Source organism: Undibacterium sp. Ji83W (assembly GCF_049340385.1).
Taxonomy (GTDB): Bacteria; Pseudomonadota; Gammaproteobacteria; order Burkholderiales; family Burkholderiaceae_D; genus Undibacterium.
Genome location: NZ_JBMPOZ010000020.1, coordinates 1 through 115,343 on the forward strand (window position 1 = coordinate 1; position 115,343 = coordinate 115,343).

The 115,343-nt window shown below is 49.8% G+C and carries 110 protein-coding genes and 3 tRNA genes (1 of these 113 running past the window's edge); 35 read left to right on the forward strand and 78 right to left on the reverse strand.

Going from position 1 to position 115,343, the window contains the following annotated elements; genetic code table 11:
• Nucleotides 1–284: 284 nt before the first annotated feature.
• The 10 genes from ACO0LD_RS24585 to ACO0LD_RS24630 form a co-directional block, all read right to left on the reverse strand.
• Nucleotides 285–548 (reverse strand): hypothetical protein, encoded by a 264-nt coding sequence (locus ACO0LD_RS24585; RefSeq protein WP_423010873.1) that lies wholly within the window; start codon nt 546–548, stop codon nt 285–287.
• Nucleotides 549–636: 88 nt separating this feature from the next.
• Complete coding sequence (locus tag ACO0LD_RS24590) at nt 637–1,323, reverse strand: hypothetical protein (protein ID WP_423010875.1); 687 nt, start codon at nt 1,321–1,323, stop codon at nt 637–639.
• A gap of 381 nt (nt 1,324–1,704) precedes the next feature.
• A tRNA-Ser gene (locus tag ACO0LD_RS24595) sits at nt 1,705–1,794 on the reverse strand.
• 41 nt (nt 1,795–1,835) lie between these two features.
• Nucleotides 1,836–3,854, reverse strand: a complete 2,019-nt coding sequence (locus ACO0LD_RS24600) for a putative bifunctional diguanylate cyclase/phosphodiesterase (RefSeq protein WP_423010877.1) — start codon at nt 3,852–3,854, stop codon at nt 1,836–1,838.
• Nucleotides 3,855–5,045 (reverse strand): EAL and HDOD domain-containing protein, encoded by a 1,191-nt coding sequence (locus tag ACO0LD_RS24605; protein ID WP_423010879.1) that lies wholly within the window; start codon nt 5,043–5,045, stop codon nt 3,855–3,857. It abuts the gene before it with no gap.
• A gap of 280 nt (nt 5,046–5,325) precedes the next feature.
• A complete protein-coding gene (gene hemW / locus ACO0LD_RS24610; RefSeq protein ID WP_423010881.1) occupies nt 5,326–6,585 on the reverse strand; it encodes a radical SAM family heme chaperone HemW in 1,260 nt (419 codons plus the stop codon).
• A complete protein-coding gene (rdgB, locus tag ACO0LD_RS24615; protein WP_423011095.1) occupies nt 6,582–7,172 on the reverse strand; it encodes an RdgB/HAM1 family non-canonical purine NTP pyrophosphatase in 591 nt (196 codons plus the stop codon). The genes hemW and rdgB overlap by 4 nt, the downstream gene beginning before the upstream one ends.
• Before the next feature lie 26 nt (nt 7,173–7,198).
• Entirely contained in the window at nt 7,199–7,936 is a 738-nt protein-coding gene (gene rph / locus ACO0LD_RS24620) for a ribonuclease PH (RefSeq protein WP_423010883.1), read from the reverse strand.
• A gap of 3 nt (nt 7,937–7,939) precedes the next feature.
• Entirely contained in the window at nt 7,940–8,875 is a 936-nt protein-coding gene (locus tag ACO0LD_RS24625; RefSeq protein WP_423010885.1) for a PP2C family protein-serine/threonine phosphatase, read from the reverse strand.
• Nucleotides 8,876–8,981: 106 nt separating this feature from the next.
• Complete coding sequence (locus ACO0LD_RS24630; protein WP_423010887.1) at nt 8,982–9,995, reverse strand: serine/threonine protein kinase; 1,014 nt, start codon at nt 9,993–9,995, stop codon at nt 8,982–8,984.
• A gap of 142 nt (nt 9,996–10,137) precedes the next feature.
• On the opposite strand from ACO0LD_RS24630, the gene ACO0LD_RS24635 reads away from it, so the two are divergent.
• The 4 genes from ACO0LD_RS24635 to ACO0LD_RS24650 all read left to right on the forward strand — a co-directional run bounded on the left by ACO0LD_RS24635 (nt 10,138) and on the right by ACO0LD_RS24650 (nt 14,437).
• Nucleotides 10,138–11,040: a YicC/YloC family endoribonuclease gene (locus ACO0LD_RS24635; RefSeq protein WP_423011097.1), complete on the forward strand. Its 903-nt coding sequence runs from the start codon at nt 10,138–10,140 to the stop codon at nt 11,038–11,040.
• A gap of 137 nt (nt 11,041–11,177) precedes the next feature.
• A complete protein-coding gene (gene gmk / locus ACO0LD_RS24640; protein WP_423010889.1) occupies nt 11,178–11,822 on the forward strand; it encodes a guanylate kinase in 645 nt (214 codons plus the stop codon).
• Between the two features lie 44 nt (nt 11,823–11,866).
• Entirely contained in the window at nt 11,867–12,070 is a 204-nt protein-coding gene (gene rpoZ / locus ACO0LD_RS24645; RefSeq protein ID WP_186946559.1) for a DNA-directed RNA polymerase subunit omega, read from the forward strand.
• A 63-nt stretch (nt 12,071–12,133) separates the two neighbouring features.
• Nucleotides 12,134–14,437 carry a RelA/SpoT family protein gene (locus ACO0LD_RS24650; RefSeq protein WP_423010891.1) on the forward strand — a complete coding sequence of 768 codons (2,304 nt, stop codon included), beginning with the start codon at nt 12,134–12,136 and terminating at the stop codon, nt 14,435–14,437.
• Nucleotides 14,438–14,533: 96 nt separating this feature from the next.
• On the opposite strand, the gene ACO0LD_RS24655 is transcribed toward ACO0LD_RS24650, so the two are convergent.
• On the reverse strand, nt 14,534–15,886 hold the full coding sequence (locus ACO0LD_RS24655; RefSeq protein WP_423010893.1) for a DUF3422 family protein: 1,353 nt from the start codon (nt 15,884–15,886) through the stop codon (nt 14,534–14,536).
• A 26-nt stretch (nt 15,887–15,912) separates the two neighbouring features.
• Complete coding sequence (greB, locus tag ACO0LD_RS24660) at nt 15,913–16,461, reverse strand: transcription elongation factor GreB (protein ID WP_423010895.1); 549 nt, start codon at nt 16,459–16,461, stop codon at nt 15,913–15,915.
• A gap of 166 nt (nt 16,462–16,627) precedes the next feature.
• Here greB and ACO0LD_RS24665 point away from each other — a divergent pair, with 166 nt between their 5' ends.
• The gene (locus ACO0LD_RS24665) at nt 16,628–17,275 is read left to right on the forward strand and encodes a response regulator (protein ID WP_423010897.1); all 648 of its coding nucleotides are present in this window, start codon (nt 16,628–16,630) and stop codon (nt 17,273–17,275) included.
• 58 nt (nt 17,276–17,333) lie between these two features.
• Nucleotides 17,334–18,998, forward strand: a complete 1,665-nt coding sequence (locus ACO0LD_RS24670; RefSeq protein WP_423010900.1) for a GGDEF domain-containing protein — start codon at nt 17,334–17,336, stop codon at nt 18,996–18,998.
• A 73-nt stretch (nt 18,999–19,071) separates the two neighbouring features.
• Here ACO0LD_RS24670 and ACO0LD_RS24675 read toward each other — a convergent pair whose 3' ends face one another.
• From ACO0LD_RS24675 to ACO0LD_RS24710, 8 genes are read right to left on the reverse strand one after another with little or no spacing between them, the layout of a single operon-like run.
• Nucleotides 19,072–19,821 (reverse strand): cephalosporin hydroxylase family protein, encoded by a 750-nt coding sequence (locus ACO0LD_RS24675; protein WP_423010902.1) that lies wholly within the window; start codon nt 19,819–19,821, stop codon nt 19,072–19,074.
• A complete protein-coding gene (locus tag ACO0LD_RS24680; protein WP_423010904.1) occupies nt 19,818–20,633 on the reverse strand; it encodes an NAD-dependent epimerase/dehydratase family protein in 816 nt (271 codons plus the stop codon). Before ACO0LD_RS24680 ends, ACO0LD_RS24675 begins: the two co-directional genes overlap by 4 nt.
• Complete coding sequence (locus tag ACO0LD_RS24685) at nt 20,630–21,118, reverse strand: acyltransferase (RefSeq protein ID WP_423010906.1); 489 nt, start codon at nt 21,116–21,118, stop codon at nt 20,630–20,632. The genes ACO0LD_RS24680 and ACO0LD_RS24685 overlap by 4 nt, the downstream gene beginning before the upstream one ends.
• Before the next feature lie 9 nt (nt 21,119–21,127).
• Complete coding sequence (locus tag ACO0LD_RS24690) at nt 21,128–22,354, reverse strand: class I SAM-dependent methyltransferase (RefSeq protein WP_423010908.1); 1,227 nt, start codon at nt 22,352–22,354, stop codon at nt 21,128–21,130.
• Complete coding sequence (locus ACO0LD_RS24695) at nt 22,351–22,929, reverse strand: dTDP-4-dehydrorhamnose 3,5-epimerase family protein (RefSeq protein ID WP_423010910.1); 579 nt, start codon at nt 22,927–22,929, stop codon at nt 22,351–22,353. The genes ACO0LD_RS24690 and ACO0LD_RS24695 overlap by 4 nt, the downstream gene beginning before the upstream one ends.
• Nucleotides 22,926–24,023, reverse strand: a complete 1,098-nt coding sequence (gene rfbG / locus ACO0LD_RS24700; protein WP_423010912.1) for a CDP-glucose 4,6-dehydratase — start codon at nt 24,021–24,023, stop codon at nt 22,926–22,928. Before rfbG ends, ACO0LD_RS24695 begins: the two co-directional genes overlap by 4 nt.
• Nucleotides 24,008–24,778, reverse strand: a complete 771-nt coding sequence (gene rfbF / locus ACO0LD_RS24705; RefSeq protein ID WP_423010914.1) for a glucose-1-phosphate cytidylyltransferase — start codon at nt 24,776–24,778, stop codon at nt 24,008–24,010. The genes rfbG and rfbF overlap by 16 nt, the downstream gene beginning before the upstream one ends.
• On the reverse strand, nt 24,775–26,979 hold the full coding sequence (locus tag ACO0LD_RS24710; RefSeq protein ID WP_423010916.1) for a tetratricopeptide repeat protein: 2,205 nt from the start codon (nt 26,977–26,979) through the stop codon (nt 24,775–24,777). The genes rfbF and ACO0LD_RS24710 overlap by 4 nt, the downstream gene beginning before the upstream one ends.
• A 400-nt stretch (nt 26,980–27,379) precedes the next feature.
• Between ACO0LD_RS24710 and ACO0LD_RS24715 the strand changes: the two genes are divergently transcribed.
• The 8 genes from ACO0LD_RS24715 to ACO0LD_RS24750 all read left to right on the forward strand — a co-directional run bounded on the left by ACO0LD_RS24715 (nt 27,380) and on the right by ACO0LD_RS24750 (nt 34,770).
• Entirely contained in the window at nt 27,380–28,867 is a 1,488-nt protein-coding gene (locus tag ACO0LD_RS24715; RefSeq protein ID WP_423010918.1) for a flagellin, read from the forward strand.
• Nucleotides 28,868–28,952: 85 nt separating this feature from the next.
• The gene (locus ACO0LD_RS24720; protein ID WP_423010920.1) at nt 28,953–29,351 is read left to right on the forward strand and encodes a flagellar protein FlaG; all 399 of its coding nucleotides are present in this window, start codon (nt 28,953–28,955) and stop codon (nt 29,349–29,351) included.
• A gap of 115 nt (nt 29,352–29,466) precedes the next feature.
• Nucleotides 29,467–31,479 carry a flagellar filament capping protein FliD gene (gene fliD, locus ACO0LD_RS24725; protein WP_423010922.1) on the forward strand — a complete coding sequence of 671 codons (2,013 nt, stop codon included), beginning with the start codon at nt 29,467–29,469 and terminating at the stop codon, nt 31,477–31,479.
• Nucleotides 31,480–31,522: 43 nt separating this feature from the next.
• Complete coding sequence (fliS, locus tag ACO0LD_RS24730) at nt 31,523–31,993, forward strand: flagellar export chaperone FliS (protein ID WP_423010924.1); 471 nt, start codon at nt 31,523–31,525, stop codon at nt 31,991–31,993.
• 6 nt (nt 31,994–31,999) lie between these two features.
• Nucleotides 32,000–32,335 carry a flagellar protein FliT gene (locus ACO0LD_RS24735; RefSeq protein ID WP_423010926.1) on the forward strand — a complete coding sequence of 112 codons (336 nt, stop codon included), beginning with the start codon at nt 32,000–32,002 and terminating at the stop codon, nt 32,333–32,335.
• A gap of 5 nt (nt 32,336–32,340) precedes the next feature.
• The gene (locus tag ACO0LD_RS24740) at nt 32,341–33,672 is read left to right on the forward strand and encodes a flagellar hook-length control protein FliK (protein ID WP_423010928.1); all 1,332 of its coding nucleotides are present in this window, start codon (nt 32,341–32,343) and stop codon (nt 33,670–33,672) included.
• Nucleotides 33,659–33,970: an EscU/YscU/HrcU family type III secretion system export apparatus switch protein gene (locus ACO0LD_RS24745; RefSeq protein ID WP_423010930.1), complete on the forward strand. Its 312-nt coding sequence runs from the start codon at nt 33,659–33,661 to the stop codon at nt 33,968–33,970. Before ACO0LD_RS24740 ends, ACO0LD_RS24745 begins: the two co-directional genes overlap by 14 nt.
• Nucleotides 33,971–34,008: 38 nt before the next feature.
• On the forward strand, nt 34,009–34,770 hold the full coding sequence (locus tag ACO0LD_RS24750; RefSeq protein WP_423010932.1) for a flagellar brake protein: 762 nt from the start codon (nt 34,009–34,011) through the stop codon (nt 34,768–34,770).
• 97 nt (nt 34,771–34,867) lie between these two features.
• Here the strand turns inward: ACO0LD_RS24750 and fliE are convergent, their stop codons facing one another.
• The gene (fliE, locus tag ACO0LD_RS24755) at nt 34,868–35,221 is read right to left on the reverse strand and encodes a flagellar hook-basal body complex protein FliE (RefSeq protein ID WP_423010934.1); all 354 of its coding nucleotides are present in this window, start codon (nt 35,219–35,221) and stop codon (nt 34,868–34,870) included.
• A 202-nt stretch (nt 35,222–35,423) separates the two neighbouring features.
• Between fliE and fliF the strand changes: the two genes are divergently transcribed.
• The 14 genes from fliF to ACO0LD_RS24825 all read left to right on the forward strand — a co-directional run bounded on the left by fliF (nt 35,424) and on the right by ACO0LD_RS24825 (nt 48,430).
• Nucleotides 35,424–37,115, forward strand: a complete 1,692-nt coding sequence (gene fliF / locus ACO0LD_RS24760; protein ID WP_423010936.1) for a flagellar basal-body MS-ring/collar protein FliF — start codon at nt 35,424–35,426, stop codon at nt 37,113–37,115.
• Nucleotides 37,108–38,103: a flagellar motor switch protein FliG gene (gene fliG, locus ACO0LD_RS24765; protein WP_423010938.1), complete on the forward strand. Its 996-nt coding sequence runs from the start codon at nt 37,108–37,110 to the stop codon at nt 38,101–38,103. The genes fliF and fliG overlap by 8 nt, the downstream gene beginning before the upstream one ends.
• Complete coding sequence (locus ACO0LD_RS24770) at nt 38,096–38,776, forward strand: flagellar assembly protein FliH (protein ID WP_423010940.1); 681 nt, start codon at nt 38,096–38,098, stop codon at nt 38,774–38,776. The genes fliG and ACO0LD_RS24770 overlap by 8 nt, the downstream gene beginning before the upstream one ends.
• Nucleotides 38,776–40,170 (forward strand): flagellar protein export ATPase FliI, encoded by a 1,395-nt coding sequence (fliI, locus tag ACO0LD_RS24775; protein ID WP_423010942.1) that lies wholly within the window; start codon nt 38,776–38,778, stop codon nt 40,168–40,170. Before ACO0LD_RS24770 ends, fliI begins: the two co-directional genes overlap by 1 nt.
• A 32-nt stretch (nt 40,171–40,202) precedes the next feature.
• Nucleotides 40,203–40,643 carry a flagellar export protein FliJ gene (fliJ, locus tag ACO0LD_RS24780; RefSeq protein WP_423010944.1) on the forward strand — a complete coding sequence of 147 codons (441 nt, stop codon included), beginning with the start codon at nt 40,203–40,205 and terminating at the stop codon, nt 40,641–40,643.
• Between the two features lie 20 nt (nt 40,644–40,663).
• Nucleotides 40,664–42,238, forward strand: a complete 1,575-nt coding sequence (locus ACO0LD_RS24785) for a flagellar hook-length control protein FliK (RefSeq protein ID WP_423010946.1) — start codon at nt 40,664–40,666, stop codon at nt 42,236–42,238.
• 347 nt (nt 42,239–42,585) lie between these two features.
• Complete coding sequence (fliL, locus tag ACO0LD_RS24790) at nt 42,586–43,092, forward strand: flagellar basal body-associated protein FliL (RefSeq protein WP_423010948.1); 507 nt, start codon at nt 42,586–42,588, stop codon at nt 43,090–43,092.
• 4 nt (nt 43,093–43,096) lie between these two features.
• Nucleotides 43,097–44,098, forward strand: coding sequence for a flagellar motor switch protein FliM (gene fliM / locus ACO0LD_RS24795; RefSeq protein ID WP_110253184.1), 1,002 nt, complete (start codon nt 43,097–43,099; stop codon nt 44,096–44,098).
• Entirely contained in the window at nt 44,091–44,519 is a 429-nt protein-coding gene (fliN, locus tag ACO0LD_RS24800) for a flagellar motor switch protein FliN (protein ID WP_423010950.1), read from the forward strand. The genes fliM and fliN overlap by 8 nt, the downstream gene beginning before the upstream one ends.
• Nucleotides 44,516–44,992, forward strand: coding sequence for a flagellar biosynthetic protein FliO (gene fliO, locus ACO0LD_RS24805; protein ID WP_423010952.1), 477 nt, complete (start codon nt 44,516–44,518; stop codon nt 44,990–44,992). Before fliN ends, fliO begins: the two co-directional genes overlap by 4 nt.
• An 8-nt stretch (nt 44,993–45,000) precedes the next feature.
• A complete protein-coding gene (fliP, locus tag ACO0LD_RS24810; protein WP_423010954.1) occupies nt 45,001–45,768 on the forward strand; it encodes a flagellar type III secretion system pore protein FliP in 768 nt (255 codons plus the stop codon).
• Nucleotides 45,769–45,776: 8 nt separating this feature from the next.
• Nucleotides 45,777–46,046 carry a flagellar biosynthesis protein FliQ gene (gene fliQ, locus ACO0LD_RS24815; protein ID WP_162058734.1) on the forward strand — a complete coding sequence of 90 codons (270 nt, stop codon included), beginning with the start codon at nt 45,777–45,779 and terminating at the stop codon, nt 46,044–46,046.
• Between the two features lie 21 nt (nt 46,047–46,067).
• Nucleotides 46,068–46,871 carry a flagellar biosynthetic protein FliR gene (gene fliR, locus ACO0LD_RS24820; RefSeq protein ID WP_423010956.1) on the forward strand — a complete coding sequence of 268 codons (804 nt, stop codon included), beginning with the start codon at nt 46,068–46,070 and terminating at the stop codon, nt 46,869–46,871.
• 5 nt (nt 46,872–46,876) lie between these two features.
• On the forward strand, nt 46,877–48,430 hold the full coding sequence (locus tag ACO0LD_RS24825) for an NAD(P)H-hydrate dehydratase (RefSeq protein WP_423010958.1): 1,554 nt from the start codon (nt 46,877–46,879) through the stop codon (nt 48,428–48,430).
• A 20-nt stretch (nt 48,431–48,450) separates the two neighbouring features.
• On the opposite strand, the gene cysE is transcribed toward ACO0LD_RS24825, so the two are convergent.
• The 3 genes from cysE to rnr all read right to left on the reverse strand — a co-directional run bounded on the left by cysE (nt 48,451) and on the right by rnr (nt 52,575).
• Complete coding sequence (gene cysE, locus ACO0LD_RS24830) at nt 48,451–49,197, reverse strand: serine O-acetyltransferase (protein ID WP_423010960.1); 747 nt, start codon at nt 49,195–49,197, stop codon at nt 48,451–48,453.
• Between the two features lie 115 nt (nt 49,198–49,312).
• On the reverse strand, nt 49,313–50,044 hold the full coding sequence (gene rlmB, locus ACO0LD_RS24835) for a 23S rRNA (guanosine(2251)-2'-O)-methyltransferase RlmB (protein ID WP_423003757.1): 732 nt from the start codon (nt 50,042–50,044) through the stop codon (nt 49,313–49,315).
• Nucleotides 50,045–50,079: 35 nt separating this feature from the next.
• Nucleotides 50,080–52,575 carry a ribonuclease R gene (rnr, locus tag ACO0LD_RS24840; RefSeq protein WP_423010962.1) on the reverse strand — a complete coding sequence of 832 codons (2,496 nt, stop codon included), beginning with the start codon at nt 52,573–52,575 and terminating at the stop codon, nt 50,080–50,082.
• Nucleotides 52,576–52,734: 159 nt separating this feature from the next.
• On the opposite strand from rnr, the gene ACO0LD_RS24845 reads away from it, so the two are divergent.
• Together ACO0LD_RS24845 and ACO0LD_RS24850 are read left to right on the forward strand one after the other, a co-directional pair.
• Nucleotides 52,735–52,819 (forward strand) — tRNA-Leu (locus tag ACO0LD_RS24845).
• Between the two features lie 203 nt (nt 52,820–53,022).
• Nucleotides 53,023–53,107, forward strand: a tRNA-Leu gene (locus ACO0LD_RS24850).
• 238 nt (nt 53,108–53,345) lie between these two features.
• Here the strand turns inward: ACO0LD_RS24850 and ACO0LD_RS24855 are convergent.
• The 21 genes from ACO0LD_RS24855 to surE all read right to left on the reverse strand — a co-directional run bounded on the left by ACO0LD_RS24855 (nt 53,346) and on the right by surE (nt 75,228).
• On the reverse strand, nt 53,346–53,879 hold the full coding sequence (locus tag ACO0LD_RS24855) for a phosphoribosyltransferase (RefSeq protein WP_423011099.1): 534 nt from the start codon (nt 53,877–53,879) through the stop codon (nt 53,346–53,348).
• 23 nt (nt 53,880–53,902) lie between these two features.
• Nucleotides 53,903–55,216 (reverse strand): adenylosuccinate synthase, encoded by a 1,314-nt coding sequence (locus ACO0LD_RS24860; protein ID WP_423010964.1) that lies wholly within the window; start codon nt 55,214–55,216, stop codon nt 53,903–53,905.
• Between the two features lie 3 nt (nt 55,217–55,219).
• A complete protein-coding gene (locus tag ACO0LD_RS24865; protein WP_423010966.1) occupies nt 55,220–56,371 on the reverse strand; it encodes an ATP phosphoribosyltransferase regulatory subunit in 1,152 nt (383 codons plus the stop codon).
• Nucleotides 56,372–56,484: 113 nt separating this feature from the next.
• Nucleotides 56,485–57,387, reverse strand: a complete 903-nt coding sequence (gene hflC, locus ACO0LD_RS24870) for a protease modulator HflC (RefSeq protein WP_423010968.1) — start codon at nt 57,385–57,387, stop codon at nt 56,485–56,487.
• Entirely contained in the window at nt 57,387–58,661 is a 1,275-nt protein-coding gene (gene hflK / locus ACO0LD_RS24875; RefSeq protein ID WP_423010970.1) for an FtsH protease activity modulator HflK, read from the reverse strand. The genes hflC and hflK overlap by 1 nt, the downstream gene beginning before the upstream one ends.
• Before the next feature lie 31 nt (nt 58,662–58,692).
• Nucleotides 58,693–59,820, reverse strand: a complete 1,128-nt coding sequence (gene hflX, locus ACO0LD_RS24880) for a GTPase HflX (RefSeq protein ID WP_423010972.1) — start codon at nt 59,818–59,820, stop codon at nt 58,693–58,695.
• A gap of 30 nt (nt 59,821–59,850) precedes the next feature.
• Nucleotides 59,851–60,087, reverse strand: a complete 237-nt coding sequence (hfq, locus tag ACO0LD_RS24885) for an RNA chaperone Hfq (RefSeq protein ID WP_162041076.1) — start codon at nt 60,085–60,087, stop codon at nt 59,851–59,853.
• Nucleotides 60,088–60,285: 198 nt separating this feature from the next.
• A complete protein-coding gene (der, locus tag ACO0LD_RS24890; protein ID WP_423010974.1) occupies nt 60,286–61,629 on the reverse strand; it encodes a ribosome biogenesis GTPase Der in 1,344 nt (447 codons plus the stop codon).
• A gap of 5 nt (nt 61,630–61,634) precedes the next feature.
• Nucleotides 61,635–62,795: an outer membrane protein assembly factor BamB gene (gene bamB, locus ACO0LD_RS24895; RefSeq protein ID WP_423010976.1), complete on the reverse strand. Its 1,161-nt coding sequence runs from the start codon at nt 62,793–62,795 to the stop codon at nt 61,635–61,637.
• Between the two features lie 12 nt (nt 62,796–62,807).
• Entirely contained in the window at nt 62,808–63,464 is a 657-nt protein-coding gene (locus ACO0LD_RS24900) for a YfgM family protein (protein ID WP_423010978.1), read from the reverse strand.
• Nucleotides 63,465–63,506: 42 nt separating this feature from the next.
• Complete coding sequence (gene hisS / locus ACO0LD_RS24905; RefSeq protein ID WP_423010980.1) at nt 63,507–64,865, reverse strand: histidine--tRNA ligase; 1,359 nt, start codon at nt 64,863–64,865, stop codon at nt 63,507–63,509.
• 14 nt (nt 64,866–64,879) lie between these two features.
• Nucleotides 64,880–66,157, reverse strand: coding sequence for a flavodoxin-dependent (E)-4-hydroxy-3-methylbut-2-enyl-diphosphate synthase (ispG, locus tag ACO0LD_RS24910; protein WP_423010982.1), 1,278 nt, complete (start codon nt 66,155–66,157; stop codon nt 64,880–64,882).
• 2 nt (nt 66,158–66,159) lie between these two features.
• Entirely contained in the window at nt 66,160–67,227 is a 1,068-nt protein-coding gene (locus ACO0LD_RS24915) for a helix-turn-helix domain-containing protein (RefSeq protein WP_423010984.1), read from the reverse strand.
• Nucleotides 67,220–68,026: a type IV pilus biogenesis/stability protein PilW gene (gene pilW / locus ACO0LD_RS24920; protein ID WP_423010986.1), complete on the reverse strand. Its 807-nt coding sequence runs from the start codon at nt 68,024–68,026 to the stop codon at nt 67,220–67,222. Before pilW ends, ACO0LD_RS24915 begins: the two co-directional genes overlap by 8 nt.
• Nucleotides 68,023–69,183, reverse strand: coding sequence for a 23S rRNA (adenine(2503)-C(2))-methyltransferase RlmN (rlmN, locus tag ACO0LD_RS24925; RefSeq protein ID WP_423011101.1), 1,161 nt, complete (start codon nt 69,181–69,183; stop codon nt 68,023–68,025). The genes pilW and rlmN overlap by 4 nt, the downstream gene beginning before the upstream one ends.
• An 86-nt stretch (nt 69,184–69,269) precedes the next feature.
• Nucleotides 69,270–69,695, reverse strand: a complete 426-nt coding sequence (ndk, locus tag ACO0LD_RS24930; RefSeq protein ID WP_110253161.1) for a nucleoside-diphosphate kinase — start codon at nt 69,693–69,695, stop codon at nt 69,270–69,272.
• A gap of 222 nt (nt 69,696–69,917) precedes the next feature.
• Nucleotides 69,918–71,252 (reverse strand): 23S rRNA (uracil(1939)-C(5))-methyltransferase RlmD, encoded by a 1,335-nt coding sequence (gene rlmD, locus ACO0LD_RS24935; protein WP_423010988.1) that lies wholly within the window; start codon nt 71,250–71,252, stop codon nt 69,918–69,920.
• Between the two features lie 118 nt (nt 71,253–71,370).
• Entirely contained in the window at nt 71,371–72,432 is a 1,062-nt protein-coding gene (gene rpoS, locus ACO0LD_RS24940; protein ID WP_423010990.1) for an RNA polymerase sigma factor RpoS, read from the reverse strand.
• Between the two features lie 199 nt (nt 72,433–72,631).
• Nucleotides 72,632–73,582: a peptidoglycan DD-metalloendopeptidase family protein gene (locus tag ACO0LD_RS24945; RefSeq protein ID WP_423010992.1), complete on the reverse strand. Its 951-nt coding sequence runs from the start codon at nt 73,580–73,582 to the stop codon at nt 72,632–72,634.
• Between the two features lie 42 nt (nt 73,583–73,624).
• Nucleotides 73,625–74,494 carry a protein-L-isoaspartate(D-aspartate) O-methyltransferase gene (locus ACO0LD_RS24950; protein WP_423010994.1) on the reverse strand — a complete coding sequence of 290 codons (870 nt, stop codon included), beginning with the start codon at nt 74,492–74,494 and terminating at the stop codon, nt 73,625–73,627.
• Nucleotides 74,491–75,228, reverse strand: coding sequence for a 5'/3'-nucleotidase SurE (surE, locus tag ACO0LD_RS24955; protein ID WP_423010996.1), 738 nt, complete (start codon nt 75,226–75,228; stop codon nt 74,491–74,493). The genes ACO0LD_RS24950 and surE overlap by 4 nt, the downstream gene beginning before the upstream one ends.
• A 105-nt stretch (nt 75,229–75,333) precedes the next feature.
• On the opposite strand from surE, the gene ACO0LD_RS24960 reads away from it, so the two are divergent.
• Entirely contained in the window at nt 75,334–76,314 is a 981-nt protein-coding gene (locus tag ACO0LD_RS24960) for an NADPH:quinone oxidoreductase family protein (RefSeq protein ID WP_423010998.1), read from the forward strand.
• 68 nt (nt 76,315–76,382) lie between these two features.
• On the opposite strand, the gene ACO0LD_RS24965 is transcribed toward ACO0LD_RS24960, so the two are convergent.
• The 16 genes from ACO0LD_RS24965 to ACO0LD_RS25040 form a co-directional block, all read right to left on the reverse strand.
• A complete protein-coding gene (locus ACO0LD_RS24965; RefSeq protein WP_423011000.1) occupies nt 76,383–77,654 on the reverse strand; it encodes an HD-GYP domain-containing protein in 1,272 nt (423 codons plus the stop codon).
• A 102-nt stretch (nt 77,655–77,756) separates the two neighbouring features.
• Nucleotides 77,757–78,581: a uracil-DNA glycosylase gene (locus ACO0LD_RS24970; protein WP_423011002.1), complete on the reverse strand. Its 825-nt coding sequence runs from the start codon at nt 78,579–78,581 to the stop codon at nt 77,757–77,759.
• Nucleotides 78,578–79,177, reverse strand: coding sequence for a type II secretion system protein N (locus ACO0LD_RS24975; RefSeq protein WP_423011004.1), 600 nt, complete (start codon nt 79,175–79,177; stop codon nt 78,578–78,580). Before ACO0LD_RS24975 ends, ACO0LD_RS24970 begins: the two co-directional genes overlap by 4 nt.
• Nucleotides 79,178–79,187: 10 nt before the next feature.
• Nucleotides 79,188–80,408 carry a type II secretion system inner membrane protein GspF gene (gene gspF / locus ACO0LD_RS24980; RefSeq protein ID WP_423011006.1) on the reverse strand — a complete coding sequence of 407 codons (1,221 nt, stop codon included), beginning with the start codon at nt 80,406–80,408 and terminating at the stop codon, nt 79,188–79,190.
• Nucleotides 80,409–80,412: 4 nt separating this feature from the next.
• On the reverse strand, nt 80,413–81,843 hold the full coding sequence (gene gspE / locus ACO0LD_RS24985; protein WP_423011008.1) for a type II secretion system ATPase GspE: 1,431 nt from the start codon (nt 81,841–81,843) through the stop codon (nt 80,413–80,415).
• Nucleotides 81,844–81,846: 3 nt separating this feature from the next.
• The gene (gene gspD / locus ACO0LD_RS24990) at nt 81,847–84,015 is read right to left on the reverse strand and encodes a type II secretion system secretin GspD (RefSeq protein WP_423011010.1); all 2,169 of its coding nucleotides are present in this window, start codon (nt 84,013–84,015) and stop codon (nt 81,847–81,849) included.
• Nucleotides 84,012–84,791 (reverse strand): type II secretion system protein N, encoded by a 780-nt coding sequence (gspN, locus tag ACO0LD_RS24995; RefSeq protein WP_423011012.1) that lies wholly within the window; start codon nt 84,789–84,791, stop codon nt 84,012–84,014. Before gspN ends, gspD begins: the two co-directional genes overlap by 4 nt.
• A gap of 15 nt (nt 84,792–84,806) precedes the next feature.
• A complete protein-coding gene (gene gspM, locus ACO0LD_RS25000; RefSeq protein WP_423011014.1) occupies nt 84,807–85,307 on the reverse strand; it encodes a type II secretion system protein GspM in 501 nt (166 codons plus the stop codon).
• Nucleotides 85,307–86,557 (reverse strand): type II secretion system protein GspL, encoded by a 1,251-nt coding sequence (gene gspL, locus ACO0LD_RS25005; protein ID WP_423011016.1) that lies wholly within the window; start codon nt 86,555–86,557, stop codon nt 85,307–85,309. The genes gspM and gspL overlap by 1 nt, the downstream gene beginning before the upstream one ends.
• 6 nt (nt 86,558–86,563) lie before the next feature.
• Nucleotides 86,564–87,568, reverse strand: coding sequence for a type II secretion system minor pseudopilin GspK (gene gspK / locus ACO0LD_RS25010; protein ID WP_423011018.1), 1,005 nt, complete (start codon nt 87,566–87,568; stop codon nt 86,564–86,566).
• Complete coding sequence (locus ACO0LD_RS25015; RefSeq protein ID WP_423011020.1) at nt 87,565–88,248, reverse strand: PulJ/GspJ family protein; 684 nt, start codon at nt 88,246–88,248, stop codon at nt 87,565–87,567. Before ACO0LD_RS25015 ends, gspK begins: the two co-directional genes overlap by 4 nt.
• Nucleotides 88,238–88,624 carry a type II secretion system minor pseudopilin GspI gene (gene gspI, locus ACO0LD_RS25020; protein ID WP_423011022.1) on the reverse strand — a complete coding sequence of 129 codons (387 nt, stop codon included), beginning with the start codon at nt 88,622–88,624 and terminating at the stop codon, nt 88,238–88,240. Before gspI ends, ACO0LD_RS25015 begins: the two co-directional genes overlap by 11 nt.
• A 1-nt stretch (nt 88,625) precedes the next feature.
• Nucleotides 88,626–89,090 carry a type II secretion system minor pseudopilin GspH gene (gspH, locus tag ACO0LD_RS25025; RefSeq protein WP_423011024.1) on the reverse strand — a complete coding sequence of 155 codons (465 nt, stop codon included), beginning with the start codon at nt 89,088–89,090 and terminating at the stop codon, nt 88,626–88,628.
• Between the two features lie 9 nt (nt 89,091–89,099).
• Nucleotides 89,100–89,570 carry a type II secretion system major pseudopilin GspG gene (gene gspG / locus ACO0LD_RS25030; protein ID WP_423011026.1) on the reverse strand — a complete coding sequence of 157 codons (471 nt, stop codon included), beginning with the start codon at nt 89,568–89,570 and terminating at the stop codon, nt 89,100–89,102.
• 218 nt (nt 89,571–89,788) lie between these two features.
• On the reverse strand, nt 89,789–92,047 hold the full coding sequence (locus ACO0LD_RS25035; protein WP_423011028.1) for a molybdopterin cofactor-binding domain-containing protein: 2,259 nt from the start codon (nt 92,045–92,047) through the stop codon (nt 89,789–89,791).
• Nucleotides 92,048–92,131: 84 nt separating this feature from the next.
• Nucleotides 92,132–92,332, reverse strand: a complete 201-nt coding sequence (locus ACO0LD_RS25040; RefSeq protein WP_423011030.1) for a DUF1289 domain-containing protein — start codon at nt 92,330–92,332, stop codon at nt 92,132–92,134.
• Nucleotides 92,333–92,569: 237 nt separating this feature from the next.
• Between ACO0LD_RS25040 and elbB the strand changes: the two genes are divergently transcribed.
• Both elbB and ACO0LD_RS25050 read left to right on the forward strand, forming a co-directional pair.
• Nucleotides 92,570–93,220 (forward strand): isoprenoid biosynthesis glyoxalase ElbB, encoded by a 651-nt coding sequence (gene elbB / locus ACO0LD_RS25045; protein WP_423011032.1) that lies wholly within the window; start codon nt 92,570–92,572, stop codon nt 93,218–93,220.
• A gap of 40 nt (nt 93,221–93,260) precedes the next feature.
• Nucleotides 93,261–93,863 carry a MarC family protein gene (locus ACO0LD_RS25050; protein ID WP_423011034.1) on the forward strand — a complete coding sequence of 201 codons (603 nt, stop codon included), beginning with the start codon at nt 93,261–93,263 and terminating at the stop codon, nt 93,861–93,863.
• Between the two features lie 177 nt (nt 93,864–94,040).
• On the opposite strand, the gene ACO0LD_RS25055 is transcribed toward ACO0LD_RS25050, so the two are convergent.
• The 6 genes from ACO0LD_RS25055 to ACO0LD_RS25080 all read right to left on the reverse strand — a co-directional run bounded on the left by ACO0LD_RS25055 (nt 94,041) and on the right by ACO0LD_RS25080 (nt 99,983).
• Complete coding sequence (locus ACO0LD_RS25055; RefSeq protein WP_423011036.1) at nt 94,041–95,288, reverse strand: CaiB/BaiF CoA transferase family protein; 1,248 nt, start codon at nt 95,286–95,288, stop codon at nt 94,041–94,043.
• 39 nt (nt 95,289–95,327) lie between these two features.
• A complete protein-coding gene (locus ACO0LD_RS25060; protein ID WP_423011038.1) occupies nt 95,328–95,993 on the reverse strand; it encodes a hypothetical protein in 666 nt (221 codons plus the stop codon).
• 30 nt (nt 95,994–96,023) lie between these two features.
• Nucleotides 96,024–96,620: a recombination mediator RecR gene (gene recR, locus ACO0LD_RS25065; RefSeq protein WP_423011040.1), complete on the reverse strand. Its 597-nt coding sequence runs from the start codon at nt 96,618–96,620 to the stop codon at nt 96,024–96,026.
• Nucleotides 96,621–96,622: 2 nt separating this feature from the next.
• Nucleotides 96,623–96,949 carry a YbaB/EbfC family nucleoid-associated protein gene (locus ACO0LD_RS25070; protein ID WP_423011043.1) on the reverse strand — a complete coding sequence of 109 codons (327 nt, stop codon included), beginning with the start codon at nt 96,947–96,949 and terminating at the stop codon, nt 96,623–96,625.
• An 82-nt stretch (nt 96,950–97,031) separates the two neighbouring features.
• Nucleotides 97,032–99,335, reverse strand: coding sequence for a DNA polymerase III subunit gamma/tau (locus ACO0LD_RS25075; protein WP_423011045.1), 2,304 nt, complete (start codon nt 99,333–99,335; stop codon nt 97,032–97,034).
• Nucleotides 99,336–99,344: 9 nt separating this feature from the next.
• Nucleotides 99,345–99,983, reverse strand: coding sequence for a TetR/AcrR family transcriptional regulator (locus ACO0LD_RS25080; RefSeq protein WP_423011047.1), 639 nt, complete (start codon nt 99,981–99,983; stop codon nt 99,345–99,347).
• Between the two features lie 128 nt (nt 99,984–100,111).
• On the opposite strand from ACO0LD_RS25080, the gene ACO0LD_RS25085 reads away from it, so the two are divergent.
• Nucleotides 100,112–101,764: an isovaleryl-CoA dehydrogenase gene (locus ACO0LD_RS25085; RefSeq protein ID WP_423011049.1), complete on the forward strand. Its 1,653-nt coding sequence runs from the start codon at nt 100,112–100,114 to the stop codon at nt 101,762–101,764.
• Between the two features lie 226 nt (nt 101,765–101,990).
• On the opposite strand, the gene ACO0LD_RS25090 is transcribed toward ACO0LD_RS25085, so the two are convergent.
• The 11 genes from ACO0LD_RS25090 to ACO0LD_RS25140 all read right to left on the reverse strand — a co-directional run bounded on the left by ACO0LD_RS25090 (nt 101,991) and on the right by ACO0LD_RS25140 (nt 114,356).
• Nucleotides 101,991–103,166: an acyl-CoA dehydrogenase gene (locus ACO0LD_RS25090; RefSeq protein WP_186946636.1), complete on the reverse strand. Its 1,176-nt coding sequence runs from the start codon at nt 103,164–103,166 to the stop codon at nt 101,991–101,993.
• A gap of 94 nt (nt 103,167–103,260) precedes the next feature.
• Nucleotides 103,261–104,784 (reverse strand): 3-hydroxyacyl-CoA dehydrogenase, encoded by a 1,524-nt coding sequence (locus ACO0LD_RS25095; protein ID WP_423011051.1) that lies wholly within the window; start codon nt 104,782–104,784, stop codon nt 103,261–103,263.
• A gap of 2 nt (nt 104,785–104,786) precedes the next feature.
• Nucleotides 104,787–105,179, reverse strand: coding sequence for a RidA family protein (locus ACO0LD_RS25100; protein ID WP_422951291.1), 393 nt, complete (start codon nt 105,177–105,179; stop codon nt 104,787–104,789).
• Between the two features lie 62 nt (nt 105,180–105,241).
• Complete coding sequence (locus ACO0LD_RS25105; RefSeq protein WP_423011053.1) at nt 105,242–105,655, reverse strand: acyl-CoA thioesterase; 414 nt, start codon at nt 105,653–105,655, stop codon at nt 105,242–105,244.
• The gene (locus ACO0LD_RS25110; protein ID WP_423011103.1) at nt 105,652–106,833 is read right to left on the reverse strand and encodes an acyl-CoA dehydrogenase family protein; all 1,182 of its coding nucleotides are present in this window, start codon (nt 106,831–106,833) and stop codon (nt 105,652–105,654) included. The genes ACO0LD_RS25105 and ACO0LD_RS25110 overlap by 4 nt, the downstream gene beginning before the upstream one ends.
• A 14-nt stretch (nt 106,834–106,847) precedes the next feature.
• Nucleotides 106,848–107,702, reverse strand: a complete 855-nt coding sequence (locus ACO0LD_RS25115; RefSeq protein ID WP_423011055.1) for an enoyl-CoA hydratase family protein — start codon at nt 107,700–107,702, stop codon at nt 106,848–106,850.
• Complete coding sequence (locus tag ACO0LD_RS25120) at nt 107,699–108,262, reverse strand: MarR family winged helix-turn-helix transcriptional regulator (protein WP_423011105.1); 564 nt, start codon at nt 108,260–108,262, stop codon at nt 107,699–107,701. Before ACO0LD_RS25120 ends, ACO0LD_RS25115 begins: the two co-directional genes overlap by 4 nt.
• A complete protein-coding gene (locus ACO0LD_RS25125) occupies nt 108,262–109,044 on the reverse strand; it encodes an SDR family NAD(P)-dependent oxidoreductase (protein ID WP_423011057.1) in 783 nt (260 codons plus the stop codon). Before ACO0LD_RS25125 ends, ACO0LD_RS25120 begins: the two co-directional genes overlap by 1 nt.
• A 2-nt stretch (nt 109,045–109,046) precedes the next feature.
• Nucleotides 109,047–111,449 carry a bifunctional salicylyl-CoA 5-hydroxylase/oxidoreductase gene (locus ACO0LD_RS25130; RefSeq protein WP_423011059.1) on the reverse strand — a complete coding sequence of 801 codons (2,403 nt, stop codon included), beginning with the start codon at nt 111,447–111,449 and terminating at the stop codon, nt 109,047–109,049.
• Between the two features lie 45 nt (nt 111,450–111,494).
• Nucleotides 111,495–112,697, reverse strand: coding sequence for an ABC transporter substrate-binding protein (locus ACO0LD_RS25135; protein WP_423011061.1), 1,203 nt, complete (start codon nt 112,695–112,697; stop codon nt 111,495–111,497).
• 24 nt (nt 112,698–112,721) lie between these two features.
• The gene (locus tag ACO0LD_RS25140; RefSeq protein ID WP_423011063.1) at nt 112,722–114,356 is read right to left on the reverse strand and encodes an AMP-binding protein; all 1,635 of its coding nucleotides are present in this window, start codon (nt 114,354–114,356) and stop codon (nt 112,722–112,724) included.
• 231 nt (nt 114,357–114,587) lie between these two features.
• Here ACO0LD_RS25140 and ACO0LD_RS25145 point away from each other — a divergent pair, with 231 nt between their 5' ends.
• Nucleotides 114,588–115,343 carry the 5' portion of a branched-chain amino acid ABC transporter permease gene (locus ACO0LD_RS25145; protein WP_423011065.1) on the forward strand. Its footprint extends 165 nt past the window's final position, so only the first 756 of its 921 coding nucleotides appear in the window; the start codon lies at nt 114,588–114,590; its stop codon lies off the right edge, out of view.

A 115,343-nucleotide genomic window follows, 5' to 3' on the forward strand; every position in this document is an offset into this window, starting at 1 on the left:
AACCACACGTTGAAGCAAAAGGCACGACGGCATTTTGAAACAAGCGTGTGGTGGCGGGGTAAATTTTATCGCGGTGTGTTGCGAGTATGTGGTTCGACTACTTGACTATCGGGGGCTAATGGGTGACCCCGCGCCTTGCGCGCCTTGTGTCCCTCGCCTCCCTCAATCAAGGCTATTGAATATCCTTTCGACCTCAGCCCGATTGCCATCAAGCAGTGGAGTGTGGTCATAGAAAAATCGGAAGTTAAATTCTCCATTTTCATGCATGACCAATAAAAACCAGTTCATTCGTTGCTGCCTTTAATTGCATTTTCATGCAATGCCAAAATCGCATCGTAGGTTTCAGGTGAAGCACCTATACTTCTGTTAGCAGTTTGCACCATTTCGTTACCGATCCAGCACCTGGCTGTTGCTTTATTTCTCGACGAAGTACCTGGTTGAACAAGCAGTTCCTGATAATAGGCAAGCTTTCGCCAGTCTTTCGGGGCTGTATATGCCAGCTCTTGTACAACTAAATCGGACAATTCCGCACTTTGCAATGAATTCATATTTCCGGTATTGAATTTAAAAATGTTTTAATGTTAGACCTGATCCCTCGCCGCTGAGACCCGCTCCCTTGCCCCGCGCCCGCAACGTTTAGCGTGTCTTTAATGAATTTTTCAACGGAATTTCCCAATAAGATGGAGCATCACCAGGCGCGTCCATACATTGCCGTATGACGCCGTCGGCCATACGTACAGTACTGCCTATAGAGTGAACCTTGCCGTCAAAGTGACAGCTTTCATCTGGAGGTCTTTCATTACTTAATCTCTCTTGGCTTGCTTTTGCAGGTGACGCAGACATTAAGAACACTGCTTCTGTGATTATCATCAACACCATCAAGCCAAAAAGCACATGCAATTTGAAATTAGTCTTTTTGAGTAGTTCGCTGTTTGCCTGGCAATTTTTGCAGGGGATTTCTTTGATCTGAACTGGTGCTTCTATTTGTGCTGTATCTGCCTGCAAATCATCATCAATACATTCTGCATACTTCTTGTCGATGTACTCGCAAGCTTCATTAAATTTGCTGCGTGGAGAATTATCCATTTTGTCAGTATCAAATTTATTTAGCAATTCGCGGTAAATATCGAGCGCAGTCAAATCTGACACGGCCGACAATTCATTTACTTTTTTTGTGATGTCGTCGCGCTGCACTTTGGTCAGAAGTTTTTCTCCATCATTGTTCAGGTTCAAATTTATGACAATGCTGAGCGATGGCCCAACATTTGAATCACCCATCACAATCTGGCCTACATCACCGCTTATTTCATTTGTTTGCGCCATTACCAACCTGCGTTTCCTGCCTTCATCAAACTACATGCTTGATATTGAAAATCATTTTTTCAGACCGACAGCAAACTGCTGATAGAAATCGATTCTGAATACGTATTGAAGCCATTCCTTATTTTTACCCAAGATAAAGGGCTGCGATGGGATTGTTAGTCCGCGTAGATGCGCATAGCCCATCGCATTCCCACCCAAAATATGAAAATGCAAATTTGCGTGCAAACTGGTGCAAAATTTTGTGCCGCTTTTCAAGTTGCAGAAGCAGCCTCGGTAACCATGCCCGCTTTTTGCTATTTTTATTTATTTCTTATAATAAAGTCAATGTAAATGCACAAAAAAAGGCCCTTGATTATTAATCAAGGGCCTTTTCGTATTCATTGGCGGAAGCTGTGAGATTCGAACTCACGAAGGCTATAACACCTCGCCAGTTTTCAAGACTGGTGCATTCAACCGCTCTGCCAAGCTTCCGAGCCGCATAGTATAACCTGAGTGGCGGGCTTGGGCAAGGATCAAATTTCGAAATGGAAATTTTTATCCAGCAAAGTGAGCAATTGCTGGGGGCTGACGGGTCTGGAGTAGAGGTAGCCCTGCACTTCGTCGCAACCGGCGTTGATGAGGAAGGCCAGTTGCTCGCGGGTTTCTACGCCTTCGGCGATGACTTTGTGCTTGAGTTGCTTGGCCATCATGATGATGGCGCTGGCGATGGCGCAGTCGTTCTGGTCTGTGGGGATGTTGAGGATGAAGGAGCGGTCTATCTTAAGCGTGTCTATCGGGAAACGTTTGAGGTATGAGAGGCTGGAATAGCCGGTTCCAAAATCGTCAAGGGCCAGCACGACGTCCTGGGCGGTGATTTGCTCCATGATGGCGATTACGCTTTCTGTGCTGTGCATGAGCATGCTTTCGGTGATTTCCAGCTCCAGCCATAGTGGGGAAATCTGATAGCGATGCAAGGCCCCTTTAACGCGCAGTGGCAGGCTGTTGGTGAATTCTCTCGCTGTGACATTGACTGCGATGCGAAACGGCGCTATGCCGCTGTCTTGCCATTCTTTGGCCTGAGCGCAGGCGGTTTCCAGCACCCAGGCGTCGATTTGCAATATCAGGCCGGTTTCTTCGGCGATAGGGATGAATTCTGTCGGTGAGATCAGGCCTTTTTCTGGGTGCTGCCAGCGCAGCAAGGCTTCTGCACCGATGATTTTGCCGCTTTGTATATCGACCTTGGGTTGGTACTGTAAATAGAATTCCTGGTTTTCCAGGGCCTTGCGCATGCTGGATTCGAGGTACAGCCTGCCAGCAATGCTCTGGTTCATGCTGTCGCTGTAAAAAACAAAGCTGCCGGACACATTACCTGCGCTGCGTTTGGCCTTGTACATGGCAATATCGGCTTTTTGCAGCAAGGCATTGGCGTCATTGCCATCTTGCGGGAAAACGCTGATACCTATGCTGGCACCGACGCGCAATTCGTGGCCAGAGACGACGAAGGCATCATTTAGCGCCTGCAATAGTTTTTGCACCACCAGGCTGGCATGAAAATGCTGGTTGATGTCGAGTACAGCGATAGCGAATTCATCACTACCCAGGCGGGCAACGATGTCGTTTTCGCGCAGGGTCAGCAAGAAGCGGGCTGCCACCTGGCGCAGTAGTTCATTGCCTACGTCGTGCCCCAAGGTGTCATTGATGAGCTTGAAGCGGTTCAGGTCAAGAAAGATGATGGCGGCGCTGGTGTTATTTCTTTGCGAGTGCAAGAGTGCATTATCGACGAGTTGACGGAACAGGCTGCGGTTAGGCAGATTGGTCAGGCCATCGTAATAAGCAAGGTGATTGATTTTTTGTTCTGCTTCCTTACGGTCAGTAATGTCACTGAGGTAGCCGATGATGCCTATGGGCAGGCCATGGGCATCGCACAAGGGTGACAGACTGAGGCTGGCCCAGAATACGTCGCCGGATTTTTTTTTGCGGCGCACTTCCATCTCGCGGCCACCATGCTCCAGAAAACTGTCATACAGATGAACGCCGGACTCATCTTCATCGTCATACAGGAACAGGATATTGGTCCCGATGACTTCTTGTGCGGCATAGCCAAAGAGTTTTTCTGCACCACGGTTCCAGCTAAGGATAAAACCTGCCAGGTCCATGGTGACAACGGATTCATGTATCTGGTCAATGATCTGGGTCTGTTGCCATTGCGCCTGGGCAGATACCTGTAACTCCTGATCAAGTTTTGCACGCTTGGAAAACAGTTTGGCGGTGAGGCTGGCGAGGGTATTTAATTTAGCCAGATCGGCTTCATTGATCTGGCCTTTTTTGCCGGACAAGATGTAATAAGTTTCTGGTGAAGCCATGCACAGCACATCAGTTTGCGTCTTTTGTTCATCCAGCTTGCCGCGTTTGAATGCCGCATTGGCATCATGAAAAACCTCTTTGACGATGCGATTTAAAGCAGCATCCAGCTCATCACCTTGCAGGCATAGCACTGCTTCACCAAGACTGGCGCCGACTTCAAGTTCATCTATCGCAGGCAAAGAAGTCATCTACATGTCCTGGCAAACCTGATTCACCCATGCATAGGCAGTGATCATGCAGTCGTAATAGTCATCAGCAGTCAGGCCAAGCTCTTCTATCAAACCTGGATCGAAGTCCTTGAGAGGCCGGTCTGCCCTTTCCACCAAATCCAGGCTTTTACCCAATGCGCCGGACTTGTGCAGCAAGGCATCCAGCACTTCTGTATGCAGGTTGAGGGGTTGCATAACTTCAGCCAGAGGATTGCCGAACAGTTTGTCGAGTAATGAAAACATGCCGACCATGAAGGCGCAGTCAAGCTCATCCTTGTTACCACCACGCTTGAGGTAAATTGCCTCCATCAGACTGGCACGAAAAGCAGCGCGTGGCATCAGTGGATTCAAGCCACCATGATGATCTTGCTGGCGCGCATACAGCAATAATTGCAACCATCTCTGCAACTGCCTGCGGCCCAGCAAATTGATGGCCTGGCCAAAACTGGACACACGCACGGTTTGCGCAAAGGCGGCAGAACTGACGAGCTTGAACAGCATGAAGGACAGGGTCGCATCTTGTTTGAATAACTCTTCCAGCTCACGCGATTCGGCATCACGTGCGACCAGGCCCAGCAGCTTTAATAGCCGCGTTCTGGCCGTCGCATCTGCGGCTTTGTTGCTGATGGGTGGATGAAATGCATAATCGCCTGAGAACCATTTAAAACCGGCTTCATTGGCCTGCTCTTGCAAGGCTGCATGTGGCAGGTGTTGCGCCAGATGGTTGCCACCATGCAGGCGCATCAGCAAGGGTTTGACATGTGCGGGGATGTCCTTGCTGCAGTCAACGCTGATTTTTTTCGCACCTTCCCATATTGCATGGTCGTGCGTTTGCAAGTCATCAACAACAATGCGGGCACCATGCGAACTGAAATATTTGAGCCTGGTTTGTACTTCTTTATCTTCTGCAGCTTTTACTGGCACACATAAAAGTATGCGTGCCAATGGCAGGCGTGTATCGATGTCTGCCGGGACCAGGAGAGGGTCTGTGATTTTAACCAGAACAGAAATACCAGAAAGCCTGGAAAAGATTTCTTTTTCATGCAGAAACTGTAGCAAAGCAATGGCATCACTGACCGGCAAAGCGCCAAAGTCAGCTTGCAAGGCAAGCAATTGCTGCTTGCTATTCATCACGGGCAAAAAAGTGCCGATTCCACGAGCAAGAGTCATAAAGAAAGACTTCAAATGTTACAAAAATTGGTAGAGATATTAGTTTGGGACTTAACCAATTGCAACACAATTTAAAGCGACAGGTGAGGTATTTTGATACTTGGTGAGCCTAATCTGACACAATTGCCAGAAAACAAGCGCAAAATCGCCGAATTGTTGATTTTGCAGCAGCTGTTGTAAATACTGCTACGCAGCTATCAGGATAGGAGATATTTTAGATTTCACCAATAAAGCATGTGGTAAAAATGCCATGCTTTATTGCGTGAACTATGCGGTTGAATTAGTCGCTGCCCAGAAAAATCTGTTGCAGGTCATTCAAAAATTGTTTGCCCAGCGGCGTGGGGCAAATGATTTCGTGGTCGCGGTAGAGCAAGCCCTTATTCTCAGCGATCAATAATTCTTTTTCTATGGAGTTGAGCAACATGCCTGTGCGCTCCTGGAACAGGTTGACCTTGAAGCCCTGCTGCAAGCGCAGTGCATTCAGCATGAATTCAAAACCCATTTCATCTGTGGGAATTTCCAGCGATTCCTGCACGCAATTGCCATTCGCCATGGCATCCATATAGGCCTTGGGTTGCTTGTAACGCGCCTGACGTATTACACGGTGCGGGAAGGATATTTTTGAATGTGCACCGGCACCTATGCCGAGGTAATCACCAAAGTTCCAGTAATTGAGATTGTGCTTTGATGCCCTGCCAGCTTGCGCATAAGCAGAAACTTCATAATTGCCATAGCCTGCTGCAGCCATGCGCCCGTGAATGAGGTCTTGCATTTCTGCGCTGAGATCGTCATCGGGTATGGCTGGCGGGAACTTGGCGAAATAGGTATTGGGTTCAAGCGTCAGGTGGTATAGCGACAGATGTGGTGGCGCAAAAGAAATGGCAGTTTCCACATCCTCCCTGACTTCATCCATGGTTTGGCCTGGCAGCGCAAACATCAGGTCCAGATTGAAGTTGTCAAAATTCACCTGAGCGATTTCTATGGCGCGGCGTGCCTCATCACCATCATGGATACGACCCAAAGCTGCCAGGTGCTTGGAGTTGAAACTTTGTATACCTATCGATAAGCGGTTGATACCGCTTTGGCGGTAAGAGCGAAATTTTTCTGCTTCAAAGGTGCCGGGATTGGCTTCCATGGTGATTTCTGCATTGCCGTCCAGTGGCAACAGCGTGCGCACGTCAGAAAGCAATCTGTCCAGGCCTGCTGCCGACATCAGGCTGGGTGTACCGCCACCGATAAAGATGGTGTAGATCTTGCGGCCCCAGATCAGTGGCAAAGCAGCCTCAAGATCAGCGCGCATGGCATCCAGGTAGGCTGCTTCATCAAAGCTGCCTTTGACCTCATGCGAATTGAAATCGCAGTAAGGGCATTTGCGCACACACCAGGGGAAATGGATGTATAGCGATAGCGGTGGCAATTGCGTCAGGTTAAGGTTGCCTGGTGCAAGATACTGGCTGGCCACATCACCGGGTATATTCGATAAGTCCGGTGATTTTTTTTGTACAGGCTGGCTTGCCGCTATGGGCTTGATGGGTATCATTTCAGTTTTTCAACAAGGGCGCGCAAGGCTTGCCCACGGTGCGACAATTGATTCTTTTCTGCTGCTGCGAGTTCGGCCACGGTCTTGTTCAAACTGGGGATGAAGAAATGTGCATCATAGCCAAAGCCATTTTCACCACGTGCGTCTGCAATAATTTCACCTGCCCAGACACCATCGGCAATCACAGGCTGCGGATCAAATTCTGAACGCACAAAAACCAGTACACAGTAATAATAGGCCGACTTGTCTGCTATGCCAGCCAAATCTGCAATGAGTTTTTGATTGTTACGCAAATCAGACTTGGGCTCACCAGCAAAACGGGCAGACAACACACCTGGCGCACCTTGCAAGGCATTGACGCAGATGCCGGAATCATCAGCCAGTGCCGGCAAGCCAGTCAGGCGCGATGCATGCCTGGCCTTGGTCAGGGCATTTTCGACGAAGCTGGGGTAAGGTTCCTCAGCCTCAGGCACCTCAAATTCAGATTGCGCCCTGAGGTCTATGCCCAGCGGCCACAGTATCTGGTAAAACTCTTTGAGTTTGCCCTGATTATTCGAGGCCAGGACTATTTTCTGGTTTTTGCTCATGCTTGTACTTATGTTCATGCTTACAATCAGCCTACCTGCAAACCCAGTACTTCTTTTTGCAAGGCGATCAAATCGGCGATGCCGTCATGTGCCAGGTTCAGCAAGGTGTTCATGGTCATGCGGTCAAAGGCTTCACCCTCTGCTGTGCCCTGCACTTCAACGAAGTGTCCATGTTCTGTCATGACGACATTCATGTCTGTGTCGCATTGAGAATCCTCAGGATAATCAAGATCGAGCACAGGATGCGATTGGTAGACGCCCACCGAAATCGCCGCAACAAAGTGCCTTAGTGGTACGCGTGGAATAAGCTCGCGTTCTACCAGTTTGGAAAACGCATCATAGGCAGCAACCATGGCACCAGTGATGGATGCTGTACGGGTACCACCGTCAGCCTGGATCACGTCGCAATCGATATGCAGGGTACGTTCACCAAAGGCTTCCAGATCAAAGGCAGAACGTAGCGAACGGCCTATCAGGCGCTGGATTTCCTGGGTGCGGCCAGATTGCTTGCCCTTGGCCGCTTCCCTGTCCATACGGGTATGGGTGGAGCGTGGCAACATGCCGTATTCTGCGGTCATCCAGCCCTGCCCTTTGCCTTTTAAAAAGCCTGGGACTTTGTCTTCTATGCTGGCAGTACAAATAACACGGGTGTCACCAAACTCGATGAGGACAGAACCTTCTGCATGCTTGGTGAAATGGCGGCTGATAACCACCGGACGCAATGCGTCCGGTGAACGCCCGCTAGGGCGAAATGAGTTTGACATGATTTAGTTCTTAGAGGTGATGCGTGATGATTTATGGATCGCGTTGCGAATTTCTGCTATGGCTTTTTCGATTTCTGCATCATTGAATACGTCACCATCGGTGGTTTCAATTTCTGCATCGACTGGTGCCTGTATCGTTGTGGTGACCGAGCCTATCGGCAAAGTGTTGGTAGAGATGATGGTGGAATTATCCATACGATCATCGCCTTCCCACATCATCGCCAGAGCTGTGACATTGTCACTTTGCTTGCCGGCGATATCAACGGCTGAGCGTATCAACTCTGGTATTGCACGCACGATGGTGTGATCATGCAGGCGCTGCGCCAGCATATGATCTGGCAAGACTGACCATAATCCATCAGAACACAGCAACAGCAAATCGCCAGGTTGTAAAACAGCACGGCGTGATAATTCAACGATAGGTGCATTGGGTGCACCCAGGCAGTTGAACAATTTGTTGCGGTCAGGATGGGTATGTCTTTCTGCCGGGTCAACCTTGCCCTGAGCGATCAGGGTTTCCAGACGGGAGTGATCCTTGGTGCGCAACAAAATCTGGCCCTGGCGCATCCAGTACAGACGTGAATCACCACAGTGTGCCCAATATGCATAGCCGTTTTGTATCAGGCAGGCAACGATGGTAGTACGTGGTGTTTCTGGCAAATTATTGATCGCACGGTAACGATGTATCTCTTGATGGGCAGCCAGGAAGCTGTCTTCCATGAAGCGCTCTGGCCGGCCTATCATGGGGTGAGCTTGTTGCTGGAACAAGTTACCTATGGTTTGCATGGCGATGGCAGCTGCCATTTCTCCCATGATGTGACCACCCATGCCGTCCGCCAGCAAAAGCAAAATCGAATCGCGGGTAAAGCTGTAACCCATTCGATCCTGGTTGACCTTGCGGCCACCAATATGACTTTCTTGATAAACGGAAAAACGCATGAGATTTTTAAAACTTTATATTAATTATTTATAAAAACAGGCCTAAGAATAAACTACTAATAAACTACTTTAGTCCAAGGCCCGCCCAGCAGCTAACTCAACATACTCAATTCAGGGTACTTTCCTGTATGGTTGTATGATCGCTTTCGACTTTTTTTCTTTTTGCACTGCCTATCAGGGTCTTGAACTTCAGTGTCACTTTTTCCATGAAAGTCAGCTCACGCTGAGGCTGTGCCTGGATAGCCAGGGCTTTTTGCAAGGCAAACACGCTTTGCGGGCGCTCCAGCGGGTCCAGTTGCAGGCACCAGCGCACTACTTCTATCAATTCTGTAGAGTATAAACCCTCCAGCTTACGGTAGTGCCCTTCCATCTTGTCACTGGTCTTGCGCTGGTCTGAGGGTTGTGGTGGTGCACCTACCATACAAGCAAAAATCGAGGCACCAATACTGTAAATATCAGTCCACGGACCCAGATTGCCATTCTTTAAATACAACTCTGGCGCAGCAAAACCCGGAGTATACATTGGGTAGAGCTTGGGGATGTCAGTTTTCAAGGTTTGACGGGCAGCACCAAAGTCCAGCAAGATGGGGGTACCGTCCAAACGCAGGTAGATATTCGCTGGTTTCAAGTCCAGGTGCAGCAGCTTATTGGTATGCACCTCTCGCAAGCCATTCATGACCTGGTTGAACATGCGACGGATGAAGCGTTCTGACACCAGTGGCTTTTCACCTTTGTCGCGACGACGAAGGATGTGTTCTTGCAATGAGCGGCCAGATTCGTAGGCCATGACCATGTACACAGTCTCATTGGCGCGGAAGAAATTGATAACGCTGACTACATTGGGGTGCGAGATGCGTGCCAGTGCACGGCCCTCTTCAAAAAAACACTTCAATCCTATGCGGTAAATCGGCAAGTTCTCATTCGAGATTGCCGGCACCAGTTCGCCTTGCTGGCGTAAAGCCAGGGAACTGGGTAAATACTCTTTAATTGCAACTGCGTTGCCATCTTCGTCAGAAGCCAGATATACAATACTAAAGCCACCGGACGCAATTTTCTTTACAATGCGGTATCCGGCAATTTCCAGTCCATCTGGCAGAGGTGCGTTATTTTGTGCGGCCATCAATCGTCCAATTCACTATACAAAACGGATTGTGTTGATTATTGCGGTATTTGTAAAGAATATCCTAGTGTCTAATGCGCAATTTTGCCACTCCAGTACACAGTTCACGCTTTTTTAAGGAATTACCTTGAGCATTTTCAGCATGACAGGTTATGCCACCAGCACCAATGAAACAGATGCTGGCACCATTACCATAGAGATCAAAAGCGTCAATTCTCGCTTTTTGGATCTGCAATTTCGTATTAATGACGAGTTTCGCTCGGTTGAATCGCAGTTTCGCGAAGCACTGACGCGCAAACTGGCGCGCGGCAAAGTGGAATGCCGCTTCAGTTTTGGCAAAAAACTGACAGAAACACATAATAAAAGCCTCAATGCCAGCTTGCTAGAGCAGCTTGCCAGTTTCCAGGTCAATCTGAAGCAGCAGTTCCCTGATGCTATCCCCCTGAGCACCAATGAAATCCTGCGTTGGCCCGGCGTCATAGAAGAAAGCGAAATCAATGCTGAATTCTTGCAGTCCGCTATCAATGACACGATCAACAAGACGCTGGAAGCATTCGTCGTCAGCCGTGAGCGCGAAGGTGCAGCGCTGGAGCAAGTACTGCTGAGCCGCATCGCGGCAATGGAAGAGATTGTCATCCGTATCACGCCTTTGATGCCGCAAATCGTCCAGCAATTCCAGCAAAAAGCCACTACCAGGCTGGAAGAGGCCTTGGGACTGGCTCTGCAATCCAGCGGCAATAACGCTGGCCAGACCATCTCCCGCGAAGAAGCGCTGGACCGCATCCGTCAGGAAGTGACCATGTACGGCATACGGGTGGATGTGGCAGAAGAGTTGGCGCGTTTGTCAGCCCATCTGACAGAAACCAGGCATATCCTGAAAAAAGGCGGCCAGGTTGGCAAGCGACTGGATTTCATGATGCAGGAATTGAACCGCGAAGCGAATACTTTGGGCTCTAAGGCAGCGTCCAAGGAATTGTCAGATGCATCCATGGAATTGAAGTTATTCATAGAGCAGATGCGCGAACAAGTGCAAAACCTTGAATAAACAGGCGCATTTGCTTATACTCCCGCACTCTTTTTCTTGGGAAATGTTTCGGGATAAGGGCTGACTGGAGTATGCAGCCCGATTTTATCTTGCTAATGACCTGAGATGACCTGAATTAACCCTACCGGAGGAACATCATGCAAACCAATAATACGACTGCTGGCAGTCTTTTTGTGGTCGCCGCCCCCTCTGGTGCGGGCAAGTCTTCGCTGGTGAATGCCTTGCTGGCGCAGGAGCCGGCCATCAACCTGTCGATTTCTTACACTACCCGTGCGCCACGTCCAGGCGAACAAGATGGCCGGGAATATCATTTCACGACGCCGGAAGATTTTCTGGAGCGTAAAGCACAAGGTGAATTCCTGGAGTCCGCAGAAGTATTTGGTAATTATTATGGCACTTCACGCATTATCATAGAAGACCAGATGCGCTCTGGCACCGATGTTTTGCTGGAAATAGACTGGCAAGGTGCGCAGCAAGTCAGAAAGCAGTTCTCTGGTGCTGTTGGCATTTTCATCTTGCCACCATCAATACCAGCACTGGAAGAGCGCCTGAGGAAGCGCGGCCAGGACGAGCCACATGTCATTACCAAGCGCATTTTGGCTGCTGGCGGTGAAATGGCGCACTCTCCAGAGTTCGAATATGTTATTATTAATCAAGACTTTGCAACAGCCTTGTCAGAATTGAATGCAATCGTGAAAGCCACGCGCTGCCGATTTGCACAACAGGCAACACGCCACTACGAGCTGTTCACCCAACTTGGCATTCACGCCAACGCGAATTAATTCGCAAACCCAATTTAGTGAATTTTTAGTATTGAGGAAAAAATATGGCACGTATTACCATTGAAGATGCATTGAAACAAATCCCTAATCGCTTCCAGTTGACACTGTGCGCTACTTACCGTGCGCGCCAATTGCTGCAAGGTCACACACCTAAGGTTGACTCCAAGGACAAACCTACGGTCATCGCCCTGCGTGAAATCGCTGAAGGTAAAATCGGTATAGAAATGTTGAAAAAAGTGCCGGTATAAACCGCTGCACCTGCATTCTTAGCCGCTCCTTCTTTAAGCCTTTATCCGGCCGGGAATCACAGAATGAACCTCAATGACAGTCATTCATCTCTGGAAAGCAAACCGGCCGATTCAGCTTCAGTCGCGCTGGCTGCCATGCGCAGCCCAGCCAGCAATATAAATAAACACAGCTCCCCTCTAGATGATATAGACAGTATTCGTGCATCTTCAACGAATACCGGTGTCGCTTCCATTACTGCATTAACCAATCGCATCAGCGAATACATGTCGACCAGTGAATTGAAACTGGTCAAGGAAGCCTATCGCTTTTCTGATGAAATGCATCTGGGTCAGGTACGCAAATCTGGCGAACCCTATATCTCTCACCCCATTGCCGTGGCAGAAATTTGCGCAGAATGGAAGCTGGATGTGCAAGCCATTATGGCTGCACTCTTGCATGATGTGATGGAAGATCAGGACGTTAAAAAGGATGAGCTGATCGAGCGCTTTGGCGCACCAGTCGCCACCCTGGTTGATGGCCTTTCCAAGCTGGAAAAAATAGAATTCCAGAGCCAGATAGAGGCCCAGGCAGAAAACTTCCGCAAGATGTTGCTCGCCATGGCCAGGGACGTGCGCGTGATCCTGGTAAAACTGGCAGACCGCCTGCACAATATGCGCACCCTGGACTTCATGTCTGCGGAAAAAAAACGCCGTATCTCGCGCGAGACCATGGACGTGTATGTGCCTATCGCGCATAGACTGGGCCTGAATAATATTTATCGTGAGTTGCAGGATCTGGCGTTTTCGCATCTCTACCCCATGCGTTACCGCACGCTGTCGAAAGCCGTCAAGGCAGCACGCGGCAACCGTCGTGAAGTCGTCAACAAGATCATGGACGCGGTAAAGACCGCACTGGCAGAAGCGGGCCTCAAGGCTGAAGTATATGGCCGCGAAAAAACCCTGTACGGCATTTACCGCAAGATGCATGACAAGCACCTGAGTTTTTCCCAGGTATTGGACGTGTATGGTTTCCGTATTGTGGTCAGCGATTTCCGCGATAGCTATTATGCGTTGGGTAGTTTGCATGCCCTGTACAAGCCCATGCCTGGCAAGTTCAAGGACTATATTGCCATACCCAAGACCAATGGCTATCAATCATTGCACACCACCTTGATTGGCCCTTACGGTACGCCGGTCGAATTTCAGATACGCACACGCGACATGCATCATGTCGCAGAATCTGGCGTCGCTGCGCACTGGCTATATAAAAATGAAGAAGGCAGCCTGACTGATTTGCAGCAACGCACGCATGCCTGGCTGCAATCTTTGCTGGACATACAAAAACAGACAGGTGATTCTGCTGAATTTCTGGAACACGTTAAAATCGACTTGTTCCCTGACTCTGTCTATGTCTTCACCCCAAAATCCAAAATTATTGCCCTGCCACGCGGAGCAACAGCTTTGGACTTTGCTTACACAATTCATACTGATATTGGTGACCAGGCGATCGCCACACGTATCAATCATGAGCCGGTGCCGCTGCGTTCTGAATTGAAGAATGGCGATATCGTCGAGATCATCACCTCACCCAATTCACGCCCTACACCAAACTGGCTAACTTATGTGCGCACTGGCAAGGCCAGGTCGGCCATACGCCACTATCTGCGCACGATCAACCTGAATGAATCGACAGAGCTCGGCAAGCAATTGCTGGCACAGGCCCTGGTGTCGGTGAATTTGAATCCAGACTTGCCAACGTCATTGGTAGACAAACTGCTCAATGAATCGAGTGCAAAATCCCTGGATGAAATCCATACCGACATCGGCATAGGCAAGCGCATGGCAGCGCTGGTGGCGAGGCATATACTGGATTTGGTGGAAGATGATTCACCATCCATCCCCTTCCAGCAATTCGGCGACAAAATCAATAACAAGCGCGACCCTGTCATTATTTATGGCAGTGAAGGCTTGTCGGTACAGTTGGCAGCCTGCTGCCTGCCCATACCTGGTGATGGCATCGTAGGGCAGCTCAAGCGCGACCAGGGCCTGGTGGTGCATACTGATGATTGCGAGCACGCCAAGCGTCTGCATATCAAGGAACCAGACCGCTGGATAGACGTGAACTGGGGTGAAGACCTTAACCGTCGCTTTGATTGCCGCATTGCTGTAACAGTGACGAATGAACGCGGCGCCCTCGCCCGTATCGCGGCAGAGATAGGTGAGTCAGACGCAAATATCAGCCATGTCAATATGGAAGATGGCGATGCCAATGACATGACCAATATTCACTTCACCATACAGATAGAAGATCGCACCCACCTCGCAAAAATCATGCGCAACATCAAGCATTTGACTGGTGTTACGCGCATAGTTAGAGAGCACGGCTAAAGAGGCGTTGTGGTCTAGTCTTACCACCTTGCACTAAAGTACTGCCTGCAACAACGCCACCTGGCCATCTTACCTGGAACAGCCTCTGATAACTAGCTAGTGTATGGTCTTGTGCATTTTGCGCAAACCCCACCAAACCACGCCCGCAATTACCGGTAGCGACAAGCCAGCCAGAATATCTGGATTGATGGGCAAACCCATTGCCTTGAGACCCTTGCCCGCATAATAGACCAAACCCGTCATGTAATAGCTGATCGCCACGACAGACAAGCCCTCTACCGCCTGCTGCAAACGCAATTGCTGGCCAGCACGGGCATTCATGCTTTGCAGTATCTTGCGGTTTTGCTGCTCCTGAACTATACCTACCCTGGTGCGCAACAAATCATTGGTATTGGCGATACGCTCTGCCAGCGTTTCCTGGCGACGCACGATTGCCTCACAGGTATTCATGGCGGGTGCCAGACGCCTGTCCATGAATTCACCTATGGTAGGTACGCCCTCTATCCTGAACTCGCGCAGCTCCGCTATTCGTGACTGCACCAGCTTGAAATACGCCTTGGATGCGGCAAAGCGGTAACTGTTTTCCAGCGCCAGTTTTTCTGTGCGGGCGGCCAGGTCTATGATTTGACGGAGCAAGCTTTGCTCTGCATCGGTGGAATTTGCTTCACCGTGACCGTTGCTTGCCATGGTCATCGCTGCTGTCAGGGTTACCAGCTCACTTTCTATGTCATTCAACACAAAAGAAGCATTTTGCGCATGTGGCAAACCCAGCAAAGCCATCATTCTGTAGGTTTCTATCTCTAACAGTCGCTGCACAGTACGTCCTGCTTGCTGATCGAGAAAGCCATTATCCTTGACGACGAAGCGGCTGAAGCCGTCAGCCTGTATCAGGAAATCTGTCCACACTTCACCACGGCTCAGGACTTCACTACCAACGACCACTCCGCCCTCAAATATCTGTTTTACCGGCAAGGGAGGATGAAATTCCTGTGTGGCAGGAACAAGTGCCACATGGGTCGCCACCATGACCTTCTCTTGCAACTCAAACAACCATTGTTGTGGCAGATGGCGAATCGGTGCATTTGCAAATACCTGCGCCAACTCCGTCTCAGGCGGGGTCTCGTCTTGCTGCTCAGCCTGGTTTTCTACAAAGGTATAAGTAGCAAATTCTGTATGGCACTCCCATTTAAGGCGGAAACGGCCAAAATCATGGAAGAAATACTTGGCATCACCTGATGGGCTGGCGACTGCAAAGTGTCGGCAAAAATCACCCAGTATGACTTGCTGGGTCAGTAAATTATCGCCGCCGAGATGGGCGTCGTTCCTGGCAAAAATGGCCAGGTGTGTCAGCGTCTCAGGTGCATGCAGACGCAATGAGGGGCGAGAATGGACTTCGGCCGCCAGTGGTACGCGCAGGGGATGATTGAGTTTGGAATAAGCAATAGACATGTGGATTAATCAGGAAATTGGAAATCTTATGCCGGGTAATTGACTTCAAGTATGGTCAATTCCTCTACTCCTCCTGGTGTACGCAGTGTCACTGTATCGTCAACCCTGGCCTTGATAAGTGCTCTGGCCACTGGGGAAATCCAGCTGATCTTGCCTTGCAGAGGGTCAAATTCATCAACACCGACAATGGTGACAGTATGCGCTTCACCATGCTGGTTTTCATAGGTGACCGTGGCCCCAAAATAGATTTGATCAGAACCATGATGAATTCGGGGATCAAATACTTCCGCAATATCGAGGCGCTTGGTCAAAAAGCGTATGCGCCTGTCGATTTCGCGCAAACGCTTCTTACCGTAGATATAATCGCCATTTTCTGAACGGTCGCCATTCGAGGCGGCCCAATGCACGATATTGACTACTTCAGGCCGATCTACATCCATGAGCTGCAAAAACTCATCCTTCATGCGTTGATGCCCTTGTGGCGTCATGTAGTTTTTTACACCCGCAGGAATGGCGGGCGCGCCGAATTCTTCTTCGTCGTCCGGATCTGATTCTTTGATAAATGCTTTGCTCATTTCTACATTGTAGCGGACTTGATCAAATTAATTTTCTTTGTGACACCGAAAGCCCACACTTAGCTTATAAAATAGACGAATACTTCGCTTGCCATTAGCATTCAATATCACTACCGATAGCTTGCTAGCTAATGTCAGCTTGCCTGAACAAGAAAATGGATTTTGCATGACAGAAAAAGCAGCAATTAATGTACTCATCGTCGATGATCATGCCGTGGTCAGGGAAGGGATAAAAAGCATTATCTCGACTACAACGGATATCGCGGTTATTGCAGAGGCAGAAGCCGGACTGGAGGCGATACGCCTGAGCCGCCAACTGGATTTTGAAGTCATGCTGCTGGACATTGCCCTGCCGGACAAGAACGGTATTGAGGTCTTGAAGCAAATCAAGTCAGAAAAGCCCGCTATTGCCGTCCTGATGTTCTCCATACACAGGGAAGACCAGTATGCCGTGCGCGCGCTGAAGGCTGGCGCTTCAGGCTTCCTGAACAAGCAATGCAGCAGCACCCAAATTCTGGAAGCCATACGCCAGGTGGCCCGTGGTTTGAAATACATCAGCACGCAACTGGCACAAGAGTTAGCCAATAATCTGAACCAGGAGCATGAAGATGCACTGCACAAAACCTTGTCTGACCGTGAGTTTCAAACCATGACCTTGATCGCATCGGGGAAGTCGGTCAGTGATATCGCAAAAGAATTGTCACTTTCTGTAAAAACCATTAGCGAATACCGGTCCAGAATTCTATTGAAGATGAAATTGCGGCACAATGCTGAATTAACGCACTATGCCATTAAAAATCAGCTTGTAGATTAAACGGCAATATTGATGTCGTCAGCACTACTCTTGTTAGCAAGGTCATTGGCAAAGCAAAATGTCAAAAACTCCAAATACTTCGCAATTCAAAAGCCCAACGGATATTGCGCGCGAGACATTCAGGCAATTGGCGATACAGCGAATTGCGCCAACGCCAGAAGCCTATCGTAAACTTTATAATGACATCGCTGGCGTCCCCGATGTTCCGGATGTCCCTGTTGAGGCCACGCCTCCACCAGAAACAGCAGCCAAAATTTCAGAAGCGGAAATTTTACTGGCCAATTTTGCCAACAACCTGCAACTTTCGACTGGCGACATGTCCAGCTATGGCCAACGCTTCAGCCGCGCGATCAAGACCGGCAACTGGCAAGACTATGGCCGCGGCTTGACGCAACTGGCAGAGCGCATTACTGCGCCACCAGCAGCACCAGGTAACAATATCAGCCTGGTTGATGATCCAGTTCCCGCGCCTGCCGCCAGTAAAAATATTTCTCTGGTCGATGATGGTCCGGTTGAAGACCCACGACTGCGCATCCTCAAGGATTTGCTGTACCGTACCTTGACACTCGCCCTCACCTCATTGCTGAAACCGACGCCGCAACTGGCTGGCGAATCGGAAAGCCTGGGCATGTCGGTCAAAACAGCCGTCAATGAAGGGGAACTGAATCAAATTGCTGGCCGCTTGAAGCAGTTGTGCTTTCAAATTGAATTGCAAAGTGGTGATAGCGCAGAACAACAGGAATTGTTACTGCGCCTGTTTGATTTATTGCTGACCAATATCCATGATCTGCTGGATAACGACAACTGGTTGCGTGGTCAAATCGAAGTTGTACAAAATCTCATTGCCGGTCCTATAGATCACCGTGCCTTGCAAGAAGCCACGCGCAGCCTGAAGGATGTCATCTACAAGCAAGGTGTGCTGAAAAACAGTATCGCCGAGTCGAAAACCTCAGTCAAAAACATGATGACAGCGTTTATCGACAGATTGAATGCCATGGCTGACAGCACTGGTGTTTATCAGCACAAGATGGGAACCTATTCGCAGCAACTGAGTTCAGCCAAGAATGTTGCAGAAGTCAACGATTTGATACGCAATATCCTCAATGAAACCAAGGAAGTACAGTCTGAAACCTTGCGCTCACGTGACATGATCGTTGCTGCACAAAAAGAAGTCAGCGAAGCTGAAGCCCGTATCAAGGAACTGGAAAACAAGCTTGCCCACATGAGCGAACTGGTCAGGGAAGATCAGCTTACAGGCAGCCTGAACCGCCGCGGCATGGACGATGTATTTGAACGCGAAGCCGATCGAGCCGACCGCCGCAATACGCCTCTTTGTGTAGCTTTGCTGGATCTCGACAATTTCAAGAAACTCAATGACACCCATGGTCATGCTGCAGGTGATGAAGCACTGGTTCACCTGGTACGCATTGTCAAGCAAACCCTGAGGTCAATTGACGTCGTGGCACGCTACGGTGGCGAGGAATTCGTCATCATCATGCCAGAGACGCAGTTGGAAGAAGCTGCGCAGGCGATGATGCGCGTGCAGAGAGAACTAACGAAACACTTCTTCACGGCCAACGATCAGCGATTATTCATCACCTTTAGCGCTGGCGTTGCCTTGCGCAATTCACGCGAACCACAGGAAGAAACAATCAAGCGTGCAGACAAGGCTATGTATGAAGCGAAACAATCCGGGAAAAACCGGGTAATCAAGGCTGCCTGATAAAGATACGATCAAAGTTCCTATCCAACCAACATGCCTGGCAGACCAGGCATGTTTTACCAGCCCTCTCCTTCTAGCTCACCCGCTTCAGGAAACCATCGGGTGCTACGGTAATCTGCAATTTATAATCCATGCTCTTGTCGATCACGAATTCTGGATGGGTTTTCAAGTATTCAAAAACTGCAGTCTTGGGGCTATTTCCTGGCTGCCATGGGCGATTGTCAAAAACGTCCGCAGGCACATCTTCTACAAAAGTATCAAAAACCACGCAATAGCTGTCTTTGGTTACCAGAGGCGCGTAAGCCTGCAGTTCTGCCAGCACGTGTTCATAGGTGTGGTTAGAGTCAAGAAAAACCAGGATTTTCTGCTTGCCTTGCGCAATCGCCTTCACCTGATCTACGATTTCTGTAGCAACACTGGAACCCTGCAACATCTGGATACGGCGGGACATGGGATGCTGCAAAATCGCTTCCTTGTTATGCTCACGAATATCAATATCAATACCAATGACTTTAGCATCAGGGTTACCACCGCAGGCAGCATTTAACTCCAGCAGTGAAGCGGAGTAAATAATAGAGCCACCGTGGGCAATACCTGTTTCTATGATCAGGTCTGGCTGTACCGTCCAGATCAGCTCTTGCATCGCCATCATGTCGATAGGATTTTGTATGATGGGTCGCCCTAACCATGAGAAGTTATAAACATACTGACGACGCATGCTTTGCTCCAGCCAATTGCGAGATTGCGCCTGGAATTCAAGATCTTTGCCCAATTCTTCTATGCGGGCATCGCGTTCTGCTTCAAATTGTTTAATCGGATTCATGGTTTTTTAGTGTAATAATTAAAAAGTGCAGGTAATTCATTCGCTATATCCAAACCCGGTTGCCCGAACGAAGACTCCAGCTTTATTGTACAAATAGACGGAAAACTGATGCATGGTGCATGATTTTCGAATTCACAACTGACACCGGATTGTTCCAGCAATGCGGCCAGACTGGCATGGGTAGTATTCCGGCCCCTGGCTAAATTGTATATGCCAATTTCACCTTGTGTGGCAATAATGGGTAAAAAACGAACTACATCTGCTATGGAAATATAATCTTTTTCTGAGTCAGGGCTACTGCGAAATATTACTTTTTTTGTTTTTGCTGCAGTATTCAGGATATCTGCCAGAAAATTCTGTTCTGGCATACCTTGCCCATACACATTCGACAGACGGACGACACGCACATTGCGACCGCCATGCAAACACAGGCTTTCACCCATGAGTTTGGAAATATTATATAAATCGCCAGACAAATGGGCACGGACGGTTAAAGCAGCATTTTCGCTCGTATTCAATGCGTCTGCATACACACGGGTGCTGGACAGATAAGTCAGACTGGCAAATTGGCTGCGTTGCAAAATTGTCGATAACAAGTGTACATGTGCATCTACCGTGGCGTATGGGCGTTGACGAAAATCAGCAGTCAGGCCTGCACAATAAAAAACATGGCCCAGATCATCTGTCATCAGACGCGAATCATCTCTTTCTGCAACATAGCTATTCCACCCGCCTAGCTGCAAAGCCTGATGCAGGTGTTGCCCGACAAAACCTTTGCCACCGATCAGCGTTGCACGCAAAACCTGACTCATTTACGCATCCCGATTTGTTGCAAAGGATTCCCGACATTGATGGAATACGCAGCTACTTCACAACGCACGATAGAACCAGCACCTATGACGCAACCCTGCCTTAAGACTGCTCCATCAAGTATCACGCAATTTGCCCCTATCCAGACATCATCTTCAATGACTATGCCACCCTTGCCTGGCAAAAAACCTTGCTGATTGATGCGCCGGTTTTTGTCATGGTAGGCATGATTGACTGGAGCAAACGTACAATTGGCAGCAATCGCAACATCATTTCCTATCACGATGCCATTTCCTGTATAGAGAACGCAGCCAGAATTGATAACGCTACGCTCACCAATCACAACATCGGCCACGCCGCCAGCAGGCTTGAATTTGACAAAGCTGTCTATGCTGGAAAAGGCACCTATGATAATGCGCGTCCCTTTGACTGAATCTTCAATATCAGCTAGTTTGGAAATTCGCGCATCTGGATGTATCTCTATCATGCTGATCTCTTACAACACCGTTAATTGAGGGATCGCAACGACGAATTGCGCCCCCCAGTTTTTTGCCTGCGCCAGATCCTGCATGATTTCAGTCTGCAAATTCCAGGGCAAAATAAGGATGAAATCTGGTTTATCTGCCAGCAAATGATGAATATCAACAACAGGTATATGGCTGCCCGGCATGAATTTACCTTGCTTATGGGTGTTGATGTCCACCACATACGGCAAGAGATCAGGCCGCACACCAGAAAAGTTCAGCAAGGTATTGCCTTTGGCAGCTGCGCCATAAGCTGCTACGCGCTTGCCATTGCGTTTTGCATTGAGCAAAAACTCCAATAATGCAAACTTGGCAGATTCTGCCTTAGCCTGTGCCGCCTCATAAAAGTCGGCACTGAGAATACCTGCTGCCTGTTCTGCTTGCAGTATTTGCACTACACTAGCGTTTTCTTCGCGATATCTTATATCCATTCTCTGTGCAAGCACACGCAAGCTCCCCCCGTGCGTTGGCCACTCCTGCACATCAAATACATGCAAACCATTTTTTGCAAAAACAGTCTTTACGGCATGTAGCGACAGATAAGAATAATGTTCATGGTAGGCAGTATCAAACTGGTTTTGCTCCACCATATTCAGCAAATGGGGAAACTCAAAACTGGCAACACCTTGTTCACTCAAGACCAGGCTAAAACCTGCAACAAAATCATTGATGTCAGGGACATGCGCCAACACATTATTTGCCACTGATAAGTCGACACGCTGACCGCGAGCCAGAATCTCCTGCGCCAGCTCAACACCGAAGAAGCGCTCTATGACGTGGATGCCTTTTGCTCTGGCAGCCGCAGCCGTACTGGCAGTTGGCTCCACGCCGAAACAAGGGATGCCTGCTTCCTGAATGTACTGCAATAAATATCCATCATTCGCTGCCACTTCCATCACCAGGCTTTGCGAACCCAAGGCAAAATTCTGGCGCATCGCATCAACAAATTTCTTCGCATGAGCCAACCAGCTTGAAGAACATGAACTGAAATAGGCATAGTCAGCGTCAAATAGATTTTCACGTCCTGTGAAATCCAGTGTTTGTGCCAGCCAGCAAGCGTCACAAACCATCAATTTCAAGGGCAGCCAGGTTTCAGCCTGGCTCAGCGCTTCGGGTTTCAAATACGCATTTGATGGCGGGGCTGAGCCCAGATCGAGAAAGGTTTGCGTCAATTCATGAGCGCAATGCCGGCATTTCATACAATAACTCCTTGAAATTCTTTGCTTAACATGGGCCAGTTGCGATCTTTATCCGATATCCCGGTCAAATCCAAAGGCCAGTCTATTGCCAATCTAGCATCAAAGGGATTTAATCCCATTTCACTCGCAGGCGCATAGGGCTTACTATGACAATATAGCATCTCAACTTCATCCGACATGGTTTGAAACCCATGGGCAAAACCGGCAGGTATTAAAAACGAGCGTTGATTCGCTTGCGAGAGCAATACGGCGTGCCACTGTAAAAAAGTGGCCGATTCAGCGCGCAAATCAACTGCAACATCCCACACCTCGCCCTTCATGCAGGTGATCAACTTCATTTCTGCACTGGGAGGTAGTTGCAGGTGCATGCCGCGAATTGATCCTTTTGATGATGTGTACGTATGATTAATTTGCGCTATTGGCTCATGCCAACCCAATTCAGCCAAATCCTCTGCACAAAACATGCGCTGAAAATAACCTCGCTGATCACCCAAAACTTTTCTTTGCAATAAATGCAAGCTATCGACAGGCGTAGGTAAAAAATCAAATCGACCAGAAGCGGAGCTTTGCATCATGCATTACCTGTCGTGAAAGATGCAATATCACGATCACACAATATCTCAGCTTGCTGCCCCAGCGCAAAATCACGGTACCAGTGCATGCTGCGACTGACCGCCTGCCCCAGATTCCAGCGTGGTGTTATTCCCAGGGTCTGCTTCAATTTGCTGACATCCAAAGCCAATAGCCCTGCTTCATGCGGACCTGTAATAGCGGTGGCAAACTCAGTCAGCCCACGACCATAGGCTGCCTGTGCGAGTTCAACAACGGTTCTGACACTGGCGGCATCATCGGGGCCGATATTCCACGCTTGACTGGCTTGGCTGGCCTGAGGATTTGCATAAGCATATTGTGCAAGGCAAAGATATGCTGAAAGCGGTTCAAGTACATGTTGCCATGGTCTGACAGAATCAGGACGGCGAATCTGCAAAGTTTGCCCACTATGCCATGCCCTTACTGCGTCGGGCAATAAACGATCTTCGGACCAGTCACCGCCGCCAATCACATTACCGGCTCTGGCAGCCAGCACTGCAGTGCCCTGCCCGGTTAAAAATGAAGCACGATAGCTTGCCAATACCAATTCTGCTGCAGCTTTGCTGGCACTGTAGGGATCATGTCCACCCAATTCAGCTGTTTCTGGATAGGGTGCCATCTGTTCGAGATTACGATAGACTTTATCTGTCGTCACAATCAGTGCAATCTTTACGTCACTACGGCCCCGGATTGCCTCCAGTATATTTGCCGTACCCATGATATTGCTGGCAAACGTCGTCAAAGGCTCACGATAACTTGCACGTACCAATGCCTGTGCTGCCAGATGGAATACAAACTCTGGCTGACATGCATCCACCGCTGCCGCAACGGCATGAAAGTCACGTATATCCCCAATGTGGCTGTGAATCTTGTCTTTAATCTTCAGCAAATCAAACAGGTTGGGTTGAGTCGTCGGTGCCAATGCCAGACCATGCACGACCGCGCCCATACCAGCCAGCCAATGTGCCAGCCAGGCTCCCTTGAAACCGGTATGCCCGGTTAGCAAGACTCGCCTCCCACTCCAGAATGCGGTGTCGACCATATCTGTTTTTGGAATGTGATTCACCATACTCGCCATGGTGCATTCCCGGATTGCCACAAATCTTCCAGCAGATTTTTCTCGCGCAAAGTATCCATGGGCTGCCAGAATCCTCCATGCTCAAAGGCCATTAACTCCTGACGTAGTGCCAACTCGGCAAGAGGGGCAGCTTCCCAACTAATGCCATCATTCTCGATGAAATCCAGCACTTTGGGAGATAGCACAAAATATCCGCCATTGATCCAACCACCATCACCACGAGGTTTTTCGATAAAGCCCGCCACCTGGTTACCATCACGCTCAAGTGCACCATAACGTCCAGGTGGGAGTACCGCTGTAACAGTAGCCAGTTTCCCATGCTGTTTATGGAAAGCGATAGAGGCAGCGATATCCAGATCTGCAACCCCGTCACCATAGGTGAAACAAAATGCTTCCTCACCTTGCAAGTAACGGGCAACGCGTTTCAGGCGCCCCCCTGTCATGGTGTCTTCTCCGGTGTCTACCAAGGTTACTTTCCAGGGTTCGGCATGGTGCTCGTGCACTTCCATACTATTATTTTGCATATCGAATGTTACGTCCGACATATGCAAGAAATAATTAGCAAAATATTCTTTGATCAAGTAGCCCTTATAACCACAACAAATAACGAATTCATTCACGCCATGCGCCGAGTACGACTTCATGATGTGCCAGAGTATGGGATGCCCCCCAATCTCTATCATGGGTTTAGGCTTGAGGTGGGTCTCCTCAGAAATACGGGTACCCAGGCCACCAGCTAAAATAACTGCCTTCACTCTTGAGGTCCTTCACAATAAATTTGCCACATCTGGCGGTAAGCTTTTTCTACCGAACGAGCAAAAGCTGGTTCGTTCATGAGTAATGACTGTTCCATTTCCTGACGCAGACCCGCCCTTAAACTACGCAAGCCATCCAGATCATGTGCAAGAATAATCGCTTTTTGCGCATATTCATCTTCGGTATAAGCCTGCCACTCTTCATGCCCTATTGCAGTCAGAATACTCGCACCTATACGGCCGACTGAGGGCCTGTCCGCCAGCGAAATGAAGGGAATACCCATATATAAAGACTCCAGCAGGGTTGTTCCCGAATTATGAGGGAAGCAATCCAGACTGATATCCACATGTTTCAGCACCTCCCAGGATGGCGTGCTGAATCCTATATGCAAACGCGATCTGTCTATACCATAGCGCATGAAACGTGATGCCATTTCTTCTTGTACTTGTGGATCTTTAAAGTCACCGCTATTAATAATTAGTTGTGAATTTGGCATTGCATCCAGTATCGTCGCCCAGACGCGCACAACACGATGATTTATCCTGGTAGAACGCGACAAACTACCAAAGGTAATCAAACCGGTTGCCTCGAAAGGTGACGGCGTCAGTTCTGCCCTTCTTGTATCAGGTCTGTAAACATAGGCAGGTCCATCCAGGCACCAGACTTTCTCAGAAAATAAATGTGCGCAATTGTCCGTAATTGTAGGTTTGTCAGTCAAGTAATAATCAATGGCACTTAAACCAGTTGTGTAACCGTATTCCAGCCAGTGTAAAGAAACGGGGGCAGGTTTGCGTGCAAAAACCGGCAGGCGATTGCCATTGGTATGCCCTGCCACATCTACCAAAATATCGATACCGTCGGCACGAATGCGCTCTGCAAGCATGTCATCTGTCATATCCCGGGTCGGAACCCAATGGTCTACCTGTTTTTTATAATAGGTAGTAACCTCGTCCTCGAAAGGTGGATTTGCATAGGCATATATTTCAACCTGCGCTTTGTCATGCGCCTCTATCAATGGCAAGAGGAAATACTTGCAAACATGATTATAAAAAGCTTGAGTCACGTACCCCACTTTGAGGCGCTTGCCTGGCACACGGGCATTTTCAAATTCCCTCCATGTCGTTTTAAGCGGAGCGGCAAAGCGCAAGTTAAACTCGTGGTAGGCGTTATAAATCACTTCTGGCGTCAAATCAGGATGGTAATTCAGGCAAAATAACAGGTTAGTGTAAATTTTCCGGTTGAACGATGATTGCGCATCCTGCTTGAAGGAAAGGGCCTTGATATAAGCTTCAATCGCAGCATCCAGATGATTGGCTTCACGCAAAGTATCCCCATAGGCACCCCAGATTTCAGGTATATCCTGTGTGATCGCCAATGCATGCTGACCGCATTCTATGGATTCCTGCACTTGCCCATTCTGCCTTAGCGCATCAATCAGATTAGGATAAACCTGTACCAGGTCAGGTTGTAACTGCAAGGCATGATGGTATTGCTCAATCGCTACGCTGTACATGCTGTGCTCGCGATAAGCCAACCCAAGATTATTAAACAGATAGGCTAAATTGGGATTTAATTTAACAGCTTTCGATATGTTTGCAATTGCTTCTTCCGTTTTACCAATAAAACGCAGTGCATTCCCAAGGTTATTAAGACCGACCACCATATCAGGCTGTATCGCCAGTGCTTTTTCCAGGTAAACAATAGCGTCGGCACAACGCTCCAGAGAAATCAGCACATTGCCCATATTCACAAGAACATGGGGATTATTGGGTAGCAAGCTAACTGCTTTGCTCAATGCGTCCAAAGCCTGTGGAAATTTGCCCTGCTCTATTCTGGCAAGGCCAAGATAATCCCAGACAATGCCATCACGTGGCAAATAAGAGGACAGCCACAAACTACCCTCCTCCAATTGTGCATACTGCCTGGCCAACAAGTATTTGTTAAATATGCCGAAAGCGATCTTCCTGTTGTCAGGAAAATGCGGCATGACGTCAAAGGCCAGTTTGATATAAGCCATGGCTTCATCGGGCTCATTGGTGTCACCGCTGATTCTGGCAAGGGCATATAAAGCCTCGGCATGACGCGGAAAATGCCTGATGATACTGAGGCTGACCTGTTTTGCCTCAGGCAGTGCACCAGCATCGAAAAACTTATGAACTTCACGCATTGCTTTTCGGGCATCAAAACCTGTTTTTGCCATGACCAGTTCCTAAGTAAGATTTTTTATCATTAATTATTTTTACAAATGCCTCAGTCTGCCTACAAATTATTTAAGCAAAATGAGTAAAACTGCATGCATAGACTGGAAAATACCAGAAACAACCCAGCTCAGGCTTATTTTATAACCAATGAATTTGTTTCCATGTGTTAAATAAAGCCTCAAAACTAAATCAAATTAGACCCTAAAGTATTTAAAAAAAACGCCGACAAGCGGAATGACTAAAAAAACTTGAGCGAAAAAAATAAGATTTATTTTCAGAAACACGCTAAAACTTTTTTAGTCTGTACCGATACCCTTTACAACGGCGGTCCAATAGTCAGCACGAAAGACCAAAGTTTCAGGCTACTACGCCAATTTGTATAACTTAGGGAGAATTACCATGGCTGTTATTAATACCAATATTGCATCGCTGAATGCACAACGTAACCTGAGCACATCCCAATCTGCTCTGAACACTTCCCTGCAACGTCTGTCTTCCGGTCTGCGTATTAATAGCGCTAAAGATGATGCTGCTGGTCTGGCTATTTCCGAACGTCTGTCTTCTCAAATCGGCGGCTTGAATCAAGCTGCACGTAATGCGAACGACGGTATCTCTCTGGCGCAAACCGCTGAGGGCGCGTTACAACAAATCGGTTCCAACTTGCAACGTATTCGTGATCTGGCCGTCCAATCTGCCAACGGCTCTAACAGCGTTTCTGATCGCGCCGCTCTGAACAACGAAGCAAGTCAGCTGATTTCTGAGATCAACCGCGTTGCCAGCAGTACTAACTTCAACGGCGTGAACCTGCTTGACGGTAGCTTCTCTGCACAAACTTTCCAAGTTGGTGCTAACGGCACATCCAACGATCAAATCAGTATCGCTTCCATCTCCAGCGCAAAATCGAGCGCCCTGGGTGTTGGTGCATCTTCCAGCTACGCTACTACAGTAGCCGGTGCCGGTGCCGTTACCACAACAGCTCTGGCTGCTGGTGACTTGTCCATCAACGGTTTCCAAGTAGGCGCATCCGCTGCTGACGGCGTATCTTTCTCCAACTCTACAGGCAGTGGTATCTCTAAAGCAGCAGCAATCAATGCAATTAGCGGCAGCACAGGCGTTACAGCAACTGTAGGCTCCACCGCTATTGCAGGTACAGCCAGCACATCTGCTACAGCGATTGCCTCAGGCGACATCACCATTAACGGCGTAAATCTGGGTGCCTTGAACGCTTCCACCTCTGGCGCACAACGTGGTGCTCAAGTTGCAGCAGCTGTTAATGCGATCAGTACACAAACAGGCGTTACAGCTACATTCAATACAACAACTGGTGCTGTTGCACTGGCTGCTGCTGATGGCCGCAACATCACTGTAACAGCAAGCACCAATGCTGCCGCAGCTGCTGCCAACACAGGTATTACTGTATCGGCAACTGGCGCAACTGACGTCAGCACATCGACACTGTCCCTGACCTCTACCAGTTCTGCAGGTATCACCCTGGCTAACGGTACAGGTACTGGTTTGACAGCTGCCAACCTGACAGGTGGCTTCACCTCTGCGTCGGTCACAGTAGGTGCAGGTGTATCTTCACTGAATCTGGGTACCGCTGCCGGGGCCACCGCCGCGTTGACGACCATTGATGCGGCGCTGCAGTCAATCAATAGTTCCCGCGCTTCTCTGGGTGCGTATCAAAATCGCTTCTCTTCCGCGATTGAAAGTTTGCAGACTAACTCTGAAAACTTGACAGCATCCCGCAGCCGTATCCGTGATGCAGACTTCGCCCAAGAAACTGCGACTCTGACACGCGGTCAGGTTCTGCAACAAGCCGGTACTGCGATTTTGGCTCAAGCAAATGCCTTGCCTAACGGTGTTCTGGCCCTGTTGCGTGGTTAATAACAGTAGGCTTATGTAAATTAGGTTTATACTTAAAGCATAAAGCATGTCCCCCTGACCAAATTTTTGGTCAGGGGTATTTTTCTTGAAGGAACAGATCATGGACATCCGATCGATAGGGAGTGCTTCTCAATCAGGACAACTGATCAATGACCGCATACCTGCCTCAGATACTGGCGCTTCCGTACACAAGTCATCTGCTGCTGCCACCCAGACTATTGATGCCGTCAAGGCGACTTCGTCTGCTACTTCTCCACCTGAAGTAGAAAAAGTGACAAAAGCCGTCAACGATATCAATAAAACAATTCAAGCACTATCCCAAAATCTGGAATTTAGTGTTGAAGAGCACAGCAATCGGGTGGTGGTCAAAGTTATTGACCAGCAAACCAAAGAGGTATTGCGTCAGATTCCATCAGAAGAAGCCATTGAAATTTCTCGTTCGCTCGATAAATTGCAGGGGCTATTAATTAAACAGCAAGCGTAATTCACAAATACGGCCTTTTTGGGCTAAATTTTAAATTGGCATGTAAATTCCCCTCTAAAGTCTGGTTTGTCTTTGCCGATAATTTAGTACAGTACGGTCTGACAAGGGGAACAATGTGGGCATACAATCGACAGGCTTAGGCGCCAATCTGGACGTCAACGGTCTCATTACTAAATTAATGCAGGTGGAAAGTCAGCCCCTGACGACATTGGCTAAGAAAGAAGCCAGTTTTCAGGCAAAGCTATCTGCTTATGGCACGCTTAACAGTGCTCTCAGCGTTTTTCAGTCCAATGTTACCGGTCTCAGCAATCTGGGCACTTTTCAGTCGCTAACTGCCTCTGCAGGCGACAGCTCTATCCTGTCTGCTACCACCACCAGTGTTTCAACCCAGGGCAGCTATAACATCAATGTGACCAAGCTGGCACAGGCACAGACCATTTCCAGCGCAGGTCAGCTCAGCTCTACAGCCAGCATAGGCAGCGGCACCAGCACCACCATCAACTTTGAGTTTGGCACCATTACAGGCGGTGCATTGGCCAACGGTACCTATACAGGCTCCACTTTTACCCAGGATGCGACGCAGGCAATCGGCACTGTCACTATTGATGGCGCCAACAATTCCCTGCAAGGCATACGTGACGCAATTAATGCGGCAAAAGTCGGTGCAACTGCCGCCATCGTTGGTGATGGTAGCGCCACGCCTTACCATCTGGTACTTACTTCCGCAAAAACTGGTGCTACTTCCAGCCTGAAAATTACTGCAACGGGTGATGCCGCGATCCAAAGCCTGGTCAATTATGACCCGGCCGGCACGCAAAATTTGACAGAAACAACAACAGCACAAAACGCCGCATTGACAGTCAATGGCATAGCAATTTCAAGCACATCCAATGCAGTAGCGGGTGCCATACAGGGCACAACCCTGAATTTGAGCAAGGTCGGTACAACCAGTCTGTCACTGAGCGCCAATACCAGTGGCATCCAATCGGCCATTAATGGTTTTGTAAAAGGTTTCAATGATTTTCAAGCCACATTAAAATCTTTGACCGGCTATGATGCCAGTACCCAAAAAGGCGGCATCCTGATAGGTGACTCTACGGCCAGGAATGTACAAAGTCAGATCAGGTCAACACTGAGCACCGCGGTAAATGGCTTGGGTGGGAATATCACTACCCTGGCGAGCATAGGCATCAGCTTTCAAAAAGACGGCACACTCTCTGTAGATTCGTCGAAACTAAGTACTGCGTTATCCACTAACTACAGCGACATCAGCGGTCTGTTTGCCTCAGTCGGCAAAGCAACGGACAGCCTGGTCAGTTACACTAGTTCTACCAGTGCGACCAAACAAGGTGCTTACGGTTTAGACATCTCTGCCATTGCCACCCAGGGTGGATTGCTGGGCAATCTGGATCTCACTACTGGCAATACAACGATTGCGGCAAGTACTACGCTCAACGTTACACTGGACGGGAAAACTTCCCTGGTTTCGCTGGCTGCTGGAACCTATACAGCATCTTCACTGGCAACCTTGTTGCAGACTTCGATTAACGGCAATTCCACATTCAAAGACAATGGCTCAGCAGTTACGGCCACCATCAACGGCAGTGGTCAGCTGCAATTGCAATCTACCCGTTATGGCAGTGCATCCAATGTGAATCTGGCTGATGGCACTGGTACGGGCGCCGCCAGCTTTACGGGTACCGTGCTCAATGGTACTGCCGGGATAGATGTGGCAGGCAAGCTGAATGGCATTACCGCTACCGGCACAGGGCAGTATCTGACAGGTGCTACTGGCTCAGATGCCGAGGGCTTGAAAATATTGATCAGCGGTGGCTCACTAGGAGCCCGCGGCACTGTGAATTTCTCCAGAGGTTATGCGTCTCAGGTGTCATCCCTTTTGTCTACTGTGGTAGGTACTTCGGGTTCGATATCCGGTGCCACAGATGGTATCAATCGCAGCATCAAGGAAATAGGTAAGCAGAGGGATATTTTAAATAGCCGCCTGTTCGATACCGAAGCGCGCTACAGAGCACAATTTACAGCCCTGGACTCAATTGTGAGCAGCTTGAATAATACAAGTTCGTTTCTTACCCAGCAATTAGCTGCATTAACTGCCAGTACGAAATAAATTCAGTAAGCAGATCAGAAAATACCAAAGAGGATAAATCGCTATGTTTGGCTCATCTCAAGTGCGCGGCGCAAATGCCTATGCAAAAGTTGGCATTGAGACTGGCGTTGTCGCTGCCAGTCCCCACAAATTAATTGTCATGCTGTTTGATGGAGCCATAGTCGCCATTTCAAATGCCCTGCAGCATTTGGGAACTGGAGATGTCGCATCAAAAGGCCAGGCTGTTTCAAAAGCAATAGCAATTATTGAAAACGGATTGCGTGCCAGTCTGGATAAAAAAGCTGGTGGCGAAATTGCCGTCAGTCTTGACTCATTGTATGAGTACATGACGGCCAGGCTATTACAAGCCAATCTGGAAAATAACGATCTTATGCTTACTGAAGTCCAGAATTTATTGCGCGATCTGAAAACTTCCTGGGAAGCCATCGCCCCCACCAAAGAGGTCATCACTGAAGCCCCAAAAATGAATATTGACCCATTGTCACCTCGCCCTGCCAACTTTGTTGAGGCTTGAATCAAGATGAATAATCTGGAACTGATCTCATTGTATGAAAATGTTGCTGCGATTACAGGCAACATGCTGGAAGCTGCACGTTCAGGAAATTGGGAATTGCTGGAACAACTGGAAAATGATTGTTCCAGTCGCGTACAAACCATACGCGAGAGCGAAATCCCTTTTGATCTGCCTGCAGAAATGCGCGACAAAAAAGTCCGCATCATCAAGAAAATTCTTGCTGACGACAAGGAAATTCGTGACATTACCGAGCCATGGATGGCGCAGCTGTCTGATTTAATGAAAAATTCCAGCACCAACAGAAAATTATCCAATACTTATGGTGCAGGTAATACGGCCTGATTCTTATGGCTACCCGACTCGATATCCTGTCCAAACCAGTTGCCAATATCGAGGCACCAGCAGCTACATTATCGATTAGCGAAACCAGGCAGGACATCACCCCGAAACTGGCGCAGCTTGTTACCGGGCAATTACTCAAGGGCGAGATCCTGTCAAAATTGATGGATGGCAGCTTTACCGTCAGAGTGGCAGGCATTACTGCCAAAATGATGTTACCCGAAGGCAGCAAGACGGGCGATCAAATTCCATTGCGCCTTATAGCAACCGAGCCTCGTCCCACATTCCTGCTGGAACATGATGGCGACGCTCACTTCCCTACCCCATTACCACAAAATTACGCGACAGGCACAGAAAAGCGCCCGCAACTACCTGCCAGTAATTATCTGGGTGCTGTTGCTGACGAAGTTGAGGCACCAGGCCCTCAAACCACCGCCAGAGCAAGCATTCCAGAGTCTGGAGTCAAAGCCGATACTTCCAGCATAGTCAATTTATCGGTCAATGAAGCCGGTAAGAAAATCAGCAATGATGCTGGCATCAATTCACCTAAAATCAACGCACAGGAAGTTGCGGCGACCAAATCGACTGAAGTCAACAGCAAGAACATCCTCAACAATACCAATATCGTTGATACGACGCCAGATCGCCTGAGTAGCGCGCCAACATCCCTGAGCAGTACAGGTAAATTCATCACCCAAATTTTGCAGACTGCCCCAAATCAGGGCGAAAAACTCAGCATTGCCAGTCAGACGCCGATAGTGGCGACAGCTGTAGAATTAAAGGACACGAGTGCGACAGCGAGCAAACTCCAACATCAAATCAGTACCAGCGGCTTGTTTTATGAATCGCATGTTGCAGAATGGGCACAAGGAAAACGTCCTATCAATGACATCAAGGCAGAGCCTCAATCGCAAATTGGCTTGTCTGATATGGCTTCCAGCAACTCTGCTACAGCTTTAAGCACGGTCAATAAAGAAATGGGACAAATAATTCACCAGCAATTAAATGTTCTGGAGCAAAATATTGTACGATGGCAAGGAGAGCTTTTCCCCGGACAAAAAATCGAATGGGAGATTAAAAAAGAAAGCCCGGGTGATCGCAATCAACAAGAAATTGAAAGTGCAAACTGGCAATCGGTGGTTCGTTTTGATTTGCCTAATCTAGGGCCAGTCACGGCTATCATCAATCTGCAATCGAGTAATCTGGGCTTGTCCTTGCGGGCTGAGCAAAGCACTACTGTCTCTGCCCTTAAGGATCATGCGAGTGAACTGGCTGCTGCAATGCAGGTGGCTGGTTCACCACTGATGTCTTTTGTGGTGAATAAAAATGAGCGCAACTAACCCTCCTGTCAAACCAGTACAAAATGCTGTTGCGCTGGCTTACCAGAATGGCGATGCAGCGCCTAAGGTAGTTGCCAAGGGCAAAGGTTTGATCGCCGAAGAAATTATTGCCAGAGCCAAAGAGCACGGGGTACATGTACATCAGTCCAAAGAGCTGGTTTCCCTGCTGATGAAAGTCGATCTTGACCGGGATATTCCTCCGGCCTTGTATCGCGCAGTTGCAGAACTGCTCGCTTGGCTTTACCATATTGATACGGAAAAGTCTGAGACAATTTCGGAGACTTCAGGGCGACAATAAATTAAACAGCCCTTATCTTTAAATGTTATTATAAGAATATGCCATTGACACCTCCGAGTCTGGGTACAGAAAATCAAAGCCCATTTCAAGTTGATTCCCGCCGGGAAATCATCAGTCTCTTGCGCGGCCTGAAAGAAAGCAAGCAATTGATCAGCATGCTGATCAATAATGGCTCAGAAGTATTCATTACTTCAATACTGGATGTTGATGACGACACCAATCTGATTATTATCGATAGCGCACCTGGTCAATTGGCAAATCAGCGCATTATTGAGGCGCCCAGAGTATCGTTTGAAGGTTTATTGGACAGAATCAGCATACAATTTTCTGCATCCAATCTGGAGCGCATAGATTTCGAAGACCGTCCTGCACTGCAGTTCGAGATACCGACCAATATGATACGTCTGCAAAGGCGCGAATATTATCGTATCAATACCCCACTCTCGAATCCTATCCGTGCGCTGATACCTGTGCAACTGGAAGACAGACAGGAAACACTGAAGCTCGCTTTGGTAGATATCAGTTGCGGTGGCATTGCCATACTGGATGAAAGAAAAGTTCTCGATAGCACCATCGCTGTCATCTACGAGCATTGCAAACTGGATTTACCAACCATAGGCCTGGTGGACGTGATACTGCAAATACGCAACTCGCAGGATCTGGTTTTGCTCAATGGCAAATCAAACCGGCGACTAGGCTGCCAATTCATCAATATGTCCAACGGCGTACTCGCCAGTATCCAGCGTTACATCATGAAACTGGAACGAGAACGCAATGCCAAACTGACTGGCATACGCTAAAAAAACAAATGCCCGGTTTTCAATAACCGGGCATTTGTTTTTGGCTATCGCAAAATGCAGATTCCAGGCATTTGCCAGCACTTCATGAATGAGCAAGCTATATCTGCATATTCATGATGTCATGGTAAGCGGATACCAGCTTGTTCCTGACCTGCACCGTGGTCTGAAATGAGATATTGGCTTTTTGCATCGAGATCATTACATCAGACAAGCTGACTTTATCATCACCCATGGCAAATTTTTGTCCCAATTGTTGCGAACTCACTTGCGACTGATTCACACTTTCCAGAGAAGCCTTCAAAGCCTCTGCAAAGTCCAGCCTGCCAGGGGGGGCAGTATTGTCTGTCGGACTCACACCCAAACCAGAGCTGGCCTCCATTCTGGCGGCTGTCGCTTTTAATTGCGCAACCATGGCCTCAATGCGGCTTGCGTCTATGCCTCCCACTTTCATTTTGATCACCTCTAATGTCGACTTTCACATTTGCTACATTAACAGTCAGAAAGCAAATGGGAGCGTGGAAAAGAACAGTAAAGGCATCGTTTTTCCCTCGTTTGATTTTAGTATTTAAGTGGACAATCGCTATCAAGGAAAAAACCATATCTGGAATAGCAAGCATGCAATCCACTGACACATTAATCGTACAAGGTGAACTATGGCAACCGCAGACAATATAGCAATTGCCCCGCCTGGACCTGCCCTGCCGGGCATATTTGGCTTGCCGCAAACCCCTGTCACGCGCAATATCTTGCTGGCGGTCGGTGCTGCCATTACCTTGGCCATCATGGTTGGTGTCTGGCTTTGGAGTCAGACGCCTGATTACAAAGTCTTGTTTTCCAATTTTAATGACAGGGATGGTGGCGCTATTGTTGCCTCATTGCAACAATTAAACATTCCTTACAAATACTCTGAAGGTGGTAACGCCATCCTTGTCCCAGCCAATCAAGTGCATGATGCGCGTCTGAAACTGGCTTCCCAAGGCTTGCCCAAAGGCGGCAATGTAGGGTTTGAGCTGATGGAAAATCAAAAACTGGGTATCTCTCAGTTTTTAGAGCAAGTGAATTTTCAACGTGCGCTGGAAGGTGAACTGGCACGCTCTATTCAGGCAGTGTCGGCAGTCCAGACCGCTCGCGTGCATTTAGCCATACCTAAATCACAAGTCTTTATCCGCGACCAGCAAAAACCTACAGCCTCAGTCTTATTGAATCTTTATCCCAGCCGCGTGCTGGACCAGCAACAAGTCAGCGCCATTGTGCATCTGGTGGCCAGCAGCGTACCTGAGTTGTCCGCCAAGAACGTCACTATCGTCGATCAAAATGGTAATTTGCTGTCTGACACATCCAAGCAGATGGCGAACAATAGTCTTGACCCTTCACAACTTAAATACGTGCAGGAATATCAGCAAAACATTATCAAACGCATAGAATCGATTATCTCCCCTATCGTTGGGGCGAATAATGTGCGTGCAGAAGCCACGGCAGATATCGATTTCTCCCGCACCGAACAAGCAGCAGAAACCTACAAGCCAAATTCTCCGCCAGAAGCATCTGCCATCCGCAGCCAGCAAACCAGCGAGTCTTACAATAAAGGCGTCAATCCATCTGGCATACCGGGTGCCCTGAGCAATCAGCCACCTGTCCCGGCGACTGCGCCTATCGTCGCCAGCGGCGCAGCCAATACACAAACTGCAGCCTCAAATGCGGGCTTGATGCAAAAAGATTCGACCATGAATTTTGAAGTGGACAAAACCATACGCTATACCCAGCAGCCTATGGGTGGTGTAAAACGTCTCTCTGTTGCCGTTGTCATCAATTACAAAACAGAAACAGACAAAAATGGCAAAACCACGACACGTCCTTTGACTGACATAGAAAAAACCCAGATTACTGATCTGACCAGAGAAGCCATGGGCTTCAACAAGGACAGAGGTGACACACTGAACGTCGTCAACAGCCCCTTTGCCAGCCCTGAAAAAGAGCCTATAGTGGACTTACCACTGTGGAAACAGCCAGATGTATTGCAAATGGCTAAGGAAATCGCCAAATACATAGGTGTTGCCCTTGTCCTTGCCTACTTGTTTTTTGGCTTCCTGAAACCCATGTTACTTAAGATGATGGGTAAAGACAAAGAAACCCTGGAAGCAATCGAAGCTGAAAAACTAGCGCAAGAAGAGGCAGAAAAAGAGGAAGAAGAAGCCGCCATTGTGAACCTGTCGAAAGAAGCTGAGCTGCAAAATACCAGACATGGTTCCACCTACGAAATGAATCTGGAAATGGCAAAACAATTGGCAAAAGACGATCCACGTATTGTCGCTAACGTAGTAAAGGCATGGGTCAGCAATGAGTGAAGACGGAGTACAAAAAGCCGCCACCCTGATGTTGGCACTGGGTGAAGACGGGGCCGCTGAGGTCATGAAATATCTTGGACCACGCGAAGTGCAAAAGATAGGCGCAGCCATGGCTGCGATTGGCGCTATCCCGCATGAAGCCATCGCAAAGGTGCTGGAAGACTTCAAGACAGCGGCCGACCTGAGCTCCTCTGTTGGTCTGGACTCTGATGAGTATATACGTAATGTGCTGACCAAGGCCCTCGGTGATGACAAGGCTGCCTCGCTGCTGAACCGTATTTTGGGTGGCAAGGATGCAAGCGGTATCGAAAGCCTGAAATGGATGGATTCTCCCTCAGTTGCAGAACTGATCAAAAATGAGCATCCACAAATTATTGCCACCATCCTGGTCCATCTGGAAAGTGACCAGGCCTGCGAAATTCTGAATCAGTTTACCGAGCGCCTGCGCAACGATATCGTCTTGCGTATCGCCACTCTTGACGGCATCCAGCCTACTGCGCTGCGCGAACTGAATGATGTATTGACCAAGCTCCTTACCGGCAATGAAAGCCTAAAGAAAAAATCCATAGGCGGCGTGCGTGCTGCGGCAGAAATCCTGAACTTCATGAGTGGCGAGAACGAAGCCTCGGTCATGGATAATCTGCGCAAATATGATGGCGACATGGCCGAAAAAATCATGGATGAGATGTTCGTCTTTGACAACATCCTTGAAATTGATGACAAGGGCATACAGTTGCTGCTGAGGGAAGTACAATCAGACTCCCTGATCGTCGCCCTGAAAGGTGCCAACCAGGACATGCGCGAAAAAATCTTCAAGAATATGTCGCAGCGTGCAGCAGAAATGATGCGCGAAGATCTGGAATCCAAAGGTCCGGTACGCCTGTCCGAAGTCGAAGCACAGCAAAAACAAATACTGCTCATCGTCAGACGTCTGGCCGATGAAGGTCAGATCATGCTAGGTGCAAAAGGTGAGGACGCGTATGTCTAATGCCACGCGCAGTGGTGACATGACTGCTTTCCAGCGTTGGGAAATGGCTTCGTTTGGCGATAACCGGCCCGCCCAGGTGGAAGAAGTCAGAGCAGCGAATGCTCAGGTCGCTGCCCAGCAACGCGTGGAAACAGAAACTGCCCGTGAAGCTGCCAAGCAAGAAGGATTTGCCGCAGGTTATAAAGAGGCCTATGAACGTGGCCTGAAAGACGGACAGGAAACTGCCTATGCAGAAACCATGGAACAGGTGCAGGTAGAAATCCACGCTCTGCAACAAATGGCGCAGGCATTTTCAGGGCAATTGCATTCTGCATCTGAGCAAATGGGTAATGAATTGATGCACCTGGCATTGGATATGGCCCAAGCCATACTAAAGGCCAAGCTTGATGCTGACCCTACCGTGATCTTGCCCATCGTTGAAGACGCGATTGCGCAGTTGGCCAGCGTACAACAGCCAGCGCAAATCCTTCTAAATCCTGAAGATGTGGCGATGGTGAAAAATCAATTGGGTGAGACCCTGGCTGCAGATGGTTGGCGGATTGTGCCCGATAGCCATATGGAGCGCGGTGGCTGCAAGCTGGTAACCCAGCACAATCTGGTTGATGCCAGTTATTCTACGCGCTGGAAAAAGCTGCTGGACAGCATGCAAATCAGTGACTTTAAAGCAGGTTGATGTTCATGCAGGATACCTTTATCAATGACTGGAAATCCAAGCTCAACTTAAGCCGTGAGCAGATTTCACATGTGCAAACCACCACCGTGTCTGGCAGAGTCACCCGGGTCACCGGCCTGGTCATGGAAGCCGTCGGTTTAAGATTGCCAGTAGGTAGCGCCTGCAGCATACATTTGCAAAGTGGCGCAAAAATAGATGCCGAAGTCGTTGGTTTCGATGGCGACAGATTGTTTCTGATGCCGCACAGCGATCTTGACGGCGTCACGCCAGGCGCACCGGTATTCCCCGCAGAGCCAGAAGCACATGAAGTCGTTAATCACCCACGCAGACGTCCCAGCGACAGAAGCCGTCACCTGCCCGTAGGCTATGAATTATTGGGACGCGTCCTGGATGGCAATGGCCGCCCTCTTGATACTCTGGGCCCTCTCGGCACCCACGAATCCGCCCCTTTGGGTGCCCGCATTTATAACCCACTGGAACGCGCCCCTATCGTTGAAACGCTGGATGTGGGTGTCCGTGCCATCAACAGCATGTTGAGCGTAGGTAAGGGCCAGCGTCTCGGGCTGTTTGCCGGTTCAGGCGTAGGTAAGAGCGTCTTGCTGGGCATGATGGCGCGCTATACCGCTGCTGACATTATTGTGGTTGGCCTGATTGGTGAGCGGGGGCGAGAAGTTAAAGAATTTATTGAGCAAATTCTCGGCACTGAAGGCCTGGCCCGTTCTGTCGTGGTAGCTGCGCCGGCCGACGCCCCACCATTGATGCGCTTGCAAGGCGCTGCCTATGCGACCACCATTGCGGAATATTTCAGGGATCAGGGACGCAGTGTATTGCTGATCATGGATTCATTGACGCGTTATGCCATGGCGCAAAGGGAAATTGCCCTGGCCATAGGTGAACCACCGGCAACCAAGGGTTATCCACCATCCGTATTTGCCAAGCTGCCAGTGCTGGTGGAAAGAGCTGGTAACGGCAAGTCAGGCGGCGGTTCAATTACTGCGTTTTATACTGTCCTGACTGAGGGTGATGATCAACAAGACCCGATTGCAGATGCCGCCAGGGCTATTCTGGATGGTCATATCGTCCTGGACAGAACTTTGGCGGAAAGCGGACATTACCCCGCCATCGATATAGAACAATCGATCAGCCGGGCCATGCATAGCATTACATCACCAGAACATCAGGCCTTATCCAGAAAACTGAAACAATTGTATTCCCGCTATGAACGCAGCCGTGATTTGATCAGCGTTGGTGCCTATTCGCCAGGATCTGACCCACTGCTGGATGAGGCAATCCGGCTACATGGAAGAATCGTTTCATTTTTACAACAAGATATTAATGAAAAATGCAGCATTCCTGAAAGCTTGGGGCAACTTCAGGCTCTATTCAACGGATAGAAAATTCTGCCAGAGACTATACTTAAATCACCATGGCATTGAAATCACCCATTAGCACGCTGATAGAAATTACGGAGAAAGAAGTTGACGATGCCGCCAAACTTCTGGGTAAAGCCATACGTGCACATGAAGATACTGAGAAAAAACTGAATTTATTGCAACAATACCGCGATGATTACGCGCAAAGATTGCAAGATGGTGCGGCAAAAGGTTTGACCGTATCGCAATATACGAATTTTTTGTCATTTCTGGCCAAGCTGGACTCGGCTATCGATGGGCAAAAACAAGTCGTCATGGATGCAGCGCATCGTATAGTGATGGCGAAGACTGAATGGCAAGCCACTGAAAAAAAACGACTTTCTTATGACACTTTGCAAAATCGCGCACAAACGGTACTGCAAAAAAAGGAAGCGAAACGAGATCAGAAGCAAACCGATGAAATGGCTGCTCGCGCCCTCTTCTACAAGCGCTAATTTATTTACAGGTACCGCAAATGCAAGCTAATCCCATACTGACAGCGTTAGACAAATCAGGCACAACCACCAAGTCAGGTAAAAACAGCACATCTGGCAACCCTGAAATCAGCTTCAACCAAATGTTGAACAAAGAAATCTCCAGTACTAAAAAACCGGAGATGGATGTTGCGCGCCCTGTCAATAAGCCTGCCCCGCCTGCAAAAAATAATAACAACGTCAACGCAAACAATAATAATGCGGCCAACTCCGGCAACAAGCTGGCAAATAATGAAAATACTGCGCCTGCACCATCAAATGCAACAAAAGCAGATGAGTCGAATACTGACGGCACTGTAGTCAAAGAAGATGAGCTTGATGTCAAAAAAGACGATGATATCAGCGAACAAATTCTGGCTCTGGTAGGCAACCTCAATGCGGCAGCAGTTACCACAGAGGCAGTAAAAAAACCTGTCGCGAACGACATTGATACAAGCAAAAGCGATAGTCTTGCCGCTATCTCCAGCACTGATACTGCTGCCACTACCGACCTGATCGATAGCAATACAGTCGCATCGCTCGCGAAATCTGCAATTGAAAATCAGGGCAAGGTAGCAGGACAATCAGATAGTAATGCTACTGGCAAGGAACAAATCAAGCCAGAAACCCCAGCTACTCAGGCGGATATAGCAGCAATTGCCGCGCAAATGATCGCGAGTAAGGCAGATAGTAAAGCCACCGCCAAACTGACTGAAAACGGCTCAAATGCAGCCACATCGCCTATTGACAAAGATGTTGGCAAACTGACTGAGGCCATCATCCGCCCCGCTGAACTCGCCACTCCTGCACCAAAGGATGCTCTGGCAGCTAAGAGTACGACTACTACTGGCGCAGAGAAACCTGCAGAAACAACTGTTAGCGAAACTAAAGTTGATGATCTGAGTTTGAGCAAAACAATAAGTGACAAGACTGGTGACACGCGGCCGGCAGTGGCAACAGAGACGCCTAAATCGTTCGCCAGCGATATTTCTCAGGCAAAAGACGCCATGGCAGAACGGATATCCGACATCAAAACCGGCTCAGCCGCGAAAGATAGTCAGCAAGTCATGGCTCCACCCGCAGTTGCAGCAAATGCTGTCGGCAGCACGCAATTCAATGCGGCAGTTCTGGCAGCAGAACAAATCGCACCGCGCGTTGGCAGCAATGGCTGGGACAAGGCAGTAGGTCAAAAAGTCGTCTGGATGGTGGGTGAAGGCTTGCAATCAGCAGAACTGACATTGAATCCACCAGATCTGGGCCCTTTGCAGGTCGTGCTGAAGGTCAGCAACGAGCAGGCTAGCGCCAGTTTTTCTTCTGCCCAGCCTGAAGTCAGGGAAGCGCTGGAAGCCGCCTTACCACGCTTAAAACAAATGCTCAGTGATGCCGGGGTTCAATTGACAGGCTTCTCTGTGAATTCACAGGCTGCAGGTCAGGGGCAAAATTTCACACAACAACAGCCGCGCAACATTAATTCATCAAGAATTGGCACAGATGTGCCAGACAATACCATCAGTACGGCAAACACTACGCCCACCAGGATACAGACAAATAATGGCCTGGTAGATACCTTTGCCTGAGGTAAATCTCGCCCAGCCCTGCTAGCCCAAATTACCGCACTGTCTAATGACCTGCAATGGCAGTTGGATTGACATCCAGCTGCCATTGCAGCAAGCGCTTATTTCACTTTCTGACACACAAGAATTGCTCAGGCGCATCGCGATCAGCCCTACTCTCTGGAAAAAAGCCTGCACATGCATGTAGAATGGTCGTGAAAGGCTGATCCAGGCGACAAAGCAGGCTCACATCGCTTTGCAAACATTAGAGATAAGCTGAAATACGCCCTCTTTTTCTTGGATATTAAATGCCTGCTATCAAGCATAATACTTAAAAATTATGGCATTTAATGCCTACAGAGAGGAAAACCATGGCGAAAGCACCGGCCAAAGCAGCGGAAGTAAGTGATGCTCCAGCAGCAGGAAAATCAAAGAAAAAGCTCTTGATCATCATCGCCGCCGTCGTATTTTTATTGGTCGCCGTTGGCGGTGGTGCCGCTATTTTCCTGTCTAAAAAGGCTTCCTCCTCAAAAGAAAAAGAACATAAAGCTGAACCTGCAAAAGCACCTGTATTTCTGGCGCTGGAAGCATTTACAGTCAATCTGCAATCAGAAAACGGTGATAAATACCTGCAAATCAGCATGACCCTGCAAGTGCAGGATGAAGAACAGGTCACTCTCATCAAGGCCAATATGCCGCAAGTGCGCAGCCGTTTGTTGCTGCTGCTGTCCAGTAAGGATTCGACTGAAATTCTGTCGTCTGAAGGCAAGGAAAAACTGGTCAATGAAATCATAGAAAAAGTTGCCCAGCCTTTCACTCCCAAAGGCGAGCCGCAAAAAATCAGTGGCGTTTTCTTTACCTCTTTTGTAGTTCAATAAAACCATGTCAGATAATTTCCTCTCCCAGGAAGAAGTCGATGCTCTTTTAAAGGGCGTCACGGGAGATCAGGACGATTCTCAGTCACTGGAGGATACCTCCGGTGTCAGGCCATACAATCTTGCCACGCAAGAGCGTATTGTCCGTGGTCGCATGCCTACGCTGGAAATTATCAATGAGCGTTTTGCCCGTTTATTGCGCATAGGTTTGTTCAATTTCCTGCGCCGCAGTGCCGAGGTCTCGGTAGGTACGGTCAGAGTATCGAAATACAGCGAATTCATTCGCAACCTGGTGGTGCCTACGAATTTGAACCTGGTCCACATGAAGCCTTTGCGCGGCACCTCCCTGATTGTGCTTGATCCGGGACTGGTGTTCTTGCTGGTGGATAATCTGTTTGGTGGTGATGGACGTTTCCACACCCGGGTCGAGGGTCGCGATTTTACCCAGACTGAACAACGTATCATTCATCGTATTTTGGAAATCATTTTTGAGACTTATTCAAAATCCTGGGAGCCGGTGTACCCCATAGAATTTGAATATATACGTTCAGAAATGAACACCCAGTTCGCCAATATTGCAACACCAAATGAAGTTGTAGTTTCAACCACCTTCACGATAGAGCTGGGCCCAGTCAGTGGCGAAATGCATTTATGCATGCCCTACTCCACCATAGAACCTATACGCGACATACTCACCAGTAGCCTGCAAGGTGAAACACTGGAAGTGGATAAACGCTGGGTGCGTCTGATGACGCAACAGATACAGATAGCAGAAGTCGAAATAGTTGCTGATTTGGGGACCACACGTGTCACCCTGGGCGATATACTGAATATGAAGGAAGGCGATATCATCCCTCTTTCAATACCAGAAATTATTTCAGCAAAAGTTGATGGCACTCCTGTGATGGAGTGCAAATATGGTGTATTTAACGGACAGTATGCCTTGCGTGTGGAGAAGCTGATCAGCTCCAGCGTACAGGAAGTAGCACAAGGAGAAAATCATGGATGACAACGGCGAATCCCCTATCAGCGAAGATGATTGGGGTGCTGCGATTGCAGAACAGGAACGTGCAGAAGCTGCGGCGGCTGAAAAGCCTGAAGCACCACCGGCGACGGCTGCGATTTTCAAAGAATTTAGTGGCAAAAGCAGTACTGCGCCTGAAACCCATAATGACATTGACTTCATCCTGGATATCCCGGTACAACTTACTGTAGAACTGGGGCGTACCAAGATTGCCATCAAAAACTTGCTGCAACTGGCTCAAGGTTCTGTTGTAGAGCTCGATGGTCTGGCTGGCGAACCTATGGATGTATTGGTCAATGGCTGCCTGATTGCTCAAGGTGAAGTAGTTGTGGTCAATGATAAGTTTGGTATACGCCTGACCGATATCGTGACGCCTGCAGAACGCATACGCAAACTCAACAAATGAGGACGAAATTGCCTTATTTTGTACTGGCAGTGATGGCAGTCTTGAGTACCTCTGTATTTGCCGCAGAGAATGCACCGATTTCGCCCAGCGGTGGCTTAATGCAAATTGCCACAGCACTGCTTCTGGTGCTGGGACTGGTTGTCATGGCGGCCTGGCTCATGCGTCGCCTTGGCCCTATGAATGCGGGGAATAAAATCCCGGTCAAAATCATTGGTGGCATCAGTGTAGGTAATCGCGAGCGGGTGATGGTGGTGGAAGTCGGCGACCAATGGCTGATTCTTGGTGTAACAGCCAGCAATATCAACAACCTGGGCAGCATGCCCAAACAGGATGAATTGCTGAATCAGTCAGCACACGCAGCAGCAAATGATCCCTTTTCTGCCTGGCTCAAACGCACGCTGGATAAACGAACTAATGTGCGAACTTCTGAGCAAGCCACTGACCGGTCTACCGAGCGATCTGACAACAGCTAATACATTGCATGAAAATTTTGCGCTCTCATCTGCCATTCACCTGCCTGGCAATTTTACTGTGTGGACTGGCCCTGCCTGAAGCAGCCATGGCCCAGGCCAACGGTGGCTTGCAAGCCATTACCAGTACACCAGCACCCGGTGGCGGTCAAAACTACTCACTCAGCATACAGACGCTGCTGTTCCTGACAGCATTAAGTTTTTTGCCTGCAGCCCTGCTGATGATGACCAGCTTTACCCGCATCATTATCGTCTTGTCTTTACTCAGGCAAGCTCTGGGTACCCAGTCTGCCCCGCCAAATCAGGTGATGATAGGCCTGTCACTGTTTTTGACCCTATTTGTCATGGGGCCGGTGTTTGACAAAATTTACGCTGAAGCCTATCAACCCTTCACTGAAAACAAGATCACCATGCAGGTTGCCATGGATAAAGGGGCGACACCCCTGAAACAATTCATGATGAAACAAACCCGGCAAACAGATCTGGCCCTGTATGTCAAATTATCCAATACCCCTGAGCTGCAAGGGCCAGAGGATGTGCCTTTGCGGATTTTGATACCGGCCTTTATTACCAGTGAATTGAAAACCGCTTTTCAAATCAGTTTTGCCATCTTTATTCCCTTCCTCATCATCGATATGGTGGTTGCCAGCGTGCTGATGTCCATGGGTATGATGATGGTGTCACCTGCGATTGTGTCGCTGCCATTCAAGCTCATGCTATTCGTATTGGTGGATGGCTGGCAATTATTGATAGGTTCACTTGCACAAAGTTTTTACTGAGGTTCACCATGACACCAGATAGCGTAATGACATTAGGCCGCCAGGCCATGGAAGTCACCTTAATGGTGTCTGCCCCCTTATTGCTGGTGGCGCTGGGAATCGGCTTGATAGTCAGTATCTTTCAGGCAGCAACACAGATTAATGAAACCACCCTGTCCTTTATTCCAAAGTTGATAGGCATCTTTGTCACCCTCATCATTGCAGGGCCGTGGATGCTTTCCATCTTGATGGACTATATGCGTCAAATGTTTTCCAGCATCGCCACCATGGCAGCCTGATTTGCGTTACATCGCAATTCTATGATTTCCTTTTCCAGCAATGAGCTGATTGCGCTGATCAATTCCTTTATCTGGCCCCTGACCAGGATACTGGGCCTGATCGCGGTGGCACCACCGTTTGGAAATAATACTGTTCCGGTGCAAATCAAAATCGCCCTGGGCGTGGTTTTATCATTGATTGTCGCCCCTACCCTGCCTGCCATCTCTGATCTTGATCCCGTTTCTCTGAATGGCGTTTTGGTGCTGGCGCAACAGCTCATCATAGGATTGGGGATGGGCTTTGTGATGCGCGTGGTTTTTTCAGCCATAGAAATGGCCGGCGAGGTTTCTGGCCTGACCATGGGTCTGGGTTTTGCCACTTTCTTTGATCCACAAACTCAAGGTCGCTCTTCGGCTGTAGCACAATTCCTGGTACTGACTTCTACCTTGCTGATGCTGACGTTGAATGTGCATCTTTCCATGCTGGCGGCTTTAGTTGAAAGTTTTCATACGATCCCGATCACCACCACTTATCAGTCTGGTCTCAATTATCAAAAATTGGCGATTTGGGGTGAACAAATATTCAGTGTAGGCATGCATCTTTCATTACCCATCGTCGCCGCCCTGCTGGTAACCAACGTCGCCCTGGGTATATTGACGCGGGCTGCACCGCAATTGAATTTGTTTGGTATCGGCTTCCCTATTACGATAGGCGTAGGTTTTTTGATGCTGGCCCTGATCATGCCTTATCTGCTATTACCGCTACAAAATCTGTTTCAGAGTGGCATAGAAATGATGCAGTCACTAGGCCAGCCTGCCTCATTACCCATCCCGGTCAAGAGATAAAATCCATGTTGCATCAGGCATTTACTCATGAAGCCAGACTGTATAGCGTAGAACAGATACGTGAAATAGAGGCTCTCGGACTTGCCCATCAGAGTGAGGCCACGCTCATGCAAATAGCTGGCCTGGCCGCTGCAGAGTTGGCGATCAAAATTGGCGCGAGCAAACAAGTCCCAATACTGATTTTGGCTGGTCCTGGCAATAATGGCGGAGATGCTTATGAAGCGGGATATCAGTTAGCCAGGCAAGGGTATAAAGTTGCTTGCATCATGTGCGGGAAAATTGAGAAATACTCTCAAGATGCGCAAGCGGCACTGCAAAGAGCGAAAGATACAGGGCTGGAGTTTATAGAACCGGGCGCGTTGATCAATGATACGTCAGCTACGTCACGAGACTGGAGTCTGGTCATCGACGGTTTGTTCGGCATAGGTTTGAAGCGGACACCTGAGTCCGAAATCGCCAGACTGATAGAACTAATCAACAATCTCGCAGTTGAACAGGCAATCCCGGTCCTGGCAATTGATGTACCCAGTGGCTTGAATGCCGATACTGGGCAGCCTGTTAGCCCCAACAGCGCGGTTATTAAAGCCACTCACACCATCACTTTCATAGCCAATAAAACTGGTCTGCATACAGGATCAGGTAAAGACTATACGGGCAAGGTCACTGTCAATCAACTGGATATTCCTGAAGATTTTTTCCCAAAATGCCGCAGCCATTTGAATGAATGCACGTCCCTGTTACGCGCACTGACACCACGCAAGCAAAACAGCCACAAAGGCAGTTTTGGCGATGTCGTGATACTTGGAGGTGCCATGGGAATGGCCGGTGCCGCCATACTCGCTGCCAGGGCTGCGCAATACTCAGGTGCGGGACGGACTTATTGCAGCATGTTGGCAGAAGCACCCGCTTACGACAGTCTGCATCCGGAAATAATGTTTCGCAAGCTTGGCGAAGAAAGTTTGACAGGTGCAACTGTCGTCATTGGTCCTGGCTTGGGAACATCGGCCAGTGCCTATGCTTTACTCGTCAGTGCGATTCAAACTGCGCAGGCGCTCGTCATCGATGCCGATGCCTTGAACCTGATCGCCGCAGACACTAAATTGCAGGCCTTATTATTCAGCAGAAATACCCCATGCATACTCACGCCACATCCACTGGAAGCGGCCAGATTGCTAAACAAGAACGTGGCTGATATACAAAACAATCGCCCGCAGGCAGCACATGCACTGGCGCAGCAATTCAATGCGGTGATCATACTCAAGGGTTCTGGCAGTATTATTTGTAATCCAGATGGGAGTCTGCTCGTCAATACGACGGGCAACCCAGCCCTGGCCAGCGGTGGCACGGGTGATGTACTGGCAGGTGTGGCAGGTGCTTTGCTAGCGCAGGCTTGCAACAGCATGGATGCTGCCAGGATTGCTGCATGGGTACACGGTCATGCAGCTGACGAACTGGTTGCACGCGGAACAGGTCCGATAGGTTTGACCGCCAGCGAGTTATTACCAGAGATCAGATCCAGTATTAATCAATTGGCCTATCAAGCGATCACCAGCAACTGATCCAGTCTCCCATTCGAGACTTAATCAACCAGGCTATTAATCTGCTCAGGAATCAGTTTTTCCACTTCCGATGACGCATCACAGACGATGCCGGATTGCGCCAAAGCTGCGGACAGTTTTTCTATCTGCTCTTGCTGTGCAGCAGCATGATCAATCAGCTTATGCAAGACTTTGGAAATCGGGTCGTCACTGTTTTGAGTCACGCCATAAGCAGTGAATAAATGCGCGGTTTCTGAATCTGCCGAGGCGACTTCTTTTTTGATGACGTGAGCAGGATTACCAACTGCCGTACCACCAGCAGGCACAGGTTTGAGCACGACAGAATTTGAACCTATCTTGGCACCAGCGCCTATCGTAAAACCACCCAGCACCTTGGCACCAGCACCGACAATAACACCTGCTTCCAGTGTAGGGTGACGTTTTGCGCCTCGCGACAAGGAAGTACCACCCAGAGTCACGCCCTGGTAGATGGTACAGTCATCACCGATTTCTGCCGTTTCACCAATCACCACACCAAAGCCATGGTCAATGAACACCCTGCGGCCTATGGTCGCACCAGGATGAATTTCTATGCCGGTCAGTACGCGGGCAATATGGGAGATGAAGCGGCCTAGCCATTTCAAGCCACGTTTCCAGCACCATTGCGCCCAGCCATGCATGAGGATAGCCTGAAAGCCAGGATAACAAGTGATCACCTCCCAGGCATTACGGGCGGCAGGATCTTTCTTGATAATACTGGCTATATCTTCTCTCAGGCGGTCAAACATGGAATTTATATGGTTATGACGGAGGGGAATAAGATAGTAGCGCATTTCTGAAAAAGCTGCGTCCGCTACCCAAATCACCGGGCACCGGACGCTACAGGCTTACAGAAACTATGGCTTACAGACGTTGACGGCGGGCTTCGTATAGACAAACACCCGAAGCCACGGAGACATTCAGGCTTTCTACAGAACCGAACATGGGGACACTGACCAGCATATCGCAGGTTTCGCGGGTCAGGCGGCGCATGCCCTCACCTTCAGAGCCCATGACGATGGCGCAACCAACTTTGAAATCGACATCGTAGATATTTTTTTCCACTTCATCTGTAGTACCGACCAGCCAGATATCCCGATCCTTCAATTCACGCAGAGTACGCGCCAGATTGGTGACGGTGATATATGGCACTGTTTCAGCAGCACCACTTGCGACCTTGGCGGCTGTTGCATTCAAGCCCACTGCCCTGTCCTTAGGCGCGATAACTGCATGCGCACCCGCGCCGTCAGCCACCCGCAGGCAGGCTCCGAGATTATGCGGATCAGTAATACCATCCAGCACCAGCAACAAAGGCGGGCCATCAATCGCATCCAGCAATTCATCAAGATTGCGTGCCAGTGACAATTCACTGGCCTTCGCTACTACGCCCTGATGGCGACGCGTGCCGACGATGTTGCTGAGGCGCTGATCATCCGCCGGGATGATGCGCACACCAGCAGCTTTTGCTGCCTGCAACAGGTCTTTCATACGACCATCAACGCGGGAAGAATCTACATAGATTTCTTCGACGGAAGAGGCTTCATGACGGATCCGGGAGGTCACCGCATGGAAACCAAAAATCATTTTACTTTTCATTTCATTCTTTTCTTTACATGCTTTTCTTTAAGGTACTAACGTCTTTTCTTCGCTGACTTACCGGCAGCAGCTGGTGCTTTTTTCTTTGCACTGACAGCAGCAGGCGAAGATTTCTGGCGACGTCCACCAGAAAAACTTTCTTCTTTCACTTTCTTGGCCGGGGCGGCTTTACCGCCTCTGTCATAATTTGCCACGGCTTTTTCTTCAGGAACCAGCAGCGCTTTCTTGGCACTGGCAGCACCCTTGCGATTTTTCTCATTCGTAGCTGCACCACGAGCATCCACCAAACCTGCAGAGCGTGGCGACACGGCCTGGACTATGGCCAAATCTATCTTGCGGGCGTCCAGGTCAACACGGCTGACTTGCACTGTAACTTTGTCTGTCAACTGATAGCGTTTGCCGGTACGTTCGCCGCGCAACTCATGGCGTGCCTCGTCATACTGGAAGTAATCCGCGCCCAATTCAGTCACATGCACCAGCCCTTCGATGAAAATTTCATCCAGCTGAACAAAGATACCAAACTGTGTCACACCGGTGATCATGCCTGTGAATTCTTCGCCGACCTTGTTGCGTATGAAATAGCACTTGAGCCAGGCTTCCACATCACGTGATGCTTCGTCAGCACGACGCTCATTGGCAGAACAGTGGACACCGAGCGCATCCCAGATTGTCTGTTCTTTTTCTTCTTTTTTCTTGCCAGCTGCCTTGTCAGCAATCTGCTGTTTTCTGGTGGCATTCGATACTGAAGTATTCAAGAGCGTCAGATCTATACCCTTGGGCTCGTATTTGCGACCCTGCAAAATAGCCTTGATGGCTCTATGCGTCAGCAAATCGGGATAACGGCGTATCGGGCTGGTAAAGTGGGCATAGGCGTCGTAAGACAAACCAAAATGGCCGATATTGTCCGGGCTGTAAACCGCTTGCTGCATGGAGCGCAATAACATGGTTTGCAAGAGCGTTGCGTCTGGCCTGCCTTTGACCTTCTTCATCAACTCGGCATAGTCAGATGCTGCTGGCTTATCACCACCACCAAGGAACAGACCAACTTGCTTCAGGAAATTTCTGACCTGGGTCAGCTTCTCTTTGGTCGGGCCGGCATGGATGCGGTAAGTGCCTGGATGTTTATAAGTTTCCAGCAAATTTGCTGCACAGACATTGGCTGCCAGCATGCATTCTTCAATCAGCTTATGCGCATCATTGCGTGTACGCGGCAATATCTTTTCTATCTTGCCAGCAGGGTTGCAAACGATATAAGTTTCTGTCGTTTCAAAGTCGATGGCACCACGCACCTGGCGGGCCTTCAATAAAGACTGGAATACCTCATACAAATGCAAGAGATGCGGCACCAGAGTCAGGCGCTTGGCAGCTTCCGGCCCTTTGGTATTGCCGAGTATGGCTGCCACTTCGGTGTAGGTGAAACGCGCGGCAGAATGGATAACTGCTGGATAAAACTGGTAAGCCGTGACTTCGCCATCCTGCGTAATCACCATATCGCAAACCAGCGTCAGGCGATCGACATCAGGATTAAGCGAGCACAGGCCATTCGACAGACGTTCTGGCAGCATAGGTATGACCCGGCGTGGGAAATACACCGAAGTACTGCGCAACAATGCCTCTTCATCGAGCGCATCATTGGGGCTGACATAATGACTGACGTCGGCAATCGCAACGATCAGCCTGTGGCCTTTGCTGCGGCCTATCTTGACCGGCTCACAGTAAACGGCATCATCAAAATCGCGGGCGTCTTCGCCATCTATCGTCACCAGCGGGATATCGCGCAGATCTACGCGATCTGTCAGATCACTATCCCTGACTTCTGAAGGTAATTTGGCCGCAGCTTTTTTTACTGCTTCAGAAAATTCATGTGGCACGCCAAATTTTCTGACGGCGATTTCGATTTCCATACCAGGGTCATCAACATCACCCAGTATTTCAACGATCTTGCCGACTGGCTGAGCATAACGGGTTGGCTGCTCAGTCAATTCGACGCTGACAACCTGGCCAGCCTTGGCTTTGCCTGGTGCACCAGTGAGTAAGATATCCTGGCTGAAGCGCTTGTCTTCAGGCGCGACTATCCAGACGCCGTTTTCATTGAGAAGGCGGCCAATAACATGGGTATTGGCTCTGTCCAGTATCTCAAGAATGCCACCTTCCAACCGGCCACGTCTGTCAGTACCGACTACACGGGCCATGACGCGGTCACCATGCAAGACCTTTTGCATTTCGCGCTCAGGCAGAAACAGGTCTTCACTGCCATCATCAGGAATCAGGAAACCATAGCCTTCGCGATGACTGCTGACTTTGCCGCTGATGAAATTATCTTGATTGGCGATGGAATAATTTCCACCTTTATCTACTTTGACTTGCCCATCTCTTTCCATCGCGTTTAATCGTCGTGTCATGCCATCTAACTCCTCAGGTTTCACTGACAGCACCTCTGCAATCGCAGTCGCTGTCATTTTTGCCGTGTTAGTACGTAGAACACCCAGTATCTCTTCGCGACTGGGGATGGGGTATGAATGCTTGTTCAAATTTTGTATTTTTTCTTAAAAAAGTTAATTTGGCTTACGCCAAAATCTTATCAGGCCATAGTTTACTGTAGCAAACCTCTTTCGCCTAACAATTCTTGTATTGGCTAGGTAGCTCATCTTGACAAATGCCTGGATTAATTTATAATCTTGTTCTTCGTTGCCCACGTGGCGGAATTGGTAGACGCGCATGGTTCAGGTCCATGTGCCTTCGGGTGTGGGGGTTCGAGTCCCTCCGTGGGCACCACAAATTTGAGAGCCCGCTGATGAAAATCAGCGGGCTTTTTCAATTCCGGATTCACTTTTGCAAGTATATGCAAGAAACCACTCCTTTCCATATCATCACTTGTTTGTTGTAATGATACTGCTGCACACCCCTGCCCCACTCCAATCGCATTCAAAAATATTTCCCCAAAACCAGTCAGATACTCTATAATTACGCCTTCCGTTGCCCACGTGGCGGAATTGGTAGACGCGCATGGTTCAGGTCCATGTGCCTTCGGGTGTGGGGGTTCGAGTCCCTCCGTGGGCACCACAAATTTGAGAGCCCGCTGATGAAAATCAGCGGGCTTTTTCAATTCCACTTCAGATTTTCTCATTCGCACGCTCTGCATCACGCTCCGTATCATAGTACTGCATTCTCATTCGAGGGTCGCTTGCAAGGCCAGAGTAAGCACGATACACGGACCGATAAAAAGCTGCCAGTGGTGCCATGCTGGCACACCACCGCCAAAAAAAACGGAAGCAAATAGCTTCCGTTTTTTGACTAGCAATTATGCTGCGCCCTTTTTCAACCAGGCATTCAACTGATGCGGTCTGATACTGTCGTATTCTTCGAAAGGCTGATGTATCCAGGGATTGTTTGCCAGATAGTCCAGATAATAGTCTGGAGCTACTGATGAACATGCCTTGTACCAGATCACTGCTGACTTTACTTCAGTCACCGCAGGGAAGTTTTCACGCAAATGCACGAGCACTTTTTCCAGTGTGACACCAGAGTCAACCAGGTCATCAACCACCAGGACTTTACCTTGCAGTGCGCCCTTGGTCATGGAAATATACTTTCCTATGTCCAGAGAACCCTGCACTGTGCCTGATTCTTCGCGATATGAGCTGGTCGACAAAATCGCCAGAGGCACATCAAAAATTCTGGAGAAAATATCGCCAGGACGTAAGCCGCCACGGGCGAGGCAAAGCACTTGGTCAAACTTCCAGCCAGACTCATGCACTTTCAATGCAAGCTGCTCGATGGAACGATGATAGGCTTCCCAGGAAACCCATAAGTCCTTGTCTGTAGATGCAGGCATATTCATATTTTTATTTTTCCTTCTTAGATAAACGGGTGCCTTAACACGATGGTTTCTTCGCGATCTGGTCCGGTTGAGACCATATCGACAGGAACACCAACCAGCTCCTGAATACGCATGATGTAATTGCGGGCATTGACTGGCAAGGCATCCATGCTTTGCGCGCCGACTGTACTATCAGACCAGCCTGGCATTTCTTCATAGATGGCTTCACAGCGAGCCGCTTCTTCAGCGCCGACCGGGAAGATATCAACAACTTTGCCATCAACTTTATAACCGGTACACAGCTTCAATGTTTCCAGACCATCCAGCACGTCCAGTTTGGTCAGGCACATGCCAGACACGCCATTGATTTGCACAGAGCGCTTCAACAAGGCGGCATCAAACCAGCCGCAACGACGGGCACGGCCGGTGACTGTACCAAACTCATGACCAACACTGGCCAGATGCTTGCCTACTCCTGCATCAGTTGGCAATTCAGACGGGAATGGACCAGAACCCACACGCGTTGTGTAAGCCTTGGTGATACCCAGAATGTAATGCAACATATTCGGACCAACACCAGAGCCTGCAGCTGCATTGCCAGCTACGCAATTACTGGAAGTAACGAATGGGTAAGTACCATGATCGACGTCCAGCAAACTGCCTTGTGCACCTTCAAACAAAAGGCTGGCACCTGCCTTATGCGCAGCATACAAGGCGCTGGAAACGTCTGCCACCATAGGACGGATACGCGGCACATTGGCTAGCGTGTCATCCAGGGTTTTTTGGAATTCAACTGCTGGCGCTTTCAGATAATTGGTGAGCACAAAATTGTGGTAATCCAGATTATCACGCAGCTTTTCAGCAAAACGCTCTTCATTGAGCAAATCAGCTACACGGATCGCGCGACGGGCAACTTTGTCTTCATAGGCCGGGCCTATACCTTTACCGGTAGTGCCGATCTTGGCAGCGCCACGGGCTATTTCGCGCGCCGCATCAAGGGCAGTGTGATACGGCAAAATGACCGGGCAGGCTTCTGAAATCTTGAGACGGGAAGCAACTTCAACGCCATTTGCTTGCAGCTTGTCAATTTCACGCAAGAGATCAGGCACAGACAAGACCACGCCATTACCGATATAGCATGCCGTACCAGCACGCATGATGCCTGATGGTATCAGTTGCAAGGCTGTCTTCTGCCCACCAATAACCAGCGTATGACCAGCATTGTGTCCACCCTGAAAGCGCACGACGCCTTGAGCGTGATCCGTCAACCAGTCAACGATTTTCCCCTTGCCTTCATCGCCCCACTGGGTACCGATTACGACCACGTTTTTTGCAATTTTAGTTTGTGTCATCACTCAACCTACATTTTGAAGAATCCATTTACCCGCATCGAAAATGAGTGCGCGATTGCAGTCAAATTCGTCTTGTTCGTTCTCGTGTCCTGGCAGACTTTGAATCACAATTTCGCCTTCGCCACGCAATGCGGCGATTTTTTCCCGTAAGGCGGGATCACTGCCCCAGGGAGCGCGGATTGCGTCTTTTCTCTCGGCAGAAGGTAGCAGACGCGCCAGTTCACGCAAATCCAGAGAAAATCCGGTCGCCGGGCGTGAGCGGCCAAAAGCCTCACCCACATGATCATAACGACCACCCCGTGCAACCGCATTTGGCAAACCAGGTACAAATACATTGAACATCACACCGCTATGATAGTGGTAGCCACGCAAATCAGCGAGGTCTATCGTGACATGGGCCGTGCCTGTCAAACGCACCAGATGCTCAAGCTCATCCAGCGCTGTTTGTATGCCTTCGAATGCCGGCAATACAGTACGCGCTTTTTGAATAATAGAAATATCACCATATAAACCTGGCAAAGCCATCAATGCCGCTCGCACTTCAGGAGAAAAATCCTGGCTGAGCTTGTCGATGCTAGGCAAGTCTTTCGCTTCAAGCAAGGCATACAGGGTATTTTCTTCCGCCTTGGCCAATGGGTCAGCCGCCAATAAGGCACGTAAAACACCAACGTGGCACATATCGAGCCTGACATCTTTGACATGCGCCAGGGCCAGGCAAGCCAATACCAGCTCTTGAATTTCAGCATCTGCTTCCAGGCCAGCATGGCCATAGATTTCCGCGCCGATTTGCAAGGGCTCACGCGTCGCATGCAAGCCAGATGGCTTGGTATGCAAGACGCTACCTGCGTAGCAAAGACGGGTCACTGTACGGCGGTTTAACAGATGGGCATCAATACGGGCCACTTGCGTGGTCATATCAGCACGCAGACCCATGGTGCGCCCAGAGAGTTGATCCACCAGTTTGAAGGTACGCAAATCCATGTCCTGACCAGCTCCAGTCAGCAGGGATTCTATGTATTCCAGCATGGGAGGCATAACCAGCTCGTAGCCATACAATCTAAAATTATCCAGCAATACACGGCGCAACTCTTCTATCTTGCGTGCTTCCGATGGCAAGATGTCAGCAATATTTTCAGGTAAAAGCCAATTCGGCATGAAGAACAATCAAAAAAAACAAGAAATTAATTTAGTCTATCCGACAAACAGCGATCTGCACAAAATTTGTGCAGATCGCTGTCGTCGCTACAATCACAACATATAGTGGGGTACTACTTACCCTTTACTGCCGGGCTATTACCACTTACTGAGGACGGCCCCTTAAAATATTTAAAGAACTCAGAATTTGGGTCTACTACCAAAACATCATTCTTACTCTTGAATGATGCCGTATACGCGTCCAGACTGCGATAGAATTTATAAAATTCTGGGTTTTGACTATACGCTTGTGCATAGATTTGCGATGCCTCTGCATCACCCGCACCGCGTATTTTTTGCGCATCACGGTTAGCTTCTGCCTTGATCACCAGTCTTTGCTTGTCAGCATCTGCACGAATTTCTTCGGATTCTGCCGCGCCAGTAGAACGCAAGCCATTTGCTTCGCGGGTACGTTCTGCCTTCATACGATCATAAACCGAGTTATTTATCTGCTCGACATAATCTACACGCTTGAGACGAACGTCAATAATCTCAACGCCAATATGCTTGGTTTCATCAGACACTTTTTTCTTGATGGCATCCATGACCTTACCGCGCTGAGTGGAGATTACTTCACCCACTTTACGCTTGGTTATTTCATCATTCAAGGCAGCTTTGATGATTTGCGACATTCTATCCTGCGCCCTGCGTTCTTCGCCATTGAAACTAACGTAATACAGACGTGGGTCTTTAATACTCCATTTGACATAAGAATCAACCAGAATATTTTTCTTTTCAGAAGTCACGAAGCGATCTGCTGAATTGGTGTCAATAGTCAAAATGCGCTTATCCAAAAACAACACATTCTGGAATGGTGGCGGCAACTTGAAATGCAAACCAGGTTCGCTGATCACAGACTTGACTTCACCCAAAGCAAATACGATGGCATGTGAACGTTGATCAACGACAAAAATAGTCGAGTATGCAACTAAAATTGCTGCACACAGTGCAATGATGAAGGTAGCTAACTTATTCATTATCTGCCCTCCCTGTCACGTGTGTCGCGATTATCTTTTGATCTTCCATCCTTACCATAACGCATTTCCACAGTAGGAATCTGTTCCGCAGCAGGTGCTGCCAATTGGGCTGGCGCAGCGGGCTTGACTACAGATTGATCAGCTTGATTAATCATCTTATCCAAAGGCAAATAAATCATGTTATTGCCAGTCTTGGTGTCCACCATCACTTTGCTGGTGCTGGAGAATATTTGCTGCATAGCCTCCATATACAACCTGTCTCTGGTAATTGCCGGCGCTTTTTGATATTCGGTCAGCACTTGCTGGAAACGCGATGCACTACCCTGAGCGTTGGCAACTACACTGGCTTTATAGCCTTCTGCCTCTTGTATCATGCGAGACGCTTCACCTCGCGCCTTGGGAATCACATCATTGGCGTAAGCTATACCTTCGTTTTTCAGGCGCTCTTTATCTTGCTTGGCTTTTTGCGCATCTTCAAAAACAGCCTGAACTTGCTCAGGCGCTTGCACATTTTGCATAGTTACCTGAGCGACTTGCACGCCCGAACGATAAGCATCCAGAATTTTCTGCATTCCTGCATTCACATCCAAGGCGATTTTTTCACGGCCTTCATACAACACAAAATCCATAGAGCTTTTGCCGACAATCTCACGGACAACGGCTTCAGCCACCTGGCGTATCATCTCTTCCTGATCGCGGTTGTTATACAACCAGTCAGCAGCATTATTTAATTTATATTGAACGGCAAATTGAATATCGACGATATTTTCATCATCAGTCAACATCAAAGATTCGCGTTCCTTGGAACCCTTTTTGTAGCCGATTTCTACTGTCCTGACCTGTGACAGATTGACTATCTCATGCCCCTGAATAGGGTAAGGCCAACGCCAGTTAAAACCAGCAGCCGTCTGATGGCTGAATTTACCAAACGTGGTAATGACAGCTGTCTGACCTTCTTGCACGATGAAGAAGCCGCTGGATAACCACATCAGGGCAATCACGGCAACTATCAGGGAAGCACCGATTTTAGCGCCTGCTGAGTCTGGTGAAAAATTACCACCATTGCCGCCGTTATCGCCACCATTTTGTCCCAGCAAACGCCCCAGTTTTTGGGTGAAGTCTTTCCACAACTGATCAAGATCAGGCGGGCCTTCAGGCGGTTTTTTATTGTCTGGTTTATTATTGTTTTGGTTATTGTTCTGCGAACCACGCCCCCATTGCGGATCATTTATGGACATGGTCAAACCAATTCTTTTGAGAAGTGAAACAAGCATTCTGTCGCTATCCAATGAATAGTGGGTTGGACTACTGAAAATCAAAGCGGGCATCAACTGCCTCTGGGGTTGCTGATTGCACAATGCCAGACATTTTTGCCAATGCGAACTCGGCTATGGATTCGCGTAATAAACCTATACCTGCCCCAGTGCGAGCGCTCAAAAAAACCCTTTGGATTTTATCACACTCATCCACCTCGACCGATGGTTCCAGGCCAGCAAGATCTATCTTATTCCATACAAGTATCTGTGGAATATGATCAGCACCAATTTCCTGCAGCACTTGATTGACTTGTTGAATCTGGTCGAAGCGCACAGGACTACTTGCGTCCACTACATGCAATAACAAGTCCGCGTGTATTGTTTCTTCCAATGTAGCCCGAAATGCAGCAACCAGTTGATGCGGCAATTCCCTAATGAAACCTACCGTATCAGAAATTACAACACTCCCTGCATCACCAAGATAAAGTCGGCGTGAAGTGGTATCCAGCGTTGCAAACAATTGGTCGGCGGCATAAGCTCCCGCTTTTGTCATTGCATTGAACAAACTTGACTTACCAGCATTGGTGTAACCAACCAGAGAAACCGATAAGGTATTGCTACGCCCACGGGACCGTCTTTGGGTTTCTCTTTGTTTATGCAGCTTGTCGAGCTTTTGCTTGAGCATTTTGACCCGATCGCCCAATAAACGACGGTCAGTTTCCAGCTGGGTTTCACCTGGACCACGCAAGCCTATACCACCCTTTTGCCTTTCCAGATGCGTCCAGCCGCGTATCAAACGCGTGGCCAGATGTTGCAACTGGGCCAATTCTACTTGCACCTTACCCTCGTGACTTTGGGCGCGCTGGGCAAAAATATCCAGTATCAAACTGGTGCGGTCCACCACTCTGACCTTCAGGTGGCGTTCCAGATTTCTTTGTTGCGCTGGAGAAAGTGCATGATTGAATATGACTATATCCAGCGCAGCATCGGCGACAGCATGCGCAATCTCATCGGCCTTACCACTACCAACAAAAAAAGCAGCATCAGGACTGGATCGTTTGCAAGTGATGGTTGTGACGGGCTCCGCCCCCGCAGATTGCGAGAGCAAAGATAGTTCTTCCAGACTGGCGGCAAAGTCGTCCTTACCGAAATCAACACCGACTAAAGCGGCGCGCATAGACGACTTCTTTAATTCAGTACTCAAAAATTACTCTGCCTCTGGCTCAGTGTTGATGCTGACAGCGCGCGCTGGCACGACGGTGGAGATAGCATGCTTGTAAACCATTTGCGTCACAGTATTGCGCAGCAAAACCACATACTGATCGAAAGATTCGATATGGCCTTGTAACTTGATGCCATTGACCAGATAAATTGATACAGGAATATGTTCTTTACGCAAAGCGTTCAGAAATGGGTCTTGTAATAATTGCCCTTTATTGCTCATAACAGCTCCATTGTGTTGTTGTGATTAGGAGTTGGGGACTACTTATCAGAATACAAGTATTCCCAGAAGTTGATTACAAAGTAATGTAATCTATTTTTATCTTAATTGCATATCCCTTGCTTAAATTTCACTGCAAAAGGATATGAACCAAGCTTTTTTTACATTTTGATACTTGCCAGTAAATTTACTTGGACGACCTTATTTGGATGTCTTATCAAACGGATTCTTGCCAGAACGCATTTCAATTCTCAGGGGAGTGCCAGTCAGCGAGAAAGTCTCACGGAAGTGTTTTTCAAGATAGCGTTTATATACATCGCCCACTGCTTCCAGTGCATTGCCATGAATGACGATAATAGGTGGATTTTGTCCACCCTGATGGGCGTAACGCAACTTGGGACGGATGGAGCCCTTGCGCTTGGGTTGCTGATGCTCTACAGCCTCAATCAAGGCACGCGTAAGCTTGGGCGTAGACAGGTTGACCATCGCAGCAGCATACGCAGCATCGATGGACTTCATCAAAGGAGCGATACCAGTCGATTTGAGTGCTGAAATGAAGTGGAATTTGGCAAATGTCAGGAAATTAAGTTTGCGCTCAATATCCAATTTGATTTCATCACGCCTGTCACTTTGCAAACCATCCCATTTATTGACACCAACAACCAGGGCACGGCCAGATTCCAGGATAAAACCGGCGATATGCGCATCCTGCTCCGAAATATCCTGCTGCGCATCAAGCAGCAGCAGCACGACATTGGCTTCCGATACAGACTGAAGGGTTTTAACGACAGAAAATTTCTCTATCGCTTCAAAAACCTTACCGCGACGACGGATACCTGCAGTATCGATCAAGGAGTAATGAACGCCATCACGCTCGAAAGGTATTTCTATGGAATCACGGGTAGTACCAGGCATGTCAAAGGCAATCACCCTTTCTTCACCCAACAAGGTATTCACCAAAGTCGATTTACCAACGTTAGGTCGGCCAACGATGGCAATCTTGATACCTCTTACATTAGGTTCAGGCTCTTCCACTTCTGGCGGTCGCTGGGCAAAAGCGATATCAAGCATTTCTTCGACCAGATCCGACACGCCATCACCATGAGCAGATGAGATCACATAAGGATCTCCCAGGCCCAGCTCATAAAAGTCTGCAGTAACCGAGGTATATTTCATACCTTCAGCCTTATTCACCACCAACATGACGGAGCGACCTGATTTGCGCAGGAAATCTGTGATGGTTTTGTCATGCGGCGTCAGACCTTGACGGCCATCGACGATAAAAACAACAACATCTGCTTCAGCCACAGCCTGTTTAGTCTGCTTGGCCATTTCATGCATGATGCCTTCTTTGGCGACAGGCTCGAAACCACCTGTATCAATCACCAAAAAGGGGCGTTCACCAACACGGCCTTCGCCGTAATGCCTGTCCCTGGTCAAGCCAGGTAAATCTGCGACCAAAGCGTCGCGTGAACGTGTGAGCCGATTGAACAGCGTGGATTTGCCGACGTTAGGTCGGCCTATAAGTGCGATAACCGGCTTCATTATTATTACTCGGTTGCAAGAGCAACCACTGATCCTGATTTTGTTTGAACGATCAGTTTAGCATCGACCACTAAAGGCGCCGCTAAAATCTGACTACCATCGGTAGTAACACGTCCGATGAAAGAACCATCTTCCCTGGAAAGGAAGTGGACATAACCTGCGAAATCACCAACCGCCACTGCGCGGTCATATGAAATTGGGGCGGAAAGACGACGATAACTGAGTTTATCATTACGCCAGGCACTTGCACCGCCATTACGCGCAAAGGCATTTACTGCACCAGCTACGTCTGCTGCAAAGACAAAGCGCTCGTCGACACTGACACCAACTTCACTGGACAATGCCTTACCCCAGCGCAGAGCACCAGTACCGACATCAAAACAGGCTACCCTGCCCTGATAAGAACTGGCACAGATATCGCTACCCATGATCACGGGCGCGCCGGAAACATCGGCAACGCGTTCGAGCTCAGTAGCTCCCTTAGGCTCGCCTACTGTTGCTTCCCAGCGCAAACCACCATTATTCAATGCCAGCGCAGACATACGACCACCAGGCATGGCAACAATTGCCTGCTGCTCATGTATCACAATGCCAGGGGCGAGACGCAGAGTCAAAGGTGGCAATGGACGCTCTATCGACCATTTACGCTCACCAGTAGTAAGATCATAAGCACTGACCTTGTTATCAATGCTGCGCACGACAACCAGGCCCTGACCAACGGCCGGGGCTGATAAAATCTCGTTTGTGCTTTGCACTTTCCAACGCAATTTACCATCCAGGTCGAATGCCAGTACCTGACCTTTTTCACCTGCAACAGCAACGGTTGTGCCATCGACACCAACACCGGCAGTCAGGCGCATGCCAGCATTGATGCGCCAGACAGTACGACCAGTCGCCACTTCTATACGTGCCAGTGCGCCATCAGCTGCGGCCACATAGACATTCTGCGCATATACAGCAGGAGAAAAAACATAATTGCCTGCAGCACCAATGGCAACAGTCCAGCTAGGCTTGATCGCCATTGTGGCCTTGATGTCAGTCAAAACAGCTGGCTGATTTTTTGCATCGGATTTTGATGAGAACGGATTCAATGACGACAGCGTAGAACAACCAGTCAAAGCCAGAAATGCAGATGACGCTACGAGTAGCTTGGCAGAAAATTGCATGTATGATTCCCCTTATTTACTGACAACTTTAGCATCTGTCACGCCACCGATCACATCCAGCTTCATTTGCAGAGCCTGGCGACCTGGACTTTTATCCGACATTTTTTCCAAAGCTGACTTGTAAGCTGTACGTGCCTCTTCAATCTTATTTTGCGCGATGTAAATATCACCTTTAGCATCAAGCACATCAGCGTCAAATTGCTCAGGGAAAGTGCCCGACAATTGCTTCAAGGCTTCGTCATAGGCTTTTTCATCCAGAGAGATACCTGCCAGGCGTATTTTTGCCAACGCCTTATAGTCATCTGCCTTGGAAGTATCAGCAACCCATTGCAACTGGCTCTTGGCTGCTTTCAGATCATTTGCATCAAACGCACTCTTGGCAGCCACCAATGCAGCCATAGGCGCATACGAAGTAGAAGCAAATTTGGTTTTCAGATCTTCTGCTACTGCCTGTACTTTGGCATTATCTTTGGCAACAACAGATTTTTGCATCTCCTCATATAACTGGGAAGCTTGCAATGCCTGATTGTTTTGACGCGAGGACCAGGCAGTCCAGCCAGCGTAGGTGGCCAGGGCGGCGATAAGCACCCAGGTCGCCATATTGCCGTATTTTTTCCAGATTGCCTTGAGATTATCTAACTGCTCTTGTTCTTCTAAATTGTATGCCATAGCGTCTTCGTCTATCTATGTTATTAATATGTTCAATATGGATTAATGGTGCACATGGTGATGATTTGGATCATCACAGCAATCCGCGTCTGCACTACCGGCGATTTGATCGACCAGATAATCCACTGCTGTATCGAAGGGTACGTTGACCTGATTATTTTCAGTATCGCCAGCACGCAATTCCTTGATACTCACCGTATTATTATTTGCCTCATCTTCACCAATGATGACCGCGTAAGCAGCACCGCTGCCGTCAGCCTTCTTCATTTGCGACTTGAAACTACCCACACCGTTGGCAGTTGCGCAATGTAACACAACATCCAGACCTGCATCACGCAAACGCTCACTTAATACCATGGCTTGCATTTGCGCCTCCGCCCCCTGATGGACCAGATATGCATCGCACATTGCAGGTTGATGCACGTCACCATTGGCTTTCATCAATTCCAGCAAACGCTCTATACCCATGGCAAAACCACAGGCTGGTGTTGGCTTGCCACCAAAAATACCAAACAAGGCATCATAACGACCACCAGCGCACACCGTGCCCTGCGAACCCAATTCGTCAGTAATCCATTCAAATACGGTACGGTTGTAGTAATCAAGGCCGCGCACCAGACGGGGGTTGATCGTGAATGGAATGCTGTTGTGACGCAAAATCTTTTGCACACCTTCAAAATGTGCCAGGGATTCTGCACCCAGATAGTCGAGCAATTTTGGCGCTGCATTAACCATCTCTTGCATGGCTGGGTTTTTGGTGTCCAGAATACGCAAAGGATTGGTCAACAAACGCCTTTTTGCTTCCGCATCGAGGATATCCTGATGTTGTTCAAAATAAGCGATCAATGCAGCCTTGTGCTGATTTCTTTCTTCTGCATCGCCTATGGAATTCAATTCCAGGCGCACCTTATCCAAGCCCAGGTCATCCCAAAAACGCTGGCACATCATAATCAGTTCCGCATCAATATCGGGGCCGGTAAAGCCCAGCGCTTCAGCACCAACTTGATGAAATTGACGATAACGGCCACGCTGCGGTCTTTCGTGGCGGAACATGGGGCCGGTATACCACAAGCGCCTTGGGCCATCATAGACAAGATTATGTTCAATCGCAGAACGTACGACACCAGCCGTACCTTCAGGACGCAAAGTCAGCTTGTCGCCATTCATGGAGTCTTCAAAGGAATACATTTCCTTTTCAACGACATCAGTTACTTCACCCAAACCACGCGCAAACAAATTGGTAGGTTCAACGATGGGGGTACGGACTTGCTGAAAGCCGTAACTCTTCAACACGGATTGCACAGTATTTTCAAACAACTCCCACAACGGGGCGTCGTCCGGCAAAAGGTCGTTCATCCCTTTCACCCCGGCGATTTTTTCTGCTTTTTTTATTTCCGACATGCTTGCTACCTGATTTAATTATTTATTACGCCATGCACTGGGGCATAGTGACTCTTGACATATTCCAGCACGATGTCCTGAAACTCTTCTGCAATGCGGTCGCCACGCAAGGTAAGCGCCTTGGCACCATCAATAAAGACTGGCGCGGCAGGTGACTCGCCCGTGCCTGGCAAACTGATACCGATATTGGCATGTTTGGATTCACCGGGACCATTAACGATACAGCCCATGACGGCGACGTTCATATTTTCAACACCTGGGTACTGACTTTTCCAGACTGGCATCTGATTACGCAAGAAGCTCTGGATATCATCAGCCAACTCCTGGAATACAGTAGAGGTGGTTCTGCCGCAACCAGGGCAGGCAATGACCATAGGTGTGAATTTACGCAGACCCATGGTCTGCAAAATCTCTTGCCCGACAATAACTTCTCTGCAGCGATCGCCACCTGGCTCTGGCGTCAGTGATATGCGTATGGTGTCTCCTATGCCTTCTTGCATCAGCACAGACAGCGCTGCGGTGGAAGCAACGATGCCCTTGCTGCCCATGCCCGCCTCGGTCAGGCCAAGGTGCAAGGGATAATCACAACGCGCCGCCAGCTCGCGGTAAACCGCGATCAAATCTTGCACTCCAGATACTTTGCAAGACAGAATAATCTTGTCACCAGCCAGACCCAATTCTTCTGCTTTTTGCGCACTCTCAATGGCAGAGGTGATCAGGGCTTGATACATGACTGCCTGCACACTCCATGGCGTAGCACGTTTGGCATTGTCGTCCATGATGCGCGCCAGCAAAGCCTGGTCCAGGCTACCCCAGTTAACACCTATACGTACTGGCTTATCGTAGCGGCAAGCCATTTCTATCATCTGGGCAAACTGGGTATCGCGCTTGGCACCCTGCCCTACATTGCCGGGATTAATTCTGTACTTGGATAAAGCCCTGGCACAGTCAGGAAAATCATTCAGCAGAGTGTGGCCATTGTAGTGAAAATCACCTACCAGAGGCACATCGATATCCATTCTATCGAGCTGCTCACGTATCGCCGGCACCGCCGCTGCGGCCTCAGCATTATTGACTGTGATACGCACCAACTCAGAACCGGCCCTGGCCAATTCCTTGATTTGTATCGCAGTGCCGATCACGTCTGCTGTGTCGGTATTCGTCATGGACTGCACTACGACAGGAGCACCGCCACCAACAAGAACTTCGCGGGCACCATAAACAACCTTGGCAGAACGGGAAGCGCGTCTAAGCTTGGGACCAGAACCAATTTCTGATAAAAAATCCGTCATCTTTACTTCACATTCATATTAATGACATTACTATCTTTGCCCGGTGCAATCCCCATGGACTTGCCACGCAACCAGCCATCCACACCGGCAGCATTGCCTATCCTTAACTGTAATGCTTCTTTCATGTCAAATACTTCTTCAGTACCAGCTTTAGCGAGATGAGAAGTTACGACGGTGCCGTTTTCACGTTTTACCTGTATCCATGAATCCTGCCGGAATTTCAATTTCAGCTGATTATTAGCTGCATCGGCAACTGGCTGAGTTGACGCTACCGCAGGGATAGAAACTGGGGCTGGGGCTGGGGCCAAAACGGGAGCAGATATGGTCGCAGGTGCAGGGCTTTGCTGAACAACTGCCGACGCTGACGCGCCCGGCACTTCCTGATTCAACTTAGGTGGAGCGACAGCATCCTGAGCTTCCGGCTTTGCCTCATTGGCAGTACCAAGCACGGTAGGAATAGTCGACGCAGGGGATTTTTCAGCTTCCGGCTTTACGGTAGCAGGCGGAGTACTTTCCAGTGGCTTTTCAAGTTCGGCATCAGGAGTTTTTTTTGCGGGCTGGGTAGATATCAAATTCTTGAAATAATCATTCTGCTCCAGCTTTTGCACAGCAACAAAAACCAGGGCACAAACTGCAAGCACAACAGCGCCAATCACATACTTGCGATTATTATTGGCATCTTGCCGCCCCAGGAAAGGCGTGCGCGACTCCATGAACGGCGTTGCCAGGGTGGGACGCAAATCCGCATCCAAACCGCCCAAGCCTTTTTCTGCCGGCAGCGAATCGATAATTGGTACTGGGTCAAGCTTGAGAAGCTTGGCATAAGAGCGCACAAAACCACGCACTATCACCATCTTGGGCAAATCGTCGAACTGATTATTTTCCAGCGCAAGTATTTGTCGCTGAGACAACTTGAGTTGATCTGCAACCTGCTGCAGACTCAAACCCAATTGAACACGCGCAGCAGACAGTTGCGCACCAGCAGTCTGCACCACAGACAAAATAGCTTTGTTCTCAACTATCTCCGAGGCCAAAGGTTCTACAGGTAAATTCGCGCCCGCATCACTCATCAAACACTCCACGTTGGTACAGGGAAAATTCTTTTGAATTTGGATGACGACGACGCAATTGCGTGCCCAGGCTATTCAGTGCAGCCTCATCACCCAGTTTTTTTTCAATTTTCATGGCCAGCCACAAGACATCTGCAGCCAACACTTCAAACTTAAGCACTCGACCGATATAAAACCGCGCTTGCTTGTATTCCCCGCGCTTATACAATACATCAGCCAAATTGGCATTAATCGCCGGATTGCCCGGGTCTTCGCGCAAGCCTTGCATAAAATAGCGTTCAGCACCAATTGAATCTTTCATACGCAAGCTGCACAGACCAGCATTATTCAATGCCTTGCCTGGTGCGGTATACGCAGGGTCCTTAATTGCACTATCCAGATATACCAGGCCTTGCTTTTCACGCCCGTTCAGGCACAAAAACCAGCCATAATTATTACCAATATCACTATTGCCTGGTGCCAGCTTCAGTGCATGCAGAAAATTATCTTCAGACAATTGCTTTTCGCCCATATCCATAAAAATCAGTGCGCGCAGACTGAAAGCATCAACCAGATCAGGTGCAATCACCAGGACTTGACGTATCTCCTCCAGGGCGACTTTCAGTTGCCCCTGCTGATAATAGCCCACAGCCAACTGCATGCGTATGGATGCACGTTTTTGTGCATCCTGCTTTTCGGCAGACATGTTTTCCTCTGGCCTGTCACCCTCCAGGCGCCTGGATGCACATGCAGACAAGGAGAGCGCCACGACCAACAGCACCCCGGTAAAAAAACACTGACGCATTTGAAAAATTTTCACTGAGTGATCTCCACGATCTTGCCAAAATTTTCGCCAAACTTCTTTTGATATTCCGCCATCTTTTGCATGCGCTCTTGCACGCGTGTTCTGTCTTGCACTTCTCCAGCCAACTGACCACAAGCCGCGTCAATATCATCACCACGGGTTTTACGTGTTGTTGTTACCAAGCCTGCATCCAGCAAAATCTGCGCAAAAGCTTTAATGCGCGGGTTGGCCGATCGTTTCAGCCCAGATTCCGGAAAAGGATTAAAAGGAATCAGGTTAAACTTGCACGGCACATCGCGCACCAGTTCTATCAATTCTCTCGCATGCGCATCAGTATCATTGACACCATCCAGCATGCAATATTCAAACGTCACGAAATCGCGTGGTGCAAATTCCAGATAGCGCTTACAAGCCGCCATCAACTCCTGCAAGGGATGCTTCTTGTTCAGGGGTATCAGGCTGTCACGCAAAGTATCATTCGACGCATGCAGGGACACCGCCAGTGCCACCGGACATTCCTGCGACAGCTTGTCTATCATGGGGACCACACCACTGGTAGACAGTGTCACACGGCGGCGCGACAAGCCATAGGCATTATCATCGAGCATGAGACGCAAAGCAGTCACAGTTGGTTCAAAATTCAGCAAAGGCTCACCCATGCCCATCATGACCACATTGGTGATCTGACGTTCGCCCTTGTGGCCGGGAGCAATACCTTTGGTCTTGCGCAATTCAAATTCTGCCATCCAGAGCTGGCCGATGATTTCGCCCACACTCAGGTTACGGTTAAAACCTTGTTTGCCAGTAGAACAAAAGCGGCAATTCACAGCGCAGCCTGCCTGAGTAGAAATACACAGGGTGCCACGGTTTTCTTCAGGAATAAATACAGTCTCTACAGCATTACCCTGACCGACATCGACCAGCCATTTTCTAGTGCCATCTGTAGAAGTATGGTCACTGATCACAGCGGGAGCGGCAATCATCGCCCGCGTAGCGAGCTTCTCGCGCAGGGATTTCGCGAGGTCTGTCATTTCATCAAACGAACTGGCGCCAAACTGGTGTATCCAGCGCTGCAATTGCTTGGCACGAAACGGCTTCTCACCCAAGTCGCCGCAATACGCAACGAGCTGTGCTGGATCCAGATCCAATAAATTTGTGAGTACCGTCATGATCTTCTCTTTCGCACCTCATACAGCACCAGACCGCATGAGGTGTATATCTTAATTCTTTATTCTGTTACATGCAGACAAAGTCTGAATTAACGGGAATAAACGTTCAACGCTGGGAAGTAGTAAGCGATTTCCACAGCAGCTGTTTCTGGAGCATCAGAACCATGAACAGCGTTAGCATCGATAGAATCAGCGAAGTCAGCACGGATAGTGCCAGCATCTGCTTTCTTAGGATCTGTCGCGCCCATCAGGTCACGGTTTTTCAAAATTGCGCCTTCGCCTTCCAGAACCTGGATCATCACAGGACCGGAGATCATGAAATCAACCAGATCCTTGAAGAAAGGACGTGCGCTGTGAACAGCGTAGAAACCTTCAGCTTCAGCACGGGACAACTGCGCCATACGGGCAGCAACTACTTTCAGGCCAGCGCCTTCAAAGCGGCTGTAAATTTGACCGATGACGTTTTTTGCAACTGCATCAGGCTTAATAATAGACAATGTACGTTCGATAGCCATCTAAAAACTCCAATAAAAAGAAAGGGTTAAGAAAAATTTCAAGAATTCATCTAACCTTAGATTTTAACATGAAACCACCATCCCAGATATGTCTTTCAAGAAATACAATTGGTCGCAGGCTGGATCAATTAAACTTTTATTATCTGAAATAAGGATTTCATTGCATCAAGGCAAATCCACTGTCAATTGTTAGCAGTATTGGTGAATTTGCCGCCGTAAAATCTAGATCAGATCAAAAACTGCCATGGATTCCACATGGGATGTATGAGGGAACATATTGATGACACCAGCACTGCTGAGGCGGTAACCAGCCTGATTGACCAGCATACCAGCATCCCTGGCCAAGGTGGAGGGACTGCATGAGACATAGACCAGGCGCTTGGGCTTTAATTCAGGTGCAATTTCGCCCAGATCAATCAGCGCCTGGCAAACAGCCATGGCACCATCACGCGGTGGATCGATCAAAAAGCGGTCAAATTTGCCCAACTTGACGAAATCTTGCGCAGTTATTTCAAACAAATTGCGCGTACTAAATGATGTTTTGCCAGCCAGACCATTGTGTTTGGCATTTTCCAAAGCACGCTCGGTCAGGGCATCACTACCCTCAATACCAACCACTTCCTTCGCCAGGGTGGCAATGGGCAAAGTAAAATTGCCCAGACCGCAGAACAGGTCGGCAATACGTTCATCTTTTTGCACATCCAGCATGCGCAAGGCGCGTGCCACCAGCACACGGTTGATATGATGATTCACCTGTGTGAAATCAGTAGGCTTGAAAGGCATTTTTACGCCAAATTCTGGCAGCAAATAATGCAAATCACTGGTCGCGGGATAATAAGGCTCGGCAGTATCCGGCCCCTTGGTTTGCAACCACCATTGCACCTGATACTGATCTGCAAATGCCTTCAATTTAACTTCATCATCCTTGGTCAATGGCGCCATGATGCGCAAGACCATGGCAGTGACACCCTCACCTATCGCCAACTCAATTTGCGGCAAAGCCTCAACGATAGACAAAGACGCGACCAAACCACGCAAAGGCATGAGCATTGCAGAAACATGCGCAGGTAATATCTCACAGGTTTCCATATTCGCGACATAGCGCGATTTTTTCTCATGAAAACCGACCAATACCGTGCCTTTTTTGATCACATGACGCACTGACAGACGGGCACGGTAGCGGTAACCCCAGGTTGGACCTATGATGGGGCGCAGCATGATGTCGGATTTGATCTTACTGATATGCCAGAGATTATCTTCCAGCACGCGCTGCTTCATGGCCACCTGTGCACTGGCATCCAGATGTTGCATGGAGCAACCGCCACAGGTGCCAAAAAATTCACATTTAGGTTCAACACGCTGGGATGACTCGCGTACCACACTCATCATGGTCGCCGCTTCCCAACTGGCTTTCTTCTTGTAGGTGCTGAACTCCACCAATTCACCCGGCAGTGCGCCATCAACAAAGACTACCTTACCCGTGGTGCCATCTTCATTTTGCAAATTACCGACGCCACGCGCGTCCATATCTAAAGAGCGAATTTCTATTGTATTCATGGAAATTGGCGGCGCAAAACATATCACGCCGGTAGGAAGTGAGATTTAAAAGACGGAATTATAAGAGATGCGCGGATGCGCATCTCAAGAAATATTCGAATTGACCAAGGAATGCGCTTTAAAGTACAGAGTCACGCCCTACACCACGTGAGGCAAATGAACGTTTGAGCTTAATCAACGCCTCTTGCTGTATCTGACGAACGCGCTCGCGGGTAATCCCCATTTCATCCGCCAGGGTTTCCAGCGTTGCCGGATCATCATTATCCAGACCAAAGCGGCGGACGATGACGATGCGTTGCTTATCAGGTAATTTTGACAACCAATCTCTGACAAGGATGGTCATTTCGTGTTGCTCTGCCCGTATGTCTGGCGCATCATCGCTATCGCCGGGCAACATATCCATGAGACTTGATTGAGGATCATTGTCAAGCGGCGTATCAAGCGAAGTTGCATGCTCCGATAAGGTCAGGATATCCTGGACTTCATCTACCGGCCGGTCGACCAACAGGGCAATATCTTCCAGCGCTGCGTCCCTGCCATCGCGCCTTTGTGATTCAAGGTGGTACTTGGCCCGCAATATCTGATTCAACTCACGCACCATGTGCACTGGCAGGCGTATGGTCCTGGCCTGATTCATGATGGCGCGCTCTATACTTTGACGTATCCACCAGGTTGCATATGTTGAAAAGCGAAAGCCCCGTTCAGGCTCAAACTTGTCTATCGCATGCATCAAGCCCAGATTGCCTTCTTCTATCATATCGAGCAAGGCAACGCCACGATTGATATAGTGTTTGGCAATAGACACAACCAGGCGCAGGTTGTGCTCTATCATTTTTTGCCTGGCTTCAAAATTACCTTGCTTGGCCAGCGTTGCGTAATGCAATTCTTCAGCCGAGGCAAACAAGGGCCGCGTACCTATCTGATTCAAATAGTATTGAGTGGTATCTGTAGAAAGTTCGGCAGCAAGAACATTTTTTAGCTCGTCAATAGGGGCAACAATCAGCGCAGCCGGATCTTCACTTTGCTCGTCTTGCCCCTCCTGCGTCAGATCTGCTGCATCATCAATATCCGCAGCATCAGAAGCAGGATGCGCGTCTCCATCAGCAGCATCGGCAGACATGTCCGATTCATCGCTAGCGGCAGAATTTTCCAGCTTATAAGTGCTTAAATTGTTATGCATGATCTGTGCTAGTTTGCGAGTCCGGTAAGTGAGTCTTGCTTGAACAAATTATTTCTAAAAACGCCAATATTAATTTACCAATACAGTTTTTCTGAAAATACCTACACAAAAAGCTGTCAATTTAGACAAAACATCTACACTTGCTGCATCTTCACAACAAACCAGCGCAATGACTTAGCACGATGACTTCGCAAATGAGCTAGCGAGCAGGCAGATATCTCGCCGGATCAACTGGCTTACCCTGCACCCGGATTTCAAAATGCAGCTTCACAGTGTCACTGTCAGAATTTCCCATTTCAGCAATTTTTTGCCCCTTACCTATGCTTTGCCCCTCTTTAACGAGTATGGACTTATTATGCGCATAAGCTGACAGCAAGGTGCTGGTGTGTTTAATAATCACCAGATTACCATAACCACGAATGCCACTGCCTGCATATAAAACTTTGCCGGCACCTGCTGACAGAACATCCTGCCCCATCTTGCCAGCAATATCGAAGCCCTTGTTCTTAACATCGTCAAATGTCGCCAGGACTTTACCGTCAGCAGGCCATATCCACTCAACATTTTCAGATTCGGCAGATACTGGCTCTGCTGCCTTGGTTGGCGCAGTGGTTTCAGATTTAATTACAGGCACTGCCGGTGTAACAGATGCCACTGCCGTCGCATCTGTTTTCTGCAACTCAGCAAGGTTAGCCTCCGAAAACGGCCGCTTATCGCCACGCGGGCTTGTTTTGTTGGTAGCAGCATTCACTGGCAGAGGCTTGACTTCAATCCCAGCGTTCGATGCCACTCCCGTCGTCTGCGCCCCCTGAGTACCATCTGGTGGCGCTACCCGCAAAACCTGCCCTACCTTGATATCATTCGGGTTTTTCAAGTCATTCCAAGCAACCAGGTCGCTATAACTTTGACCATGGTCGAGGGCGATCCTGTACAGGCCATCACCACGTTTGACCACATAAGTACCGCGCGTATTATCCGGGGTTTTTACGACAGGCTTGACGACTTCAACAGGAGGCGGATCAAAAGGCCGCGGATCAAACCCTCGCTCTACCACGGGCGCTTTATTCTGTATGCCGGTAGTACACGCGGTCATGGCTGCAAGTACCGTTATTGCCATGCCAGCTTGTAATATTTTCTGTATTTTCTTCATTTCTTTTTTAATCTATCAAATTCATTGTCACCGGGAGCAAGGCTAAATTACACCAGGATGCAAGGGTACAAAATGGCAGGATTCCATCACAGAGCTATTCCATTCGTAAGTGGATACACGTTCAATCAATTGCAATACCTGATTGCGCCCACCCACTGGTGCAACCAGTCGACCGCCCACCCGCAACTGTTTCAGCAAGGTCTGCGGCACTTCCATTCCCGCTGCTGCCAATATGATACCGTCAAACGGTGCCTCACCCGGCAAACCCAGCATGCCATCACCATATAAAAGTCTGATATTGGCGATGCGCATAGGGCGCAAATTACTTTTAGCCAGTTCATGCAGAGCCTTGATGCGCTCTATTGAATATACTTCTTTGACCATGACTGACAAGACAGCAGCCTGGTAGCCGCAACCAGTACCAATTTCGAGTACGCGCTCAAGCTTGCCACCATTGCGCATTATCTCCAGCATGCGGGCAACAATATAGGGTTGCGAAATGGTTTGATGATGACCTATGGGCAAAGAGGCATCAATATAGGCCTGACTGGCCATGCCAGACTCCAAAAACAAGTGCCTGGGTACTGCTTGCAGGGCTGCCAGCACGGTAGCATCTTTAACCCCTTGTTGCGCAACGCGCGCAACCATGGCCCGCCTTACTCCTTCAGAGACCAAGGGACCGGACAACAGAGATGGTGACAATCCTGATGAAGAACCCGCAGCGCCCTGCGGCACATGCAACTGCTGCGACTTTGCCGCTTTCGCTGCAGCAACACCACTCAAATGATGTGCAGCATTACGCATGGCAGTTTGCGGCATGGCTGTATGCCGCACTGCCCCACCACCAACTTTGTCTTTTTGGTTAACCACGGAAGACAAGGTTAAAGGGAAACGCTTATCCTTGGTCGTCATGCAAAATCCATATCCAGATCAGCCAACTGCCGGGTATTCGTCAAATCTATCTGCAAAGGTGTCACTGATACAAAATGTCTGGATGTTGTATCAAAGTCTGTTCCTGCACTGGCGTCTCGTGCCGCACCTGGCGGCCCTATCCAGTAAATATCCCTGCCATGCGGGTCCGTCATGTGGATGACGGGCTCAGATGTATGACGCTTGCCCAGACGCGCCTTGCGCACGCCCTTGATCTCATCAAACGGCAGATTCGGTATATTCACATTCAACAAGTATGGGCTAGCCAGCCCCGGGAAACCGCGCTTCACCATGTCAAGCGCAATACGGGCAGCTGCGTCCAGATGCGTCCAGGCTTTTTCGGTTTGTGAAAAAGCAATTGCAGGAATCCCGAATAAAAATCCTTCAGTCGCTGCAGCAACAGTACCTGAATACAAAGTATCGTCACCCATATTCTGTCCCTGATTGATGCCCGAGACGATCAGATCAGGTTTATCCTTCATGATGGCGGTCAGGGCAATGTGCACGCAGTCAGAAGGAGTACCATTCACGAAGTAAAAACCGTTGCTGGCACGCTGCACACTCAATGGTCTGTCCAGCGTCAATGCATTCGACGCCCCGGAACGATTACTGTCGGGTGCCACTACGGTTACCTCGGCTATCGATGCCATGGCTTCAGCCAGCGCCAAGATACCTGGAGCCAGATAACCATCATCATTACTGATCAGAATTTTCATGCTTTGTATTCTACCTGATGCTGAAATATAAATTTCTACAGAGAACAGATTTTTACGGCATAATCACAAAATCAAACGGTCGTACTATTTTATGGAGACACTAAAATGAAAGCTGTTGTTTGCAAGGAATGGGGATTGCCAGACACTTTGGCGATAGTAGACTTACCAGATTTGGTACCGGCATCCGGCCAGGTTGCCATCAACGTCAAGGCGGCCGGTGTCAACTTCCCGGACGTGTTGATCATACAAAACAAGTATCAGTTCAAACCTGAGCTGCCATTTACCCCCGGCAGTGAATTGTCTGGCATCGTGTATGCCGTTGGTGAAGGTGTCAGCCATGTCAAAGTTGGCGACAAGGTGATTGCCTTTATCGGTAATGGTGCATTTGCACAACAGGTAGTTGCCCCTGCCAACGCCGTCATGCCTATGCCACCTGGCATGGACTTTGATATTGCAGCAGCGATTACCCTGACCTACGGCACGTCCCACCATGCAGTAGTTGATCGCGCCCAATTGAAAGCTGGAGAAACCATGCTGGTGCTGGGTGCTGCGGGTGGTGTCGGTCTGGCGGCCATAGAAATTGGCAAAGCCCTGGGCGCACGTGTCATTGCCGCTGCATCCACCGATGAAAAACTGGAAGTTTGCAAACAACATGGTGCCGATGTCACCATCAATTACAGCAACCAGGACTTGCGCGAAGCCATCAAAGCAGCCACTGAAGGTAAAGGCCCGGACGTTATTTATGATCCGGTAGGCGGAATTTATGCAGAACCGGCTTTCCGCTCGATAGGCTGGCGTGGCCGCTATCTGGTAGTGGGTTTTGCCAATGGTGAAATACCCAAGCTGCCTTTAAACCTGACCTTACTGAAAGGGGCTTCGCTGGTTGGCGTGTTTTGGGGCGAGTTCGCCAAGCGCGAGCCCAAAGCGAATCTTGCTGCCATGCGTGAATTGATGGGCTGGCTGCATGAAGGAAAAATCAAACCACATATTTCTGGCCGCTATGCACTTAAAGATACACCAGCAGCCTTGAATGACCTGGCGGCACGCAAGGTCACTGGCAAGATAGTCATACAACCTGAAAAATGACGTAGAACAAGTAGTACAAGATTGTTCAGACCTCACTTGACCGTGAGGTTTTTTTTGCAAAAACCTGCTTATGAACGGTTATTGGCGGTATCACCCAACCAGTAACGATTGATATCCTTTATACCCCATTTGGCTGCATCTTCACGCGAAGCTATCTTGTCATTGCTTCCCAGCCGGGATAGATCGATCAGTTCCGGCGTAATGTAAGCCATGGATTTGACTGAAAAAAAGATTCTTACCTTGGGTAGCAATAGCGACTTGCCCACTTGTTGCTCGACCACGACGGCCAGACGACCAGATTCCAGTTTTACCAGCGTACCAACAGGGAAAATACCTATGCTTTTGACGAAAGCCTGGAATATTTTCTCATCAAAATGACCACTACTCCATTCTGCCATTTTGCGTAGAGATTCTGCAGGACACCAGCCTTGCTTATAGGGACGATCAGAGGTAATTGCGTCATACACATCGCATACCGCACCCATGCGCGCATACAAGCTTATTTCTTCCCCCTTCAAACGTCTGGGGTAACCACTGCCATCTATTTTTTCGTGATGATGCAGGCATACATCAAGGGCAATAGCACTGACGCCCTTGGCTTCTTTCAACATTTTGTAACCGGCTACGGGATGTTCCTTGACTGAGACGAATTCAGCGTCAGTCAGCTTGCCCGGCTTATTCAAAATGTCGGCATCCACCATCATCTTGCCTATGTCATGCAGCAAACCTGCCAGGCCAGCTTCCCTGGTTGCTTCTTCAGACAAACCCAGTTGCTTTGCCAATGCCACCATCAGAGCGCATACGGCAATCGAATGCATGTAGGTGTAATCGTCCTTGGTTTTCAATCTGGCCAAACCGATCAGGGCACCGGGATTACGCATGACAGAATCAGCGATCTCTTCCACCATGGTCTGCGCATTGCCAACATCAACCACCTTACCCATGCGCGCTTCATTAAACATGGTAAACACGGCTTGCTTGGATTTACTGACTATGGCTGAAGCGCGTCCCAATTCATCATCCATGGAGACAGTGCTAATTTGACGGGGAGGAGCTATTGAAGCAGGAAGAGGCTCTGGAGTGGGTTCAGCTTGTGGCTCGGCTTGTGGCTCAGCCTGTGGTTTGACTGGCGGTTTTTCTACCGCTTCAGACAAAACGTCCAGCCCCTTACTGACATCTATCCAGGCATGACGAATTCTGGTGGCTTGAATTTTTTTTAATTCTTCTGCTTCTGCCAGGATAAAAGACTTTTGCCAAAATGGTGTGTCTATCCAGGAACTGCATAGTTCCTGCACATACATGCCAACCCTCAGTTGAGCAATTTCAATTTTCTTCAACATAGGCGGGAAAAGTTGTAGATTGGATAAGCAAATAAAGCTTCAAGATATGTCATCCAATTATTCTACAAAGCCCGCCTACAAGCCAGCAGTTAAAGCAGCATATTACAAAATTTTTCTTTCAGGCAAGTTGCTCAGCAAATTCATGGGCCGGAAAAAATCCTGCATGGTTTTATTGCCAATGAAACTCAGGTTATATGGATGTTCCGCACAAATTTGCTCATAAAGCGCAGCTTCAGGCATGGCACGCAACTGCTCGGCAATCTTGCCCCATAAAACCAGTACTGCTAACTGGACTGCATGTGCTTTCTGATGTTGATGCAGAGCGGATAAAACTGTTTGCAAAAATGGCTGCCATGCTTTCGCATCTTTTACCGGGGCAGTATCTTCACGAAACACCAGGCTGGCATTCAATAACAAGAATCCCTGCCCGATGAGGTTTTGCTGCAAATCATCCAGTGTCTGCACAAAACCGCTCTCTGGCTTGCGCGCCAGACTTGCGACAGCAGCCATGGCATCCCCTGCGGTTGCCTCTTGCTGCAAATGAGCCGAGGTCACCAGCAACATCTTCATGAAATTACGCAAAGACGTGGCGCGATTGACTTTCTTGGATAAGCCACCGCCCACTTCATCTGACCACAGGCTTTTTACTGCGCCGTCCATAAAACAATAGCCTGTTGCACTGTCTGCGCGTGGATATGGTCCTTCGCCCATCAGGATATAGCGCACGTCATCCATAGGCATGGAGAAAGCAGCAAATAATCTGGCTTGACTGGGCAGATAGACGGAAGACATCAAACCTGAAAAATAGTTTGGACTGGCCACATGCACTCTTTGCAATCCTGCCTCTATCACAGGTCGCCAGGATGAATGCGCCTTCCCAATAGCTAAACGTATATCTTCAGGACAGGCATCTTGCCATGAAGTCATTGCTGCCCACCCGGCATGGCAGACGGCAGAGAAGCGGTAGGCAGGCCTGGTGTCACCATTGGCGGTGGCGGGCTGCTTATCGGCCCACCTGGCGCATCATTATGCCTGGCTGAAGGGAAAGCTACTGGTGCCACTTGTGGCGGCACGGTATTTGCCTGATTCAAAGGCGGTATCTGTACCGGCCCACGATTCATATCGGGCATTTGCGGCATTTCAACACGGCGCATGATTCCCGATTCAGAAACCATCACGTATTGTTCATGCACTTCTTTCAAAATCACGCCAGGGGCAACTTCTTTGTCCATGGCCACAGCCAGTGCTGGCTTGCCATTGGCACTGATGATGGCAAGGCTCTTTTCAGCCCGCTTCGCCAAAACAATACCTTTTAACTGATAGTTGGTAGCGGCAGCCTGCATGGCCTGGCTATTACCGAAAATGCCACCCCACTGCCCGGTTCCCGGCTCATAACTGTTTTGCTGAAACCCTGCAGCAACTGCCCTGGCCTGGGGCTTGAACAAACGCAGAGCCCAAAAGCTCAGAGATGCACAAAGTGCGATAAATATAATAAACGTCACAAGGACAGGTAAGCGTTTCATTTTTATCCTTTTAGCGTACCAATTGATTTATTTCTATGATAGGCATCAATACTGCGAGTACGATGAGCAAGACCACAATACCCATGGTCAAAATCAACACCGGCTCCAGCAAACCTGCCATGGTCATTGCCCGGCGTTCCAGGTCTTGTTCTTGTGTATTCGAAGCACGCTCCAGCATAGCCGGTAACTCACCAGTCACTTCACCCGCACGTATCATGTGTATCAGCATGGGCGGGAAATGCTTGTGTGCTGACAAGGCACGCGCCAGGCCCACACCTTCCCTGACGCTGGCAGTTGCTTCTTCAACCTGGGCACGCATGGCCACATTCGATAGCGTTTCACGGCTGGTTTGCAAGGCTTGCAAGATCGGCACGCCAGACCCTGTGGTGATGGCCAGCGTGCTGGCAAACCTGGCCGTGTTCAGGCTGCGTTCAAATTTGCCATACAAGGGCGCATTCAATAACCAGCGGTGCCAGCGCATCTTGAAGTCAGGATTACGCAACGCCAGTCGCCATAAAGAAAAAGCAGCAGCAGCCAGTATCGCTACTATCCAGCCATAAGCACGTACAAAGTCAGAAATCGCCAGCATCACCAGCGTCAGAAAAGGTAGTTTCTGCTTGGTATTGGCAAATACAGAAACGATTTGCGGCACCACATAAGTCAATAAGAAAATTACGATGGCAAAAGCCACGACAGTCACGATTGCCGGATAAGTAAACGCCAGCCTGACTTTTTGCACCAGTGCATTGCGTCTTTCTATGTAATCGGCCAAGCGCGACAGTACGCGCGACAAATGCCCGATGTGCTCACCGGATGCCACCAAGGCACAATAGATGTCTGCAAAATCATTGGGGTGCTGCTTCAAGGCATCCGACAATGAATTACCTGCCATGACTTCAGAGCGTATCGAGCCAACCAGGTCGCGCACATAAGTGCGCTCAGACTGTTCGAGCAAGGCCGACAAAGACTGCTCCAGCGGCAAACCGGCTTCCAGCAAACTCGACAACTGCCGGGTAAACAAGGCATTTTCCACCGTCGACAAGTGGTCGCCAAACAAGCTGGTTTTGCGCTTGCCACCGGCATCCATCTGACTGGCAATGGATTCAACACTGACAGGCACCAGACCCTGGGCACGCAAGTCACTGCGTGCCGACCTGGCACTATCAGCATTCAATACCCCTTTGCTGGTATGGCCTGTGGTATCAACAGCCTCATATCGAAATGCTGGCATGTACTTATTCCTTCGTCACGCGCAACAACTCTTCAGGCGTAGTGACACCAGTTTTCAACCAGCGCTCACCATCTTCACGCATGGTTTTCATGCCATCGGCCTGTGCTGCCTTGCGCACTTCAGCTTCTGCTGCTTCATGATGTATCTGGGCACGAATCGCATCGGTGGTTTGCAATAATTCATAGACGCCAACACGTCCCTGATAACCAGTATGGCCGCAATGCTCGCAACCGACTGAATGCCAGGTACCTTCTTTTTCAACACGGCAATGAGTACACAGTTTGCGCACCAGCCGTTGTGCGACGACGCCAAGCAAGGATGAAGACAACAGGAAGGGTTCTATCCCCATGTCCAGCAAACGCGTGACTGCCGCAGCAGAGTCATTGGTATGCAGGGTTGCCAGCACCAGGTGACCTGTCAAGGATGCCTGCACGGCAATCTGCGCAGTTTCCAGATCGCGTATCTCTCCGATCATGATAACATCAGGATCTTGCCGCAAAATTGCCCGCAAGGCCTTGGCAAAAGTCATTTCGATTTTTGCATTCACCTGCGTCTGCCCAACACCTGCCAACTCATATTCAATAGGATCTTCTACCGTCAGAATATTCGTGGTACCGGCATTTACCCTGGATAAGGCTGCGTACAAAGTGGTGGTTTTGCCTGATCCTGTTGGCCCTGTCACCAGCACGATGCCATGCGGTTGTGCGATCAGTTTATCGAATTGCGTCAGCACATCGGCACTCATGCCCAGATGACTGAGATCCAGACGCCCTGCTTCTTTATCCAATAAGCGTAGTACGGCACGTTCGCCGTGACCAGTTGGCAAAGTGGATACCCGCACATCGACGGGCTTGCCACCGATGCGCAAGGTAATACGGCCATCTTGTGGCAAGCGTTTCTCAGCAATATCCAGTTGCGCCATGATCTTGATACGCGAAATCAAAGATGCATGAATTGCTTTCTTGGGTCGCACCACATCACGCAAGGCACCATCGACGCGGAAGCGTACTACGGAAATCTGCTCAAACGGCTCTATGTGTATATCCGATGCACCATCGCGTAAAGCCTGCGTCAGTAGCGCATTGATCATGCGTATCACGGGCGCATCATCAGCCGACTCAAGCAAGTCTTCAATGGCTGGCATATCCAGCATGAGCTTGGCCAGGTCCAGGTCAGACTCAACTTCGCCCACGACGTCGGCGGCATCGCCACCAGAACCGGCATAGGCCTTGGCAATCGCCTCAGACAATTCTGTATGGGGCAACATGAGCAGTTTGACCTTGCCAAACTTGCGCCCGACTTCAGATATCGCTGCAGATGGCGTCATCTTGGAAATCTGGATTTCAACGACACCATTGACAACAGCATGGTCCCTGACGGCCAGTACAGAGAAGTCCCTGGCAAAACCATAAGGCAATAAACGATGATCAAGCATGGTTTATTTGCCTTCCTGGCCTGTTGTCGTTGTTTTCTCAGGAGAGATCAGCAAAGGCGTAGTCAATAATTTTCCTTTTTCCGCAGTAGGCCATAAATTCTCGGCAACGCCGTCCTTGGAAGGTACGATCTGGGTACGCATATAGTCGTAGCGGTCTACAGAAATATTATTGCTTTGCTCTGCACTGCGTATCACCGTAGGACGCAGGAATACCATCAAGTTCGTCTTGGAGCGTTTGCTGGTCTGGTATTTAAACAGATTACCGATGAAGGGCAAATCACCCAGGCCAGGTACTTTCTCCCCGCCATCAGTCGTACTGTCTTCAATCAAGCCGCCCAGTGCAATGATTTGGCCGTCATCCACCAGCACATTGGTGGTGATGGAACGTTCCTTGGTAATAATACCCGCAGCATTGGTCGTATCATCGACACTCGATACTTCCTGATAAATCGCCAGTTTGACTGTGCCACCTTCAGAAATCTGCGGCTTGATCTTCAGTTTCAAACCAACCTGTTTGCGATCTATGGTCTGGAAAGGATTGACGCCCGCTGTGCCACTGGACGCAGTCGTGAACTGGCCGGTAATCAATGGCACATTTTTACCGACGATAATATTTGCCTCTTCATTATCCAGCGTGACGATATTTGGTATCGACAAGACATTGGCATTGCCATCTGTCTGCAGTACACGTGCCAAGGCACCCAGGCCCAATTGGCCATTGACCTGCTTGAATATACCAAGGGATAAACCAGCACCTGGCAACACAGAACCTACTGTTGCTGCATTACCTGCGGCAAGATTAAGCAGATTATTGCCTTTGGTAGAGAATGAGGTACCACCGCCAACACGATAATTACTGGTGCTGTCACCCGACAAACCCATCCATTGCACACCCAGCTCATTCGACTTGTCAGCGCTAATCTCGACAATCAGGGCTTCGACATATACCTGCGCACGACGTGCATCAAGCTGTTCAATGACAGTGCGCAAGTTGCGATAGACAGGCTCACTGGCGGTGATGATCAAAGTATTCGTGGCCGCATCAGCCTGGATATAACCGGCTGCACCGCCGCCACTGGAACTGCCGCTGGTGCTGTTATTACTGAATGAGGGCATACTGGTTTGTGTGCTGCCAGTCGTGTTTGCAGCAACAGGCGCATTCGTGCCATTGGCAGCACTGCCAGCATTCGAAATATTGCTGCTGGAGCTACGTGAAGAAGATGTGTCACCTGTCACGATGGAACGCAAGGTCTGCGCCAGTTTTTCAGCTTCGGCATTCTTTAAATAAACCACGTGTACATTGCCAGGTTGCGATGTAGGCTGATCAAGCTTGGCGATCAGGGACTTGATCTGGTTTGCCTTGGCAACTGATGAAGCACGTACCAGGATGGCATTGGAACGTGGGTCGGCCAGCAATACTGGCTTGGTTGGATCAGCACCACTGCCACCTGAGTCGATGACCTTGGAGACCATGGCAGCGATGTCAGAAGCAATCGCATGCTTGACCAATATCACGTCCATATCTGTCGTGGCTGGCACATCCAGCGCAGCGATGATCTTGTTCAGGCGCTTGATATTGTCAGCATAATCGGTGATTACAACGGTGTTATTGCTGGGGTTGCCATTGATCGTATTATTCGGTGAAATCAGCGGACGCAATATAGTGACGATATTGGCGGAAGACTCATAATTCAGCTTATAAATCTGGGTGACAACCTGATCGCCTTTGGCAGTTTCAGATCTTTCCGAACTGGTATTTTGGGTAGGCCCTGGTTGCAACTTGGCATCTGATTCTGGTACCACCTTGGAATAACCGTCAGCTGCCACCACTGAAAAACCTTGCAGGCGCAAAGTGGAAGTCAGTAATTTATAAGCCTGGTCCTTGGTCAAAGGTGTTTCTGATACCAGATTGATCTGCCCCTTGACCCGTGGATCAATGATGAAAGTCACGCCAGTGTAGTGACCTATCGCCTTGATGGCCGACTCAATGTCCGCGCCCACCAGATTGATGTCTACCGTATTTTTTGACGGGTCTTGGGCCATGGCCATGGGTGCCATCAAGAAACCAGCAGTCAATACTGCTGCACCAGTCAATGCAGACAATTGCTGGATAGGTTGGCGTAGCGAATTTCTTGTCATGGCGACCCTGTGCTTTAATGGAAATGTTTTCATTTGAACTCTAACGCAATTACATCTTTTTCACCGTCATTACGACGCTGCCCAAGCAAATTCAATAAATTTGCCAGCCTTGCTTCCTGTCCTGCCTCTGCCCATGCCTTGCCAGAAAACTGGAAACGACCATTTGTCATTTTCCCGCTTCCTGCCAGCATCATCGGGCCCTTCATCGTCAACAACTGCATGTCTGCCTCGGTCCCGCGCAAATCAAAAGCCATCTGATAACTACCCAAGGGTTTGATAGGCGACAGGCGAGACGCCATTTCTGCCAATTCCAACTGCATATGCCCGGTCATACTCAGTTGCGCGTTCTTGCGCGAAAACAGTAACTCATTCCAGGACAAATGCAATAAACCTGTTGGCCCCACGGTATTCAAGGGTGCGCCCAGACCTTCCAGACGTTCTGGTGGCAACAACAAGACCGAAGGGCTGACTTGCCACTGACTGAAGTTGCCAGCAATCTTGACTGGTGCCGACAAAGCCGCAGAGTTTTCCAACTCAGCCTTGATTTGCCCGAACATCAACAGCGGTGAAATACGCCACTGAAACCGCCCAGGAAACAAGGGCGTCACTGGCCCGCTTTTGCCCGCAGCCACACCTATAAATGCTGACCCCTGCCAAAAACTGCCCTGCACATCCCCCAGACTCAACCTGCCCTGGCTTTGCCTTTCCAGGACAAAGCCCAGCCAACTGGCAGGCAAAAACACGACGACAGTCAAGATGACGCTAAGAATTGCAGCCAGTATCCACGTCAAACGTCGGGTAATTAACATCGCTTTAATCCGGCCTCAGGAAGAACTTCTTTGTTGTCGCAAAGTCAAAGTCGCACTTACCAGCCCGCTTTCCAGCAAGGACACGAGTTTTGCTTCTTCCACCGTCAATCTTGAGGCCTTCTGCATTTCCACCAGGCATTCCATCAAATTTGCATAAGAAGCACTGGGAATTTGCAAACGGACCAAATCATCACTGACGGCAATAGTTTGTACCTTGATGCCACGTCTTCCCAGGACTGCCTCTAATTGCTCGCGAGTGACGGGGGCGACAAATTCAGACAAATTGGCGGTCAGACCGGCTTGCTGCTTGCTCAACTCAGTGATTTCTGCCAATTGCTGATTCAAGACTGGTAGCGCAATGTTTAACTGCTTGCGTCCATTCAAAGCAGGTGCCAGGAAAAAACCATAAGTGATTGCGGCAAGAATAAATGCAGCACAAATGAGCAGCATCTTGCGCTCACGCTCTACCCGGGCTTGCCAAAAGAAATTGAACTGCTCTTTAATTGCGCTGAACATCAGTCCTTACCTCCGGTAGAAATACGCAAAGCACCATCTGACGAGGTACTGATTTTCATGGACTGTTCAGCCAGGGCCGAGCGCAAGGCATCCATGGGCACTTGTACATTGGGCTTGATCCTGACGAATAGCGATCTGTCCTTATACTCTACCGATGCCACACCACCGGGTACACCCACCCTGTCCCAGACCTGCGAAAATTGCGCCGCAATAACAGCAAAATCATTGGCTGCAAATTGACCTGCGGCTCGTTTGGCAATATTGACTTTTTGTTGCATCTGTTTCAGTGGGCTATCTGAAATAACCGTCTCTTTTGGATAGGCATTCCGGTACACCTGCAACAAGGCGTTTTTCTGGTCTTTTTCTTCGCGCTTGAGGTTGAACCATTCGATGTTCAGCGCCAGTAAATTGATAACCACCAAGGCTATCGCCAAACGCACTGGCCAGCGCCATTTGCTCCAGTCAAAACTGGCCATGTGTTCTGCCGCTACACCCGTCATCAGATCAGGCGTATCTGAATTGATACCTGCCACTCTGTTAACCCAGCTTACGGGCATGACTTCTATCTTGTCTTCCAGTTCCAGGGTTTTAAGCGCAAGCTGACTAGCTTCAATAGCAGTGGCCGGAACGTACGCAGCAACTTTAGGGCTGGCACTTAATTGTGCCAACATGGAAAGTGCATCGCTCATGCCAGCACTTTCCAGACTCAGGCCCAGACCATGCTGAACACCGTCACGCAGGCTCAGTTCCAGCCCTTCATCTTTTTCTTCTATCAAGGCCGAGGCAGTCTGGCTTGGCACATCAAAAGCCAGAGCCAACTGTGCCGGATAGGCAGAAAACTTTCTGCTCGGCCAGTCTTTTACCTTCTTGGCCAAACCTTCCAGCCAGGCTTTATCTGTAACGGCAACAATGATTTCGCCATCAAGCACATCGCCACTGACCAGGACCAGGTCAGATGGATCAGTAATCAATTGGTCTTCCAGCAAATTGGGTAATGCCTGCTTCAGCTTGGCAGCCGACATGGGCGGCACTTTGGTTCTCAGCAAACTGGTGTCGCTGGCAGCCAGAATAAAAGCAACCTGCTTTGCACTAATCGCCAGGGCTTTCAATTCAGCCAGGCTGGAATGCCCTTGCTGTTGCAAACGTCCTTCTGCCGATATCAAGGCGAAAGCCAATGCTTGCGCCGACCAATCTGGCCTGTGTTGTGCCGCCACTCTGGAGGGCAAAGAGATATACAGTGTGCTTGCCATTTTTATTTAATTTTCCCGTACCCAAAGCACCGTTGTTGTCATCGCCGTTGATCCTATACTATCGGCGCGCTCTATCAATGCGCTGACATCCAGCGCCGAGCGGTTCATTTTGACCTTACCATTGACGATAAAGTACTTGGTCGCCACGTCTACATCTTTGTCTGTCAATGTTTTCAACCTGTCTTCAAAACGCGTCTTGAATTCGCCCACTGTACGGAAGTAGGCGCGGTCGCGGCTGGCTATCATCGCTGCGGCATCTCCGACACTGAGCCCATCTATCCTGGCTGCCAGCACTTCTGCAAAGGTCGTATTCACATTAATGCTGGTCTTGCCAGGCAATACCGTCACAAAAGTTTTAAGCTTTTCCACCATATCTGGCGTAAATCCATTTATTGCCAGCAAATCATCTACCTGCGTAAAGCGCAGGAATTGTACTTCAGGTAGCGTGGAATCGGATGGGCTTTTTCCAGCGCCCGTTTCGGCGGCTGAAGAACCTGGTCCTGCAATTGCTCTGGACTGTGTCCTGGCTACCATATCGGCCACGGCTTCTGCCAATTGCCCATCAATGTGCAGGTTCACCAGCAAACGGCCGAATGCGGCCATCTCACGCGCATCCACATTGCCATCGGTTGCCAGATTATTCAGGTTATACATGGCTTGTGCATCAATGACCTGGCCAGACAGCGTTGCATCGCTATCTTCATTGTCGGTCTTGGCATTTTCTACATATTGATCCAGGCGGGTATCTGCCAGTTTGACAGCCCATGGCTCACCGAGATGATCAACATTGGCAGATTGCTTACTGTCTTCACGTAAAATCAATCTCGCCCAATCTATTGCCCCTCGTAAAATCCATTTCTTTTGCAACTGCATGCGCTGGTTTTCTATCGACCTGACCTGCACCTGCTGTTGCCAGAACAGGCTGGCAACGATCGTGATGGCCAATGTCGTTAACAACAAGGCAGTAATGACCGCCACACCACGCTGCTGAGGAATATTTTTCTTCCTCATACTGCACCCAGCAAAAATACTTTGGTAATAGGCAGTTCACGGCCAGACAACTGCACGGCGATTTCCAGACCAGTCAATTTACCAGATCTCGTTGGAATACCAGGGGCTGCCGGTACGGGATTGGCCCCGGCAGCTTCACTGCCACCTGCGCGCCAGCCATTCTCGCCCGCTTTCCAGGTGCGCATTTCAAAACCAGTCACCATAGTCTGCAGCGCGATTGAGGGACTGCTTTCTGTGTCTGACAAGGCATCTTGCCAATCATGTTCCAGCACGGCCAGTTCGCGGGTAGGCAGCATTTCGCGCCGCCCCAGTACGCCACCGCGTACGCTATACACCACGACTTGCAAACGTGTGGGCTGGTTTTCTTCAAATACGCTGCGCACCAGGGCCAGTCTTGGGCCTATGGCGCTGAATACTTCGCGTCCAGGTAAATTGCTGGCATCCACCAGGTGGGCGCAGTCGTTCTCCAACTGGGCAAATGCCAGCTGTATGCCACGCGTTTGTTCCATCTCGGCAGTCAGGACCACACGGGCACGGACTATGCTGTCGAGCCCACGCCAGCCGAGCACGGCAATAATCGCCAGTATGGTGATCGCCACCAATAACTCGATGAGAGTAAAACCGGACTGCGATAATTTGGCTGGACGGTCTTGGCGAAGTAGTTGGCGCTTAAAGTGCATTCGGCACCACCTGGGTCAGCTTGATGATGCGACGCTCAGGGCTATCTGCTTCATATACAAAAACTTCAACCCTTCTGAAAGAAGGATTGGGGGTGGCGATAACATGCTCTTCGCACATCAGGTGTAAATCTCCCTGCGGGCAGGCAAAGGTACGCTCACCGAAGGCTGGCCACTCATGCGCCAGACGTATTTGCGCGAGACGATTTTCAGCCGACCAGGTCGCCATCATGGAAGCGCGCAAGCTGCTGCTGTTTTGCGTCAGGCTGCCAACTGCGCGCAAGCTTGCACCCAGGGCAGTACCGACGATAACCAGCGCCACCAGTACTTCCAGCAGGGTAAACCCGGATTGCGAGCGCAATTGTGGCATTTTATGCATCTTATTCCACTGAAAAATGACCTATGCCATCGGCCCGTACACTGACATGTTTGTCATTGGACTTGATGGTAAGCACAAAGGGTTTATCGACGGGTTCACGGCCAAACAGTATGCGTATGACCGAAGTATCTGCCGCCTGCGGTTGCAAGGATAATTCTACTGGCGCAGTTTGAAAAAACCGTTCGCGCAGCATGTCGTCCTTGATGGGCGACCAGATTCTGTCTTCCCTGACCAGAAAGCGATAACCGTTCTGGTCGACTTCAAAAGCCACGGGCAAATTGCGCACGATGGCTTCATCACGAGCAAGTTGTAAAAGCAGGGAAATACGCTTGGCATCATTTTCCAGGCGCTGCTGCTCGCCTGGCATGGCGTTAATACTGATGGCACCCAGAATGAGACCAAAAATGACTAACACCACCAATAATTCCAGCAAGGTAAAGCCCCGCTGCCCATGCTTCATCTTCATGTGTGCTTCTTATAAATCCCAGGAACCTATGTCTGCATCTTCACCACTGCCGCCAGGCTGACCATCGGCACCCAGTGAAAATACATCGACATCCCCCCTGATACCGGGTGAAAGATATTGATATGGTTTGCCCCAGGGGTCATTGCGTAATTTTTCTATATAACCACCAGTTGCCCAGGCATTTGCCGCCGGGCCGGATGTCGGTTTTTCTATCAGGGCTTGCAAACCTTGTTCTGTGGTGGGGTAACGCTGGTTATGCAAACGGTACATCTTCAGTGCACCCATGATGGTAGAAATATCCTGTTTGGCTGCAGTCACCCTGGCTTCATGAGTGAAGCCAGTGAGCTTGGGCACCATAAAGGCACCCAGAATGGCGATGATGGTCACAACGACCATGATCTCGATCAGGGTAAAGCCGCGCTCGGAATTCCGGGCCTTGCCTGCACGCAATGAAACTGAAGGAACTGAAAAATTAAGCATGGCGTAATTCTAAAAATGAAAACTCTAAAAATAAAAAAATGCGTGGCGTGCATACTATCAGCACGCTGACGCAGTATAAATCCTGAGATTATCCCTGGGGCCACTTTCTGTATCGAATAGTAACAAAAAATGCCTTGAAGACAATATTTAAACACAAAATTGGAAATTAATATGTATGAATTCTGTTGAATTGCATTTCATACTACCACCAGTATGTGTCAACTCAATTTCAGGGGCAGGCTGCGCAGGCGCTTGCCGGTCAGGGTAAAGATGGCATTGGCAACCGCCGGGGCAATGGGCGGCACGCCTGGCTCACCTATACCCTGGGGCGGTTCTGCACTTTTGATAATGACAGTTTCGACCTCAGGCGCTTCATTGATGCGCAAGACCTGGTAATCGTTGAAGTTACTCTGCATGACTTTGCCATCCTTGATAGTAATTTCCCCATACAAGGCAGCACTCAGGCCAAAGACCACCGCAGACTCCATTTGCTGGGCAATGATGTTGGGGTTAACCGCTATGCCGCAATCCACAGCGCAAATTACTTTATGCACCCGGATCTGCCCTTCCTGCACTGAGACTTCAGCGATCTGGGCGACGATACTGCCAAAAGATTCATGCAATGCCAGGCCATGCGCCCTGCCTTCTGCTGGTTTGCCTGCTTTTTGTACCGCTGCATCCAGCACTGCCAGATGACGTGGATGATCTTTCAGCAAACCACGGCGAAACGTCAGACTGTCCTGATTTGCCGCATGGGCAATTTCATCAATAAAACTCTCTTTGAAAAAGGCATTATGCGAATGACCGACTGAGCGCCAGAAACCTAGCGCCACAGGACTGGGGGCAATGACATGCCTGATGCGCTGGTGCGGGATTTCATAAGGCATGTCAAACTCGCCTTCCGCTGTAGTTTTGTCCGGGCCTGCTCCGGCCAGACCAAAAGTGCGCTTCAAGACCTGATGTGTAATCGAACCTGACACAGACTTATTGTCGTAAGCCAGCAATTTTCCCGCACTATCCAGCCCAGCCTTGAAACGCGCCAGGGCCGCTGGCCGGTACATATCATGCGTAGTATCTTCTTCCCGGCTCCAAATCAGTTTGACGGGAGCGCCCTTGGCTTCCATGGCAATACGCGCCGCTTGCGCGACCATATCCACTTCCAGCCTGCGACCAAAGCCACCACCCAGATAGGCCATGTGCAAAGTGACATCTTCAGGTTTAAGCTTGGCAACTTTGGCAGCCACATCTGCGGCAACGCCGGGCACCTGGGTAGAAACCCAGATTTGCAGCTTGCCATCCTTGAGTTGTGCAGTGCAATTGATGGGTTCCATCGCAGCGTGCGCCAGGAACGGCGCGCGATATTCAGCTTCTATGGTTTTGCTTATGTCCTTGCCAGTCAACGTGGCTTCGACATCCCCTGCCTTGTGATAGGCAAAACCTGATTCGCTATCGAGCTTGCTGGCAAAGTCCTTAAAAATGCTTTCAGTCGAAAGTTGCGCATGCTCGCCCGCATCCCAGTTGATGGGCAATTTTTCCAGCGCCTGTTTGGCTTGCCAATAAGACTGAGCGACCACGGCAACACCGGCCACCGCCCCTTCCATGGAAAAATCAATGACTTGCATGACACCCGGCAAGGATTTGACTGCCGCAGCATCGAAAGACTTGATGCGACCACCTATGGTCGGGCTTTGTTTGATGGCGGCATAGAGCAGGCCTTCTGGCCTGGCATCAATACCAAACTGGGCGCTACCATCACCTTTGGGCGCAGCGTCAGTACGTGGCTGCGGCTGGCCTATGATTTTAAAATCTTGCGGACGTTTCAGTTGTATCTCACCAGGCTTGCTGTTGACAGCATCGGCAGCCAGCTCACCATAGCTGGCATGCTTGCCGGATGAATGGCTGACCATGCCGTCCTTGGTCGTACATTCTGCCGCAGCCACATTCCATTTCTTTGCTGCTGCAGCGACCAGCATGGCGCGGGCTGTAGCTCCAGCTTCGCGCATGGGTTGCCAGGCATCTTTGACACTGGATGAGCCACCTGTCATCTGCAAACCCAGTTCGCGAGCGAATTTCAAGGTCACCCATTGGGCAACGCGCTTCACACTACCGTGATCATCCGGGTGAAAAGGCAGGCCATCGGCCAGTGCCGCCATGCTGCCGTAAATTTTATCTGCGGGCACATACATGGGTTTGACCATGTTCATGGGCACATCGAGTTCTTCGGCCACCAGCATTTGCAAGGCAGTATGTATGCCCTGCCCCATCTCACTCCTGTGCATGGCAACACTGACGGTGCCATCTTGTGCAATCTTGATCCAGCCATTCATGGCGACTTCGCCATTTGACACGGGCAAGGGCGTACTGGCGTTCAGACGCTGGCGCGGCGGCATGACGCCCCAACCCACCAGTAATGCGCCGGTCAAACCCAAGCCACCAAGAATAAAGCGGCGGCGTCCTGATTTTTTTACTTGCGGCATGCAAGGTCTCCAAGTATATTTTTTACAGCTCTTATTCTTTAGCACTTATTCTGTGCCTATTATCTGGCTGTTCTTATTTAAGTTCTATGTATTACGTTTAGGATAGCCCTCTGCCAATATCCGGGTCCAGACTACATCCTTTTGCTCTGCCGTCATGAACACCCACTCCGCCACTTCGGCCACAGTACGGCCACAACCACGGCAAACATCATCAAATGTCGTTGAGCAAACCGCAACACAAGGGGTATCGGGACGTTCCTTACCTTCCATCTTTATTACTGACATAGTTTGTACTCTTGTTTTCAGGGAAATCTTGCCAGAGGACTTTGCGCTCTTATAATAAAACGAGCGTTCGCCTTTCCCCGACTAATAGTAAATGTTTTTTTGATTACTGCGTTGGTGGCCTTACTCTATTTTGCCCTCTATTTTTCCAGAAAAAGAGGGACTTTGTTGACAGGCTACAGGCTTCGGCAGGAAAATTACGTGCTTTCTGTCCTTCCCCCACAAATATAAAGGTACATCATGAAAGTAGCCGTCGTTCTTTCCGGTTGTGGCGTCTTCGATGGCGCTGAAATTCACGAGAGTGTCCTGACCATGCTGGCGCTGGTCAAAGCCGGTGCAGAACCGGAATTCCTGGCACCTGATATTCCGCAAGCCCATGTCGTCAATCACCTTACAGGCCAGGTCGCTGAAGGTGAAAGCCGTAATGTCCTGGTAGAGTCTGCCCGCATTGCCCGTGGCAAAATCAAGGACATTGCCCAGGCTAATGTCGACGATTATGCCGCAGTATTTTTCCCCGGTGGTTTTGGGGCCGCAAAAAACCTGTCTGACTTTGCCAGCAAAGGGGCTGACTGCCAGATACAGCCGGATGTCTTGCGCTTCGCCAAAGCCATAGCCGACGCGGGCAAACCAGCCTGTTATATCTGTATAGCCCCGGCTATCATGCCGCAAGTATATGGCAGCGGTGTTGCTGTCACCATAGGCACAGATGCAGACACTGCCGCAGCAGTAACTGCCATGGGCGGGCAACACATCAATTGCCCGGTAAAAGAATTTGTCATCGACAAGCAAAGAAAAGTTGTCAGCACACCCGCTTACATGCTGGCAGAAAATATTGCTGATGCAGCGACAGGTATAGAAGCTGCCGTCAAAGCCACGCTGGCATTAATTTAAGACGGCTCTTTCAAAGCGCGAATTTTTAAACAAGGTCTTCATGACTCAAGATTTTTTTCAATCCCTGATGTTGCTGATATTGGTTACCGACCCGTTTGGCAACGTCCCCATCTTTGTCAGCGCCCTGTCCCATGTCGCACCTGAAAGGCGCTGGCGCGTGGTGGTACGCGAATGCGCGATTGCGTTTGGCCTGCTTTTGCTGTTCATGTTTTTTGGCAAACACTTCCTGACCGCGCTGCAATTGACTGAAGTATCTTTGCGCATAGGTGGCGGCGTAATCCTGTTCCTGATTGCCTTGCGCATGGTTTTCCCGCAAGAAGGCGGTATTTTTGGGGATGTGGAAGATGGTCATGAACCCTTCATCGTGCCACTGGCAATACCAGCCCTGGCCGGCCCGTCTGCCCTGGCGACAGTACTGCTGTTTTCATCAGACAGCCGACAAGACATGGTGGTGCATCTAGCGGCATTGACTGCCGTTGCCGTGGTCTGGCTGATTGTGCTATTGAGTGCGGAACGCATGCAAAAAGTCTTGGGCATTCGTGCCATGACCGCATTTGAGCGCCTGATGGGCTTGATACTGACAGCCATGTCGGTAGAAATGCTGCTGGCAGGAATCAGGGATTATCTGAAAACCCTGAACTGATCATACATGGCTGGCCACGCATTGAGTACTTGGTCAGCCATATCAGACGACTTATCAAGCGACATATCAAGCAACTTCAGTGATTGAAGGTGAAATAGCCGAGCAGGAACAAAGCTAAAGCTATCAAGAATTGTTTAAGCGCCTGACGATTCATAGTTCACCTTAAAATTATCCTACCTAAATTACCTTATTCGCAGTCATTTGCGCGATCTCTGCATCACTATAACCCAGCGCACTCAACACTTCCTGATTATGTTGCCCCAAACGTGGACCCAGCCATTGTGTCTGGCCTGGCGTTTCTGACATCTTGGGTGTAATGGCAGGCAACTTGACTGGCGTACCATCTTCAAACGCATGCTGCTCAAACATCTGGCGTGCCAGAAATTGCGGATCACTCATCATGTCGCGCACCGAGTAGATCTTACCAACTGGCACATCTGCTGCCTTGAGTATTTGCAAGGCAGTTTCTATATCACGGCCAGAACACCAGGTTTGAATTGCTGCGTCAATCTCTGCCGTACGCGGGACGCGGCCATCATTGCGTACCAGGCCTGGGTCTTGCGCCAGATCATCCCGGTCTATGGCTTTCATGAGCCTGTGAAAAATCGCATCACCGTTACCAGCGATGACGATATTCTCACCCTCGGCCGTAGTATAAGTATTCGATGGCACAATACCCGGCAAGGCACCGCCAGTACGCTCACGCACGACACCGGCATGATCAAATTCTGGTACCAGCGATTCCATCAGATTGAATACTGACTCATATAGCGCCACATCCACCATTTGCCCCTGACCGGCGACACATGCTTCACCCTGCTTGCCATTCCAGCGCCCGCCAGTCACATCGCGATGACGCAAGGCCATCATGGCACCGATAACACCATGCAGGGCGGCGACAGAATCACCTATTGATATTCCTACCCGCACAGGTGGACGGTCGGCATGCCCCGACACATAACGCAAACCGCCCATGGATTCACCAATGGCACCAAAACCGGGCAAGTCTTTCAAAGGCCCTGTCTGGCCATAGCCAGACAGGCGCACCATGATGGTGGCGGGGTTAATCGCCTTTAAATCATCAAATCCCAGTTCCCATTTTTCCAATACACCTGGACGATAATTTTCTATGATGATGTCGGCATCGAGGGCCAGGCGTTTGGCGATTTCACGCGCCTGCTCCTGCTTCATGTTCAGGGTAATGCTTTTTTTATTACGCGCCTGCACACTCCACCACAAGGACGTACCATCTTTCAATACGCGCCACTGACGCAGGGGGTCACCGCCATCGGGTGACTCTACCTTGATCACTTCAGCACCAAATTCAGCCAGCATGCGCGAGCAAAATGGCCCCGCAATCAGCGTACCCAACTCCAGGACCTTGATGCCCACCAAAGGGCCGTGTGCTTTAGCTTGTGACTGCATAAGAGTAAAAATACGTCCAGAAAAGGTTACAGGGTCAGCTCAGACAAAAGTGAGTTTCTTGATTTCCCATGCGATATTGGCACGTGCCTGAGCGTCGAATTGCGCAGCCATGATGGGATGGAAATATAAGTTTTCACGGTCGGCAAAACGCTTCAGCACTTTTAAGCGCCCTGCCCTGTAGGCTGGCGCTTCCAGCCAGCGGAATTCGTTGCGTATGGCGCGGCTATATTGCTGATAAACGTCCTTGGGTGCACCCAGGATAGTCAGGGCAATATCAAGGAACAAGGGAATGTCAGCAGCGCGATTTTTAAAATCAGCCACTTCATGCCTGGCAGTGGCAAGTATGCATTGCTGCACATGCATGATGATGGTGGGATTAATTTCCATACGCATCATCAATTCACCTGCCAACTCTGCACTTTTCAGCTCATTATTGTTGGCATGGGTGTCATACACCATGTCGTGAAACCAGATAGCCAGGGACACTACAGAAAAATTCTGTATGTCCGCCCGCCGTTCTTCAGCATGCTTGAGCATGGACTGGATATGCGTGAGATTATGAAAACTGCGTTGAGGTTCGGAGTAATGCTTATCCAGCAAAGTCCAGACTTCCATTGCATGCCTGGCACTCCCAGCCAATCCCCTTATCAGGTCTGACCATTGCAAGTGCAATTTGCTTTTTTGTTCGGCTGGGATCAGAAACATGGTGGCTTATATTATTTCTCAGTTACTGTATCAAGTAGTCCGTCTATCCAGCATGGCGCGGGCAATAGTGCCAGCATCCACATATTCGAGTTCACCACCAACCGGCACACCACGGGCAAGGCGGCTGACCCGCAAGCCGCGCGCCTTCAGTGTCTCACTGATGTAATGCGCGGTTGCCTCACCTTCATTGGTGAAATTGGTGGCCAGTACCACTTCCTGCACTTTACCGTCAGTAGCTCTGGCGACGAGCTTTTCCAGATGGATATCTTTCGGGCCTATGCCATCGAGTGGCGAAAGCCGTCCCATGAGAACGAAGTACAGCCCTTTGTAAGTCATGGTCTGCTCTATCATCATCTGGTCTGATGGCGTTTCTACCACGCATAGCAGACTGGTATCGCGCACTGCATCCAGACAGGTCTCGCAGACTTCGCTTTCGCTGAAGGTATTGCAGGACGTGCAATGCTGTATACGCTCGACCGCATGGGTCAAGGCCATGCCAAGGATGGACGCGCCTTCCCTGTCATGTTGCAGCAAATGATAAGCCATGCGCTGGGCAGACTTTGGCCCGACGCCGGGTAAGCGACGCAGGGCCTCAGACAAGGCTTCCAGACTACCTAGTTTTTTCACACTCAGAATGGCATCTTGAAGCCAGGTGGCAATGGCATGCCAGCGGTCAGTGCCGACATTTTCTCTTGTGAAGTGGCTTCTGCCTTGCGTACTGCATCATTGAATGCGGCAGCGACCAGGTCTTCCAGCATGTCTTTGTCATCCGCCAGCAAAGATGGGTCAATAGTAACGCGCTTGACATCGTTCTTGCAGGTCATGACAACCTTGACCAAGCCAGCACCAGCCTGACCTTCTACTTCTACCAGTCCCAATTGATCCTGGGCTTTTTTCATATTGTCCTGCATTGCCTGGGCTTGCTTCATCAGACCGGCTAATTGATTCTTCATCATAAAAATTTCTCCGAAAATAAAAATGGAATATTGATTAAAAGATGGTCACGCGTATTTGCATATATCTTGCACGCCGCTGGCATCAGACCGGCCGTATGCTACCCGTGACGATAGTGGCACCAAATTCGCGCATTAAAGTCTGCACGAAACTGTCGCCTTGTATGGATTTTTCTGCCTGTTGCTGGCGTACTCCCCGCTCAGCCACCGCTTGCGCGTTGGCTGTATGCTCAACCGCACCTATCTCGGTTTCTACCCGTATGGTTTTTTCAAAACGCTCGGACAAGGCAGTACTGAGTTTCTCCACACTACCCGAAGACAAGAGTGTAGACAAAGGCAGGCGCAGGCGGAATACATGGGCATTGCCATCTTGCTTGCAACTGACCAATTCACTTTGCTGCGTCATTTGCTGGGCTACGCCGCGTACTGGCAAACTGGCAGCCAGCGCAGGCCAATGACCATCCCAGTTCAACTCGGGTACTGGTGCATTCGCGATCAGGCGATCGGCATTCAGGGTAATTGATTCTCTGGGCTTGATCACTTCTGCAGCGGAAGCTTGCGGTTCCAGGTCAACAGTTACCGCAGTATCAGCTAGCACGGCCACTTCAACTGGCGCGGCTTGCTCCTGCGGCAGGTTAGGGGCAGAAGCAGGATTCATCACTCTTGGTGACATCGCCGGTTTTGCAGGCTCTGCATCGAAGAACATTTCTTCATCCCATGGCGGCGGCATATCATCCATGCCCATGGATTGCATGTCCTGTTCGGCGATCAAAGGTGCGGGTGCAGACACTGGCTGGGCAGGCTTGATTACTGGTTGCGGCGATGGAGGTGCTACTTTGACTGCTGGCGAGTTAACGGGAGTAACAGGACGAATAGGCACAACAGGTGTGACCGGAGCTACAGGGGCAACTGGTGCAATTGCAGCTTTGGCTACTGGCGCAACTTCGGCAGCAGCGGGCTTTCCTGCTGGCGTGCCATTCTTGGTATTTGCGCGTGCTGCAGCCAGGGCAGCCAGGACCGGGCTGACACGTGTGCCAGCAACAGGTGTGCTGGCTGGTGCCTCAATATTATCCTGAACAACTGGTTTCGGTGTTTCTGCTGGAGTGCGAACAGGCATCACGGCCTGCGTTGTATTTGCAACAGGTGCAACGCTAACACTACTGCTGGAAGCAACAGAACTGGAAACAGGGGCGGACCGCACAGGACTTTGTGCAGGCGGTGCATTGTTCACAGTATTAACTGGCAATGCAGGTCGGCCACCAGCCGGTGGCGTACTGGCAGGCGGCTGTGCCCATTGCTCACCACTGACAGGCTTGAACGCCAGCATACGCAACAACGTCATGCTAAAACCTGCATATTCATCAGGTGCCAGCGCCAGCTCATTGCGGCCATGCACGGCAATTTGATAAAACAGTTGTACTTCTTCTTTAGCAAAACTCTGCGCCAGACGCAAAACCTGTTCGCGCTCGGGAATATCTTCTGCCACTGCGGCAGGCACCATTTGCGCCACGGCGATCTGGTGCAGCAAACTGCCCAGATCTTGCAACGCCGCTTTATACGACAGGCTGCGTGCCGCCATTTCGTCGGCAACATCCAGCAAAGCTTTGCCATCCTGCGCCAGCAAGGCATCCAGCAGGCGTATCAGATAAGACTGATCCAGCGCCCCCAACATGCCTTGTACCGCATCAAGGCTGACTTTGCCAGCGGCATAGGCAATTGCCTGGTCAGTCAGCGACAAGGCATCGCGCATGGAGCCATGGGCACCTTGCGCCAGCAAACGCAAGGCAGGCAATTCGAAATCGATTTGCTCTTGCCCCAGGATGTTTTCCAGATGACCAACAATATGGCCAGGCGGCATTTGCTTGAGATTGAATTGCAGGCAGCGTGACAAGACCGTGACTGGAATTTTTTGCGGGTCTGTCGTTGCCAGAATGAATTTGACGTGTTCAGGCGGCTCTTCCAGCGTTTTCAACATGGCGTTGAAAGCGTGGTTGGTCAGCATGTGCACCTCGTCTATCATATAGACCTTAAAGCGTGCATTGGACGGCGCATAAATTGCCTGCTCCAGCAGCGAGGCCATTTCATCGACGCCACGGTTCGAAGCGGCATCCATTTCTATATAGTCAACAAAGCGTCCGGCATCAATCGCCGTACAGGCCTCACAAACTCCACAAAGATGGGCTGTAATGCCGGTCTCGCAGTTAAAGGATTTGGCCAGTATGCGTGACAGCGTCGTCTTGCCGACACCACGGGTACCGGTAAACAAATAGGCGTGATGCAGCCGCTGCTGCTCTAGCGCATGCGATAAGGCACGGACCACGTGCTCTTGCCCCACCAGAGTTTCAAAACTCTTGGGGCGATATTTTCGGGCGAGGACTTGATAGGACATCCCGCGATTTTACCTTATTCGGGCGCTCTGATCAGTGATTTGCAGATATCCCAACACCAAGTTTTTCATCTGAGCAAGAAATTCAGGCTCTTGCAGGCTTTGCGGGGACAACATCAGGGTCTGGTACAAGACACCATAGACAGCCGCATGGACTATCGCGGGACTGGTATTTGGGTAATCTGCACGGTCTGAACTTGCCGCAAAAGCAGATTCCCAGATATCAACAACCTGTCCATACAGGGCGCTATAGGCTTCGATATTGGAAATCTGCCGCTCGAGGAAAATCAGGGCAGACCATTCTTCAGTCTTGTCAGCATGTAAAAGAATGATGCGTTCCAGCAGATCCGTGACGATGTCTTGCAAGGGCTGGCCGTGCTGGAACTCTACCCAGATGCGCATCTGCGCGCCGATATTCTTCATGCGCTCATGGATGCAATGCGCCGCTATCGATTTCTTGCCAGGAAAGTATTCATACAGCGTACCCAGCCCCACCCCGGCGACTAAAGCAATATCGCGCATGGTCAGATCGGCATAGTTTTTTTCGACCAAAAGCCGAACAAAGGCATCCAGGATTGCCAATTGTGTCATTTTCGAGCGTTGCTGCACTGGCTTGCGGCGTAATTTCAAAGGGCTGGCAGACTCGCTCATGGTCTTTCTTGTCGATTAAGGTCGGAGACTAAATTGCTCGCTGAAAAGCGAACATGTTGCTTACTTCATCAGACTACACTATTCACCTGGCTCACTTATTTAGAGTACCCCATATCAATGAGGCCCATATGCAGTGGCAAACCCATGAAATAAGCAATCAGGTCACAGACCTGCAAGATTACAATATTTTCACTAGTGATACCGTTCTAATGACTAGCCTGGCGCAATATCAGGCAGACTGGTATCAAGCGGCATTGACTGAGTCTGGACGAGAGTTAGGTAGTGGCGAAGTACTGGAAGCTGCTGCACTGGCCAATAAGCACTTGCCAGAATTGCATACCCATGACAGACAGGGCAAGCGCATAGACAAGGTGGATTTCCATCCCAGCTGGCATCAACTGCTGGCAATACTACGCAAGCAAGGCCTGCACGCCAGCCCTTGGAGCCAGCCGCGCAAAGGTGCACATGTTGCCCGTGCTGCTGGCTATTTCATGCAATCACAAGTGGAATCAGGCTCCTTATGCCCCAGCACCATGACTTTTGCATCAATCCCCGTGCTGCAAGACGAAACTGTGCTGTTCGCTGAACTCAAAGACAAGCTGTACTCGCTGGAACATGATTCGCGTGACCTGCCCATAGCCCAGAAAAAATCCATCCTGATAGGCATGGGCATGACGGAAAAACAGGGCGGCTCGGATGTGCGCACCAATACCACCAAGGCCGTCGCACTGGGTGCTGAGGGACGAGGCCAGGCCTACGCACTGACCGGCCATAAATGGTTTTTTTCTGCCCCCATGTGCGATGCCCATCTCGTCTTAGCCAAAACTGAGACTGGTCTATCCTGTTTCTTTGTACCGCGCTGGCGTCCTGATGGCAGCAAGAATGCAATCCTGGTACAAAGGCTGAAAGACAAACTGGGCAACAAATCCAACTCCAGCAGTGAAGTCGAATTCCAGGATGCCTACGGCGTCATGATAGGCAGTGAAGGCAGGGGCATACCAACCATTATAGAAATGGCCAACCTGACCCGGCTTGATTGCGTCATCGGCAGCGCAGGCCTGATGCGGCAGGCGCTGGTGCAAGCCATCCATCATGCACGCCACCGCACGGCTTTCGACAAGAAGCTGGCAGATCAGCCTTTGATGCGCAATGTACTGGCTGATCTGGCACTGGAAAGTGAAGCAGCAACTCGCCTCATGCTGCATCTCGCATGCGCGCTGGATGCACCAGATGATGCATTGCACCGCGCCTGGAAACGCATCATGACACCGGCCGCAAAATTCTGGATATGCAAGCGTGCGCTGGAATTTACTGGCGAATGCATGGAAGTCTGGGGTGGCAATGGCTATGTAGAAACCGGCCCCATGGCGAGGTTATATCGAGAAGCACCTGTCAACTCCATCTGGGAAGGCTCAGGTAATGTTATGTGCCTGGATGTACTGCGTGCCATGGAAAGAGACCCGGAAGGCCTGCAATTGCTGCTGCGACTATGGAGCAATTCAGCATCGGAACAAGTCAGGCAAATGGTGGAAGAATTAAAGTCAGACCTGGCATCAACAGAATTCAGGGAAATGAATGCCCGCCGTATTACCCAGAAACTGGTACTGACGGCCCAGTCTTTCCTGATGGCAGAATATGCAGAGGCTGATATCGCCAGGACATTTATACAAAGCCGCACAGATGCAGGATGTGGTCGCGTGTATGGTACTCTGGGCACACTGGAAGCTGCCACGACCGGAGATTTACAAGAGCGCATTATTACCCGCGCATTTACAATCTGAAGACGAATTAATTTCTAAACTGCTGCCCTGTCAAAAGACCGGGCAGCGTTATTGTGGCAACTAGAACCTGTTCACGATCTGTAGCGAGCGAGCGTCAGCGGGTTAAGGGTAACAAAAGCGCAGCGCAAAAAGCGGAATGTACTTAAGTACATGAGCATTTTGAGCAGCGCATGAGGCCCGCATAAAGCACAACCCGCGCTCGCGCAGTAAGATCGTGAGCAGGTTCTTAGAACGCCGCAATCCCAGTCTGTGCACGACCCAGTATCAAGGCATGAATATCATGCGTGCCTTCATAGGTATTGACGACCTCCAGATTCACCAGATGACGGGCAATACCAAATTCGTCAGAAATACCATTACCGCCCAGCATATCGCGTGCAGTGCGGGCGATATCCAGGGACTTGCCGCAGGAATTACGCTTCATGATGGATGTAATTTCAACGGCAGCAGTACCTTCATCCTTCATACGGCCCAGACGCAAACAACCTTGCAGTGCCAGCGTGATTTCTGTCTGCATGTCAGCCAATTTTTTCTGCACCAGCTGATTTGCTGCCAGTGGGCGGCCAAATTGCAGGCGGTCCATGGTGTATTGACGTGCTGTATGCCAGCAGAATTCTGCCGCACCCAAAGCACCCCAGGCGATACCGTAACGGGCAGAGTTCAGGCAAGTGAACGGGCCTTTCAGGCCTTCTACATTCGGCATCAGGTTTTCTTCTGGCACGAATACTTCATCCATGACGATTTCGCCAGTGATGGAAGCACGCAAGCCTACTTTGCCATGAATCGCAGGCGCGGTCAGGCCTTTCCAGCCTTTTTCCAGGATAAAGCCACGGATACGGCCATCATCTGTCTTTGCCCAGACCACGAAAACATCTGCGATAGGACTGTTAGTGATCCACATCTTCGCGCCACTGAGAGAATAACCGCCCGGCACAGTCCTGGCACGGGTTACCATGCTGCCTGGGTCAGAGCCATGATTAGGTTCGGTCAGGCCAAAGCAGCCTATCCATTCACCCGTTGCCAGCTTGGGCAGGTATTTTTGTTTTTGTGCTTCACTGCCAAATTCATTGATAGGCACCATGACCAGCGAACTTTGTACGCTCATCATGGAACGGTAACCAGAATCAACACGCTCCACTTCGCGCGCCACCAGGCCATAGCAAACATAGTTCAAACCAGCACCACCGTATTGCGTAGGGATCATGGAACCCAGCAAACCAAGCTCACCCATCTCACGGAAAATGGCTGGATCTGTTTTTTCATGACGGAAAGCTTCCAGTACCCGCGGTGTCAGCTTTTCTTCGCAATAGACACGCGCAGCATCCTGCACCATGCGCTCTTCATCGCTGAGTTGCGAGGACAATAACAAGGGATCTTCCCAACTAAATACAGCCTTGGCCATTTTTGTTTCTCCTGATTTGAATTATGTACCGTTATATATTTATTTAAATGCCAGTTCCCAAAACACAAGAAGTGGCATGTATTTTTATGCAGCCTTAACTACCAGCCTGATTTGGCAAATGCAACAAGGACAAACCCAGTTGCGCCCTGCGTACCAGCCAGGGGCTGGGGCGATAGCGCGGGTCGCCAGTGCTGACATACAAGTTCCGCAAAACCAATAGTATACGCGAAGTGCCGAGTTTGTCGCCCCAAGCCAAGGGGCCTGCTGGATAAGCAAGGCCTAATACCACTGCCTTATCAAGGTCTTGCGGGCTGCAAATACCTTGTTGGGCTATGTCGCTAGCGATATTGATGATGGTCGCCAGTATGCGCTGAACCACAAAACCGACACTGTCCTGTATCAAACTGACACCCTGCCCACTTTTTTGCAGCAGAGACTGGCATTGTGCTGCCAGGTTTGCATCTGTAGCGGGATTCATCATCAGGCTCAGTTGCCCCTGGCAAGCATTCAGTGCATCTATGCCAAGGGTGCAACTGGCATCCAGGCCTGTTCTCGCCACACAGGTGCTGACATCTTCGCCATAAGGGCTGACTATGCATATTGCATCTGCAGATGGCAGCCCGCCACTTTCGACGGTCAGGCCGCAACGCTCAAACAGCGCAAGCAATGCCGGAACTGCGTCTGGATTTTCCTGACTGATCCATACTGGCCCTGCCCAGGCAGGCTGCTGCTCAGGAAGCGCCGGTACATCCTGGTTGCCACTATAAGAATAAAAACCGCGCCCGGTCTTGCGACCCAGCACACCCGCATGTACCCGCTGCGCAGTGATAACACTGGGGCGATAGCGTGGCTCTTCATAATACTGATGATAAATCGCTTCCATGACTGGATGAGATACATCCAGCCCGGTCAGGTCCAGCAATTCAAATGGCCCCAGCTTGAAGCCCGCCGCTTCGCGCATGATCTGGTCTATCTGGCGGAAGCTGGCGACATTCTCTTGCAATATCCGCAGGGCTTCCGTGCCATAACCGCGACCTGCATGGTTGACGATAAAGCCCGGCGTATCCTTGGCACGCACCGGCAAATGCCCCGTTTGCGTGGAAAATGCCATGAGCTGCTCTGCGACCGCAGTATCGGTCAGCAAACCATCGATGACCTCAACCACCTTCATCAAGGGGACAGGGTTAAAGAAATGCAGACCTGCGACACGCTCAGGTATTTTTGTGCCCGCCGCAATGGCGGTGACTGACAGTGACGAAGTATTGGTCGCCAGTATGCAAGTGTCGCTGACAATACCATCAAGCTGCTGAAACAAAGCACGTTTGACGTCCAGCTTTTCAACAATTGCCTCTACTACCAGATCGCATTTAGCCAGCTCCTGCATGCTATTGACGACTCGCAGGTTTTCTACAGCACGCTGATATTGTTCTGCGCTGAGTTTTTCCTTGCTCAGCATTTTTTGCCATTGTTCGGCAATGAGCTGACTGGCTTTGCTGGCGGCATCTGCCTGTACATCAAACAAGAGCACAGTAAAACCTGCCTGTGCAGCAATCTGGGCAATGCCGCGCCCCATGGCACCCGCACCGACAATGCCAACAACAGCAATACTGGTCTTCATATTTACTCCGGTACGATGGCGGTGACTTCTATCTCCACCCTGGCTCTGTCTTCTATCAAACCTGCCACCTGCACGGCAGTCATGGTTGGGTAATGGCGGCCTATGATATCGCGGTAAGCTTCGCCCACTTCTTTATAGGCCCCTACATATTCTTTTTTATCGATGACATACCAGGTCATGCGCACGATATGCTCAGGTTTAGCATTTGCCTCTGTCAATACTTCAACGATATTCTGCAAGGCTTGCCTTACCTGGCCTGCAAAATCGTCGGTCTGAAAGCTGCATTGCGCATCCCAGCCCACCATGCCGCTGACGCACACAGTGCGACCACTGGCAGAAATGCCATTTGAATAGCCACGTGGTCTGGCCCAGCCAGGAGGTTGCAAAATGTCCATCATCTATCCTTTCATTGATGACTTTTCACAGCCTTGAGCCTGAAAAGTCCATTATATCTATCTTATATATTGCAGTACTTCAGCATGGCAGTGCGCAGTTCATCTGATATGGCTATCGCCTTGCGTGTTTTCAAATCCATCATGACCAACACCAACTTCGCTTTCAGACGCATATCCTGTTGCGGGCCGTTAAAGTAAATTTGCAGTTCCACGGAAGTCTTGCCGAGTTTCGTCACGACCAATTCTGCCAGCAAGCTTTCACCCAGTTCAGCGGGCTTGATGAAATCCGTTTCCAGATGCACGGTGGGCAAACCTATGCCGCACTTAATATGCATTTCATGGAAACTGCATTCCAAACCTTGTGAACACCAGTCTTCCACAACGCTATTCATCATTTCGAAATAGCGCGGATAAAACACGATACCAGCCGGGTCGCAATGGGCAAATCGTATCGGTAATTCAGCCGTAAAGATCATGCCGCAGAAAACTCTTTCAGCAATTCACGGCCTATGATCAGTTGCTGCACTTCCGTCGCCCCTTCATAAATACGCAGGGAACGGATTTCACGGTACAGACGCTCTACCGGCACTTCACTGACGACACCCAGACCACCAAACATCTGTACCGCTGCATCTATCACTTGCTGCGCGCCCTCAGTCGCAGTCAGTTTGGCCATGGCAGCTTCTTTGGTGACTTTCCTACCCTGGTCTTTTTGCCAGGCTGCGCGGTAAATCAGCAGTGCTGAGCTATCTATCGTAGTAGCCATCTGAGCCAGCTTGGCCTGCGTCAATTGAAAATCAGCCAGAGTCTGGCCAAACATTTTGCGTGTCGTCACTCTGTGCATGGCTTCATCCATGGCGCGACGGGCAAAGCCAAGGGCAGCACCAGCGACGGACGTGCGGAAGATATCCAGCGTTGCCATAGCCACCTTGAAGCCCTGCCCAGCCTCACCCAGACGCTGCGTGGCCGGGATGCGGCAATTGCTGAACTTCAGGCGTGCCAGCGGATGCGGGGCTATCACATCGATGCGTTCGGCAATTTCAAAGCCAGGCAGACCAGCATCGACGATAAATGCCGTGATGCCACGCGCACCAGGTGCTTCGCCAGTGCGGGCAAACAATACATAGAAGTCAGCAATGCCGCCATTGGAAATCCAGGTTTTCTCACCATTCAATACATAGTGACCGCCATCTGCATCAGCGACAAATTCTGCCGCGCATTGCATGGCGGCTACATCCGAACCAGCTTCAGGTTCGGACAATGCAAAAGCGGCAATCGCCTCACCTTGGGCTACCTTGGTCAAATAGTTTTGCTTTTGCGCTTCTGTACCATGCAGGCTGATCGCGCCAGAACCTAGCCCTTGCATGGCGAAGGCAAAATCTGCCAGACCAGAATGACGGGCCAGGGTTTCGCGTATCAGGCAAATGGCACGGGTGTCGATGACGTCAGCATTGCCGCCATAGGCACTACCGCCTATGGCATTCTTGAGCCAGCCCGCCGCACCGAGTTGCTTGACAAGATCGCGGCAAGCCTGATCGACATCTGCTGCATGATGATCAGGCAAATTCTCCGCAGACCAGGCATCCAGCGCGCGTTGCAATTCACGGTGTTTATTATCAAAGAAGGGCCAGTCCAGGTAGCTGGTGTCATGCATCATATGCGTCATGCTCAATCCCCTTCAAAGACAGGTTTTTGCTTGGCAACAAAAGCATGGTAGGCACGATGAAAATCGTTAGTCATCATGCAAATGGCTTGGGCCTGTGCTTCTGCTTCTATGGCTTCATCGACACCCATATTCCATTCCTGTTGCAGCATTTTCTTGGTCATGCCATGCGCAAAATTGGGGCCTTCGGCCAGATTTTTTGCATAGGCCTGCGCTTCTGCCAAAACATCTTCAGGTGCCGCCAGGCGATTGAAAAACCCCCAGCGTTCTGCCTCTTCACCTGACATGGAGCGTCCGGTATACAACAAATCCGAAGCACGCCCCTGCCCTATGATGCGCGGCAAAATGGAGCAGGCACCCATGTCGCAACCTGCCAGACCAACGCGGGTGAACAGGAAGGCAGTCTTGCTACGTGCTGTGCCTATGCGAATATCAGAGGCCAGCGCCAGAATCGCACCTGCGCCAGCGCAGACGCCATCAATCGCCGCAATAATCGGTTGTGGACAAGCGCGCATGGCTTTGACGAGATCACCCGTCATGCGGGTAAAGCTTAACAAGCCCGGCATGTCGAGTTTGGTCAACGGGCCGATGATTTCATGCACATCACCACCAGAACAAAAATTCTCGCCCGCGCCAGTAATGACGATGGCCTTGACATCATCACCATACGATAAAGTGCGGAACAAGTCGCGCAACTCTGCATAAGAATCAAAGGTCAGCGGGTTTTTACGCTCTGGCCGGTTCAGTGTGATGGTGGCAACGCCAGCATCGACGGCATAGGTAAAATGCTGAGCTGCATAGTTTGCCAGTTGCTGGCGATTGCCAGGCAAATCCTGGGCTTGTCCGGGTAGATATTTCATATAGATTGTTCCTGCGAAGGTTTGTTGTCCAAGTCGCTATCAGCGCCCGGCTCATGCAAATGCGTTTTCACTTGCGACAATAATTCAAATAATTTACTTTTCTGCTCAGTCTGCAAACCGGAAAACATATCGGCTATCCATGCTTCATGCACCGCAGCCATGCGTTTGAAGGCACGGCGGCCAGCGGGTGTCAGCTTGACGCTGTAAGCACGTCTGTCTTTGAGATCAGCGACGCGGGTCACCAGTTTTTCCTGCTCCAGTTGATCGGTAATGCCGGTGATGTTGCCACCAGTGACCATCATGCGCTTGGATAGTTCACCCATACGCAAGCCTTCTGGATGTCGTTCCAGTTGCGCCATGAGATCAAAGCGCGGCAAGGTGATACCAAATTCGCTGCGCAGGCGGCTGCGGATTTCACCTTCTATCATCACGGTGCAAGACAGCATGCGCAACCACAGACGCAAGGACTGATGGTCATCTTGCGTCAGGCGGGTTTCCATATCGAACACGGGGTTACTGTCTTCTTTCATACCTGATTTTGTCTGCTCTTCAGATTTCATCACATCACTTCGCCACCAGCCACCGCAATGGATTGCCCATTCATTGCCGATGCACCATCCATGCACAACCACAGGACGGCATCTGCGACTTCTTGAGGTTGTACCAGGCGTTTTTGCGGATTGCCAGCCGCCAGTTCAACTTTCGCCTGTTCTTCAGTACGACCGGTTTTGGCAACGATATTGGCAATTGCATCCTTGACGATATCGGTTTCGGTATAGCCAGGGCAAACCGCATTCACAGTCACGCCTTTGGCTGCAACTTCCAGCGCCACTGCGCGCGTCAGACCTATCACGCCATGCTTGGCAGCACAATAGGCAGAGACGTAGGCATAGCCCTTCAGCCCTGCGGTACTGACCACATTGACGATACGTCCCCAGCCCGCTTCCAGCATCGCAGGCAAAGCCTGTTGCATGCAAATGAAGCTGCCGTTCAGGTTCACATCCAGCATGTTTTGCCACAGTTTGGCATCGGTTTTCAGAAAAGAAGCTGAACTGGCTTGCCCGGCATTATTGATGAGGATGTCGATGCGACCATCCCTGCCGTGCGATAATTCAAAAGCTGCCTGCACAGACTCCACATCGCTGACATCCATGACGACGTACTGCACTTTGGCATATTCCAAGGAGGCCACAGCCTCCTGCAAAGTCGCCTCACTACGACCTGCCAGTGTCACTGTCGCACCTTCGCTGAGCAAGGCTTGCGCTATCGCCAGGCCGATACCTTTGCCACCACCGGTAACCAATGCATGCCTGCCTTGTAATTTTCCCTGATAGGCTGCCATGTTCATCCTTCCAACAACTTGGCGGCAACTTGCTGCGGCGTCAGGCCAGCGCTGGCTGCGGCAACTTGTCGATCACGTTCGAGATTGCGTTCCAGCTGCATTTTCCCAGCGACATATTGCCTGGGCCATGGCATATCATTGAAGCCCAGTTTGGCTGCTTCATGCAAAGTCCAGGCAGGGTCAGCCAGGTGCGGTCTGGCGATGGCGCACAAATCAGCACGGCCAGCGGCAATAATGCTGTTTGCATGATCCGCTTCAAAAATCGCACCAACAGCGATGGTGGGTATTTGCGCTTCGTTGCGTATGCGGTCAGCAAACGGCGTCTGGAACATGCGGCCATAGACAGGTTTCTCCTGTTTGCTGACCTGACCGGACGAGCAATCTATCATGTCTGCACCCGCTGCCTTGAACAGGCGAGCAATGGCGACTGCATCGTCTGGCGTAATACCGCCCTCTACCCAGTCATGCGCAGAGATACGCACGGAAATGGGTTTATCCGCAGGCCAGACAGCACGTATGGCAGCAAACACTTCCAGCGGATAACGACAGCGGTTTTCCAGCGAACCACCGTATTCATCTTCACGCTGATTGGTCAGTGGCGAAATGAAACTTGATAGCAAGTAACCATGGGCGCAATGCAGTTCCAGCCAGTCAAAGCCTGCTTCTGCCGCTGCCCTGGTCGCCTGCACAAAGTCTTCCTGTATGCGCTGCATGTCTGCCGCAGTGGCAGCACGCGCAACTTGCGAAATGCCGGGCAGGTATTGTTGCTCAGAAGCTGACACCAGCGGCCAGTTGCTTTCTTTCAATGGCTGATCTGTCCCTTCCCAGGCCACGCAGGTGGAACCTTTGGCTCCGGCATGGCCGAGCTGCACGGCAATCTTTGCATCAGTATTGGCATGAACGAAATCGACGACGCGCTTCCAGGCTTGCGTATGCTCAGGTGCATACAGGCCGGGGCAAGCTGGCGTGATACGTGCATCGGCAGAGACACAGGTCATCTCGGCAAACACCAGGCCGGCACCGCCCATGGCACGGCTACCCAGATGCACGAGATGATAGTCTCCGGCTACGCCATCTACCGCAGAGTATTGCGCCATGGGTGAGACGACTATGCGATTTTTCAACACCACATCGCGCAGCTTGTAGGGTGTCAGCATGGGTGGGATCGCTGTTTTTGTTTTGGGCACAGGCAAGCCAACTTTGGCATAAGCCTGCTCAGCTATCCAGTGCTCAAAACTGCGTACATAAGCCGTATCCCTTACGCGCAGGTTTTCATGCGAAAGACGCTGGCTGCGCGTCAGCATGGAATAGGCAAACTGAGGCGCTTCCATGGCGGTATAGCGCTGGACGTTTTCAAACCATTCCATGGAATTGCGGGCAGCACTTTGTATCTTCAAGACTTCTATGGAACGCAAATCCTGATAGGCTTCCAGCACGGCATCCATGCCTTGCTCGCCATGTTTCTCGAAACTGCGTGCCAGTTCTATGGCATCTTCCAATGCCAGCTTGGTGCCTGAGCCTATGGAGAAATGTGCAGTGTGGGCAGCGTCGCCCATCAAAACCACAGGCACGCGTTTATTATTCAACTTAGGCAACTGGTTCCAGTGCACCCAGTTCTTGCAGATAATGCGCGGGAACTTGATCCAGTTGGCAGAGCCACGCAAATGCGTGGCGTTTGACATCAGGGCATTGCCATCCAGATATTTGGCAAACAGGTTTTCACAAAAAGCGACGGCTTCCTCCTGGCTCATTTTATCTATGCCAGCCTTGAGCCAGGTTTCTTCCGGAGTCTCGACAATAAAGGTCGCCGTATCGCCATCGTACTGATAGGCATGCGCCTGGAACCAGCCATGCTCGGTTTCTTCAAAGGCAAAGGTAAAAGCCGAGAACAGCTTTTTGGTACCGAGCCAGACAAAGCGGCATTTACGCGTGTCGATATCGGGCTGATAGCTTTGTTCGTAACGGGTGCGCACACGGCTGTTCAAGCCATCGCAGGCGATAACAAGATCGGCATCATATTCCAGCGCCAGTGCCTGGTCGTCTGTCACATCGGTTTCAAAGACCAGCCTGACATCCAGCTCTTCGCAACGTTCTTGCAAAATATTCAGCAAACGTTTTCGGCCTATGCCGCAAAAACCGTGACCACCGGAGGTAACAACCTGCCCCTTGAAATGGGTGTCAATATCATCCCAGTGATTAAAAGATTGCAAGATGGAACGGGCAGTCTGTTCGTCTGCATTCACCAGGTTACCCAGGGTCTGGTCAGAAAACACCACGCCCCAGCCAAAGGTATCGTAAGCACGATTGCGTTCGACAATGGTGATCTGGTGTGCCGGGTTTTGCTTTTTCATCAGCAGGCTGAAGTACAGGCCAGCCGGACCACCGCCTATGCATAGGATGTTCATTAAATTACCTTGAAGATTAATTTCTTTGCTTAGCCAATTTGTGCATTACTGCATTTTGCAGGAAGCCACATAGGCATCGGGATGATTGGTAAATACGGGGCTCAAAATTTTATTGGTCACCCTGCCCTGTGCATCCTTGCTGATAATGCGTGCATAATAATTTTGTACAGGATAGTGATTGCTGTTGAACTTGAAGTCACCGCGCACGGATTTGAAGTTGGCTGCCTTGATGGCCTTGCCCAAAGCATCCTTGTCTTCTATTTTGCCCTTGACACCACGCACGGCGCTATCCATCAGCATGGCAGCGTCATAACCTTGCGATGCGTACAGCGATGGCAAGCGGCCATATTCTTTCTGGAAGTCGCCAACGAAACGTTTGTTTTGAGGGTTATCCATATCATGCCCCCACTGCGATGCATTGAACATGCCCAGCATGGGTGCACCTACTGCCTTGATAATGTCTTCATCAGCAGAAAAGCCTGGTCCGAAGAGTTGGGCATTCTTGGATAAACCGGCATCCACAAACTGCTTGATGAAATTGATGCCCATACCGCCTGGCAGGAAGATATAGACCGCATCAGGCTTCAGGCCACGTATCTGTGCCAGTTCAGTCGCATAATCAAGCTGCCCCAGTTTGGTGTAGATTTCTTCGGCAACCTTGCCCTTGTAGTAGCGCTTGAAGCCAGTCAGTGCGTCTTTGCCTGCCGGATAATTGGGCGCCACCAGCGCGACATTCTTAAAGCCCTTGTCATTGACCTGTTTGCCAACAGCTTCATGCAGGCTGTCGTTCTGCCAGGCCACATTAAAAAAGTAAGGATTACATTGTTCACCCGCATATTGCGAAGGGCCCGCATTGGCACTGATGTAATGCACCTTGGCACCGAAAATTGTTGGCCCCACTGCCAGCATCAGATTGGAAAACACGATGCCGGTCATTAAATCAACCTTGTCTTTTTTGATGAGCTTGTCCACCAGTTGCTTGGTCGCGTCAGGGTTTTGCTGGTCATCACCCGTGATGACTTCGACTGGTAAATTACCAAATTTATTATCCAGATGCTTCATCGCCAGGGAAAAGCCATCGCGTATATCAACACCCAGGCCAGCACCCGCACCAGACAAGGTGGTGACCATGCCTACTTTGACTTTGTCCGCAGCAAAAGCACAGTTCGCATTGGTCGCGGCAATACTGGACAACAATAAACACAGCAAGGTCTTTTTCACGAACGTCTCCTTCGGGTTAATGGGCATGGGCGAATATTTTCAAACGTTATTTTAGCTGGCAACAGGCGTACGCAATTTATAGCGCTGCAGTTTGCCAGTCTCAGTTCTCGGCAAACTCGTCATGAATTCTATGGCACGCGGGTACTTGTAAGGGGCGATGCTATTCTTGACGAAATCCTGGATTTCCTTGCTCAGTTCTGCTGATGCCTGCGCACCGGCTTTCAAGACCACAAAGGCTTTGACGATCTGGCCGCGTTCTTCATCAGCCAGACCTATGACTGCGCATTCAGACACTGCGGGGTGCTTTAGCAAGGCTTCTTCCACCTCAGGCCCTGCGATGTTATAGCCTGCAGAAATAATCATGTCATCAGTGCGGGCGCGGTACCAAAAATAACCGTCGGCATCCATCTCATAAGCATCGCCAGTCAAGTTCCAGCCTTGATGGACATAATTTTTTTGCCTGTCATCTGCAAGATAACGACAACCTGTCGGCCCCTTGACTGCCAGACGACCAACTACGCCGGGGCCAGCCATGTTGCCATGCTCATCAAAGATGCATGCCTGGTAGCCAGCAATAGGCTTGCCGGTTGCCCCTGCCCGTGCCTCATCTCCTGCTGCAGAAATAAAGATATGCAGCATCTCGGTCGCTCCTATGCCATCTATCATGACCAGGTCCGTCGCCTGACGCCAGGCTTCACGGGTTGCGGCAGGCAGAGCTTCTCCGGCAGAAACGGTCTTCTTGAGGCTGGACAAATCAAAATTCTTTGCCAGCGTGGCCATCTGACGATAAAAGGTGGGCGCAGTAAAACACACGGTAGCCTTGAATTCGTCTATGGCTTTCAGCAGGGATTCTGGCGTCAGTTTTTCCAGCAAGACAGCCGTTGCCCCCACGCGCAAAGGGAATAGCAGCAAACCGCCAAGGCCAAAAGTAAATGCCAGTGGTGGCGTACCTATGAAAATATCGCTTTGTGCAGACTGCAAGATGGAACGTGGGAAACAATCGCAGATCGCCAATACATCCCTGTGGAAATGCATGGTGCCCTTGGGCATGCCGGTCGTACCGGATGTAAAACTGATGAGGCAGACATCTTCGGCCAAAGTATCAACAGCAGCAAATTCAGGCGACTTGCCAGCCATCAGGGCTTCCAGACCATCATCGCCCTGATGATTGAAATAGATAAGCTGCGTCAATATGGGATTGGCTTGCACGGCCAACTCCATCTCTTCACGCAAATTTTCCGAACAGAGTGCAGCGGCAATTTCAGCTTTATTGGCGATCACGCCCAATTCCTTGGCGCGCAACAATGGCATGGTGGGCACGGCTATGCAACCTGCCTTGATCACGGCCAGCACACTGGCAGCCATCATCGGGTTATTGGCACCGCGCAACAGCACCCTGTTACCAGGCTGCAAATGCATATCTTCCAGCAAGACATGGGCAATACGATTGACGGTTGCCAGCAGATGGGAATAAGTCCAGCTTTCCGTCTGGCTACGGATGGCGATACTGTCTGCATGACCAGTTGCACACATCTTGTCGAGCAAGTCGGCGACACAATTCAGGCGTTCAGGGTATTGCAACTCAGGCAAAGAAAAAATCAGTTCCGGCCATTGCTCGCGTGGCGGCAAGTGATCAAAAGCAAAGGTATCCAGATGGGCAGACCCTGGTAGCACAGTTGAATTCATTTCTTCTCCGGCTTTGGTACTCAATATAGACTCAGCTTGATATAGCTTGATACGGCAAACCCTGAAAACACCAAACTACTTTAAACCTAAACTATTTTTTGGTAAAGTGTTTTTTCACATCAAATTTCAGTTTTTCACAAAGAAAATATGTCCAACTGCGTCGCTTATAGTATATTTTAGGCCTAAAGTAATTTCACATCTGCACCACCATCAGCTTTTAGGGATCAGGGGATGAATATCACGTTACTACTGGAGCACGGTTTAAACGGCTTGCAATTTGGCCTTATGCTTTTCCTGCTGGCAGCAGGGCTGACACTGATCTTTGGCATCATGGATTTCATCAACCTGGCCCACGGCTCCCTCTACATGGCAGGTGCTTATTTCGCGGCCAGCTTTACCGGTATGACAGGTTCTTTCTGGCTGGGCCTGCTGGCAGCGGTGATAGCGACTGCACTGCTGGGCGTGATACTGGAAGTAGTGGTCTTCCGGCATTTATACCAGCGCGATCATTTGTCGCATGTGCTGGCGACTTTTGCATTGATACTGATCTTCAATGAAGGTGCGCGCATGATCTGGGGTGCGCAGCCGCTGATGCTGAATATTCCGCCACAGTTGGCACAGCCGGTAGAATTATTGCCTGACTTCTTTTACTCCTCCTTCCGTCTGTTCATCATTGCCACCGGTTTGGCAGTGGCTGGCCTGCTGTATTTTGTCGTCACTAAAACCCGCATAGGCATGCTGGTGCGGGCCGGAGCATCGAACCGTGAAATGGCAGTCACCATGGGCATTAATATCAAGCTGGTGTTCACGCTGCTGTTTGCCTTTGGTGCAGCCCTGTGCGCCATCGCCGGTGCGCTGTTGGGCTCGATACTCGCAGTACAGGTGGGCATGGGTGAAAGCATCTTGATACTGGCATTTGTGGTCATCGTCATTGGCGGCATAGGCTCGATACGCGGTGCACTGGTAGGTGCATTGCTGGTGGGACTG

Bases quoted from the DNA above. Each gene is read 5' to 3' on its own strand.
- ACO0LD_RS24605 (WP_423010879.1), bottom strand. From the start codon at position 5,045: ATGACTCTTGCTCGTGGAATCGGCACTTTTTTGCCCGTGATGAATAGC.
- ACO0LD_RS25120 (WP_423011105.1), bottom strand. From the start codon at position 108,262: ATGAAATCTGAAGAGCAGACAAAATCAGGTATGAAAGAAGACAGTAAC.
- ACO0LD_RS24855 (WP_423011099.1), bottom strand. From the start codon at position 53,879: ATGCCTGCATCTACAGACAAGGACTTATGGGTTTCCTGGGAAGCCTAT.
- rph (WP_423010883.1), bottom strand. From the start codon at position 7,936: ATGTCAAACTCATTTCGCCCTAGCGGGCGTTCACCGGACGCATTGCGT.
- surE (WP_423010996.1), bottom strand. From the start codon at position 75,228: ATGAAAATTCTGATCAGTAATGATGATGGTTATCTGGCTCCAGGTATC.
- ACO0LD_RS24735 (WP_423010926.1), top strand. From the start codon at position 32,000: ATGAATAATCTGGAACTGATCTCATTGTATGAAAATGTTGCTGCGATT.
- ACO0LD_RS25050 (WP_423011034.1), top strand. From the start codon at position 93,261: ATGACTCAAGATTTTTTTCAATCCCTGATGTTGCTGATATTGGTTACC.
- cysE (WP_423010960.1), bottom strand. From the start codon at position 49,197: ATGTTTGACCGCCTGAGAGAAGATATAGCCAGTATTATCAAGAAAGAT.
- ACO0LD_RS24745 (WP_423010930.1), top strand. From the start codon at position 33,659: ATGAGCGCAACTAACCCTCCTGTCAAACCAGTACAAAATGCTGTTGCG.
- der (WP_423010974.1), bottom strand. From the start codon at position 61,629: ATGAAGCCGGTTATCGCACTTATAGGCCGACCTAACGTCGGCAAATCC.
- gspI (WP_423011022.1), bottom strand. From the start codon at position 88,624: ATGCATAAAATGCCACAATTGCGCTCGCAATCCGGGTTTACCCTGCTG.
- ACO0LD_RS24675 (WP_423010902.1), bottom strand. From the start codon at position 19,821: ATGAATCCGATTAAACAATTTGAAGCAGAACGCGATGCCCGCATAGAA.
- ispG (WP_423010982.1), bottom strand. From the start codon at position 66,157: ATGACGGATTTTTTATCAGAAATTGGTTCTGGTCCCAAGCTTAGACGC.
- ACO0LD_RS24630 (WP_423010887.1), bottom strand. From the start codon at position 9,995: ATGGCCGCACAAAATAACGCACCTCTGCCAGATGGACTGGAAATTGCC.
- elbB (WP_423011032.1), top strand. From the start codon at position 92,570: ATGAAAGTAGCCGTCGTTCTTTCCGGTTGTGGCGTCTTCGATGGCGCT.
- ACO0LD_RS25055 (WP_423011036.1), bottom strand. From the start codon at position 95,288: ATGCAGTCACAAGCTAAAGCACACGGCCCTTTGGTGGGCATCAAGGTC.
- ACO0LD_RS24585 (WP_423010873.1), bottom strand. From the start codon at position 548: ATGAATTCATTGCAAAGTGCGGAATTGTCCGATTTAGTTGTACAAGAG.
- rlmD (WP_423010988.1), bottom strand. From the start codon at position 71,252: ATGAATACAATAGAAATTCGCTCTTTAGATATGGACGCGCGTGGCGTC.
- ACO0LD_RS25035 (WP_423011028.1), bottom strand. From the start codon at position 92,047: ATGCCGCAAGTAAAAAAATCAGGACGCCGCCGCTTTATTCTTGGTGGC.
- ACO0LD_RS24715 (WP_423010918.1), top strand. From the start codon at position 27,380: ATGGCTGTTATTAATACCAATATTGCATCGCTGAATGCACAACGTAAC.
- gspL (WP_423011016.1), bottom strand. From the start codon at position 86,557: ATGGCAAGCACACTGTATATCTCTTTGCCCTCCAGAGTGGCGGCACAA.
- gspM (WP_423011014.1), bottom strand. From the start codon at position 85,307: ATGTTCAGCGCAATTAAAGAGCAGTTCAATTTCTTTTGGCAAGCCCGG.
- ACO0LD_RS25085 (WP_423011049.1), top strand. From the start codon at position 100,112: ATGCAGTGGCAAACCCATGAAATAAGCAATCAGGTCACAGACCTGCAA.
- ACO0LD_RS24770 (WP_423010940.1), top strand. From the start codon at position 38,096: ATGTCTAATGCCACGCGCAGTGGTGACATGACTGCTTTCCAGCGTTGG.
- ACO0LD_RS24975 (WP_423011004.1), bottom strand. From the start codon at position 79,177: ATGAAACGCTTACCTGTCCTTGTGACGTTTATTATATTTATCGCACTT.
- ACO0LD_RS25095 (WP_423011051.1), bottom strand. From the start codon at position 104,784: ATGAAGACCAGTATTGCTGTTGTTGGCATTGTCGGTGCGGGTGCCATG.
- fliJ (WP_423010944.1), top strand. From the start codon at position 40,203: ATGGCATTGAAATCACCCATTAGCACGCTGATAGAAATTACGGAGAAA.
- gmk (WP_423010889.1), top strand. From the start codon at position 11,178: ATGCAAACCAATAATACGACTGCTGGCAGTCTTTTTGTGGTCGCCGCC.
- ACO0LD_RS24670 (WP_423010900.1), top strand. From the start codon at position 17,334: ATGTCAAAAACTCCAAATACTTCGCAATTCAAAAGCCCAACGGATATT.
- greB (WP_423010895.1), bottom strand. From the start codon at position 16,461: ATGAGCAAAGCATTTATCAAAGAATCAGATCCGGACGACGAAGAAGAA.
- fliP (WP_423010954.1), top strand. From the start codon at position 45,001: ATGAAAATTTTGCGCTCTCATCTGCCATTCACCTGCCTGGCAATTTTA.
- hemW (WP_423010881.1), bottom strand. From the start codon at position 6,585: ATGATACCCATCAAGCCCATAGCGGCAAGCCAGCCTGTACAAAAAAAA.
- fliO (WP_423010952.1), top strand. From the start codon at position 44,516: ATGAGGACGAAATTGCCTTATTTTGTACTGGCAGTGATGGCAGTCTTG.
- ACO0LD_RS24915 (WP_423010984.1), bottom strand. From the start codon at position 67,227: ATGAGTGATGCGGGCGCGAATTTACCTGTAGAACCTTTGGCCTCGGAG.
- ACO0LD_RS24965 (WP_423011000.1), bottom strand. From the start codon at position 77,654: ATGTTGAAGAAAATTGAAATTGCTCAACTGAGGGTTGGCATGTATGTG.
- ACO0LD_RS24695 (WP_423010910.1), bottom strand. From the start codon at position 22,929: ATGATGCAAAGCTCCGCTTCTGGTCGATTTGATTTTTTACCTACGCCT.
- fliQ (WP_162058734.1), top strand. From the start codon at position 45,777: ATGACACCAGATAGCGTAATGACATTAGGCCGCCAGGCCATGGAAGTC.
- gspE (WP_423011008.1), bottom strand. From the start codon at position 81,843: ATGCTTGATCATCGTTTATTGCCTTATGGTTTTGCCAGGGACTTCTCT.
- hfq (WP_162041076.1), bottom strand. From the start codon at position 60,087: ATGAGCAATAAAGGGCAATTATTACAAGACCCATTTCTGAACGCTTTG.
- ACO0LD_RS25040 (WP_423011030.1), bottom strand. From the start codon at position 92,332: ATGTCAGTAATAAAGATGGAAGGTAAGGAACGTCCCGATACCCCTTGT.
- fliG (WP_423010938.1), top strand. From the start codon at position 37,108: ATGAGTGAAGACGGAGTACAAAAAGCCGCCACCCTGATGTTGGCACTG.
- ACO0LD_RS24635 (WP_423011097.1), top strand. From the start codon at position 10,138: ATGACAGGTTATGCCACCAGCACCAATGAAACAGATGCTGGCACCATT.
- ACO0LD_RS24650 (WP_423010891.1), top strand. From the start codon at position 12,134: ATGAACCTCAATGACAGTCATTCATCTCTGGAAAGCAAACCGGCCGAT.
- ACO0LD_RS25070 (WP_423011043.1), bottom strand. From the start codon at position 96,949: ATGATGAAGAATCAATTAGCCGGTCTGATGAAGCAAGCCCAGGCAATG.
- fliL (WP_423010948.1), top strand. From the start codon at position 42,586: ATGGCGAAAGCACCGGCCAAAGCAGCGGAAGTAAGTGATGCTCCAGCA.
- gspK (WP_423011018.1), bottom strand. From the start codon at position 87,568: ATGAGGAAGAAAAATATTCCTCAGCAGCGTGGTGTGGCGGTCATTACT.
- ACO0LD_RS24945 (WP_423010992.1), bottom strand. From the start codon at position 73,582: ATGAAGAAAATACAGAAAATATTACAAGCTGGCATGGCAATAACGGTA.
- ACO0LD_RS24865 (WP_423010966.1), bottom strand. From the start codon at position 56,371: ATGCCGAATTGGCTTTTACCTGAAAATATTGCTGACATCTTGCCATCG.
- ACO0LD_RS24625 (WP_423010885.1), bottom strand. From the start codon at position 8,875: ATGCGTTTTTCCGTTTATCAAGAAAGTCATATTGGTGGCCGCAAGGTC.
- ACO0LD_RS25075 (WP_423011045.1), bottom strand. From the start codon at position 99,335: ATGTCCTATCAAGTCCTCGCCCGAAAATATCGCCCCAAGAGTTTTGAA.
- ACO0LD_RS24680 (WP_423010904.1), bottom strand. From the start codon at position 20,633: ATGAGTCAGGTTTTGCGTGCAACGCTGATCGGTGGCAAAGGTTTTGTC.
- ACO0LD_RS24665 (WP_423010897.1), top strand. From the start codon at position 16,628: ATGACAGAAAAAGCAGCAATTAATGTACTCATCGTCGATGATCATGCC.
- gspH (WP_423011024.1), bottom strand. From the start codon at position 89,090: ATGAAGATGAAGCATGGGCAGCGGGGCTTTACCTTGCTGGAATTATTG.
- ACO0LD_RS24690 (WP_423010908.1), bottom strand. From the start codon at position 22,354: ATGAAATGCCGGCATTGCGCTCATGAATTGACGCAAACCTTTCTCGAT.
- fliF (WP_423010936.1), top strand. From the start codon at position 35,424: ATGGCAACCGCAGACAATATAGCAATTGCCCCGCCTGGACCTGCCCTG.
- ACO0LD_RS24860 (WP_423010964.1), bottom strand. From the start codon at position 55,216: ATGACACAAACTAAAATTGCAAAAAACGTGGTCGTAATCGGTACCCAG.
- ACO0LD_RS24740 (WP_423010928.1), top strand. From the start codon at position 32,341: ATGGCTACCCGACTCGATATCCTGTCCAAACCAGTTGCCAATATCGAG.
- ACO0LD_RS24970 (WP_423011002.1), bottom strand. From the start codon at position 78,581: ATGACTTCATGGCAAGATGCCTGTCCTGAAGATATACGTTTAGCTATT.
- ACO0LD_RS24825 (WP_423010958.1), top strand. From the start codon at position 46,877: ATGTTGCATCAGGCATTTACTCATGAAGCCAGACTGTATAGCGTAGAA.
- ACO0LD_RS25100 (WP_422951291.1), bottom strand. From the start codon at position 105,179: ATGGACATTTTGCAACCTCCTGGCTGGGCCAGACCACGTGGCTATTCA.
- ACO0LD_RS25125 (WP_423011057.1), bottom strand. From the start codon at position 109,044: ATGGCAGCCTATCAGGGAAAATTACAAGGCAGGCATGCATTGGTTACC.
- rdgB (WP_423011095.1), bottom strand. From the start codon at position 7,172: ATGAGCAAAAACCAGAAAATAGTCCTGGCCTCGAATAATCAGGGCAAA.
- rfbG (WP_423010912.1), bottom strand. From the start codon at position 24,023: ATGGCGAGTATGGTGAATCACATTCCAAAAACAGATATGGTCGACACC.
- ACO0LD_RS24600 (WP_423010877.1), bottom strand. From the start codon at position 3,854: ATGACTTCTTTGCCTGCGATAGATGAACTTGAAGTCGGCGCCAGTCTT.
- fliE (WP_423010934.1), bottom strand. From the start codon at position 35,221: ATGAAAGTGGGAGGCATAGACGCAAGCCGCATTGAGGCCATGGTTGCG.
- ACO0LD_RS25115 (WP_423011055.1), bottom strand. From the start codon at position 107,702: ATGAAATATCTACCCGGACAAGCCCAGGATTTGCCTGGCAATCGCCAG.
- hflK (WP_423010970.1), bottom strand. From the start codon at position 58,661: ATGCTTGTTTCACTTCTCAAAAGAATTGGTTTGACCATGTCCATAAAT.
- rpoZ (WP_186946559.1), top strand. From the start codon at position 11,867: ATGGCACGTATTACCATTGAAGATGCATTGAAACAAATCCCTAATCGC.
- hflC (WP_423010968.1), bottom strand. From the start codon at position 57,387: ATGAATAAGTTAGCTACCTTCATCATTGCACTGTGTGCAGCAATTTTA.
- ACO0LD_RS25140 (WP_423011063.1), bottom strand. From the start codon at position 114,356: ATGAATTCAACTGTGCTACCAGGGTCTGCCCATCTGGATACCTTTGCT.
- ACO0LD_RS25080 (WP_423011047.1), bottom strand. From the start codon at position 99,983: ATGAGCGAGTCTGCCAGCCCTTTGAAATTACGCCGCAAGCCAGTGCAG.
- ACO0LD_RS25130 (WP_423011059.1), bottom strand. From the start codon at position 111,449: ATGAACATCCTATGCATAGGCGGTGGTCCGGCTGGCCTGTACTTCAGC.
- ACO0LD_RS25060 (WP_423011038.1), bottom strand. From the start codon at position 95,993: ATGTTTCTGATCCCAGCCGAACAAAAAAGCAAATTGCACTTGCAATGG.
- fliS (WP_423010924.1), top strand. From the start codon at position 31,523: ATGTTTGGCTCATCTCAAGTGCGCGGCGCAAATGCCTATGCAAAAGTT.
- ACO0LD_RS24710 (WP_423010916.1), bottom strand. From the start codon at position 26,979: ATGGCAAAAACAGGTTTTGATGCCCGAAAAGCAATGCGTGAAGTTCAT.
- ACO0LD_RS24750 (WP_423010932.1), top strand. From the start codon at position 34,009: ATGCCATTGACACCTCCGAGTCTGGGTACAGAAAATCAAAGCCCATTT.
- bamB (WP_423010976.1), bottom strand. From the start codon at position 62,795: ATGCAATTTTCTGCCAAGCTACTCGTAGCGTCATCTGCATTTCTGGCT.
- rpoS (WP_423010990.1), bottom strand. From the start codon at position 72,432: ATGCATAACAATTTAAGCACTTATAAGCTGGAAAATTCTGCCGCTAGC.
- ACO0LD_RS25105 (WP_423011053.1), bottom strand. From the start codon at position 105,655: ATGATCTTTACGGCTGAATTACCGATACGATTTGCCCATTGCGACCCG.
- ACO0LD_RS25015 (WP_423011020.1), bottom strand. From the start codon at position 88,248: ATGCACTTTAAGCGCCAACTACTTCGCCAAGACCGTCCAGCCAAATTA.
- hflX (WP_423010972.1), bottom strand. From the start codon at position 59,820: ATGCGCGCCGCTTTAGTCGGTGTTGATTTCGGTAAGGACGACTTTGCC.
- gspN (WP_423011012.1), bottom strand. From the start codon at position 84,791: ATGTTAATTACCCGACGTTTGACGTGGATACTGGCTGCAATTCTTAGC.
- ACO0LD_RS24950 (WP_423010994.1), bottom strand. From the start codon at position 74,494: ATGACGACCAAGGATAAGCGTTTCCCTTTAACCTTGTCTTCCGTGGTT.
- ACO0LD_RS24655 (WP_423010893.1), bottom strand. From the start codon at position 15,886: ATGTCTATTGCTTATTCCAAACTCAATCATCCCCTGCGCGTACCACTG.
- ACO0LD_RS24785 (WP_423010946.1), top strand. From the start codon at position 40,664: ATGCAAGCTAATCCCATACTGACAGCGTTAGACAAATCAGGCACAACC.
- gspD (WP_423011010.1), bottom strand. From the start codon at position 84,015: ATGAAAACATTTCCATTAAAGCACAGGGTCGCCATGACAAGAAATTCG.
- fliN (WP_423010950.1), top strand. From the start codon at position 44,091: ATGGATGACAACGGCGAATCCCCTATCAGCGAAGATGATTGGGGTGCT.
- gspG (WP_423011026.1), bottom strand. From the start codon at position 89,570: ATGCTTAATTTTTCAGTTCCTTCAGTTTCATTGCGTGCAGGCAAGGCC.
- fliR (WP_423010956.1), top strand. From the start codon at position 46,068: ATGATTTCCTTTTCCAGCAATGAGCTGATTGCGCTGATCAATTCCTTT.
- ACO0LD_RS24900 (WP_423010978.1), bottom strand. From the start codon at position 63,464: ATGGCATACAATTTAGAAGAACAAGAGCAGTTAGATAATCTCAAGGCA.
- ndk (WP_110253161.1), bottom strand. From the start codon at position 69,695: ATGGCTATCGAACGTACATTGTCTATTATTAAGCCTGATGCAGTTGCA.
- gspF (WP_423011006.1), bottom strand. From the start codon at position 80,408: ATGCCAGCATTTCGATATGAGGCTGTTGATACCACAGGCCATACCAGC.
- ACO0LD_RS25135 (WP_423011061.1), bottom strand. From the start codon at position 112,697: ATGCCCATTAACCCGAAGGAGACGTTCGTGAAAAAGACCTTGCTGTGT.
- hisS (WP_423010980.1), bottom strand. From the start codon at position 64,865: ATGTCGGAAATAAAAAAAGCAGAAAAAATCGCCGGGGTGAAAGGGATG.
- ACO0LD_RS25110 (WP_423011103.1), bottom strand. From the start codon at position 106,833: ATGCATGACACCAGCTACCTGGACTGGCCCTTCTTTGATAATAAACAC.
- ACO0LD_RS24685 (WP_423010906.1), bottom strand. From the start codon at position 21,118: ATGATAGAGATACATCCAGATGCGCGAATTTCCAAACTAGCTGATATT.
- ACO0LD_RS24960 (WP_423010998.1), top strand. From the start codon at position 75,334: ATGAAAGCTGTTGTTTGCAAGGAATGGGGATTGCCAGACACTTTGGCG.
- rlmB (WP_423003757.1), bottom strand. From the start codon at position 50,044: ATGAAAAGTAAAATGATTTTTGGTTTCCATGCGGTGACCTCCCGGATC.
- fliI (WP_423010942.1), top strand. From the start codon at position 38,776: ATGTTCATGCAGGATACCTTTATCAATGACTGGAAATCCAAGCTCAAC.
- ACO0LD_RS25090 (WP_186946636.1), bottom strand. From the start codon at position 103,166: ATGGCCAAGGCTGTATTTAGTTGGGAAGATCCCTTGTTATTGTCCTCG.
- ACO0LD_RS24590 (WP_423010875.1), bottom strand. From the start codon at position 1,323: ATGGCGCAAACAAATGAAATAAGCGGTGATGTAGGCCAGATTGTGATG.
- fliM (WP_110253184.1), top strand. From the start codon at position 43,097: ATGTCAGATAATTTCCTCTCCCAGGAAGAAGTCGATGCTCTTTTAAAG.